Raw genomic sequence first — 112,552 nt, forward strand, 5'->3', positions numbered from 1 at the left:
GGCGCTTATGGTCTGCAGGCAGACCGGCAGCCGAAGCTGCTCTAGCGCGACCAGGGTCGTATGGGATTGATCGATATGCTGATGTCACAGGCCAGCCGCCCTGCGCGGCTCCATTACATGGCCAACGGGTTTCGTGTGCTGGCGGCGGGCGACCATGTCGTCTGCGCGGTGAGCGGCGACAAGATCCCGCTGGAGGCGCTGCGCTATTGGAGCGTCGCGCGCCAGGAGCCGTATGCGTCGGCCGAGATCTCGGTGCAGCGCGAGCTTGCCCGGTGATCCATGGCGGCCGGTCGTCGCATCCCGGCTGGCCGCTGATCGGATTGCTGGCGGGCTGCGCGGCGGTTGGCGTGCAGGCGCAGGCGCTGCCGCGGATCGAGGCGGAACCGTTGCCGCCGACACCGCCGACCGTGTCGCAGCGCGCCACGCAGGCGCCGGAGGTGGCCGACTTCGCGCTTGAAGGCGCGATCAGCCAGGGCGGGGTCGTGCTCGGTACCGCGCCGGCCGGCACCACCGCGCTGACATTGGACGGCAAGCCGATCCCGCTGGCGACGGATGGCCGCTTCGTGATCGCTTTCGGGCGGGATTTCGGCACCAGCGCCGAACTGGTCGCGACCACCGCGTCAGGCCGCAGCCTGCGCCAGACGCTCACCATCGCGCCGCGCGCATGGCGGATCGAGAATCTCTCGACCTTGCCCAGGGTCTCGCAGCCCAGCGCGGAGTTTCGGCGCCGTCGCCCGCCCGAACTGGCGCGGATCAACGCCGCGCGTGCCGCCGACCATGATGTCGATGGCTGGCGGCAGCGCTTCCTGTGGCCGGCGCGTGGGCGAATCTCGGGACTGTTCGGGTCGCAGCGCATCTATCGCGGAGAGCCCGGCGCCTTTCACAGCGGCGTCGATGTCGCGGGCGGGGCCGGTGCGCCGGTGATAGCGCCCGCGGTTGGCGTGGTGACCTTGGCGGCGGAGAGCGATTTCACGCTCGAAGGCCGGCTCTTGATGCTCGACCATGGCATGGGGCTCAACAGCGCTTTCCTCCACCTCTCGAAGATCGACGTGCGCGAGGGGGAGGTGGTGCGCCGCGGCCAGAAGATCGGCGAGATCGGCCGGACCGGCCGTGCGACCGGCCCACATCTGCACTGGAGCATGAAGTGGCGCGATGAGCGCATCGATCCCTTGCTGCTCGCCGGGCCGATGGCGCCGTAAAATCAGTGACGGGTAATCGAAGCACTGGATGATCTGAATAGGTCAGATGGAGTTGTGAAACACGGAACACGTTCCAAACTTGTTCTTCCGGATACTTCGGGCTGTCCTCCAATCTTGCCGCGCAACGCCCCGGCTTCGAGTCTCGCGACCACCGGCTGCGATGAAACCGTTGTAACCGGATCACGCATTCCGCGCGGTCAGGTTCGTTGCGCAATGGCTACACCGCGCGGCAAAATTGCGACGGGCGCGAGTCCGGCTTTACAAGCGACGGCCAGTACCATCAGATTGTCGCACAGCGGATCGGAGCAGGTCATTCCTGAATGATGGTGGACGAGTCGGCGGCGGGGCCAAATCGGTGCTGACTGTTTTTTCGGGAAATGCTGCGTCCGAACGCGATGGGCGGCGGGCTGCGTGCTTTCGCCGTGGGTCGAGCGTCGGATGAAAGTGCTGCCACTCTTTCCGACGCCGGTCTATACGCAGCAGTTCGATCCGCGCGGCGCCCTCAACATTGCGTTGCGCGATGTCATATCGAACCGGCGTCGCGACGATGCCGGCGTGAACATGTCCAATGTGCGCGGCTGGCAGTCGAAGAACGACATGGTGTCGTGGGGCGGGGAGGCTGCGGCCGTGCTGGCGCGCCAGGCCGTCGATCTTGCCGGTCGCGTGACGGTGCGTCCCGACGCGCCAGCACAGCCGACGCGCTGGCAGCCGGAAATGTGGGCCAATGTCAATGAGGATGGCGATTCCAACCAGAGCCACTGGCATCCGGGATCCTATCTGTCCGCGGTCTACTATGTCGACGATGGCTATGACGGCGATCCCGACCCCGCCCTTGGTGGCGAACTGGTTTTGATCGATCCGCGCATGCCTTATCTGCGCATGCGCACGCCGGATCTGCGCCAGCGCGGCCCAGACGGCTCGGCGGACGAGCACGAAACCTGGGTGCGGCCGCGAACCGGCCTGCTCCTGGCATTTCCATCGTTTCTCCCCCATTCGGTACGTGTCTATCGGGGGCGCGGCACCCGTATCTCGATCGCCATCAACATGATCGCGTCTCCGGCGGCATGATCGCATCCTCGGCGCAGGTAAACTTGCTGTTCGCGACATCGTTGGGCGTCGGCACCGTCGCGGAGCCGGCACGCCTCAATGGCATGCTTGCGGCAGCAATCGGCGCGCGCCGCCCCGGCATCGCCGGGCGCGCAGAAATGGCGCAGGCATGGAAGTTTTCGGAGGATTTGGCGATATGGGGCGGCGAGGGGGCGGCTCTTCTTGCCGGGGAGTTACGCGCCGCCGCCGATCGGCTCACGCTTGATGTCGGCGCGCGTGAGGTGCCGCGCTATCGCTGGGACGTGACGATGACGGCCTATGTTGCGCAGAGGGGCGAAGTGGGCGAGACTTCGAAGCGGCACGACGCCTTCTGGCGTGCGCTCTATTTCATCGATGATGGCTATGCCGGCGATCGGAATGCGACCGGCGGCGAACTGGTCATCGAGGATCCGCGGCTACCTGCCCCGCTAATGGAGGATCCCGATCTGCGACTGCGCCTTCAGTTGCAGCAGGGCGGTGCGATCTATATGGAGGAGGCGGTGTTGCGGCCCGCTGCAGGGCGCCTGCTCATGCTGCCAGGCTGGCTGCGCGTGGTACACCGTCCGCACAACGGAAAGGGCGAGCGGATCTGGATATCCGCAGACCTTGTTGCGCACCGCCTTGGGGGATCATGATCCAGCCATGTCGGAGATTTTCGTCTCTCCCGAACGGCCGGTTGCGGCGCCTGCCCTGTTGCGTCTCAATCCCGATCTCGATCGCGCGCGGCTCTCCGCGCAATTCGCCGCGCACGGGCATGTCCGGGTCGAGCAGCTGTTCGCAAGCGACGCGATGGCAGCAGCAGTCCGAGATGAGCTCGAAGCGCGCGGGGACTGGGTGCAGGTCATCAACAGCGGCGACAAGATTTATGAACTGAGCCGGGAGGTGCGGTCGCAGATGTCGTTCGACCGGCTGCGTGCGCTCGACGACGCGGTGATGCTGGGCGCCCGGGATGGGTTCCAGCATCGTTACGAGTCGATCCGGCTCTGCGACGATCCTTCGGTGACGCCGCCGGCCGACAATGTCGCTGACGCGCTGACGCGCTGGATGTCGTCGAAGGAAATGCTCGACTTCGTGCGGAGGGTCACCGGGCATCCCGAGATCGATTTCGCTGACGCCCAGGCAACGTCTTATGCGCCGGGCGATTTTCTGACCGGGCATGACGACCAGGTCCCCGGCAAGTCGAGGCATGCCGCTTACGTGCTCGGCGTCACGCAGGGTTGGCGGATCGAATGGGGGGGATTGCTGATGTTTCACGACCGGCATGCATCGGCGTTTCATGGCGTCGCGCCGGGGTTCAACACGCTTGACCTGTTCCAGGTCCCCAGCGTCCACAGCGTTTCGCTGGTCAGCCCGGCGGCCGACCGCCGCAGGTTGAGCGTGACCGGCTGGCTGCGTTCGCGCGGATGAGCGGACCGGACCCGCGGCATCCGGTCGACTCGCTGCTGGCTGCCGCAGCGCAGGCATGGCACGAGAACAGACGCGAAGATGCGGTCCGCGCCTATCAGGAAGTGCTCAGGCTTTCGCCGGAGGATCCGCGGGCGCTGAATGCGCTGGGCAACCGGGTACTTGCCGCGGGCGATGCCGAAAGCGCGTGTGCCCTGCTACGGCGCGCTACCGCTGCAAATCCTGGCGCAGCGCCGATCTGGCTCAACCTGTCATTCGCGCTGCGGGCGGCAGGCGACGCAGCCAATGAGCGCGCAGCGCTTGAAAAGGCGTTGGAGATCGACCCTTATTTCGTGCTTGCGCTGCTTCACAAGGCGCAGTGGCTCGAGCGCCACGGCCGCGAGGCGGAAGCGGTTCGCGCCTATCGCAATCTGCTCGATGCCGCGCCCGCGCTGGACGCGGTTTCACCCGCAATACGGCCGATGCTCGAACATGGTCATGCGCTGGTGCAGAAAGCCGATCAGGATATCGATGCAACGATCCGCGCGGCGCTGGGCAGCCGTTCGACCGTTTCGCAGCGTCTCGAACACTGCCTCGATATATTGGCGGGTCGGCGCAGCATCTATGTCCACAAGCCGGCGGGTCTGCATTTTCCGTATCTGCCGGCCATACAGTTTTTCGATCGTGCGCTCTTTCCCTGGCTGGAAAGTTTCGAAGCGCAGAGTTCGGTCATTCTCGAGGAATTGCTGCGCCTGATTCGCGAAGGCGTAACCGGCGGTCCTTATGTCAGGGTCGCGGCCGGCGAACCGGTCAACCAATGGCGCGACCTCAACAACTCCGTCGATTGGAGCGCGGTGTTCCTTTGGAAGGACGGCAATCGGGTCGATGAGATCGCCCGACGCTGCCCTGCGACGATGGCGGCACTGGCGAAGGTGTCGATGCTCGATATCGCCGGCCGCGGTCCGACGGCGATGTTCTCGCTGCTCCGGCCCGGCACGCATATTCCTCCGCACCATGGCGTAACCAACACGCGCGCGGTCGTTCACCTGCCTCTCATCGTTCCCGCAGGCTGTCGCTTTCGTGTCGGTTCTGAGACGCGCGCCTGGCCGTCGGGTGAAGCATGGATATTCGACGACACGATCGAGCATGAGGCGTGGAACGACGGCACGGAGATGCGGGCCGTACTGATCTTCGATGTCTGGAATCCCTATCTGGACGAAGCCGAGAAAGACGCGCTTCGCGTCGTCGATACGGTTCTCCAGCGTTTCGGCAAGAGCGATGCTGGAGGATCAGGGATTTGACGCCTGCTGCTATCGCTCTTGGTAATACGTCTGGGGTTTAGTTGATTCTCATCACACGGATCGCCGTTTGATTGCCGACATTGGCAAGAAAACTGCCCATGGCTGCCCGACGGATCTTGATCGCCATTCCGCGTGCAGGGTCCCGCGCCATCGCGCGCGTATCGGTTTGTCGCCAGCGCGCACCATCCTCGAGCGTGATCGTCCAATGGCCGTCGCGCTGCGACGCTGCCGCGATCGTGGTTTCGATCTGGACGAACGCCTCTTCCTCCTGCTCGGCGTCCTTGCCGCCGCCGAAGATATCGAGCTGGGGAAGCGTCAGGCCGAAGAGCGAGCGGCGAGTCTTGCGGATCTGTTCGCGGTCCACGATCACGACGTCGCGGTTCTCGCGCGCGGTCGCGAGCGCGAAGACCTGCTTATCGTAGCATGCAAGTCGAGCGCTGTCCTCCTGGAGCGTGCGGCAATCGATCAGGCTCTGAAACGCAGCCGGAGGCGCATCGTTCGCGCCGGGCTTGGCGTCGTCAGCACGAACGGGGGGCGACCACGCCATGATCGGAATGAAGATGGCGGTTAATGCCGCATAAAATTTCACGAAACCCTCCCTGAAACCTTCGAAACGACCTGCCGCACATTCCGCGCCGTGTCGTCTCCACAACGACCAGTGTTGCATTTCGGCGACAGCCCGAAAACATCCGTCATACTGCTCTGAGCTCGGCTTTACAGGCCGAGTCCTTATCATGCATCACTCTTTTCATTGGCAAGGTGGCATCGCGCACGGGGCCCAAATGTGCGCGTCACCTATCATGGCCATGAAACACACGACCAAACATCGCGCATGCATGTTTGAGCAAAGGGGACCGCAATTGACTAAATCCTATGCTTTTCTCAGCCGTTCGGCGCTGAGTACGGGTGCCTTGGGTCTTGCGCTGATCAGCGCGCCTGCCTTCGCCCAGGATGCCGCTCCCGCCGACGGCAGCGAAGGGGATGCCATCATCGTCACCGGTTCGCGTCTTGCGCGTCCGGATCTCGAAGCGAACAGCCCGCTCAACGTCGTTACCGCGCAGGATATCTCGCTGCGCGCATCGTCGGCGAACATCGAAAACGTCCTCAACGATCTGCCGCAGGTCACTGCGGTCACCTCGTCGACCTCGAACAACCCCGGTGGCGGCGTCGCGACCGCCAACCTGCGCAACCTCGGCGGCCAGCGCACGCTCGTCCTGGTCGACGGCCGTCGTTACATGTCGTTCGACGTCACCCAGCAGGTCGATCTCAACACCATCCCGTCGTCGCTGCTCGAGCGCGTCGATGTGGTCACCGGCGGCCAGTCGGCCGTCTATGGTTCGGACGCGATCGCGGGCGTCGTCAACTTCGTCCTCAAGCGGGACTTCGAGGGTGTCGAGCTCGGCAGCTCCTACACGATGACCGAGCGTGGCGATGGCCAGATCTGGGACATCAACGGCACGATCGGTTCGAACTTCGCCGATGGTCGCGGTAACGTCACGCTGTACGGTTCGTACACGAAGCGCAAGCCGACCTTCGCTGGTGAGCGCTCATTCTCGCGCAACGCGCTGAACGACGATCAGGACGGCTCGCCGATTTACGCCGCCGGCGGCTCCCCGTCGATCCCGCAGGGGCGAGTCAACATCCCCGGCCTTGGCGCCCTGCTCGGCAACGGCGGCATCCCTGGCTGCACCAATGTCGATATCCAGGCCTTCAATCCGGATGGATCGAGCAAGTGCTATACGGCTGGCGATGGCTACAACTTCAGCCCGATCAACTATCTCCAGGTTCCGCAGGAGCGCTTCATCATCAGCGCGATGGCGGAGTATGAGATCAACGAGCATTTCACGCCCTATCTGGAAACGACCTTCGCGAACAATCGCGTTACCGCGCAGCTCGCCGCGACCCCGATCGGCAACGGCACGCCGTTCGGCGAAGGCGTCACCGGCCCGCTGACCCTGCAGGTCGACTCGCCCTTCTTTGCGCCGGCGTTCCAGAACGCGCTTGCCGCGCTGGACACCGATGGCGACGGCTATGTGTCGGCTCCGGGCTGGAACTTCCGTACGACCCAAATCGGTCCGCGCGCGAACTTCGACGAACGTAATGCGTTCCGTATCGTCGCCGGCATGAAGGGCAGCATCACGGGGGATTTCTCCTATGATGGCTACTACATGTATTCGCGCACGAAGAACTCGCAGCGTCAGCTCGGCAACGTCGCGATCGACCGCTTCCTCGCGGCGACGACGACCGCGTTCGACGCCAACGGCAACCTCGTCTGCGCCGGCGGCCAGGTGGGCTGCGCCCCCGCGAACATCTTCGGTCTGAACAATCTGAGCCAGGAAGCGATCGACTATATCTCGATCGGTGCGACCAACCTCGAGGAATATACCACTCAGGTCGCCAGCTTCGCGATCACCAACCCGAACCTGGTCGATTTCGGCGCCGGTGGTGTCGGTCTCGCGCTGGGTGCGGAATGGCGCTCGGAAAATGGCGCGATCACCCCGGACTCGTTCCTGTCTTCGGGCAACGTTGCCGGCTTCAACCCGGGTCAGCCGACCGCGGGTGGCTACAGCGTGACCGAGTTCTTCGGCGAAATCCGCGTGCCGCTGCTCAAGGACACGTTCATTCATAGCCTGGAGCTCAACGGCGCCGCCCGTTACTCCAACTATTCGAACGCGCCGGGCAACGTCTTCACCTGGTCGGCCGGCGCGAGTCTGGCGCCTGTCGAAGACCTCGTCTTCCGCGGCCAGTATCAGAAGGCGGTTCGCGGCCCGAGCGTCAACGAACTGTTCCTTGGTAACACCGTGAGCTTCGCGGGCAACGCCGATGGCTGCGCCACCGAAGCGGTGCCGACCGGCCAGCTGCGTGACATCTGTCTCGCTCAGGGTGTTCCGGCGGCGATCCTCGACGCTACGGGCGCGGCTGGCGCGACGGCGCGTCTCAACCTCGCGGATCCAAACAACGTCAACCCGCTGACCTTCCTCGGCGGCAATTCCGATCTGCAGGAAGAAACCGCGAAGACCTACACCCTCGGTGCTGTGTTCACGCCGTCGTTCGTTCCGCGCTTCTCGCTGACGGTCGACTATTACAACATCAAGATCGACGGCCTCATCCTGTCGGGTGTTGGCACGGACGTCATCGGCCGCCTCTGCTTCGATCGTTTCGAGCAGGCCTATTGTGATGCGGTCACGCGTAACTCGCTCGGCCAGATCGACAGCTTCCGTGACGGCTACGTCAACTCGGGTGGTCTGAAGACCTCCGGTGTCGACGTGACGGCCCGTTACTCGCTGCCGCTCGGCGCCGTGCTCGGCTCGGAAGACACGCGCCTGTCGTTCCAGTTCAACGGCACGCGTCTGATCAACTATCGCGTCACGCCGGTCGTCGGTCTCGACTTCGACTATCAGTGCGCCGGCAACTTCGGTGCGCAGTGCGGCGTGCCCACCCCGAAGTGGCGGCACACCTTCCGCACCTCGCTCACGACGGGTGCGCTCACGACCTCGGTCATGTGGCGTTATCTTGGGAAGGCGAACGACGACGATCCCGATACGCTGTACGGCGTGGAGCGTATGAAGGCTCAGAACTATTTCGATCTGACCACGAGCTTCGATGCCACCGACAATCTCAACCTGCAGGTCGGCGTGTCGAACATGTTCGACAAGCAGCCCCCGCTCTCGGCCAGCACGCAGAGTGGCGGCAATGGTGAGCAGAGCAACACCTTCCCGACGTTCTACGACGTTCTCGGGCGCTCGTTCTTCGTGAGCGGCAAGATCCGCTTCTGATCGAGCGAATTTAAACCTAATGACCGGGGGTGGCGTGCTTGCACGCCACCCCTTTTTTTGAGGTTCGAATGATGTCCGGCGCCGAGGCTCTTCTGGCTGACGCCTATCAGCGCTATCGTCAGGGCGATCTCGCGGGTGCCGAGCAAATCGCCCGGCAAGTCGCGGCGAAGGGTCATGAGGTCGCCGCGCTTTCCGCGCTGCTCGGCATGGTTGCATTGCAGAGCGGCCGGACGGCCGAGAGCCTGCCCCATCTGCGTACCGCGCTCGCCGATACGCCGGACAGCTTGCCGCTGCGGATCAGCTTCGCCTTCGCGCTCGCCAATACTGGTCACTATGACGAGACTCGTCGGGTCGCGGCCGTGGCGGACGTGCCGCAACTCCGCCGGATCATAGCCTTCGTCGACCAGCAGGAAGGAGCGACGCAAGCAGCAGTAGCGGGCTATCGTCGCGTGCTGGCCGATTATACTGGCGATTATGAGAGCTGGTACAATCTCGGGCTGCTCCTCTCGGAACTGGGCGAGATCGACGAGGCGGTCGAGGCATACCGCAAGGCGTTGGCCATCAACGTCCAGCCGGCATTCCACATCGCGCTATCCAAGGCATTGGCCAAGGTGGAGCGGCATGGCGAGCGTTGCGAGTCGTTGAGGGCCGCCACGGCGCGGTTCCCCGCAGATGTGCCGCTCTGCGTCGAGCTTGGGCTCGCGGAGCATGCGGCAGGCGATTTTGCCGCGGCCGAGGCCGCATTTCGCAGGGCCCTCGAACGCGATCCGCGCCATATCCCGGCCTATGTCGAATATGGCATGCTGTTGGAAGCGCTGAACCGGCTCGATGCGCTCGAAGCACTCGTCGCGTCGGCGCGCGCTGCGGGGCTCGATGCGCCGGCGATCGGTTTCATAGAGGCTTGGCTGCTCAAGCGCCGCGGGCGCTTCGCAGAGGCGCTACCGCTCGCAGAGGCCGCCGTCGGCGGCGTCAGCGCCGGACGGCGCGCACAGCTTATCGGCGAACTCGCAGACCGGATGGGCGATGCCGATCGCGCATTTGCGGCCTTCACGGAGATGAACCGCCTCTCGGCAGAGGGCCCGGCTAGCGCCTATGCCCGCGCGCAGGATTTTCCGGGCCATGTCAGGTCGACGATCACGCGATTGACTGCCGACCGCGTTGCCGCCTGGTCCCGTGCCGAGCCATCGCCCGGGTTGACGGCGCCGGTCTTCATCGTCGGCTTTCCGCGTTCCGGCACGACCTTGCTCGATACGCTGTTGATGAACCTTCCCGAACTCGATGTGCTCGAAGAAGAGCCGATCGTGGAGCGGATCGAGGCGATGATCGATTTAGACAGCACCGCGATCGACACTTCGACATCCCGCGACATCGATGCGTTTCGCACGACCTATTTCGATCTACTGTCAAAAATTCGTCCCGATCGCGACGAGAAGCGGCTCATCGTCGATAAATTTCCGATGAATCTCGTTCGCACGGCGCTGATCGGTCGCATCTTTCCCGACAGCCCGATCGTGTTCGTGGAACGGCATCCTTGCGATGTCGTGCTGAGCTGCTTCATGGCGCGTTTCCAGATCAATCGTGCGATGGTGCAGTTCCATGATATCGAAAGCGCGGCCAAACTCTATCATCTGTCGATGGAGGCCTGGACGCGGACCGCGGCGTTGCTGCCGTTACGGGTTCACCACGTTCGCTACGAGCGCATGATAGCCGATCTCGACGGAGAGATGCGGGCATTGCTCGCCTTCCTCGACCTGCCTTGGCGCGACACGGTTCTGGACAATCGGACGAGCGCGGCGCGGCGGGTTCATATCGCTACGGCGAGCTATGCACAGGTGGCAGAGCCGATCCATGCAAGGGCGTCGGGGCGATGGCGCCGCTATCGACGTCACCTCGAACCGGTCTTGCCTATTCTCACCCCCTGGGTCGAGCGTTTCGGCTACAGCCTCGACTGACCGGCTCCTGCGCATCCACTGCCTCAGTGCCCCACCACCGCGCGGCCGGTGCGCATCTGCGCCGCGCGGTCGGCGCTTTCCGCGGCGATCGCGTCGGCCTCTTCCTGAAGCGTGATGGCATCGTCGTGCGCGTCCGGCTCCAGCGTCAGCGCGCGCTCCATGCCATAGGCCTCGACATTGTCCGCCGACACGCGGACCTCATCCGGTACGTCCGGGCCGCGAGCCGCCTCGCTACACGCCCCGAGCAGCGCCAGGGGCGCCAGAAGATGCAGGATACGCAACATGCGAAAATCTTACGGCCCAATCCGCGGGCGGCAGGTGATGCAGGTCACAGCAAGGCGGCGATTTGTGCGGCGCCATAAGGCTTGGAGAGCGTCCGTATCCCCCGAAAGCGCGTCTCATCCGACACCGCCTCGCCATAGCCGGTCGCGAAGATGAAGGGGATGTCCGCGCTCACCAGCCGTTCGGCCACAGGGGCGCTCGTCTCGTTGCCCAGATTATAGTCGAGCACCGCGAAATCGACCGCCTCGGCGTCGAGCAAGGCCATCGCCTGGCGCACATTGGCGGCGGTGAGCACGCGGCTGGCACCCAGCGCGCGCAGCGCATCCTCGCCATCGAGCGCGATGATCATGCTGTCCTCGATCAGCAGCACCGTCTTGCCGTCCAGCGGCCGGGTCGCCGGTTCCGGCGTGGCGGGGGCGCGGCGCGCGTCGATCGCGGTGGAGACCCCGGCGATGTGGCGCGCGGGAATGACGAACGACGCTTCCAGCCCCTGCAGCCGATAGGCCAGTTTGGCCTCGCCGCCGAGATCATAGGGCACCGATCGCTCGATGATGGTGCTGCCGAAGCCGCGGCGCGTGGACGCCTGGACCGGCGGGCCATCGCGTTCGATCCAGTCGAGGCGCATCGCGCCCCCGCCGTCGATCGTCCAGCGGATCGTCACCGTGCCGCTGTCGCACAGCGCGCCATATTTGGCGGCGTTGGTCATCAGCTCGTGGACGACCAGCGCCAGCGTGGTGAACGCCGTCGGGTGGAGCAGCACGTTCGGTCCGTCGAGATGGACATGGTCCCGCCGCACGCCGGCATAGGCGCCCAGTTCGATCTCGATCAGGTCGGTCAGCCGCGCCGGGCCCCAGCGATCGGCGGTCACCTGGTCGTGTGCGCGCGCCAGCGCCTGCACGCGATGCTCCAGCGTGGCCGTGAACTGCTCGACCGTTTCGGCGCTGCCGCGCGTCTGCGAGATCAGCCCGCGGATCAGCGAGAGGATGTTGCGCACCCGGTGATTGAGCTCGGCGATCAGCAATTCCTGCCGTTCATGCGCGCGCTGCCGCTCGCTGCCGGCTTCCTCGCTCATCCGGATGAGCACTTCGAGCATGCCGGTGCGCAAGGTTTCCGCGACGCGGCGTTCTGCGGTGGTGAAGGGCATGCTGCTGCCGCGCACCAGTTCGCTCCACGCCTCGAAGCTCTTGCGCGGCGTCAGCCGCGGGCCGTTTGGGCCATAGTCGATCGGCTTTTCGGGCCTGCCCGCCCAGCGCACCGATCGCAGCCGTTCGCTGCGGAACAGCACGATATAGTCGCGCGGGCTGCGCGACAGCGGGATCGCGATCAGCCCGGCGGCGATGTCGGCATAGTCGGCGGCCTCGGGCAGGATCGTCGCGATGCTGTCGGTGGCGAACACCTGGCTCGATGCGAGCCGGTTCAAATGCTGCGCGAGCGCCAGGAACTGCACGGCGTTCGGGGTAAGCCCGCTCAGCGCGGTCGCGCCATTGAGCAACACCCCCACCCCGTCGGAGGGGATCGTGTCCGCCACGACCTCGCCCAGCCAGTCGGCATTGGCGAGCAGGTCGCCATGTTCCGCGACGGTGGCCATCAGCCGGTCGGTCACCGCGCGCGCGCGCGTCTCGTAATCCGCCGCCTCGCGCCGCTCGCGGCTCTCCAGCATCAGCGCGAACATCTGGCCGAACAGTTCGGCGGCCGTGCGGTTGGCGAAGCTGGGCAGGCGCGGCGCATGATGGTGGCAGGCGAACAGCCCCCACAATCTGCCCTCGACGACGATCGAGATCGACAGCGACGCGGTGACGCCCATGTTCTTCAGATATTCGACATGGATCGGCGAGACTGCACGCAATACCGACAGCGACTGGTCGAGCGGCCTGCCCAGCGCATCGAGCGTCGGCATGATCGGCACCGGCGTCGCGCCGACATCGGCGATGACCCGGAAGATGCTGCGCAGATAGAGCGTGCGCGCCTGCGCCGGAATGTCGCTGGCCGGGTAGTGCAGCCCAAGGAAGCTGTCGACGCCGGGGCGCAGCGCCTCCGCCACCACCTCGCCTGCGGCCTGATCGTCGAAGCGATAGACCATCACCCGGTCGAAGCCGGTCACCGCGCGCACCTGCCGCGCGCCTTCGCGCAGGAAGGCGGCCATGCCGTCGGCCTGCGCGAGCCGGCCGACCATTGCGCGCACCAGCCCGGCCGCCTCGACATCCTCGACGATCGCCGGTTCTGCCTCGATCACGATCGTGCCAGCGGAGATATGGACAGCGACGTCGAACGGGGGGCGGTCTGCCGCCAGCATGATATCGAAAAGCCGTTCCACCGCGTCGGGACCGCGCAGCATCGCCATGCGATTGCGGATCGCATGGATCGCCTCGGCGCCGATTACGGCGCCCGCGGGCTGCCCCAGGATCGTCGCCGCGTCGACGTCGAGAAAGTCGCCGATATTGGCCGAGACCCGCGAAACCAGCCAGTCGCTGGTCAGCGCGATCAGGAAGCCGAACGGCTGGACCAGAGCCGGCACATGGATGGGCTCGCGGTCGCAGTTGGTGAGATCGACCTGGAAGGCGGCCGCGCGATCAGCCAATCGCTGCGTCCATCGCCGCCGCGCGGCGATAGGCGGCGAACATCGCGTGCGCGCCGCGCGTCGCCGCAGCGCGCCATGCGGGGCCGGTGTCGGCCGCATCGAGCGCGGCGAGCAGCCGTTTCCAGCCGCCCGGCGGATGCGTGGCCGAGAGATAGGCGGTGGGCAAGCCTTCGGGTACCGACCGCGCGAGCATCACCCCGCCCAGCCGGGAGCCCTCGATCACATAGAGTGCGCCCCACCGCTCGGCGATGTCGGCGGGTGGTGCAAGATCGACTGTGGCGGGCATCGCAGCACCCAGCGCGGCGAGATCGGCGGCGAGCCCATCCGCGCGGGGCTGCCAACCTGCCACCAGCGACGCGGGATCGATCAGCCGTTCGGCGATCGGCAGGATGCGGGCGTGCGCCATGAGAAAGCGGCGATAGGCATCTACCGTATCGAAGCCGAAAGCCCCAAAGGCGGCATCCACCGCGTCATGGCCTGCGCGGGTCGCCAGACGCAGATGGAGGTGGCAGGGTGTCGGGGTATCATCGACCCCATAAGGTCCCGACGTTTTGCGGGCCGCAGCCATCTCTTTCATCGCTGCGGACCCTAGCAGAGGCGCTTGATGTGTAAACCTTGGCCATCCTGATCCTGATCAAGTGCCGCTGGTCGAACCGCATCGTGCATGCCTATGATCTCGCTTGTTCCGGAGCCTTGCTCCGGTTATTCGGTTGCGACAGAGATCGGAGGTGCAGCCATGGCCTACGCGATTCACGTGAACGGTGTCGAAAGAACGGTGGAGGCGGAGGACGATACGCCTCTGCTCTGGGTGCTCCGCGATGAGCTTGGGCTGACCGGCACCAAGTTCGGCTGCGGCGTCGCCCAATGCGGGGCCTGCACCGTCCACCTCGACGGCAAGCCGCTGCGCTCCTGCGCGATGCCGGTGTCGATGCTGGGCGATCGCAAGGTCACCACGATCGAAGGCGCGAAGGGCAGGGAGGCCGAGGCGGTCAAGCGCGCCTGGATAGCGCTTGACGTGCCGCAGTGCGGCTATTGCCAGTCCGGCCAGGTGATGAGCGCGACGGCGCTGCTCAGCCGCATCCCCAAGCCCAGCGATCGCGACATCGATCTCGCGATGAACGGCAATATCTGCCGCTGCGCCACCTATGTCCGCATCCGCGCCGCGATCCACGCGGCCGCCAAATCGCTGGAGGGCTGATCGATGCGCATGCTCATCGAAACCGAACTCAGCCGGCGCGCGGTCATCGCCGGCGCGGGCGGGCTCGTCATCGCACTCAGCCTGCCGCCGATGGCGGCGCGCGGGCAGGCGCCCAAGGCGCCGCCGCCGCCCGATCCCAATGCCTTCGTCCGCATCGCCACCGACGACAGCGTGACGGTGATCGTCAAGCATATCGAATTCGGCCAGGGTCCCTATACCGGCCTTGCGACCTTGCTCGCCGAGGAACTGGATGCGGACTGGTCGAAGGTCAGCGCCGTCTCCGCGCCCGCCGACGTGCGGCTCTATGCCAATCTCAACATGGGCATCCAGGGTACCGGCGGCTCCTCGGCGATCGCCAACAGCTTCGACCAGATGCGCCGCGCCGGCGCGATGGCGCGCGCGATGCTGGTCGCGGCGGCAGCGGCGAAATGGCAGGTCGATGCCGCGTCGATCACCGTCGCCAACGGCGTGATCCGCCATGCCGCCTCGGGCCGCCAGTCCGGCTTCGGCGCCTTTGCGGAGGCCGCGGCCAAGCTGCCGCCGCCGCCCAACGTCACGCTCAAGGATCCGGCGCGCTTCGCGCTGATCGGCAAGGACCGCGTCGGCATCAAGCTGGACAGCGCGGCGAAGAGCGATGGCAGCGCGACGTTCGGCATCGACATCCGGGAACCCGGCATGCTCACCGTCGTCGTGGCCCGGCCCGATCGCTTCGGTGGCAAGCTGGCGCGCTTCGATGCGGCCGCGGCGCTCGAGGTGAAGGGGGTCGTCGCGGTCAAGCCGATCCCCACCGGCGTTGCGGTCTATGCGCGCAACAGCTGGGCGGCGCTGAAGGGGCGCGCCGCGCTGACCGTCGAATGGAACGATGCCGCCGCCGAGCAGCGCGACAGCAGTGCGATGTTCGCCGACTATGCTGCCCTGTGCCGCACCCCCGGCCGGCAGGTGAGCGCGCATGGCGATGCGGAGGCGGCGCTCGCCACCGGCGAGGTGATCGAGGCGGAGTATCATTTCCCCTTCCTCGCGCATGCGCCGATGGAGCCGCTCGACGGCTATCTGCAATGGGATGGCAAGCGCGCATTGCTGCGCACCGGCAGCCAGTTGCAGACGGGCGACCAGGGCGCCGTCGCCAAGGTGCTGGGCCTCAAGCCCGAGCAGGTCGAGATCGACACGTTGCTGACCGGCGGCAGCTTCGGCCGTCGCGCACAGCCCGATTGCGAGCTCGCCGCCGAACTGGCGGAGGTGGCCAAGGCGATCGGCCCCGGCACGCCGGTGAAGCTGATCCGCACCCGCGAGGACGATATCCGCGGCGGCTATTACCGGCCGATGTTCGTTCACCGCCTGCGAGGCAAGGTGGAAGGCGGCAGGATCACCGCCTGGTCGAGCACGCTCGCCGGCCACAGCTTCATCAAGGGATCGCCGTTCGAGGGGATGATGAAGGACGGGCTCGATCCGACGATGACCGAGGGGGCCTCGAACCCGCCCTACGCGATTCCGGCGTTCCGCTGCGGTGTCCACGCGCCGGAAACGCGGGTGCCGACCTTGTGGTGGCGCTCGGTGGGTCACACCCACACCGGCTATGCGGTGGAATGCTTCGTCGACCAGCTGCTTGCCGCCGCCGGCAAGGATCCGGTGACGGGACGGCTGGAGATGATGGGTGAAGAGCCCCGCGCCGCGGGCGTGCTGCGCGCGGTCGCCAAGCTCGCCGACTGGACGGGCCCGAAGCGCGGTGAGGGCCGCGCGGCGGGCGTCGCGGTGGTCGAGAGCTTCGGCAGCTTCGTCGCGCAGATCGCCGAGGTGTCGCTCGACGTCGATGGCCTGCCGAAGGTCCACAAGGTCTGGTGCGCGGTCGATTGCGGCATCGCGGTCAACCCCGATGTGATCCGCGCGCAGATGGAGGGCGGCATCGGCTATGGCCTGGGCCATGCGCTGTTCGGCGAGATCAGCCTCGCTGCCGGCCGCGTCGAGCAGGGCAACTTCAACGATTATCGTTCGCTGCGGATCCACGAGATGCCCGAGGTGGCGGTCGTGATCCTTCCCTCGATCGAGAAGCCGACCGGCGTCGGCGAGCCGGGCGTGCCCTGCACCGCGCCCGCGGTCGCCAATGCGATGGCGGCGCTCGGGCGACCGAGACCCAGCCGCCTGCCGATGGTGAGGCAGGTATGATGGCGCCCCGCATCATGGCGCTGACCGGCATCGCCCTCGGGCTGGGTCTCGCCGGTGCCGGCATCGCGCGGCAGGCGGCGACGCCTGCCCCTGCCCGTGCCCCTGCCGCCGCGCTCAAGCCGGCCTCCGCCTTCGCCGGCATCGCCGACCGTACCGCGCGCTCGGTGGCGCTGTTCGAGGAAGCGGGCAAGGTCATCCGGCACCCGCGCTGCGTGAATTGCCATCCGCGCACCGATCGGCCGCTGCAGACCGACGCCGGCACGCCGCACCAGCCGCTGGTGGTGCGCGGTGCGGACGGCCATGGCGCGCCGGGGCTGGAGTGCCGGACCTGTCACCAGCTCACCAACGTCGATTCCGCGCGCGTTCCCGGCCATCCCGACTGGCACCTCGCCCCCGCCTCGATGGCATGGGAGGGCAAGTCGCTCGGCGACATCTGCCGCCAGATCAAGGACCGCGCGCGCAACGGCAACAAGTCGCTGACCGAGATCCACCATCATATGGCGGAGGATTCGCTCGTCGGCTGGGGCTGGAACCCCGGTGCCGGGCGTACGCCGGCACCGGGTACGCAGGCCGAGTTCGGGGCGCTGATCAAGGCGTGGATCGATACCGGAGCGGCCTGCCCGGCTTGAAGACCCCCTCCGGCTTGCCCGCGAGGGGAGAAAGTCAGACCAACGCCAGAAACCGCGCCGCGGCGTCGAAATCCGCGCGCCGGGCCGCGCGCGCGCGTGTCGCGAGCGCGTCCTCGCCCCATTGTTCTTCCTGCCACAGCTCGTCGAGGTGCGTCGCGTTCCAGGCGCCGTCGGCGTCGATAACGCCCTCGTCGAGCGCCAGCGCGGTTACCAGCGAGCCGCCGATCGTGATGATCGGGGAAAGTGCCGCGAGGCGGAAGGCATCGCGCGCGCGCGTCGCGTCGGCGAGGCATTCGACCGTGGCCGGCGGTTGCGGGCGATGGATGATGCCGGTGGCGAGGGTGAAGCCGATGTCGTAGCGGCCCGCCGCCCAGTCGAGCAGCGGATCCCACGCCGCTGCCTGCCGCGCGACGAGCGGGGCGGGGCTGTCCGCACGGTAGCAGAGCAGGTCGGTCTCGGCGTAGCTGGCAAGACCGTCGGCAAAGCACCGCGGGTTCGGCGCGATGCGCTCGACCGCAGCGTTGGCTAACCCGGTCAGCCGCATCGCGCGCGGATCGATCTCGCCGGTCACCGCGCGCCATTCCTCGGCGATCGCTTCGGCCAGCGCGGCGGTCGGCACGATCAACGCCAACCAGCCGGGGGTGCGCACCGGCCGACCGTCGAGCCGGATCGCAAGGCCCTCGGCGTCGGCGACGACCCCGACCTCGGTCCAGAAGCGCTTCATGGCTGCTTCTTCCAGTTCCGCACGAGGATGGTGGGCAGCAGGATCACCTCGAACGCGCCAAGCGCGAGCAGCAGCCCGCCGATGATCTCGGCGGGCTCGACCAGCCGCCTGCCCACCACGACCGCGCCGGCCAGCGCGATGATCGCGCCGCTGAAGCGGATCAGACTGAGCAGCACGAAGCGCGATCGCGCGCGCATCTCGGCCGCTGCAGCATCGTCTTTCGGGCTGTTCATCGACGCTCCAGCAACTCGGCGAGTTGGGCGGGGTGGTCGGCAACGGCGTGCGCACCGAGCGCGGTGAGTTCGGCCGGCGCGTGATAGCCCCAGCCTACCCCCAGCGCCCGTGTGCCCGCCGCAAGCGCCATCAGCACGTCATAGCTGGTGTCGCCGATCATCGCGCTGGTCTCCGGCGCGGCACCGGCGTCCGCCATCGCCTGCACGATCATCGACGGATGCGGCTTGGAGGGGTGGCGATCGGCGGTCTGCAGCGAGATGAAATGGCCGGTCAGGCCATGATGGTCGAGCACATGCGCGAGGCCGCGGTCGGACTTGCCGGTCGCCACCGCGAGCAGCCACCCATCGCCGCGCAGCCGGTCGAGCAACGCGGCGATGCCGTCGAACAGGGGTTCTTCCACCAGCCCTTCGGCGCGCAGCCGCCAGAAGGCGGCCTTGTAGTCCGCGGCGAGCGCGCGGTGCAGGTCGTCCTCGGCGTCGGGCAGCAGGGAGCGCATCGCCTCGACGAGGCTGAGGCCGACGATGCGGCGCGTCGCCTGCCGCTCGGGCGCGGGCAGGCCGGCGCTGGCGAAGGCAGCCTCCATCGCCAGGCAGATATTGGCCTGGCTGTCGACGAGCGTGCCGTCGCAGTCGAAAATCGCGAGGCGGTTCACGGCTTCCTGCCGCCCCCGGTCTCGCCGCCCGACCCGCGTGAGCGCCGCTCGCCGCGCCGCTCCTTGCGTACCGTCTTGGCATGCGCCTTTGCCTTGGCCTTCAGCTGCGCGCGCGTGGGTGGCGGCGGCCCGTCGTCGAGCGGGATGTCGCCCAGCGCCGGATCGAAGCCCAGGCTCGACAGCGTTTCGGCGAAATGGTGCGGCAGCTCGGCAATCATGTCGACGCGGCCGCCATCGGGATGATCCACGCGGATGCGCCGCGCATGGAGATGCATCTTGCGGCTGATCGAGCCGCTGAGAAACGCTTCCTGCCCGCCATATTTGCCGTCGCCGACGATCGGGTGGCCGATCGCCGCCATGTGGACGCGAAGCTGATGGGTGCGCCCGGTGAAGGGCTGCAGTTCCACCCAGGCGGCGCGGTTGCCGGCGCGCTCGATCACGCGATAGCGGGTGCGCGCGGGGCTGCCTTCCTTTTCGTCGACATGCATCTTCTCGCCGCCGGAGCCCGGCTGCTTGGCGATCGGCAGTTCGACCATGCCGTCCTCGATCGAGGGCACGCCGGTGATGATCGCCCAATAGACCTTGCGTGCGGTGCGGCTGGAAAAGGCCTTGGCGAAATGCGCCGCGGCGCGCGCGGTGCGCGCGATCAGCAGCGCCCCCGACGTATCCTTGTCGAGCCGGTGAACCAGCTTGGGGCGGCCCTCGAGGTCGTAGGACAGTGCATCGAGCAGCCCATCGACATGCTCGTGCGTCTTGGTGCCGCCCTGCGTCGCGAGGCCCGGCGGCTTGTTGAGCACGATCGCCTGCGCATCCTTGTGGATCACCATCGATCGCGCCAAGTCGATCTGGTCGTCGCTCAGCGGCGCGCGCTGGCGCTTGGGCCGCGCGCTCGTCGTGGCGGCGGCGGGCTCCGCCGGCGGCACGCGGATGGTCTGGCCGGCCTCGATCCGGTCGCCTTCCTTGGCGCGCTTGCCGTCGACGCGCAGCTGGCCGGTGCGCGCCCAGCGCGAGACCGTGCCGAAGCTGATGTCGGGCAGATGCCGCTTGAACCAGCGGTCGAGCCGGATGCCGTCATCGTCGGCATCGACGGTGAACTGGCGGACGTCGCTGCTGCTGGCTGTGGTGGCGCCGCTCATGGCAGCGCCCTCGTCACCTGAAGGCCGACGAACAGCGCCATGAGCGCCCCCGCGACCGAAAGCAGTGCATAGCCGATGGCGCCACCGGTCTGCCCTCGTATGATCATGTTGGCAGTCTCCAGTGTGAACGCCGAAAAGGTTGTGAAGCCGCCGAGCAAGCCGACGCCGAGCAGGAGCCGCCAAGGCTCCGCCGTGGCGTTGCTGCGCGCCAGCACGCCGGCCAGCGCGCCCATCAGCAGCCCGCCGACCAGGTTGGCAGCCAGCGTACCCCAGGGATAGCCGGGGCCGAACCAGCCGAGCATGAGACGGCCGAGATGATAGCGGGCGGCGGATCCGATCGCGCCGCCCAGCATGACGAGTAATGTGGCCTGCATCCCTGGCCCTTAGAGCAAGTCGTGCAAGAAATGAACAAGCTCGGCGCAGAAGCGTCCGTCGCGGCCTTGCCACCCGCGCCGCCAGTCGTCATTGCCTCGGTGCGATGGCGGCGGCGGACATATCCGAACCCGGGGGGGAACCCTGGTTCACGGTCGACGGCAACCGGCTGCGGCTGCTCGACAGCGGGCCGTTGCGGCTTGCCGCGCTGCTGCGGCTGATCGCCGGCGCGGGCGAGTCGCTGCGCGTCCTCTATTACATCTATGAGGACGACGATGCCGGACGGCAGGTCCGCGACGCGCTGATCGCGGCGCGTCGCCGCGATGTCGCGGTCTCGCTGATCGTCGATGGGTTCGGGAGCGATGCGGCGGCGGACAATGATTTCTTCGATCCGCTGGAGGACGCCGGCGTCGCGGTCTGCCGGTTCATTCCCCGCTTCGGGCGGCGCTACCTGCTGCGCAACCATCAGAAGCTGGCGCTGGCCGATGGCGCGCGGGTGATCGTCGGCGGCTTCAACGTGTCGGACGATTATTTCGGCACGGCCGAGCAGCAGGCGTGGCGCGATCTCGGCCTGTGGCTGGAAGGACCGGCGGCGGGACGGCTGGCGGGCTATTTCGACGCGCTGGCGGACTGGTCGGGGCGGCCGAAACCGCGGTTGCGCGATCTGGGATCGGCGCTGGAGGGCTGGAGCGAACCGAGCGGGCGGGTGCGCTGGCTGCTGGGTGGCCCGATGCGGCGGCTGAGCCCCTGGGCGCGCGCGGTGAAGCGCGATATGAAGCGCGCGCGTCGGCTGGATATGATCGCTGCCTATTTCGCGCCCAACCCGGCGATGCTGCGGCGGCTGGACCGGATCGGCAAGCGCGGCAAGGCGCGGGTGGTGACCGCCGCCAAATCGGACAACACCGCCACGGTCGCGGCCTCGCGCTTCACCTATGCCGGGCTGCTGCGCAAGGGCGTGCGGATCTTCGAGTATCAGCGCACCAAGCTGCACACGAAACTCTTCGTGATCGAGAATGCCGTCTACCTCGGTTCGGCCAATTTCGACATGCGCAGCCTTTATCTGAACCTCGAGCTGATGCTGCGGATCGAGGACCGCACCTTCGCGGATCGCATGCGCGCCTATGTCGATGAAGAGATCGCGGCGAGCGCGCCGGTGGATGCCGGCTGGATGAAGGCCAACGGCGGGCCGCTGAACCATCTCAAATGGGCGCTCGCCTATTTCCTTGTCGCGGTGCTCGACTACAATGTCACCCGGCGGCTGAACTTCCGTGTCTCCGGCCAGCCCGGCGACGAGGGCTGACGAGCCGGGCGAACAAGGACTATGCGGGTCATGAACGGAAACGGTTTTCGCACCCTGCCGCTGGCGGTGCTCGGTATCGCGGCGCTGCTGCTGTCGGGATGCCTCGCCCGCACCGCGGTAAACGTCGTCACATTGCCGGTGAAGGCGGGCAGCAAGGCGGTGGACTGGACCACCACCAGCCGGGACGAGGCGGACCGAAACCGGGGGCGCAAGATGCGCAAGCAGGAAGAGCGCGAAGCCAAGGAGCGCAAGCGCGCCGAGCGCGAAGCGCGCAAGGCACGGGAACGCGACGAGGATTATTGACGCGCGCTTGCGAAGGCGGCACCATCGCTGGCTCCATCATCATTCGTCGCGTGGCGCTTGACAGACTCAGAATCGGGCTATAACGCCCCCTGACCCCGAAACTCCGGCCTACCCGGCGGCGACTCCGTGCGCCCGTCGGTCGTTCGTGCTGGATGGCTTCGGGGTGGCAAAGCGTCGAGATGGAGTGGTCGCCAACCGCTCCGTGGAGCAGGAGAAGTATACAGTGGCACGTATTGCGGGTGTCAATATCCCGACCAACAAGCGCGTTCTGATCGCGCTGACCTATATTCACGGCATCGGTCCGGCGAAGGCCAAGGAGATCACCGCGAAGCTGGGCATCGCGCCCGAGCGTCGCGTGCAGGATCTCTCCGATCAGGAAGTCCTCCAGATCCGTGAGGCGATCGACGCGGGCTACACCGTGGAAGGCGACCTGCGTCGCCAGACCGCGATGAACATCAAGCGTCTGATGGACCTGGCCTGCTATCGCGGCCTGCGCCATCGCAAGGGGCTTCCGGTCCGCGGCCAGCGCACGCATACCAATGCGCGCACCCGCAAGGGCAAGGCGAAGCCGATCGCCGGCAAGAAGAAGTAAGTCGCCGCAGGGTGGCTTACTGCGCCGGACACAGGATTTCCGGCTCTCCAGAGATATAGGTAGGACCGAAAAATGGCACGCGAACCCCAGCGCATCAAGCGCCGCGAGCGGAAGAACATCACCTCGGGCGTCGCGCATGTGAACGCCAGCTTCAACAACACCATGATCACCATCACCGACGCGCAGGGCAATGCGATCAGCTGGTCGTCCGCCGGCATGATGGGCTTCAAGGGCAGCCGCAAGTCGACCCCGTACGCCGCGCAGGTCGCGGCCGAGGATGCCGGCAAGAAGGCCGCCGAACATGGTGTTCGTACGCTCGAAGTCGAGGTCAAGGGCCCGGGTTCGGGCCGTGAATCGGCCCTGCGCGCGCTGCAGGCCGTCGGCTTCCAGATCACTTCGATCCGCGACGTGACCCCGATTCCGCACAATGGCGTGCGGCCGTCGAAGCGCCGCCGCGTCTGATCTGAACCTTGAGGGGGCCATGTATGGCCCCCATTTCCCGTATCCGGCCGGTGTCCGCCCAACCCCGGCCCAACCCCAAGGGGAAGCCAATGTCCGTGAACGCCAAGAATTGGCAGGAACTGAAGAAGCCGAACAGCCTGGAGAAGAAGGCCGGTGGGGGCGATCCCCGTCGCAAGGCCACCTTCATCGCCGAGCCGCTCGAGCGTGGCTTCGGTCTGACGCTCGGCAACGCGCTGCGTCGCGTGCTGCTGTCGTCGCTGCAGGGGGCCGCCGTGACCTCGATCAAGATCGAGAACGTGTTGCACGAGTTCTCGTCGCTGGCCGGCGTGCGCGAGGACGTGACGGACATCGTCCTGAACGTCAAGCAGATTGCGCTCAAGATGCAGGGCGAGGGGCCGAAACGGCTGCAGCTTTCGGCGACCGGCCCGGCCGAGGTGACCGCGGGCATGATCGCGGTTTCGGGCGACATCGAGGTGATGAACCCCGAGCTCGTCGTCTGCCATCTCGACGAGGGCGCGACGCTCAACATGGAACTGACCGCCGACATCGGTAAGGGCTATGTTCCCGCCGCTTCCAACCGCCCGGCCGATGCGCCGATCGGTCTGGTGCCGGTGGACGCGCTCTACTCGCCGGTGCGCCAGGTGGCCTATAAGGTGGAAAACACCCGCGTCGGCCAGGAACTGGACTATGACAAGCTGACGCTGACCGTCGAGACCGATGGCACGGTCACGCCGGAAGACGCGGTCGCCTATGCCGCGCGCATCCTGCAGGACCAGCTCCAGCTGTTCGTCCACTTCGACGACGCGATCGCGCCCGTCTCGCAGCCGGTCGGCGTCGCCGCCCAGGCGTCGGGCGAGACCGAAGGCGACAGCAACCAGCTCAACCGCTACCTGCTCAAGAAGGTGGACGAGCTCGAACTGTCGGTGCGCAGCGCGAACTGCCTCAAGAACGACAACATCATCTATATCGGCGATCTGGTTCAGAAGACCGAGGCGGAGATGCTGCGGACCCCGAATTTCGGCCGCAAGTCGCTCAACGAGATCAAGGAAGTCCTCTCCAGCATGGGCCTGCGCCTCGGCATGGAGATCCCCGGCTGGCCGCCCGAGAACATCGAGGAAATGGCCAAGAAGCTGGAACAGGACATCATGGCCTGATCGGACGGGGCCGGGGGCCTCGCGCGTCCGGTCCGGTTCAAAAGGGGTTTGGGCGGCACCCCATATTGCCGCCTGGCCGGGCGTACCTGATACGGCTCCCGGACGAACGTGAAGGAAGAAGACCATGCGTCATCGCGTTGGCGGCCGTAAGCTGCAGCGTACCTCGTCCCATCGCGCGGCCCTGTTCCGCAACATGGCGGCGGCGCTCATCAAGCATGAGCAGATCACCACCACCGTGGCGAAGGCGAAGGAACTCCGTCCCTACGTCGAGAAGCTCGTCACCCTCGCCAAGAAGGGTGGCCTCGCCAACCGTCGCCTGGCCCATGCGCGCCTCCTCGACGACGCCCAGCTCGTGAAGCTGTTCGACGTCCTGGCGACCCGCTATGCGGACCGCGCCGGTGGCTATACCCGCGTCATCAAGGCCGGCATCCGCGCGTCGGACGCCTCGCCGATGGCGATCATCGAATTCGTCGACCGCGACGTGAGCGCCAAGGGCCAGGATTCGGGCCCGGTGCAGGGCGACGAGGAGCTGGACGAGGCGGCCTGATCCGCACCGTCGGCTTTACGAACAGGAAAAGGGGCGTCGCGAAAGCGGCGCCCCTTTTTCGTTGCGGCGCGCGGTAAGACGCCGGTCGTCATTCCCCAAATCGGACCACCACATTCGGCCCCGGTCGTTCCCCGTTCCGCACCGCCGAAACCCCCTCAAAACCCTCCCAACGCACCGTCCCCAACCGGCCGAGATCCCGATAGCGCCCCTCCAGCCGGAACCGGTCGATCACGAACGGCAGCCCCTCGCCGCCCAACGGCTCCGCCCGATCGGCGACATGAAAATGCAGGTGCGGTCCGGTCGAATCCCCGGTGAACCCCAACCTGCCGATGACGGCACCGCGCCGCACCCGATCGCCGGCGCGGACGCGCAGGCTGCCCGGCTGCAGATGCTCGTAGATTGCATAGCGGCCCGGCCCGATCTCCAGCGCGACATAATTGCCCGCGGCATCCTCCAGCGGATGTGCCGGGTTGGCCGAGATCGTCGCGTTCTCCGGCACATCGCCGCGAATGGCGGCGACGACGCCCTCGGCAACCGCCAGCACCGGCGCGCCATAGCCAAGCGCGGCGTCGGTGCGATCGGCATCGCCCCGTGCGATCCGGCCCTCGGCGTCGACGCGCACCCAGTCGATCGCGAAGCGGCCGGGAATGCGGGCGCGGCCGTCGACGGCATAGACGACGCGGCGATGTCCGCGGGGCCAGTCGGGATGATGGATCGCCACCCACGGGCCGCCGGCAAGGGGTGGGCCGACGGTGATCGGCGCGGCGGGACCGACGAGGATGTCGGGCGGGGTGATGATCCCCGGCGCGCCATCCTGCACGATGCGGTGGCGCAGCCGCCTGGGCGCCGCGCCCTTCGGCCGGTCGATCTCGATATAGACGATCGCGCGCCCGCCCGGCGGGATCGCACCCGCGCCGCCGACGATCTGCGTGCGGGCGGCGAGCGCCGCATCGGCGAAATGCGCGAGCCGCGCGCCGCTGGCGGGGTCGACCACGGTGATGCTCCGCAGCGTCGCCGGCCGATCGCCGAACGGGGTGAGGTGGAGCTCGTAGACGAGCTGGTCGCGTCCTTCGACCGTCACCGGCGCCGGCGGCCGGGGGACCGCCACGTCCAGCGACTGGCGAAGGCCCGCGCCCGCAGGGGTGGCGAGCATCACGGAGGCCAGCAGCAGGAGGGGGCGGATGGCCAACTTCGTCTCCCGTTACGCCTGCGGCACGAGGATCTCGAACGCCGCCCCCGCCTCGGCGTCGACCAGCAATATTTCCCCGCGCGCCGCCTGGATCAGCGAGCGCGCGATCGGCAGGCCGAGGCCGGTGCCGCCACCGGCGCGGCGGCTGGTGAAGAAGGGTTCGAAGATGCGGTCGCGGTCGCCGGGCGGGATACCGGGACCATTGTCCGACACCGCGATGCGCAGCCGGCGGGGCAGCGTCGTCGCCGCGATCCGCGCCTCGCTCGCGCCCGCCTGCCGGCTGTTCTCGACCAGGCTGACCAGAACCGCGGAAATCGCGCCTTCGGGAATCGCGGCGAGCGGCAGGTGGGCGTCCACCGCGAGATGTACCGCGAAGGTCGCGCTCGTACAGGCATCGGCGATGCGGTGGAGGACGGGGCCGAGCGCGACCGCCTCGTCCTGTCCCGGCCGCGCCATGTCGGCGCGGGCGAGGTCGAGCAGCCGGGTGACCAGCAGCGACAGCCGCTGCGCGTCTGCGGAGGCGTTGGCGAGGAAGCGCTGGCGATCGGCGTCGCTCATCGTGTCCTGATGGTCCTGCAGCAGCTCGATGGCGCCGGCGATGCCGGCCAGCGGGGTCTTGAATTCGTGGCTGACGGCGTGGGCGAAGTCGCGCAGATAGCGCGAGCGGCGCTCGATCGCCGCCGCCATCTCGGCGAAATCGGCATAGAGCGCGCGGATCTCGATTGCGGCGGTGGCGGGCGGATCGGGGACGGTGCCGCCGCCATGCGCCACCTCGCGGGTCGCCTGCCCCAGCACCTCGATCGGCCGGGCGATCGCGCGGCTGAGCAGGCCGGCGAGGCCGAGCAGCACGAGGAAGATCAAAACGATGCCGAGCAGGATCTTGCCGCGATCCTGATAGATGCCGACGAACAGCCCGCGCGGGCTGCGCGACAGCAGCAGCACGCCGACCACCTTGCCGTCGACGATCACCGGCCGGGCATGGTGGACGCGGATGCCCGCCGCCCGGCTGAGCAACTCGCCCATATAGCGCGGCTGATAACCGGCATTGGCGCGCAGCAGCGTCAAGGTGCGACCGGCGCGCGCGGCCTGGACCTCCGGCAGGTCGCCCAGCCGGATGCCGCGATCGGGGCCGCCCGCCGCGACCACGCCGGCGCGGTCGAGCAGGCGGATCGAGGCGAGCGTCGTGCGGCTGGTGGCACGCAGCGATGCCGCGACATCCGCCGCGGCTGCCGCCGCATCGGGCGCGGGCTCGGCATCGGCGCGGCGGCGCGGGCGTTCGGGGAGGACGCGGCTCGATCTCAGGTCGATCGTCAGCGGCTCGGGGCGGTAATAATCGGTCTGCAGCCCGCGCCGGTCGTAGGAGAGGCTGGCGGCGACCGGCACGGCGGGCGGGCTGGCCGGTTCCGTGCTCGCGCCCGGCCAGCGGCTGGCGGTGAAGGCGCCGATCGCCGCGCCCTGCGCGATCAGCTCCGCCTCGGTCTGCCGGACGAGCGTGTTTTCGTAGACGCGCAGGAACACCGCGCCGACCCCGGGCAGCGCCGCGGCGAAGAGCAGCACCGACAGCAGGATCAGCCGCAACCGGATCGGCGGCCAGCGCTTCTTTGCCCAGCCCTTGGCGGCGCGGATCACGGCGCCTCGCCGACGCAGGCCCCCAGCCGGTAGCCGATGCCCGCGCGCGTTTCGATCAGGTCATGCCCGCCGGCGCGCGCGAATTTGGCGCGCAGGTTGCGGACATGGCTGTCGATCGTGCGGTCGGTGATCGCGAAGCCGGGGCCGTGCAGCCGATCGATGATCGCATCGCGGCTGAAGACCTTGGCGGGCATCGTCGCCAAGGTGCGCAGCAGTGCGAATTCGGTGACCGTCAGCGGCACCTCGCCGCCCGCCCAGTCGGCCCGCCAGCCCTCGACGTCGAGCAGCAGCAGGCCATGGCGGATCGGCTGGGCGCCATCCTCCATCACCGGCGGCCGCGCGGCGGTGCGGCGCAGGATCGCCATCACCCGCGCCACCACCTCGCGCGGGCTGAACGGCTTCACGACATAATCGTCTGCGCCCAGTTCGATGCCCAGCACGCGGTCGATCTCGTCGTCGCGGGAAGAGAGGAACAGGATCGGGATTTCGCCGCTCGCCCGCAGCCGGCGGCAGACCTCGAGCCCGTCCATCCGCGGCATGTTGATGTCGAGCACGACGAGGTCGGGCGCGTGCGCCGCCACCTGCGCCAATGTCGCCTCGCCATCCTCCGCCTCGCAGGTGTCGAGCCCCGCCTTGGCGAGCGCGAAGGCGAGGAGCTGGCGGATGTGGGGATCGTCGTCGGCGATCAGGATGGTGCGCGGCATGGGGCACTGAATCATTGCCGCGGCCCCTGCGTCAACGGGCGATCGGCGGGCGGCGCGGCTTCGCGCAGGTCCGCTGCGCCGGGTCGAGCGGCGGCTGTGGCAGCAGGGGCCGGCGTGACGCCGGGTTGCGGCGGCGGCACCGGTTGCGCGGGCTGGGGCGGCAGGTTGGGGTTCCGCGCGGGTGCAGGCGCGACGCGCGATTCGTCCAGCCAGTCGACGCACGCGGCGCGTGGGGCGACCGGTGCCGGATCGGGGCCGAGCATGGCCCTGGCGCGGGCCAGGCGGCGGGCGTTGCGCCATGTCCAGGTCCGCCAATCGCGCTGGTTGCGTTCGAGGTTGGCCAGGCTGATCACGCGCTGGCCGGCGACCTCGGCGCGGAAGCCGGCGCGCCCGGCGCGCTGCTCGAGCCGGATCAACGGCACCACCGCGGCGTCGTCGAGGCGGGCGAGGTAGCAGATGTCCACCGAAGGGCCGTTGCCGCCGGCCTCGCGCGCGTGGCTGACATTCCAGTGCGCGGCGACCGCGCTGAGATCGACGAAGCACGCGCCCGTCAGCAGAAGGCCGGCCGTGGCGACATTGGCGTTGACCAGCCAGCCCACCGATCGGCCGCGCAGGATCGTCCAGCAGATCAGCACCAGCCCGATGCCGACCAGGAGCATCCACAGCAGCGCCGAGATGCGCAGTTCGGTAAGCGAGAAGGCTTGGACATAGTCGATCGTGCGCAGCATCGAGGAGGCGACGAGCAACAGGTTCTGGATCACCCACAGCACCAGCAGCGCCCGCGCCCGACCATCGGCGGCGACGGCGCTGCCCGGCCGCAGCATCCATAGCGAGAGCACACCGGCGATGAGGGCGGTGGCGATCAGCGAATAGGCGCCGCGATGGGCATAGTCGGCCAAGGTGACCTTGCCCGGCAGCGGTGCCCCGCTCCACAGGAAGGCGATGTCCAGGCCGTTCTGAATGGCGAAGATCGCGTTGAAGGTGGCCAAAGCGAGCAGCACGGAGGCGAGCGACGCACTGGGCATGTCGAACGCCGGGGCGGTTCCCGGCGCAATGCGCAGGCGGAAGGCCCAGGGGCGCAGCAACGGCCAGGCGGCGCACAAGGCCATCGCGATGAAGATGAAATGTTGGGGCCCGGGCAGGCGGACGGTGCGCAGCCCGGTTTCGATCACTGGATTGGCGATGGTGAACAGCGCGAGGAACAGCAGGCCGCCGATAACCGGCAGCGCCAAGGTGGTGACAAGACGGAACGCGCCGGCCCCGCGCCGGCGGCGGCGCAGCCGGATCAGCGCGATCAGGTCGCGCAGCGGGCGGAAGGGCCCGGCGAGCGCGTGAACGAGCAGGGGCGGGATCCAGCCGAGCGCGTTGGCGGGCCGGTGGCGCACCGCGAGCACCGCGATCGACAGCGCCAGCCAGCCCAGCGCCCAGGCGAGCGGGCCGGGATCGTCGAACAGCGCGGCGGCATAGACCAGCGCCAGCGCCGCGGCGGCCAGCACCGGGCGCAGGCGCAGCGTCGGCGCGCGCGCGAGCAGCACCAGCACCGTGCCGGCGGCGGCAAAGGCGCCGAGCGTTGATCCGGGGTTGGTGTTCATGAAGATCTGATCGGCGAGCAGCGCGATCAGGATGGCAGCGGCCAGCTTCAGGAACAGGCTGTGCCGCGCTGAAAGGCTCGGGAACATGAACGTCTCCTTCGCCCGCCAGCATCGCGGCAGGGCGTGGACGACGTGTCGTGATGGGGGTGAGACTTTGGTGGGGCGGTTGTGCAGATTTGATGCAAGGTGGTGCTCAACGCCCTCTCCCGCATTTCGGCGACGATCGACTTCACATATCGTGAAACGATTGAAAGGGGCTGCCGCTGCGCTCCCTCGCCCCTTTGGGGCGTGCGTCGGTTCTGACGGGTGCGGAAGGCCCCCGGCATTCCGCAGATCATGCCGGGGGCATGATCGACCCGTCATAACCGCCGCACGGGACGGGGAGAGGGGCAGTCGCGCCAAGCGTAGGGGCTTGGAGGGCGCAGCACTCCTGCTCCGCTGGCTTTTCGGAGCTGCTCCGTCAGACCGTTACGCTTGGCGCGACTGCCCCTCTCCCTGGTCCGCTGCGCGGACCGGTCCCTCTCCCCGTAGGGGCGAGGGCAAAAAGGGGGCGCGAGTGAGATGTATGAATGGCGGGAAGGGAGGCGGTCAGCCTTCCGCCCGCGCGTCGAACGCCGCTTGCGCGGCCTCGATCTCATCGACATGCGCGCTGGCCCATTGACCGAGCGCGATCACCGGCCCGCACAGTGATCGGCCGAGTTCAGTGAGCGCATAGTCCACGCGCGGCGGCACGCTGGGCGTCACCGTGCGCAGGACCAGCCCGTCACGCTCCAGCCCGCGCAGCGTGAGGGTGAGCATGCGCTGCGAGATGCCGTCGATGCGGCGCTTGAGTTCGTTGAACCGGCAGGACTGGCGGGAGAGGAGCATCACCACCAGCACGCTCCATTTGTCGCCGATGCGCGCCAGCACGGGCGCGACCACGCGGCAGCCCTGGTGCGTCGGCTCATGATCGAGCATCGCGCTCTGGGTCACATCCATGTGCCCCTGTATCAAGATTGTGCCTCCTTGCGGCTGATTGGGGCAGTCACATATCCCGCCCTGGTTACTGTTCTATACCGGAAGGTCGGCCTCCATGAAACTGCTTCACATCGATTCCAGCATCCTCGGCGACAACTCGGTCAGCCGCACGCTCAGCGCCGCGATCGTCGGGCGGCTGCGCGGCGAGAATCCTGCGATCGAGATCGTTCATCGCGACCTCGCCGCCGCCCCGCTCGGCCATCTGACACTCGCCGGCCTGCCCGCGGACGCTGCCGAACCCGGCACCGAGAGTGCCGCCAGCCGCGACGTGCTCGATGAATTCCTCGCCGCCGACATCGTCGTGATCGGCGCGCCGATGTACAACTTCACCATCCCCAGCCAGTTGAAGGCGTGGATCGACCGCATCCTCGTCGCCGGCAAGACCTTCAGCTATTCCGCCGAGGGGCCCAAGGGACTGGCCGGCGGCAAGCGCGTGATCCTCGCGCTCTCGCGCGGCGGTCTCTATGGCGCCGGCACGCCGGCGCAGGCGATGGAGCATCTGGAGACCTATCTCGGCCATGTCTTCGGCTTCATCGGCATCCAGCCGGAAGTGATCGTCGCCGAAGGCATCGCAATCAGCCCCGAAGCACGCGAGGCCGCGGTCAACGACGCTCTGGATAACGTCGCTGCGCTCAAGGCGGCGTGATGCAGCGGGGGCCCGCCGAACGCGGGCCCCTGTTTTCGCTCAGCGGGTGAGCGGGGCCGTCAGATCAAGGCGGCGGAGTTCGCGGATGCTACCCGCCTCCACCTTGGCTTCGACCAACTCGCTGCCGATCAGGCCAAACGTGCGACCATCGGTGAAGATCGGTCGTGCATTGCCGTACCAATCGATGCACGACACCTCGCACTCATAATCTTCGTGCGTGTCCTGCTCGCCCTCTTTCATCCGGGTGACGATCTCGCCGACCGATGCCAGCTTGGTGCGCCGGCTGAGCGACAGGAAACTGATGTCGGAGGCGTCGCTGTACCATGGCAACCGATCCGCATCGCCCTCGCGCAGCACTGTCGGGATTCCGATCAGCCCATTGCCCTTCTCGTCCACGTTGCTGTTGAAGGCATGGCTGCGGCTTTCGCTTTCGTAGCGCGATTTGAGGAAAAGGCTCGCACCGAGCCGTGGATCACCCGAAAGATCGACGAGTGTGACCTTGAGGCCACGATGGTCGCGATAGCCGTTCAGGATGATATCGTTGCCCACCCGTTCCGTCCGGATGATGTTGTGTGGCAGGCTCAATTCGATCGCGTCGGCCGGATGATTGACAGGTACCGCGACGGCGGTCGTCGAGAGTGGCCGATCTTCTTTGTCGGGCACGCTGCCCGACCAACTGTCGCGGCCGCCATAGACCAGCCAATTGTCGGCGAACCTGTTCTCCACATAGCGATTGGAGAGGGAGGGGACGGCAGTGATACGGTGATCGGGAACCTTGAGGAATCGCGTGCCGAACGCCGACATGGGAAGATCGAGAAAGGCAGCGTGCCGAACCTGGTAGTCGGGATAGCAGCGAAACGTTTGCCAGTTCGCCAGCGCATGAAAATTGCCGCCAAAGTCGTCCATCGAGAATTGATCGAACGGCGCGCCATTGACGCCGGCCACGGCCACGTCGCCGCTCTCGATCGCCAACCGGACAATCGCCGACGGTACGACATCGGCACGCTTGGGGCGGCGGTGATTGGTGCAGTCGCGATATGTGCCAGTTTCGTCCCAACCCGGTGACATCCACAGAAAGACGGCGTCTGGCGAGACATACATTTCGGCTTCCGAAGGCCCGACGAATCCGGTCGTCCGGCAATTCAGATCGCGGCTGGCAGACCATTCGCCCAGCGGGCAGATCGAGACGGTGTGGATGGCCGGATCGGAGGTGCGAAGAACCGGCCGGAATATATCCTTCGCGTTCAGGAGGTTTTCGCCGGTTTTGTTGGCCTCGTCGCGCTTGTCCTCCGGCAGCCAGCGCCGAATGGTGGGGCGATCGTCGGGATCTTCGAGAGAATCGATATCATAAGGTGTGTAGATGACGAGCTTGTCGCCGACGATGCGCGTCGCATAATTGTCGGTGTCGTAATAATCGTCTGACGAGATGAGAAAGACGCCCTGGCCAGTCAGGCGACCGGTGTCGCGCGCGAGCCGGAACACCGACACTTCGGTCGCGCTTTCTTCATAGCTGTAAGCGGTGATGAGCACATGGTCGCCCTGGACGAGCATCTCGTCATACCAGGTGTCGCTATCAGATTCCCGGTACACATTCACACGATCTGCAAGGCGCAAGCCGTTGCGTGTATCGATCGAGAAGATTCGGCCGTCCCGTAGAACAAGCAGGAACGGACCAATCTGTTTGACGATGTCGCCTTCATCGACACCGGCGGTCTGATTGTTCGTGATCGATTTGGGCGCCGTCGCCCGGGAGCCGGTGACGACGACATCGCCGATGTCCGATTCTGTTTCCGGGCAATCTATGCCGGGCGTGCAGGGTACATCCTGCGCTTGCGCGTAACGCAATTCGCGGCGGTTCCCGCCGACCCAGCGGTCCTTGCTTCCCTGCTGGATCACGCCAAGCATTTCGATGTAGCGCTCGAACGCATCATCATCGCGAAATCGCGAAAGGATGGGCGCGGTCACGAGATCGAGCGATCGATCCTCAAAACTATAGATCTTTCCATCGCCGGCTGCAGATGCGGGCGTTGCCGCCGCCCCCAGCAGCGCCAGCACTGTAATCGCGAAGCGCCTGATCATCTTTTCCCCACTCCTGTAGCGCGGACATTAGGACAAGGTGACGGCAGAGAAAATCCATACGCCATGGAGTTTTAGCACCGCTTCGGAGCCAATCCCCACCGATCAGGAGCGAAATGCCACCACCCGACGCTCGTCGAAACACTGCTTATCGTCGGCGGGTCGCGGGGCTAGGCTGGGTGCAATTTCCCTATCTTGCGGAGTCATCCCGTCCATGCGCAAGGCGCTGATCCTGTCCTCTCTTTCGATCGCAGCATCCATGACATTTGCCCACGCCGCGCAGGCGCAGACCGCGGCGACCGCCGCCGCCAAGCTCAACTATCCGGTCACCGCCAAGGGCGAGGTCGTCGACGAGCAGTTCGGCATCAAGGTCGCCGATCCCTATCGCTGGCTGGAAAACGACGTCCGCGCCGATCCCAAGGTGCGCGACTGGGTGACGGCCGAGAATGCGGTGACCGATGCCTATCTGGCGAGCCTGCCGGGGCGTGACATCTTCAGGGCGCGGATGGCCGAGCTGTTCAACTATGAGCGGTTCGGGCTGCCGGTGAAGAAGGGCAGGCGCTATTTCTACGCGCGCAACGACGGGTTGCAGAACCAGTCAGCGCTGTTCGTGCGCGACGGGCTCAACGGCACGCCGCGCCTGCTGATCGATCCCAATCGCTGGGCGACCGACGGTGCCACCGCGGTGGGGGACTGGGTGCCCTCCGACGATGGCAGGCTGCTGCTCTATTCGGTGCAGGATGGCGGCACCGACTGGCGCACGGTCAGGATGATCGACGTCGACACCGGCAAGGACCTGCCAGACGTGCTGGAATGGGTGAAATTCTCCGGCTTCTCCTGGGCGAAGGACGGATCGGGCTTCTATTATTCTCGCTTCCCGGCGACGAAGGAGGGCGAGAAGTTCCAGGCGCTCAACGAGAACCAGGCGGTCTATTTCCACCGCGTCGGCGATCCGCAGAGCGCCGACAGGCTGGTCTACGCGACACCCGATGCGCCGCGCCGCGGCCATGGCGGCACGGTGAGCGACGACGGCAAATGGCTGGTCGTCACCTCCACCGAGGGCACCGACGATCGCTATGAGATCACGCTGATCGATCTCACCGCGCCCGACGCCAAACCGCGCACGCTGGTGCCGGGGCTGGTCAACAACTGGTCCTATATCGGCAATCAGGGGAGCATATTCTTCTGGATCACCAACAAGGATGCGCCGCGGCTGCGGGTGGTGACGCTCGACATCGCCGAGGCCGATCCCAAGCCCGTCGAGATCGTCGGCGAGGATGAGGCGACGCTCGATGGCGCGTCGATCATCGGCGGCACGCTGATCGCCAATTATCTGGTCGATGCCCGCACCGAGGTCCGCCAGTTCGCGCTGGATGGCACGCCCAGGCCGAAGCTGGCGCTGCCGGGGATCGGCACCGCCGGGGGCTTCAACGGCAAGGCGGACGATCGCGAGACCTTCTACAGCTTCACCAGCTTCGCGACGCCGAGCGCGATCTATCGCTATGACGTGAAGAGCGGGAAGTCGAAGCTGTGGGCGCGGCCCAAGGTGTCGTTCGACCCGGCCAGCTTCACCGTCGAGCAGCGGTTCTACCAATCGAAGGACGGTACCCGCGTGCCGATGTTTCTCGTCCACAGGAAGGGGCTGGACCTGTCGGCGGGCGCACCGACCCTGCTCTATGGCTATGGCGGGTTCAACATCTCGCTGACCCCCGGCTTCTCGGCGACGCGGCTCGCCTGGATCGAGCAGGGCGGCGTGCTGGCCGTCGCCAATCTTCGCGGCGGCGGCGAATATGGCAAGGCGTGGCACGATGCCGGACGGCTCGCCAACAAGCAGAACGTGTTCGACGATTTCATCGCCGCGGGCGAATATCTGGTGAAGGAAGGCATCACCACCAAGGAGAAGCTGACCATCCAGGGTGGCTCCAACGGCGGGCTGCTGGTCGGCGCGGTGGTCAACCAGCGGCCGGACCTGTTCGCCGCGGCGCTGCCCGCGGTGGGCGTGATGGACATGCTGCGCTTCGACCGCTTCACCGCCGGCCGCTATTGGGTGGACGATTATGGCTATCCGGCAAAGGAGGCCGACTTCAAGGCGCTCCACGCCTATTCGCCCTACCACAACATCAAGGCGGGCACCGACTATCCCGCGATCCTGGTGACCACCGCGGACACCGACGATCGCGTGGTGCCGGGGCACAGCTTCAAATATGCCGCGGCGCTGCAGGCGGCGAACATCGGAGACAAGCCGCACCTGATCCGCATCGAGACGCGCGCCGGCCATGGCAGCGGCAAGCCGACCGAGAAGATCATCGAGGAGGCGGCGGACCTCTGGGCCTTCGCGGCGCGGTGGACGGGGATGGTGGTGACGCCGCCGGCGGTCGCGGCGGCGAAGACGGTGCGGTGAGGGGGGGCGTAGCTCCCTCTCCCCCAAGGGGAGAGGGAGTCGCGCCGCACCATCCGTCGCAAACCCGGGGCGTCTCATGGCGGGTGATGGTGCGCTGCGGCATCGCGCGCATTAGCTTCGATATCACCAGATGCCGCCCGCTTTGCCCATAAACCGCCGCTCCCTGCTCATCGGCTCGCTCGGCGGCGCGGTGGCGCTGGCCTTTCCGCGGCTCGCCTTCTCGAAGACCGAGGTCGAGCGCGTCGATGCGCTGATCGCGCGGATGACGGTGGAGGAGAAGGCCGGGCAGATGAGCTGCCTGGCCGACAGCTTCCGGCCATACAACCCGCCCAACCCGGTGGTCGGTGTGCAGGACAAGGGGCGGCTGTCGGAGATCATCCGCGCCTCCGGCGTCGGTTGCCTGTTCAACGGTATCGGCGCCGCCGGTGCGCGCGAGGCCCAGGACATCGCGGTGAAGGAGAACCGGCTCGGCATCCCGATCCTGTTCGCGGGCGATGTGATCCACGGCCTGCGCACGATCTTCCCGGTGCCGCTCGGCGAGGCGGCAAGCTTCGATCCAGAACTCGCGCAGCGCACCGCGCGCGCCGCGGCGCTTGAGGCGACCGCCGCCGGGCTCCACCTCACCTACGCGCCGGTGGTCGACGTCGCGCGCGACGAACGCTGGGGCCGGGTGGTCGAGGGCGCGGGAGAAGATGTCTATCTCGGCCGGCTGTTCGCCGCCGCGCGCGTCCGCGGCTTCCAGGGCCGCAACCTGCGGCGCGACGACAGCCTGCTCGCCGCGCCCAAGCATTTCGCCGCCTATGGCGCGGTGCTCGCCGGGCTCGACTACAACAATGTCGACATTTCCGACGAAACGCTGCGCGAGACGCACCTGCCGCCGTTCCGCGCCGCGTTCGACGCGGGTGCGCTGGTGGTGATGTCGGCCTTCACCGAGATCAACGGCATCCCCGCCACCGCCGACCGCGCGCTGATGACCGACCTGTTGCGCGGCGAGATGAAGTTCGGCGGCTTCGTCTGCTCGGACTATACCGCCGACGCCGAACTGATCGCGCACGGTTTCGCTGCCGACGAGCGCGATGCCGCGCGCCTCGCCATCCTCGCCGGCGTCGACATGAGCATGCAGAGCGGCATCTACATGCGCTATATCCCCGAACTGGTCGCTTCGGGCGCGGTGCCGATGGCGGCGATCGATCTCGCGGTGCGCCGCATCCTCTATGTGAAGACCGCCGCCGGGCTGTTCGACGATCCCTACCGCTCGATCGACGAGAAGAAGGCGGCGATCCACATCAGCTCGCCCGACAAGCTCGCGCTTTCCCGCGAGGCCGGGGCGCGGTCGATCGTGCTGCTGCGCAACGACGGCGACATCCTGCCGCTGCGGCGCGAGAGCCAGCGGCGGATCGCGCTGATCGGCCCCTTCGCCAACGATGTCGACAATGTGCTGGGCCCCTGGTCGTTCTACGCGGACACCAGCCTCAACGTCTCGATCGCGGACGGCATCCGCGCGCAGATGACCTATCCGACCCAGCTCAATGTCGAGCCCGGATCGGGCATCGAAGCCCCGATCGACGGCGGCATCGCGCGCGCGGTGCAGGCGGCGAAGACCGCGCATATCGTCATCCTCGCGGTCGGCGAAGGCGAGGACATGTCGGGCGAGGCGACCTCGCGCACCGAGATCGTCATCCCGCCCGCGCAGCGCGCGCTCGCCGACGCGGTGGCGGCGGTCGGGCGGCCGATGATCGTGTTGCTGCGCCACGGCCGCGCGCTGGCGCTGCAGGGGTCGATCGCCAGCGCGCCGGCGCTGCTCGCCACCTGGTTCCTCGGCAGCCAGTCCGGCCACGCCATCGCCGACGTGCTGTTCGGTACGGTCAATCCGTCGGCGCGGCTGCCGGTGAGCTTCCCCTGGGAATCGGGGCAGGAGCCCTTCTATTATGATCGCAAGTCGACCGGGCGGCCCGTGATCCAGAACCAGTCGACCGAGTATAAGACGCGCTTCCGCACCACCGACAACACCGCGATGTTCCCGTTCGGCCACGGCCTCAGCTACACGCGCTTCGAACTGGTCGATCTGCAGCTCAGCGCGGCCAGACTGCCGTGGGACGAGAAACTGGTGGTGCGCGCGACCGTCCGCAACACCGGCCAGCGCGCGGGCAGCGAGGTGATCCAGCTCTATATCCGCGATCGGATCGCCAGCCGCACCCGCCCGATCCGCCAGCTGAAGGGCGTGCGCCGGGTGACGCTCGATCCGGACAGCAGCGCCGAAGTGCGCTTCGAACTGGGGCGTGAGGATCTCGAGTTCATCGGCTCCGGCAGCGTGGCGGTGACCGAGCCGGGCATGTTCGACATCTGGGTCGGCCAGTCGTCGGTCGGCGGCCTCGCCGGCAGTTTCGAACTGCTGGGGGCAGGGCAGGCCGCCCCGCGCTGATCGCGCGCGGGCGCCCCGCCGCCGCCCTTACCAGAGCACGCCATTCTCCGCCTCGGGGATCGGCGGGCCCTGCCGCCCGATCGCCTGGAGCAGATCGACCTCGATCATCGTCGTGATGTTGGTCAGCGGCAGGTCGTGGATGGTGTTGGCGAAGGGATCGACCAGATCGTCGCCGATCTGCAGCACCGCCAGATACATGAACCCCGCCACCGCCGATCCGATCGGCGTGGCGACGCCCAGCGTCTCCACCAGCCCGATCGGCAGCAGGATGCAGAACAGCCGGGTGAAGAATTTCGGGAAGCTGCGATACTGCGCGGGCAGCGGCGTGTTCTTCAGCCGCTCCATCCCCCCTTGCGCGTTCGCCATGTCGACGAACATGCGCTCGATCTGGGTCTGCTGGATGGTGTCGATCCAGCCGTTGCGCGTCGCCTCGGCGAGGCGCTGGTCCGATCCGTCGAGGATGGCGTTGGCGGGGTTGCGCCGCTCCAGCTCCGGGATGTCGCCATCGCCGAGCACGCGACGCACCTCGGGCGCGGGATCCTGCCGGCGCAACTGGCGGCGCAGCGCGTGGACATAGGCGATCTGGCGGGCGACCAGGCCATGCTTCAGCGCCGTGCCCGCGGCGTCGCCGGGCAGGAAGGCCAATACGGACCGCGTGTAGCTGCGCGACACGTTGACCATCAGCCCCCACAGCCCGCGCCCTTCCCACCAGCGCTGGTAGGCGGAATTGACGCGGACGCCCAGGAACAGCGCCAGCGCGGTGCCGAACACGCTCAGCGGCAGCGCCGGCGCCCGGAACGGCGACAGATAATAGAAAATCGTGACCGCAACGTCCCACACGAACAGCGCGATCAGCGTCTGCCATGCGAGGTTGTAGGTCAGCCGGATACGCGGCGTACGTCCAACGATCATCGGGGGCGGGCCTCGTTGCGATCAGGCCTGCGCCGAAGGCTCTTCGTCCAGCGCAAGCCACGCATGGCGCAACGCCACGCAGCCGACGATGCCGACCACCTTGAGCAGGGTGAGTTGAAGCACGGGGGTGAGGTCGCTGATCGCATACCACAGGAAGAACAGGCCCATGGCGATCGCGGCGTAGACGGGCAACGCTTCGATATCATTCCAGGCGAGCGGCGGATCGGCCGGAATACGGGTCACGGGGGCAGGAGCCGTCATGGCAGGTTTCCTTTCGCGTTGTGATGGGGATCGACCGCGGTCGTCGCGAAAGGTTGTTGCGATGCACAAGCAGGTCAACCGTGTGTCAAACGGCGCAACCCAGCCTTGCAGCGAAGGAAAACGCAGCAAAATTCCGACATTTGCCGTTCATCTCCGAGAGGCATGGAAAGATTTTAACAAGATTGGGCAACAGGGAACGTGTTGCGCCGCAGCATTCGTGCACTAGCTCTTGATGCATGCGTGACCGTTTTTCCGAGACGTTGTCGTTCATCCGAATCGCCGAGGCGCGGAGCCTTTCGGTCGCCGCCCGGCGCCTGGGCCTGTCGCTCGCGGCGACGAGCCGGCGATTGTCGCAACTCGAGGCGCGGCTGGGCGTGCCGCTGATCCGCCGCAACAGTCGCCACCTGACGCTGACCGACGAAGGCCGGCTGTTCTACGAACGCGCCGGCCGCGCGCTGTCCGAAATGGAGGATGCCGAACTGGCGGTGATGCGCAGCGCAACCGATGCGGCGGGCACGCTGCGCGTCGTCACCACCATCGCGTTCGGGCGGCGGCGGTTGGGGCCGCTGCTCCAGCATTATGCGATGCTCCATCCCGACGTGAAGGTGCATCTGGAGACCACCGAGCAGAACGCCAGCATTATCGAGGGCGGTTATGATCTGGCGATCTGCTTCGAACCGCCCGCGGATTCGACGCTGACGATGAAGCGGCTCGCGGACAATCCGCGGGTGATGTGCGCCGCGCCCTCCTATCTCGACCGGCGCGGCCGGCCGCAATCCGTGGCCGATCTCGCGATGCACGATCAGATCGCGATCGATACCGGGCACCACAAGCTGTGGCGGCATGTGAAGGCCGAGGACGTCGCGCCGCGCCGCACGCTCAGCACCAATGATGGCGAACTCGCGCGCATCTGGGCGATCGACGGCGCCGGTATCGTCGTGAAGACGGCGTGGGACGTGGCGGAGGACATCGAGGCCGGGCGCCTCGAAACGATACTGCCGGCGCTGCCCCTGCCGAGCTCGCCGATCGTCGCGCTCTATACGCCGGCGCAGGGCGATACCGCCAAGGTGCGCAACTGCCTGCGCTTCCTGGCCGACCAGTTGCGCGGCGATCGCGCGCAGCCGGCGGCGGCGGCGGACGACCGGCCCAGCGTCGCCGCACTGGGGCGCTGAGCGCCCCGGCGCGGGCACGCCGGTCAATGCAGGTGGCGCAGCTTGTCCGGGTTGCGCATCACGTAGATCGCGTTGATCCTGCCGTCGGCGATGTCGAGCGCGGTGGTCTGCAACTCGCCATCGCCTTCGCGCGTCACGAAGCCCGGCAGGCCGTTGATGAGGCCGACGCGGACGAGCTGCGAGCCGTGCCTGGCGAACAGGATCGCGAGCGCCTTCTGCACCTTGAGCACGTTGGACCGGCCGAGAATCGGCGCCGGTGCCGCCGGGCGCTTGCCGCCGCCATCGGAATGGATGCTGACGTCGGCGGCGAGCATCGCGCCCAGCGCCGTCATGTCGCCGCTGCGCGATGCCGCGAAAAAGGCCTCGGCCAGTTCCAGGCCGTGCCGACGCTCGATCGCGTGGCGCGGCCGCGCCTCGCGGACATGCGCGCGCGCCCGCGCCGCGAGCTGCCGGCAGGCCGCCGGATCGCGCCGGATCGTCGCGGCGACCTCGTCGAAGCCGACGCCGAACACGTCGTGGAGCAGGAAGGCGGCGCGCTCCAGCGGCGTGAGTCGCTCCAGCGCGAGCAGCAGCGGCAGGGTGACGTCCTCGTCTTCATCCCCCTCCGCCTCGACGACGGGATCGGGCAGCCAGGAGCCGACATAGGTCTCGCGCTGTACGCGCGCCGATTTGAGCTGGTCGAGGCACAGCCGCGTGACGGTGCGCCGCAGGAACGCCTCGGGCTCGCGCACCGCCGCGCGGTCGGCCCCCATCCAGCGGATGAAGGCCTCCTGCACGATGTCCTCGGCATCCGCGACCGACCCCAGCATGCGATAGGCGACGCGGATCAGGCGGGGGCGCAGCGGATCGAAGCTGGCCGCCGCGTCGTCGGGTGCCGGCACGGTCATGCCGCGGCGCGCGCCCTGGCCGGCTCGGTCCACAGGCCGAAGCCCACCGCCAGACGGTTCCAGCCATTGATGATGTTGATCATCAGGGTGAGGTTCACGCGTTCCTCCTCGCTGAACCAGGGCGTCAGCGCCGCATAGGCGGCTTCATGATCGGCGCCTTCGGACAGGCGCGTCAACGCCTCGGTCCAGCCGAGCGCGGCGCGTTCGCGATCGGTGTAGCAGGGCGCGTCGCGCCACGCCGACAGCAGGTAGATGCGCTGCTCGGTCTCGCCCTTCGCGCGGGCTTCCACGGTGTGCATGTTGATGCAGTTGGCGCAGCCGTTGATCTGCGAGGCGCGGATCTTGACCAGTTCGATCAGGCTGGATTCGAGGCTGGCGGCAACCGCGATGGCGGTGCCCATCCAGCTCTTCATCAGCGCAGGCGCGGCGGCATAGGGATCGAGCTTGGCGGTCATGGGTGCGTTCCTTTCGTCGGTGACGCAGCCATGACGAGACGGCACCGGCGGATGTGACATCGCCGACGAAAAAAATGCGCGGGTCAGCGCGGCGTCACGGCTCGCACCCCTTCAGCGCCGCCGCCGCGGCGTCGAAACCCTTCCACGCCGCGCCCGCCAGCGATCCGCCGACGCTGCAGCGGCGCACCCCCAGCGCGGCATAGCCCGGGATGCTGTCGAACGCCTGGACGACGACGTTGACCGGCTTCGGGGCGACCGCGGCGACCAGTTCGGCGACCGCGCCATGATCGAGGATGAAGGGCACGAACAGGCAATCCGCGCCCGCCTCGGCATAGGCGACCGCGCGGGCGATGCTGTCGGCGGCGGGCATGCCGGGCACGCGGAAATTCTCGCTGCGCCCGATCAGCATCACCGCCGGGTCGGTCGCGTCGATCGCCGCGCGCGCGGCCGCGATCCGCTCCGCGGCATGGCCGGCCTCGTACATATGCGTGCCCGACCAGTCCTCGATCGAGAGGCCGGCGACGCCGGTTGCCACCGCGAGCGCGACGTTCGCGGCCACGCCCCCGGCATCGTCGGCAAAGCCATTCTCGAAATCGGCGTTGACCGGCAGGTCGGTCGCCGCGATCAGATCGCGCAGATGCGCGAGCACCGCGTCGCGGCCGAGTTCGCCATCCTCCTTGCCCGCCGCCCAGGCCGCGCCCGCGCTGGTCGAGGCGATCGCCTTGAACCCCAGCGCGGCGAGCCGGGTGGCGCTGCCGGCATCCCAGGCATTGGGAATGATGAAGAATCCGCTGTCGTGCAGCGCGCGAAACCGCGCTCGCTTGTCGGCAATCGTCGGCATCCTCGTCTCCTCGATCAGCGTCGGTCCAGTTGCGCGCATCATAGAAGCTGCCCCCGGCCGTCGCCAGCGATCACCCTGCACGATCCTGGCCGGGGGCCATGTGATATCAGCTGGGCTTGCAAGACCAGCTGCTCAGCGCGCAACCGCGACCTGCGCGCCGGGGCGGGCCTGCGCCACCGCCCGGTCCCGTTGCGCGGCCACTTCGGCGATCTTCGCGCGCCGGCAAGCCGCGAACTCCGCGCGGTGCTTCAACGTGTCGATCGACCAGGTCGAGCAGGTGCGCTCGACGGCGGTCAGGATCCGCCGATCGAGCTGCCCGATACCCTGCGGGCTCGATAGATCGAGGTCGCGATACTCGACCTTGATGGGCGCCGCATTGTCCTGCGCGAAGGCGGGGGAGGGCAGCACCGGCAGCGCCGGCGAGGCGATCAGCAGGAGCAGGGTGGAGGCGAGAAACTTCGACATCGGATCACTCCTTGGACGGTGTCTGGTGATGCGCGGTTTTTGACCGACCGGCGCCAGGAGCACCAACAAAGCGATGGACGCGATCCGAAAGCTGACCTTATATTTGGCGATGCCCCGCCTGCCGCCGCTCGCTGCCGTTCGCGTGTTCGAGGCCGCCGCGCGCCACGAGAACTTCAGCCGCGCCGCGGAGGAACTGGCGATGACGCAGGCGGCGGTCAGCTATCAGATGAAATTGCTGGAGGAGCGGCTGGGGGCGCCGCTGTTCGTCCGCCGCGGCCGCGGCATGGCGCTCACCGATCTCGGCCGGCGGATCGCGCCGCGGATCACCGGCGCGTTCGACGCGATGGGGGAGGCGTTCGCGATCGCGCGCGCGGAAAGCGACACGGTGCTCAGCATCACGGCGCCACGCACCTTCGCCACCAACTGGCTCTCCGGCCGGCTCGGCGAGTTCCACATCGCCCATCCCGACCTCGCGGTGCGGCTGGATGTGAGCGATGCGATGATCGATCTTGCGGCAAGCGAGTTCGACGTCGCGATCCGCACGCTGCCGGCACCGCCCACAGACCTGATCGGCCATTTCCTGATGCGCATGCCGGTGACGCCGCTCGCCAGCCCCGCCTTCGTGGCGCGTCATGCGTTAAGAGAGCCCGTGGACCTGCTCAAGGTGCCGCGGCTGTCACCCGACGATGACTGGTGGGATCTCTGGTTCGACTCGCTGACCGACCTCGACACCAAGGCCCGCGTCCACACCGGCATCCGCTTCGAATCGCAGGTGCTCGACGGGCATGCGGCGATCGCCGGGCACGGCATCGCGGTGCTCAGCCCGCCGATGTTCCAGACGGCGCTGGAGACGGGGCAACTCGTCCAGCCCTTCATGCAATGCGCGACCTATCGGAACGGCTTCTACCTCGTCTACGCCGCGCACAAGCGCAACCTGCCCAAGGTCCGTGCGCTGCGCGACTGGCTGATCGACGCGGTGCGCCGCGCGGCGGGCGACGACCCCTATGGCGTGCTGGAACCGATGCCCGCGCGCTGACGCGGTGCCCGGCGCGCTCAGGCCAGATCCTGCCGCTCGATCCACCGCACCGCGAACGCCACCAGCGGCGCGGCCTCCAGCAGCAGCGACGGCGCCTTGCCGATCAGTCCCTCGCGTCCGCCGCCGGTCGCGACGAAATCATCGACGATCGCGGCGAAATAATCCTCTGCCAGATCCACATGCACCGGATCGCCGGTGTCGAACTCCTCGATGATCCGCCATTCGGTGCCCGCGGGGCGGGCGAACGGCACCTCCAGCCGCTTGATCCGCTTGCCCGGAATGTCGGCGAGATGCTCGGCATGATGGAGCAGGGTGACGGTGTCGCGCGGCGCGCCCAGCATCAGCACCTTGCCTTCGGCGTCCACCAGCTTCGCGAAGGGAGACGCGGGGCCATAGCCATAGTCGATCGCATGATCGGCGGTGAGCCACGCCGCCCGCGCGCCGCGCGCGACCACGCCGGCGCCGGGATTGGCGCTGCGCACCGTGCCGGGCCAGCCGCGCAGGAATTCGGGGAAACTGCCATTGTGGCGGATCGCGCGGGCGCTGGCCGGATCGAAGGGCAGGATGCCGGCGCGCCATTCGGCGGGCACGCGGCCATCCGCATCCACCACATCCTCATAGTCGGTATTCCAGTCGGCATAGCCGACCAAGGTCCCCTCGGCGCCCAGCACGTCGAAGAGCGCGGCGATCAGCGTGTCCGGCCCCTCGACCATCCGGCCGACCCGGCTGATCGCGGCGTGGACCATCACCGTGTCGCCATGCCGCACGCCGATCGCGGCAATGTCTTCGGCCAGCCTTTCGCGCGCGATGAAGTCGGTCATTTCCAGCATCCCAGATATTTGCGGGCATATTTGGGGTCGGGTTCGTGCAGCACGAGGTCAAGCGCGCCCTGGCGCATGCGCGTCGCCTCCCCCTCGTCGTCGGCCCGGTCGTGCAGCGCGCGCAGCACCGTCTGGATGTCGAAGCGGATCAACGTGGCATTCTTCTCGCCGGCGCAGGCGACGAACCGCGCTGCCAGCAGCGCCGCGAGCCGCGCGCGGACCTCGGGCGGCGCCGTGCCCAGGCGGGCAAGCGCCTGCAGGATATGGCGCCCGGTCACGAATTGCGGATCGCGCGTCGCGGCGATCAGTCGGGGCAGGTCGGCAACGACTGTCGCGACCGCCGTCGCAGGCGCGATCCGGGCGAGCAACTGCCCGGCGATCGCGCGGGTGCGGTGGTTGCGATGGTCGAGCAGCGCCAGCAATTCGCTCCACACCCCCGGCGCCCATGCCGGCGGCACCTCGGTCAGCGCGCACAGCCGCATGAACGCTGCCCCCTGCACGTCGCGCCCGGCATCGGCAATCGCGTCGATCAACGCTCGGATCTCGGGCGGTGGCGGCATATGCGCATCATCTCGAAGCCGAGGTACGCTGGCAAGCAGCGCTTGAACGGCGTTCGCGACCTTCGCGGGAGGGAACGGCGCCTTGTCCGCTTCCACCCGGCCATACGACTTCGGATGCCGCGCTCTTACGACTCGAACAGTTCGATGATCTCGCCATTGGGCCCCTCCACATGCGCAGCCCGCACGACGAAGGATCGTTGGAATGGCGGTCGCGCCTTGAGCCGGATCGTCGTTGGCCCGTCCCAAACGCCCCCCGATCCGTCCTGGATCGGGTGTGGCTTTGCACCGGCCGCCAGCGCCCGGGCATAGGTCTCTTCCAGATGGGAAACGCGAAGGCCGATATGGTTGAAACTCGACGCGCGGTCATCGGGGCGTACGGCTTTGTCGGGTGCCGGGATCAGTTCGAGGATTTGCCCGTCGCCCATGTCGAGATGCGCGCCGCGCAAAGGGTTGCGGAAATACACCTGCCCGTCCCGTATCGCATCGACGCCATCCCAGCGGAACAGAAGGCGGAACCCGAACGCCTGCTCGTAAAAGGCGATGCTTTTATCCATGTCGAAGGCGCGCACATTCACATGGTGAAGGCCCGAACCATGGAGGAGGTGAATATCCTTGCCGCCTTCCGAAGCGGGAGCCTGCTGTGTTCCGGCGCTGTCCCGCCTCGCGGGGGGATCTGCCGCCTTGACCAGAGACGGGCTGACCATCGCAAGCGCCGCGCAGAGATGCGTGATCTGCCTGTTGATGCTGTTTCGATGAGAACTCATGATGGGAGGGCACGCCTTTCGCTGTCGGGGGATCCGTTTGCACGTGGGCTCCAGTCGGGCCGTGTCGCCTTCCTGTTGTCGTGCAAAGGCGTCTGGGCACCAGCGCCACCCGCAGGTTCGCGCGTGCGGCCCGATAAGTTACGGAGCGCGCCAGGAAAGGCGCTAAATCCAGCGTAACCTCTGTCGCTTTCCACCGATCAGTCGTGCTGTTGCACATGGCTGACGGGGCGAGACTATGAGCGCCAAGACGATCCCGCAGCTGTGACGGCGATCATATCCTGATGAGATTTCGGGAACTATCCCGGCGCTGCGGCGTCGATACGTCGTCACCTGGGGAGACCGGGTGTGTCACGCATGAGGGAGCCTCATGATGCGCTACGATCACGCCGTCTATATCGGGCGGTTCGAGCCACTTCATATCGGCCACCGCGCCGTCCTCGAACGCGCGCTGCGCGAAGCCGAACATGTCATCGTCCTCGTCGGATCGGCCGGCGCGCCGCGCACCACGCGCAACCCCTGGTCGTTCGCCGAGCGGCAGGTGATGATCCGCGACACGCTGGGCGCCGATGCCGCGCGCGTCACGATCGCGCCGCTTGTCGACCATCTCTACAACGACACCGCGTGGATCGCCGAGGTGCAGGCGCAGGTCGCGGCGGCGGGCGGGAACAGCGGCAAGGTCGCGCTGATCGGGCATCTCAAGGATGCGAGTTCCTATTATCTCAGGGCCTTCCCGCAATGGGACCTGATCGATGCCGCCGCGGTGCCGATGCTGTCGGCCACCGAGATGCGCCGCCACCTGTTCGCGGGCGACGCCGGCGCGCTCGGGCTGCTGGAGGCCAATGTGCCGCCCCAGGTCTTCGCGATGCTCGACGCGTTCCGCGCCACCGAGGCGTTCGGCGCGCTGCTCGACGAGTATCGCCACCTCCAGACCTATCGCGCGGCCTGGGATGCGGCGCCCTATCCGCCGACATTCGTTACCGCCGACGCGGTCGTCGTCCATTCGGGGCATGTGTTGCTGGTGGCGCGCAAGGCGCAGCCCGGGCGCGGGCTGTGGGCGCTGCCCGGCGGCTTCGTGCGGCAGGGGGAGACGGTGCTGGAAGCGGCGTTGCGCGAACTGCGCGAGGAAACGCGGCTGCGGCTGCCCGAGCCGGTGCTCCGCGGCAGCATCCGTGGGCAAGAGGTGTTCGACCACCCCGATCGCTCGGCGCGCGGCCGCACCATCACCCATGCCTTCCACTTCGATTTCCCTGCCGGCGACCTGCCGCCGGTGCGCGGCGGCGACGATGCCGCGCGCGCGCGCTGGGTGCCGGTTTCCGAGGCGCGGCGGATGCGCGACGCGTTGTTCGAGGATCATTTCTTCATCCTCGAACATTTCCTCGGTGCCGCCGGATAGTGACCGGCGGCACTGAGAGCGCCGCCCGAATCGGCTTTAGGGGCGGCGTTCACCCGAACCCCGAGGGGAGAGACCCCGAGGGTCAACCCGACGAGAAGGAGCTTCCGTCATGTTCAATCCGATCCTGAATACCGACAGCTACAAGACCAGCCACTTCGTCCAGTATCCGCCGCAGACGAGCCGCGTGTTCGCCTATGCCGAGAGCCGTGGCGGCCGCTACGACGAGACATTGTTCTTCGGCCTGCAGGCGATCCTGAAGGCGGAGTTCGGCCGGCCGATCACCCGCCGCGACGTCGACGAGGCGCAGGACCTGCTGCGCGATCATGGCGTGCCGTTCAACACGCGCGGCTGGGATCTGCTGCTGCATCGGCATGACGGCCGCCTGCCGCTGGAGATCCGCGCGGTGCCCGAAGGCACGGTGGTGCCGACGCACAATGTGCTGATGACGGTGGTCAACACCGATCCCGACTTCGCCTGGCTGCCCAGCTATGTCGAAACCGCGCTGCTGCGCATCTGGTATCCGGTAACGGTGGCGACGATCAGCTGGCAGGTGCGCCAGATCATCCGCGACGCGCTGGTCGAGACCGCCGACGATCCCGAGGCCGAGCTGCCCTTCAAGCTGCACGATTTCGGCGCGCGCGGCGTTTCCAGCGAACAGAGTGCGGCGCTGGGCGGGCTCGCGCACCTGGTCAATTTCAAGGGCACCGATACGCTGTCCGCGATCGTCGCGGGGCGGCGGCTCTACAACGAGCCGATGGCCGGGTTCAGCATCCCCGCCGCCGAGCACAGCACGATCACGAGCTGGGGCCGCGATGGCGAGGCGGAGGCCTATGCCAACATGATCGCCCGCTTCGGCAAGCCCGGCGCGCTGTTCGCGGTCGTTTCCGACAGCTACGATCTCTACAACGCGGTCGAGCATCTGTGGGGCGAGCAGCTCCGCCAGAAGGTGATCGACAGCGGCGCGACCCTCGTCGTCCGGCCGGACAGCGGCGATCCGGTGAGCGTCGTCGCCAAGACGATGGCGTTGCTGGGCGAGCGCTTCGGCACCGATCGCAATTCCAAGGGCTACAAGGTGCTGCGCAACGTGCGCGTGATCCAGGGCGACGGCGTCAATCCGGAGAGCATCGCCGCGATCCTCGCGCGGATCACCGCCGAGGGCTTCAGCGCCTCCAACATCGCCTTCGGCATGGGGGGCGCGCTGCTCCAGCGGGTGGATCGCGACACGCAGGGCTTCGCCTACAAGGCGAGCGCCGCCGAGGTGGCCGGCACCTGGCGGGACGTGTTCAAGGACCCGGTCACCGATCACCAGAAGAAGTCCAAGCGCGGGCTGCTCGGGCTGGTGGCGGACGCGCGGCACGGCTTCGCGACCGCACCGCTCGGCGCCGACTTCGCGCCGGTGGACGGCGGCACCAACCTGCTGCGGCCGGTGTGGCGCGACGGCAAGCTGCTGGTCGACGACAGTCTGGCGATGATCCGGGAGCGCGCCGCGTCATTCAGCCTGCCGACAGCGGCGCTTGCGTAAACGGCAACCACATGGTCTCGTTGCGGGGCCTGGGGTTTTTGAGGGACTGGCGGAGATGCAGCGCGGTTTGGGTGGCATGATGAACAGAGCGGTGATCGCCGCCCTGCTGGTAACGGGCACGGCGCCGGCGATGGCGGCGGTGCCCGCCGCGCAACCCGGCTGGCATCAGGCCGATCAGGACTATTGGGGCCGCGATCGCCGCCGCTGGCACCGGCGCCACCGCGACCGCGGCGGCATCGACACCGGCGACGTGCTCGCCGGCGCCGCGGTGATCGGCGTGCTCGCCGCGGTGCTGAGCTCGGCCGACAAGAAGCGCAAGCGCGAGGAGGCGGAGCGCAACGCTCCGCCGCCGTCGCAGGACGGCGGGCGCTGGGACGATCGGCCCTATGATCAGTCGGCGGACAATGCACCCCGCGACAATCCCGATGACGGCGATTATGGCGCGGCGCCCCCGGGCGGCTGGAACGACGGTGCCGATCGCGACGGCGATCGCGACAATGGTCCCGCCGGCGCGCCCGCCCCCGGTGGCCAATATGCCGAGGGCGCGATCATCTCCAGCGAATCGGCGGCGGTCGATGCCTGTTCGGTCGCGGCGGAGCGCGAGGCGGAGCGGTTCGGGGGCAGCCCCAGCATTGGCGGCGTCGATCGCGTCGACGGCAGCGGTCGCGAATGGCAGGTCGGCGGCACGATCGACGTGCGCCGCGACACCCGCATCCGCCCGCAAAGCCATCGCTTCACCTGCTCGGTGCGCTATGGCCAGGTCGACGACGTCGAGATCGACGAGCAGATCCTCGCCGCGCGCTGAGCCAATGCAGAACTAATCGGGGTTGGGACTATCCCCGCGCGCCAATTTTGCTATGGCGCGCGGGCATGAGCGTGCAGCCCCAAGATTCCATCCTCATCGTCGATTTCGGCAGCCAGGTAACCCAGCTGATCGCGCGCCGCGTGCGCGAAGCCGGGGTCTACAGCGAGATCGCCCCCTTCAGCCAGGCCGAGGCCGCGTTCGCGCGGATGAAGCCCCGCGGCATCATCCTTTCCGGCGGACCGGCCTCGGTCACCGACGAGGGCAGCCCGCGTGCGCCGCAGGCGCTGTTCGAGGCGGGGCTGCCGATCCTCGGCATCTGCTATGGCCAGCAGGTGATGTGCGAGCAGCTCGGCGGCAAGGTCGTCGGCGGCATGGGCGAGGGCGAGTTCGGGCGCGCCTTCCTCCGCGTCGACGATCGCTCGGCGCTGTTCGACGGCCTCTGGTCAGAGGGTGAGCAGCATCAGGTGTGGATGAGCCATGGCGACCGCGTCGAGCAGCTGCCCGAAGGCTTCGCGCCGATCGCGACCTCGGAAGGCGCGCCGTTCGCGGTCACGTCGGACGAAAAGCGCCGCTTCTACGGCGTCCAGTTCCACCCGGAGGTGGTCCACACCCCCGACGGCGGCAAGCTGATCGCCAATTTCGTCCGCCACGTCTGCGGCTGCGCCGGCGACTGGACGATGGCCAGCTTCCGCGAGACCAAGATCGCCGAGATCCGCGCGCAGGTCGGCAGCGGCAAGGTGATCTGCGGGCTTTCCGGCGGCGTCGATTCGGCGGTGGCGGCGGTGCTGATCCACGAGGCGATCGGCGACCAGCTCACCTGCGTGTTCGTCGACCATGGGCTGATGCGCTCGGGCGAGGCCGACCAGGTCGTCGGCCTGTTCCGCGGCGCCTACAACATCCCGCTCATCCATGTGAACGCCGAGACATTGTTCCTCAGCGGCCTCGCCGGGCTCACCGATCCCGAGGCCAAGCGCAAGTTCATCGGCAAGACCTTCATCGACGTGTTCGAGGCCGAGGCGAAGAAGATCGGCGGCGCCGAATTCCTCGCGCAGGGCACGCTCTATCCGGACGTGATCGAGAGCGTCAGCTTCACCGGCGGCCCGTCGGTGACGATCAAGAGCCACCACAATGTCGGCGGCCTCCCCGAGCGGATGAACATGAAGCTCGTCGAGCCGCTGCGCGAGCTGTTCAAGGACGAGGTCCGCCTGCTCGGCAAGGAGCTCGGCCTGCCCGACATCTTCGTCGGCCGCCACCCGTTCCCGGGGCCCGGCCTCGCGATCCGCATTCCCGGCGAGGTCACCAAGGAACGCTGCGACATATTGCGCAAGGCCGACCTGATCTATCTGGAGGAAATCCGCAACGCGGGCCTCTACGACGCGATCTGGCAGGCGTTCGCGGTGCTGCTGCCGGTCAAGACCGTCGGCGTGATGGGCGACGGCCGCACCTACGACTCGGTCTGCGCCGTCCGCGCCGTCACCTCCACCGACGGCATGACCGCCGACATCTACCCGTTCGACGCCCATTTCCTCAGCCGCGTCGCGACGCGGATCGTGAACGAGGTCCAGGGCATCAACCGGGTGGTCTACGACTATACCTCGAAGCCGCCCGGCACGATCGAGTGGGAATGAACCGGAACCAATGATCGCCCCGGGGGCGATCATCCGGTTTACCCGGTGCCGCAAGGCGCCACAGTGGAAGGTCGCCGAACCCGGCCGGGGGAGCGATCAATGTCGATATGCATCGGCTGCAACCGCGGCGACGTGATCGCTGCGCCGCAGGCCGCAGGACAGCTCGAGGCGACGAGTTGTGATGCGCGCCCGCGCGAAGGTCGGCCTGCGCATGGCCGCTGTATGATTTCCAGGCACTCCGCTCAAAAGTGGCGTAATCCGCCCAGGACTTGGCGCCTTTCGTCAATGCCGCATGTGTGGCGCCGACCTATCTTCCTCACACAAGGAAGGATGGTGATTTATGTTCGACAGCAATGAAAGATCCGCCCTCGTGACGGGAGCCTCATCCGGCATGGGCAAGGAGATCGCAAAGCGGCTGATCGCCGACGGCTACCAGGTCTATGTGGCGGCGCGACGGGTGGCCGAAATGGAGGACCTGAAGGCGCTCGGCGCGCAGCCGATCCGCATGGACATCGCCAGCGAGGCCGATATCGTGGCGGCGGTCGACACCATCACGGCGCAGACCGGCGGCGTGGACGTGCTGGTCAACAATGCCGGTTTCGGCCTTTACGGGCCGATGGAGGAGATCGGTTTGGACGAGGCGCGCTACCAGTTCGAGGTGAACGTCTTCGGCCCCGGTCGCCTGACGCAGCTCCTGCTGCCAGCGATGCGCGCGAAGAAGGCGGGCCGGATCATCAACATCACGTCGATGGGCGGCAAGATCTACACGCCGCTGGGCAGCTGGTACCATGCCACCAAACATGCGCTGGAGGGCTGGTCCGACTGTCTGCGCCTCGAACTCGCCCCGCTGGGCATCGATGTGGTCGTTATCGAACCCGGCCTGATCGAGACGGGATTTGGCGACGTGGTGGCGGATAGCCTGCTCAAGCGTTCCGGCACCGGGCCCTATGCGGCGCTGACGCGCGCGGTCGCCGCCGGAACCCGCATAACCTATGCCAAGGGACGCACCAGCCACCCGCGCGTTATTGCGGAAGTGGTCGGCACGGCGGTTTCCGCCGCCCGTCCGCGCACCCGCTATGTCCGGGGCAAGTTCGGCGCGCTGCTGATCGCGATGCGCACATGGCTGGGTGACCGCCTGTTCGATCGCATCATTCTTAGCCAGCTGCCCAAGGGCGCCTGAGCGTCATGCGGCCTGCTCCCGCCGACCGGTGCAAGGTGCCCCACGGATTGTGGCATGCGGTGGAGGCGATCGGCATCCCGCCCTCGGCGTTGCTGCGCCGGGCGAGGCTGCCGGTCACGCTCCACCAAACCGGGCAAAACATCACGACCGCGCAGTATTTCGCGCTGATGCGGGCGCTGGAGGCGCTGTCCGGCGATGCTGCGGTCGGCCTGCAGATCGTTCGTAACGCGGACACCGCGGTCCATCCGCCGTCCACGCTCGCCGCCTTCTATGCCCGCGATCTGCGCGACGGGCTCGAACGGCTGGCGCGGTTCAAGCGGCTTTGCACGCCGGAGACGCTGGAGGTCACCGAAGGCCTGGATGGGCGGCGGCGGAGCTGCACCCTGGGAATGACATGGTTTCACGCCAGCGAGACCGAGCCATCGGCGAGCGTGGACGCGACCTTTTCCACGCTGATGGAACTGGCGCGCCGCGGCACGGCCACCGCCGTGCGGCCCTTGCGCGTCGAACTCGCCCGGCCGGGGCTGCGAAGCGCCGCCCATGAATGCTATTTTGCCGCGCCGGTCCGGCTCGGCGCGCCGCGCAATCTTCTCGTGCTCGACGCCGCCGATCTCGACCGACCCTTTCCAGGCCACAATCCGGAGTTGCTGGCCATGCTGACGCCGGCGCTGGGCAGCGCGCTCGACGAGATGCAGGCGCAGTCCCTGAGCGAACAGGTGGTCCTCGAGCTCAAGCGCAGCCTGCCGAGCGGTCGCCCGGACGTAAGCGAGATCGCCCGTCGGATGGGCATGAGCGAGCGGACCTTGCAACGTCGGATCACCGAGGAAGGTCGCAACTTTCGCGAACTGCTGATCGAAGCCCGGCGGGAGCTCGGACGCCGCTTTCTCGGCGACGTCGCCATGGAACTCGACGAGATCGCGTTTCTTCTCGGCTATCAGGACGCGACCTCGTTTCACCGTGCCTTTCGCGAATGGGAAGGCGTTACGCCGGCACGTTGGCGGGAACTACGTGCCAGTGATGCCCCCTACATGACGCACTGATCTTGAAACCAAAGAAGACCAAGGGTGCGGCCTTGACTGTATTTTTGGCGTTCGTGTTCGTAGGTGACCAGCGCGCGCTGAAGCGCCTAAAATGCGGCGAGTGGGGCGAAAGGTAGCGATCAATCTGGACGGGTCGGCTTTTGCCGAGGGGCAAAAATCCTCAATGAAATCAGCAGCCCGATTTCTTGACGGTACGCGGAGCGGCATCACGAAGCGGCGACAATAATTTGTCCACGAAAACATCTACTTATAATATTAGCGGCCTGGCGCACGAGGATGGGCGGTCGTCTCGTGGGTTTGCTATCATTCGAGCACGCTGCAGGTGACCTCGAGAGATCCCAGCCGAGGCGGATATGGCAAGCGGTCGCGGGCCGACACCCCCTGCCTATTGCCAACGATCCGTTGAAGATCAATCAATTGATTTGCCGCTTATTATGATGCGGTATCCCGTCCATCTTCAGGGTGCGGCGCCAACATCGATCGCGTGATGATCGGCGAACATCGCCATGGCAGCGCGCACGTCGCGCAAACACTGAGGAAGGAATATTCGATGACCGAGCTCACCGGAAAACGCGCACTTGTGACCGGAGCGTCACGCGGGATTGGTGCGGCTATCGCAGTTGCCCTGGCGGAAAAAGGCGCGGACGTTGCCATCACCTACGCGCATTCCGCCGATCGTGCCGCAAAGGTGGTGGAATTGATCAAGAGCAAGGGCCGTGCCGCCGTTGCAATTCAGGCCGATAGCGCAGATCCGATTGCCATTGCGCGCTCGGTGGACGAGGCAGTGAAAGCCCTCGGGGGTCTTGATATCCTCGTCAACAACGCCGCGATCGCTACCTACAAGGACGTCGCGGACTTCACGGTCGACGAGATCGACGCGCTCTTTGCCGTCAATGCGCGGTCTCCGATCCTGGCATCGCAGGCGGCCATGCCCCACCTCACTGCCGGGGGGCGCGTTATCACGATCGGGTCCGCCGGCGCCGAGCGCATTGTCGGGCCGTCGACGGTTTACTCGATGACGAAATCCGCCCTCCAATCATTTACGCGAGGTTTGGCACGCGAACTGGGTCCGCGTGATATCACCGTCAATCTGGTGCAGCCTGGTTCAACGAATACGGAAATGAACCCGGCCGAAGGCGAGTTCGGTGATTTCCAGCGGGCGTTGATCCCACTGGGGCGATATGGCGAGCCGGAGGACGTGGCAGCCGCGGTCGCATTTCTCGCGTCGAATGCCGCGCGCCAGATTACGGGCACCATCCTGACGGTTGATGGAGGTACGCTCACCTAAAACCTAGCGCTTTACAGGGAGGGGCTGCGATCGTTCTATCGCGAAACCGGGTGAGATCCCGACACTCGCAGCCCCCTCGGTCAAATCTCCTGTGGTTCGGCCAGAGGCTGATGCCGAGGTATGATCAAGGGCACCCGACGAGCTATGGGCTGACAGACCCGGCGCATATATCCCTATGGGGCGCCTCGCTCCGCTCCAGCAGCATCGGACCTTTCGGCGCCTGTTTGGAAGGAGGCAATGGAGGTGGCCATCATGATTGCGCTGGCTTATCTGAGGTTTCCAGCGAACCGTGCGCCGATGCGCTCTCGACGAAAGTGCTCCGTGTAAAAATCGATGAATGCTCTGGTCTTGAGCGGTTGTAAGGCGCGGCCTGAGTAGTAGAGCGATATTGATCCCGCATCCGCATACCATTTCGGCAGGATGCGTTTCAGCGCGCCGCTCTCCAGATGCGGAAGCGCGTCCGGCATAGCCACCATTGCGATACCAAGCCCCGCAAGGGCCGCTTGGATCATCGGTGCGGAGTCGCTCATAACGATTGTCTCTTTCAACAGCGCGCGCTCCTCATCACCCTGAGCATTCCGCATCATCCATTGCCGGATGCGGCCCGATGTCGAGAAGCGCATGAGAATGCCGTCGTATTCCGCGAGATCGGCTGGGCTCGTCGGTTGGGCTCTTCTGCCGAAATAATTTGGTGCGCAGACGGCGACGACGTGGACGGGCGCTAGTGCCTTGGCAACAATTCCCGGATTTAGATCAAAGCCCCCGCCGATCGCGACGTCGAAGCCTTCCGCAACCAAGTCGACTTGGCGGCTATCGAAATGCCAATCGGGTCGGATGCCCGGATACCTGCTGAGAAATTCCGGCAGCGCGGGAAGGACGTAGCCCATGGCGAAGGAAAGGCTCATGCTCACTTTCAGGACGCCGACTGGTTCGCCCTTGATCTGCGAGGCGCCGTCGATTGCGCTCTGAAGATCGGCAAGGCTGTCGCCGATGCTTTGCAGGAAGGCTTCGCCCTCCTCCGTCAGGGCCAGCTTGCGTGTCGAGCGATGGAAGAGCCGCACGCCCAGGTTTCGTTCGAGCATGCCGACGTTCCGGCTGACTGCCGCCGGCGTGAGGGAGAGCCGGCGAGCCGCGCCCGAGAAGCTGTTTGCCTCCGCGCTACGGACGAACGCTTCCAGGTTGGCGAGCGTCTCCATGCGAATCGACCTTCAAGCAAAAATTGAAACTGAAACAATCCATCTAGGATTTTTGATACGCCTATCCGCGGTCCATTTTCTGGTCAACGGAAACACGTGGTTGAAGGACCGGGTCATGACGATCGGTATTATCGGCGCAGGCAACATCGGCGGTGCGTTCGCAAAGGCGGTAGGCAAGGCAGGCATCGAGGCCGTCATCGCGAACAGCCGCGGACCTGACAGCATTGCGGCGCTGGTCTCCACATACGGAGGGGCAATTCGGGCTGGAACGGTCAAGGAAGCGGCAGCCCAGGACATGGTTCTTGTGGCCCTTGAACAGTCCGAAGGCCGTCGCCGTTTGCCGATCGCGGTGACAGAGGAGAAAGCCGGCGGAGGGCCCGGCGAACCACTCACAATATTGAACGGAGAGAATTCAATCCTGTAAGTTTACGATCATTGTTGATCGGTCCAGATGCTTGCCGATGGCGCATGCAACACTGATCGTCACCTGCAGCGGCGGCACCTACTTCGACCGCGACCATTACGTCGACGTCCACCTGCCCCTGGCGCTTGCCTGCTGGCAGCGGCACGGGCTGGAGAGCGCCTCCGCCTACTTCCCACGTGACGCCGACGCCACGGATGTTTCCGTGGGCATCTATCGGTTTCGCGACGAGGACGCGCTGCATGCTGCGCTCGCATCGGCCGAGACAGAGGCCGTGATGGCCGACGTTCCCCGCTTCACGGATGCAACCGTGTCTCGGATCGTGGGCACTCCGCTCTGACCGCACCGGGTGTCGCCCGGGCAAAGCCGACTGCGAACGGCACTCGCCGACCAGCTTCCTTTCTCCAATCTCAGGACAAGAACGATGGCATTCTCTGATCGCAAGGTGTTCGTCGTCGGCGGCAGCCGCGGCATCGGTGCCGCGATCGTGCGGCGTTTCGCCGCCGCCGGTGCAACGGTGATCTTCACCTATGCCGCGTCGGTCACCGCGGCCGTGCAACTCGCCGGCGAGACCGGTGCGCAGGCGCTCCAGGCGGATGCGGGTGTGCGCGACGCGCTGATCGCGGCGATCCGTGACGCCGGCCCGATCGACATCTTCGTCTACAATGCCGGTCTGCTGGTGTTCGGCGATCCGCTGACGCTCGATGCCGACGAGGTCGATCGCATGATCGACGTCAATGTGCGCGGTGCCTATTTCGGCAGCGTGGAGGCGTCGCGCCTGATGCCCGAAGGCGGGCGCATCCTCGTCATCGGATCCGACACCGCGGATAGCATGCCGTTCCCCGGACTTGCCGCCTATGTGCTGACCAAGGCGGCGATGCAGGGCATGGCGCGCGGTCTGGCGCGCGACCTGGGTCCGCGCGACATCACGATCAACGTGATCCAGCCGGGCCCTACCGATACCGACATGAACCCGGCCGATGGTCCGCGCGCGGCCGGCATGCTCGGGCCGATGGCCATCAAGCGCTATGGCACCGCCGACGAGGTCGCGAGCCTGACGCTCTATCTCGCCGGGCCGCAAGCCCGCGGGATCACGGGCGCCATGCACACGATCGACGGCGGCTTCGCCGCCTGACCTTCGGCATTCACCCACGCAGCCTGGCAGAGGATGCCGACATGGACGATCAGCCTGACCGCTTCACAGTCTCTGTCACCTATCGGGGCACGACCGAAACGCGCTTCGAGAAAGGTTCGACATGGAGTGACCGACATCGCTTTGCGCGCGAATAAGGGATCATGCGCTCGGACTTCCTCTCGAGATTGATCTCGAAGCCCGCGCCGGGCACGGCGCCGGTCTGCCGCGAGCGTTCGTCCCGAACCGCGCCGGACGGCTGGAGCTGCCTGATGGTGGCGGCGCAGAACGGCCATGGCGGCGCCTATCGGCGGCTGCTCGGCGAGCTGTCCGAATGGCTCACGCGCTACTTCCAGCGGCGCCTGCCACCGGGCGACGTGGACGACGCCGTCCAGGAAACGCTGCTGGCGATCCATCGGCGGCGCCACACATATGATCCGCAATACCCGCTCGGCCCGTGGCTGGCGGCCATCGCCAAGAACAAATGGGTCGACCAGCTGCGCAGCCTGGCGCGCCGGCCCATGGACGAGCTGCCCGACGAGATCGCCGTCGGCGACCACGAGGCTTCGGTGATCAGCAGTTCGGTTCTGGCCAGCCTGCTCGACGAGCTCCGCCCAGCGCAGGCCCAGGCGATCCTGCTGGTCAAGGTGCAGGGCTACAGCATCGAGGAGGCGTCAGGCCAGATCGGCCTCTCCGTCTCCGCCGTCAAGATGAACATCCACCGTGGGCTCGCGCGCCTGACGGCAATCATTGAGAAGACCCCCGATGTCGAGTGAATCCCTGATCGTCCATCTGTCGTCCGACCTTGCGCCCGTGCAGCGCCGCAGCATGGTGCGCGAAGGCGGACTTGTCCTTGCGCTTGGCGCAATCGAGCTTGCGCTGTTTCTGAGCGTGGGCGTTATGCGGCCGGACATCGGCCACATGGCCGGTTCGCCGTATCTGATGTGGCGGGTGGGAAGCCTCGGCCTGCTCGCCGTGGTCGCCTGCGTGCTTGCGATCCGGTCCTTCTCGCCCACGGCACGGCCACGGCGAGGGCTGATGCTCGCCTGCGCCCTCGCGGTCGCGGCCATCGTCGGCGGCGCGTTCGTCACGCCCGACGGCGCGAGCGAGTGCGCGCTGCTCGATCGCATCAGTCCGGCCCGCGGCATGCTGTGCGCCGCGTCGATCTTCGTTCTCTCGCTGCCGATCGTGGCTCTGCTCGGCGCCCTGATGCGGAGGGCTGCGCCGACCCAGCCAAGGCTGAGCGCCCTCGCCTCCGGCATCGCCGCCGGCGCCTGCGGCGCCTTCGTCTTCGCGTTCTGCTGCCCCTTCAACGACCCGCTCTACGTCGTGGTCTGGTATACCGTCGGGTGCGCCGCCGTGGCGGCCGCAGCACGATGGCGCCTGCCGCGACGCTTCCGCCTCTAACCAGAACCGCCGCGGCAGATCGCGAGCCGCGCACCGCCTGACCCACCGATCACCGATCCACCCGGATTCCGGGACTGGAGACGTGCGCCTGCATCACAGAAAGGACAATGCCATGAAGACTGCCACCGACGCGAAGACCCCGGATCGGGACTGGCTCAAGACCTACTATTATCTGCGCTTCGCGGTCTCCGCGATCTGGGTCGCGCTCGCCTTCACGGTCGCGAAGACCATGCCGTCGCTGGCCGCGGTGATGCTCGTCGCCTATCCTGCCTGGGACGCGCTGGCGAACTATCTGGACGCCAGCCGGAGCGGCGGTCTGACGCGCAACAAGACCCAGATGCTGAACTTCGTCGTCAGCGTCGTGACCGCCATCGCCGTCACAGCGATCCTGCCGCACGGGATGCATGCGGTCCTCCAGATCTTCGGCGTGTGGGCGGTCCTTTCGGGCCTGTTCCAGCTCCTCACCGGCGTGCGCCGCTGGACGTCCTATGGCGCGCAGTGGGCCATGATCCTGAGCGGCGCCCAGTCGGGGCTCGCCGGGGCGCATATGCTCAGCAAGGCCGCCGGCACGGCGCCGGTCGGCATCGCCGACATCGCGCCCTACGCCGCCTTCGGCGCCTTCTACTTCCTCATCTCGGCAGTCTCGCTGACCATCAGCGGCGTGCGCGGGCGCGCGAAGGCCGTTGCGGCCTGACGCGCGTCCTCACCCCTCCGGCACAGGACCCGCCTGGCGCCGGCGCTTAAAAGGATTGAACCATGTCCATCGACGTCAAATACCGCACCGCCGCCACCGCAAACGGGGGCCGTGACGGCCGCACCCGCACCGAGGACGGGACGCTCGACCTCCAGCTGTCCACGCCGAAGGAGCTCGGCGGCCCCGGCGGCGAAGGGACCAACCCGGAACAGCTGTTCGCATCCGGTTACGCAGCGTGCTTCCTCGGCGCCCTGAAGTTCGCCGCGCATCAGCTCGAGCTCCAGGTGCCGACGGGTGCGGCGGTGACGGCGACGGTGGGGATCGGCACCCGCCGCGAAGGCGGCTTCGGTCTGGATGTCGAGCTTGCCGTGGCGCTGCCGGGCGTGGAACCCGACGACGCCCGGCGTCTGGTGGAGGCGGCTCACCAGACCTGCCCCTACTCCCACGCCACGCGAGGCAATCTCGACGTGCGCCTCAGCGTCGTCTGACCTTGACGGGCCTGCCAAAGTGCAGGCCCGTTTCCTTTGCGGGCGACGTTTCGCGCGATAGCCCACATCACGAGGTAGCCTCAGCATGCGCAGCTTCGACGCGATCATCATCGGCGCCGGCCGGCTGAACCATGCCGGCTCGTCGGTCGAGCGGTTGCGCTGGGCAGTGTCCATCCATACCATCGTATCGGAACTGATCCCGACATTGCTGCTCGATCTTCAGCCCCGGAAAGGAGAGGCATGATGCGCATGATCGGACTCATCGGGGGGATGAGCTGGGCGAGTTCGGCAGAATATTATCGCCTCCTCAACGAAGGCGTTCGCGCGCGCCTCGGCGGGACCGCTTCGGCCCGTTGCCTGCTGTGGTCGTTCGACTTCGCGGACATCGAGGCATTGCAACATGCCGGCGACTGGAGCCGCCTCACCGAGCGGATGGTGGACGCCGCGCGGCGGTTGGAGGCGGCCGGAGCGGACCTGCTTCTTATCTGCACAAATACCATGCATCGAATGGCGCACGACGTGCAAAGCGCGATCGGTATCCCGCTGATCCACATCGCCGATCCCACCGCGGAGCGGATCGTGGCCGCGGGTTTGCGAAAGGTGGGGCTGCTCGGCACGGCGTTCACGATGGAGCAGGACTTCTACAAGGGGCGGCTGGCCGAACGCTACGGTCTGGAGGTGATCGTTCCAGACGAGGGAGACCGCGCGACCGTGCACCGGATCATCTATGACGAACTGGTCGCGGGGCGCATCGAGCCCTCGTCCCGCGAGGCCTACCGGGCGGTGATCGCGCGTCTCGTCGGTGCCGGCGCCCAGGCGGTGATCCTCGGCTGCACCGAGATCATGCTGCTCGTCGGGCCGGAAGACAGCCCGGTCCCGATCTTTGACACCACGGCGATCCATGCGGCAGCGGCGCTCGATCAAGCGCTGGCGACCGTCCAAGACATCGATGAAGCGCGGCGGACGGCAGAGTGAGCCGCGAACCATCGGTCGACATTGAGCTGCGCCGCAGGGCGTCGTCGAAGGCGATCCGCCTTGCCCCGGCCTCGGGATCGGCGCCGCTCCTCGCAAAGTCGGCGGCAGCGCCCGCGCGAGCGCGCCAGCACTGATCCTGGAGCTTCTCCGGGAACCTTGAGCCATTCCCGGGCCGCACATCATGCAGCCGCGTTCACGAGATGGTCCGATACCGTCGAGATGAACGCGCGAAGACGCTTGAGACGCCGCAGGTCCCGGTGATATCCCATCCAAATGTCTCGCGCTGGCGGCTGCGTCGGCAGGTCCAGTCTGCGGATACCCGGTATCTGGTTGCCGACGACGCGGGGCAGGACGGCGATGCCGACGCCTTGCCTGCACATGCGCCCCTGGACGTTGCGGTTGTTCGATCGCAGGACCGGTCTCGCATTGGGGAAACTCTCGGTGAGCCACGCGATGTCAGGGAAATGGCCCGTGGACGTGTCATGGGTGATCAGCCGGAACCCGGTCCCGTCACCAAAGGTGGGATCAGCCGCATCCTCGGCGATGTACACGCCATATTCGAGCCTGAAGAGCCGCCGCTGAACGACATCGGCAGTATCGAACGGAACGATACGAAAGGCGACGTCCGCCTCCCGTTGGGCAAGGCTGAATTGGCGTGTGCCGGTCAGGATCTCGACATCGACATTGGGGTAGGCTTTCGAGAAATCCGCCAGGATAGGAGGGAGGACATAGGCCCCGAACCAGTCCGCCGAAGAAATCCGCAGACTGCCCTTGAGATCCTGCTCCTGCCCCGCAAGTCGGCGCTCCATGGCCAGCGCGCCTTCTTCCATTTGCTCGGCCAGCGCGATGATACCGCGGCCCTCATCGGTCAGAACAAGACCGTCCGCCGTGCGCTGAAAGAGCGTGTGACCGATCGCCTGCTCAAGCGCGCGAAGGCGCCTGCCGACGGTCGGATGGCTTGTCTGAAGAGACCGCGCGGCACCGCCGAGCGTGCCGGATCGCGCGACAGCGAGAAAGATCCTGACGTCACTCCATTCCATCGCGACCACCCACACAGAAATGAACGCAGAGAGTACGTTCATGTCAGTTCAAGAACAAATCCAAACGCCTAGATTCCCTCCATCACCTGGAGGTGCATGGGAATGAAAACTTGGCTCATCACAGGCTGCTCGAGCGGCTTCGGCCAGCGGCTCGCGCTCGCCGCAGCCCAGCGTGGCGATCGGGTCGTCGCGACGGCGCGCAATGTCAGGACGATCGAGGAAATGGCCGCGCCTTTCGGCGGCCGCATGATCGCCTTGCCACTCGACGTGACCGATGCGGCGGCAGTCACGGCGACGATCGCAAAGGCGGTCAAGACCTTTGGCGGGTTTGACGTGCTCGTGAACAATGCCGGCTACGCACTGTTCGGCGCGATCGAGGAAGGCACGCCGGAGGAATATCGGGCGATGTTCGAGGTGAACGTCTTCGGTCTGATCGAGACGACCAGAGCCGCGCTACCCGTCCTGCGACGTTCGGGAGGCACGATCGTCAACATGTCGTCCGGTGCCGGCATCGAGGGCCGTGGCGGCGGAGGCTATTACCACGCCGCCAAGTTTGCCGTGGAAGGGATATCCGAAGCGCTCGCCGGCGAGCTGGAGGCGTTCGGCATTCGCGTGCTGATCGTCGAACCCGGGCCGTTTCGCACCGATTTCCTTGGCCGTTCGATCACGATGGCAGCCAACGAGATGCCGGAATACGCTGCGAGCTCGCGCAAGCATTATCGTGAAACCAACGACGGCAATCAGGCGGGCGATCCCGACAAGGCGGTCGCGGTGATCCTGCGGGCGGTCGATGCCGATGACGCCCCGCTTCATCTGCCGCTCGGCCCGGCCGCGCATGCGATCGCCGAACGAAAGCTGGCTTCCTTCCGCAGCGATATCGACGCCTGGCGCGACATCACGATCGCCACCGATTTCGACCGGCCCTGAGCGCTGGCCGCGATCCCTGTTTGAACGTCAACATCGACTGGAAAGCGATCATGATCGCAGCCTTGAAGGGGTTTACCCAGCAGCTGGTGCCGGTGAATGGCATCAAGATCAACGCTGTCACCGGAGGCTCAGGCCCGCCGATCCTTCTGCTACACGGCTGGCCGGAAACATGGTGGGAATGGCACAAGGTGATGCCGCTGCTCGCCGAGCGTTTCAGCGTGGTGGCCGTCGACCTGCGCGGCGCGGGCTTTTCCGACTGTCCGCAGGGCGGCTATGACAAGGCGACGATGGCGCGCGACGCGCATGAAGTGATGGTTGCCCTTGGGCATGAACGCTACGCCGTGTGCGGACACGACATCGGCGGGATGGTCGCCTTGCCGCAGGCCGCCATCTATCGGGAGGCTGTTACGCATCTCGCCGTCCTCGACGTTCCGCTTCCCGGCTGGACCGGATGGGAGGCGACGACCGCAAGGCTCTGGCACTTCGGCTTCCATCTGAACCGGGACCTGCCCGAGCGCCTGATCCATGGCCGTGAATATGACTATGTTTCGACCTTCATGGCAGAGCGGTTCCACGATCACAGCAGCTTCAATCCGGCGAACATCGAGATCTACGCCAAGGCGATGGCGCTTCCTGGCCGCACGCGTGGCGGCATGGAATGGTATCGCACCCTCGCCGCCGACCATGCGGCCGCGCTCGAATACAAGAAACAGCCTCTCGAGATACCCGTGCTTGGCCTGGGTGGGGATCAGCGCTTCGGTGCGCAGATGGTGCCGATGCTCGAGGAGTTCGTCACCAATGTGACGGGCGGCTCGATCGCGCGGTGCAGCCACTATGTCGCGGACGAACGGCCCGATGAAGTCGCGGCTGCGCTGATCGATTTTATCAAGGCCCATTGAAGCTCGGCGCCCGCGCCGTCGCGGGCCGGGCGATGGATCGCATAAACGGCAAAGGAAGACTGTCATGACCGCACCCGTCATTCGCGGCGTCAACCATATCGGCATCACGGTGCCCGACATCGAAGCGGCAAAATCGTTCCTGGTGGAGGCTTTCGGCGGTCAGGTGATCTATCAGTCCTTTGGACCGCACGATCCGCCGCGGCAGGGGCCCGAATTCGAGCGGGCGGTCGGCGCTTTCCCCGGAACCGTCGTTCGCGCGCAGGCGATGGTCAAGATCGGAACCGGACCCGATATCGAGCTCTTCGAGATGCACGGTCCCGAGCAGGCCGAGCCAATCCGGGCGAGCGACTTCGGCATCACGCACTTCGCTCTCTACACCGACGACATAGACGCATCGGTCGAGCGCTTCGCAGAGGCAGGGGGCACCCCACTCACGCCGCCGCGCGCCATTCCCTACGAGACCGAGAAAGGTCCTGGAAACAAGGTCTGCTACTGTCGCATGCCCTGGGGCACGACGATGGAATTCATCACAACGCCTGACCGCATGGCCTATCACGACCAGACGGACCTGCGCAGGTGGCAGGACGATTATTGAGCAGGGCGCGCAAAAGGACCCGCTCGAACCAAGCGGCGGCGACGCTGGCGCTGTCGGAAGGTTGACGCGTGCGCAGCCGCGACGGCCGTCACGACGCATCACCGCGCCGGCGGTCAGCCCAGCCGGGTGGGCTTGCCTTTCGTCACCGCATTCTCATGCCGCTATGCGCTGCGAGCGGCGACGTTCGTACGACTTCAGGTGCGTATGGCGTCATCAGGATGCGGATGCGCTGGAGGCGCTCTCCGGCGATGCCGCGGCCGGCATCACCGATCTCCGGATGGTGGTCACCGCGGTCATTCGCGCTCCCTCTCCAGCCGCGCCATCAGCGCGGCCATCGGCGATGCCCGGTCGTCGGCCTGCAAGCTCGCGATCACGCCCGCGCGGTTGGCGGCGGGGTGGTTCTGACTCGCTTTCCACTTGCCCTCGATGCGGTCGACGACGATCTCGACGCCGGCAATGCCCTTCAACTGCCCCTCGATATAGGCTGCGGGCGCATCGTCCACCGACCAGGGCTGCGGTTGATCCCGTTCCTGCTGCGCGGTGAGGTTGTCGATCTGGCGGCGGAGCCAGCCCTGATCCTCGATCACGCGCGGACGGCCCCATGCCTGCACCATAACATAGTTCCAGGTCGGCACGACCCGGCCATGCTCCTGTTTTGCCGGATACCAGCCCGGGGAGACATAGGCGTCTGGCCCGCGGAAGATCAGCAGCGCCTCGGCCCCGGCCCGCAGATCGGCAAGCTGCGGATTGGCTCGGGCGAGGTGCGATTGCAGCAGGATGCGGCCGTCATCGTCGGTCGCCAGCAGGAAGGGCAGCAGATTGGCGCTGAGCCCCTGCGCGCCGTGCGTCACCAGGGTTGCGAGCGGATAGGCGCGGATCGCGGCCTGGAGGTGATCGGAGCGGTCTTCGCGAAAGGCGGGCGGTCTGTACATCGTCGATCCATGGCGGTGCGCCCGTAATATAGCCGCGTCAGCCGCTCGCCGCGACCAGCCGCTGCGTCGCCGGATGTTCGGGGGCGGTTACAACGCGCTCGGTTTCGCCCTGCTCGACGATGCGGCCCGCCTCCATCACCGCGATGCGGTGGCACAGCCGGCGCGCGACGGCGAGGTCGTGGGTGATGAACAGGATAGCGAGGTCGCGCTCGCGCTGCAGCCGTTCGAGCAGGTCGAGGACATGGCCGGCGACGAGCACATCGAGCGCCGAGGTCGCCTCGTCGAGCAGCAGCAGTTCGGGATCGCAGGCCAGTGCGCGGGCGATGGCGACGCGCTGCGCCTGTCCGCCGGAAAGCTCGGCGGGCTTGCGGTCGGCGAAGGCGGCCGGCAGCTCGACCTCGTCCAGCACCGATTTCACCCGGCCCGCACGGCCCCATGCGCCGAGATCGGGGCGCAGATGCTTCAGCGGCTCGGCGACGATCTCCGACACGCGCCAGTGCGGATCGAGGCTGGCGAGCGGATCCTGGAAGACGGGCTGGAGCAGCCGACGATGCACGGGCGTCATGCGCTTGCGATCCGGCAGCGGCTCGCCACGCCAGCGCACCGTGCCGCCCGCCATCGGCCCGATCCGGCCGATCGCGCGCGCGAGCGAGGATTTGCCCGACCCCGATCCGCCGACCAGGGCCACCGCCTCACCCTCGCCGATCGCCAGCGACGCATCGATCACCGCGGGCACCGCGCGCGGCCGCCAGCCTTCGCCGCGGTGCGAGACCGAGACATGCTCCGCCTCGATCAGGCAGGGACCGACCTCGGGCAGGTCGGGCGGGGGCATGTCGAGCCGCGGGACGGCCGCGACCAGCCGCGCGGTATAGTCTTCCGAGGGCGCGGCGATCAGCCGCGCGGCCGGGCCCGCTTCCACCATCCGCCCCTCGCGCAGCACCACCGCGCGGTCGGCATGGCCGGCCACGCTCGCCAGATCATGGCTGACGAGCAGCATCGCCATGCCCCGTTCGCGCTGCAGCCGGTCGAGCAGCGCCATCACTTCATGCCGCAGCACGGCGTCGAGCGCGCTGGTCGGCTCGTCCGCGACGAGCAGGGATGGGCCGTGCGCCACCGCCATCGCGATCGCCACGCGCTGGCGCTGGCCGCCGGAAAGCTGGTGCGGATAGCGGCGCAGCAAATGGGCGCCCAGGTCGACGCGGTCGAGCATCGCCGCCAGCGCGTTGCGGTCGGGGCGGGGCGCGCCCGCCTGCATCGCCGCCTCGGTCAGCAGCTGCGCGACGCGGAGGTGCGGGGTGAGCGCGGTCGCGGGCTGCTGGAAGACGAAGCCCGCGTGGCGCGCGCGCAGCGGCCGGATTTCGGCGTCGCTGCGCCCGACCAGTTCGGTGCCGCACAGCCGCGCGGACCCGCTCGGCGTGCCGGCGGAAAGGCCGAACGGGGTCAGGCAGCTCAAGGTCTTGCCGGATCCCGAGCCGCCGACGAGCGCGACGCACTCGCCCGCCTCGATCGCGAGGCTGACGCCCTCGACGAGCCTTCGCCCGGCGACGGCGACCTCCAGCCCGTCCAGCGCATAAACGGTCATGCGGTGAAGCGGTCGCGTACGCGCTCGCCCGCCAATGTCAGGCAGACGAGGATCGCGATCAGCACGCCGCCGGGCAGCGCCAGCGCGAAGGGGGCGATGTCCATGTCGTCGGCACCCTCCTTCACGAGGATGCCGAGCGAGGTCAGAGGCTCCTGCACGCCGAGGCCGAGGAAGGAGAGGAAGCTTTCCACCATCACCACCTGCGGCACGGTGAGCAGGAGATAGGCGATGGCGACGCCGGCGATGTTGGGGATGATGTGGCGCATGACGATGCCGGGGGCTCGCGCGCCCGCCGCCTCCGCCGCGGTCACGAACGGCCGGTGCTTCAGCGCCAGCACCTGCCCGCGCACGACGCGCGCCATCGTCAGCCACTCGACCACGCCGATGCCGAGGAAGACGAGCAGGATCGAGCGGCCGAACACCACCATCAGCAGGATGACGACGAACATGAAGGGCAGCGCGTAGAGCCCGTCGACGACCCGCATCATCGCCTCGTCGACGCGGCCGCCGACCCAGCCCGCGGTGGCACCCCAGGCGACACCGATGACCAGCGCGACCAGCGCGGCGGCGGCGGCGACCGCCAGGGTGATGCGCGTGCCGACCAGGGTGCGGGCGAGCAGATCGCGGCCGACGCTGTCGGTACCGAGCAGATGGCCGGGGCTGAACGGCGGCACGCGGATCGCATCCCAGTCGATCGCGTCATGGCTCCATGGCAAGAGCGGCGGCAGCAGCAGCGCGGTGGCGACGATCAGCAGCAGGATCGCGACCGGCCAGCGCATCTAGCCGCGCACCCGCGGATCGAGCCAGCCGTAGAGCAGGTCGGCGACGAGGTTGAAGAGGACGATCAGCCCCGCGTAGAGCAGCACCACACCCAGCACGAGCGGATAGTCGCGGTTGAGCGCGCCCTGCACGAAGTAGCGGCCGAGCCCCGGCAGCGCGAACACCGTCTCGATCACCACCGCGCCGGTCAGCAGCCCCGCCGCCGCGGGGCCGAGATAGCTTGCCACCGGCATCAGCGCCGGGCGCAGCGCGTGGCGGATCAGCAGCCGCGCAGGGGGCAGGCCGCGCGCGCGGGCGGCGAGGATATGGTCCCTGGTCAGCACCCCGGCGAGGCCGGCACGGGTCAGCTTGGCGATCGCGCCCGCCACCGGCAGCGCCAGCGCGATCACCGGCAGGATCAGGTTGGTCGGGCGCCCCTCGCCCCAGCCCGAGGCGGGGAGCCAGCCGGCCCACAATGCGAGCAGCAGCACGAGGATCGGCGCGACGACGAAGCTGGGCAGCGCGGTGAGGATGGTCGATCCCAGCATCAGCACCCGGTCGCGCCAGCCGTGCGGATCCGTCGCGGCGCCGATCCCGGCGGCCATGCCGAGCGCGAGCGCGAGGATCAGCGCCAGCGCGCCGAGCGTCAGCGAGACGGGCAGGCCTTGGGCGACCAGATCGGTGACGGCGAAGTCGCGATAGACCAGCGAGGGGCCGAAATCGCCATGTGCCAACCGGCCGAGATAGAGCAGGATCTGTTCGGGGAGCGGCTTGTCCAGCCCATAGGCGGCGTCGAGCGCGGCGCGGGTGGCGGCATCGAGCGGGCGTTCGCCATCGAACGGCCCGCCGGGGGCGAGGCGCATGAGGACGAAGGAGAGAATGACGACGCCGAGCAAGGTCGGAATCGCGGTCAGCAGGCGGCGGATGAGGAGGTCGAGCACCGCTTTACGCCCTCTCCCTCATGGGAACAGGGCGGGGAGAGGGGGGTAAAAAGAGATGCGCATGGCGCTCACTGCGCCTCTCCCTGCCGCGCTGTTCCCTGCCGCGCTGTGCGCGGCGTCCCTCTCCCCGGAGGGGAGAGGGTTAAGGTCATTGCGGCGTGGAAACGCGTGCGTCCTCGCCGTCGCCTTCAGGCGCGGCGATGATGTCGCGGGTGGTCGAGCCCTTGTTGACCGTGGTCGTCGCGGGATCGCCGGCTTCCGAACGGATGCCGGGCTCGGCGCGGGCGCCGCCGGCCTGGTTGATCGCGGCGGCCTCCGAAGCGCTGCGTTGCGCCGCACCACCGAACATGGCCTCCAGCGCCTGGGTGCTCGAATCCGCTTCCTGCGGGCGCGGGGCGCCGGGCTTGGGCGGGGTCAGCGCGAAATCGGGCGGGATCACCAGCGGCGCCTGCCGCTGCACCGCGAACTCGTCCGGCCGGGCGCGGTTGAGCCCGCCGCCGCCGCTGCCGCATGCCGAGAGCGCCAGCGCGATCAGCGTCGCACCTGCCGAAATAACCACCTTACGCATCAAATTTTCTCCGCCGGGGCCTGTTTATCACGCAGCAGCAGCGCCCGGAGCAACAGGATCAACACGCCTATCGTAATCGCCGCATCGGCGACATTGAAGACCAAAAAGGGACGCCACCCGCCGATGTGGAGGTCGGCGAAATCCACGACATGGCCCAGCCGCATGCGATCGATGATATTGCCGAGCGCGCCGCCGAGCACGAGACCGAGCGCGGTCACGTCGGAACGGTTGCGCTCCCGCCACATCCACACCGTCACGCCGATGCTGATCGCCGCGGTCAGCGCCACCAGCGCCCAGCGCGAAACCTCGCTGTCGGCGCGCAGGAAGCCCATCGAGACACCGTAATTCTCCACCCACGTCAGGCTGAAGAAGGGCAGCAGTTCGATCGATCCCATCTGCTCCAGCTTGAGCGGGTGGGTGACGAGCCATTTGACGAACTGGTCGATCAGCAGCACCAGCGCCGCGATCGAAAGGCCGAATTGACGCATCGCGTTACGCATCGACCACCTCGGCGCAGCGGTCGCACAGCGCGCCGTCTTCCTTCACCTCGGGCAGATGACGCCAGCAGCGGCCGCATTTCTCATGCCCCGTGCGCGATACGGCGAGCGCGTCGCCCGCAGTCACGGTCGAGCTGATGAACACCTCTTCGAGCAGGACATGGTCGAGCGGCATTTCGGGCACCGTCACCGCGGCTTCGAGGCTCGACCGGATGGTCTTCTCGCGCCGGAACGGCTCGATCGCCTCGGTCACCTGCTCGCGCAACCCGCGCACACCTTGCCACTTCGTCGCCAGCGCCTCGTCGCGCCAGCCGGCGTCGACCTCGGGCCATTCGAGGAAATGGACCGAGCCATCCTCGCTCGGGAAGCGGCTCTGCCACACTTCCTCGGCGGTGAAGCAGAGGATCGGCGCGGCATAGCGGACGAGCGCGTGGAACAGCGTGTCGAGCACGGTGCGATAGGCGCGGCGCTTGGCCGAGCCCGGCGCATCGCAATAGAGGCTGTCCTTGCGGATATCGAAGAAGAAGGCCGAAAGGTCGTTGTTGGCGAAGTCGGTCAGCGCGCGCGCGTAGCGGTTGAACTCGAACGCGTCGGTCGCTGCGCGCAGTTCCGCATCCAGCCCGGCCAGAAGATGGAGCATGTAGCGCTCCAGCTCGGGCATTTCCGTCACTGGGACCCGTTCAGCGTCATCGAAGCCTTCGAGCGCGCCGAGCATGTAGCGGAAGGTGTTGCGCAGCTTGCGATACGCGTCCGACGTGCCCGCGAGGATCTCCTTGCCGATGCGGACGTCCTCGAAATAATCGACCGAGGCGACCCACAGCCGCAGGATGTCGGCACCGCTTTCGCGAATGATGTCGAGCGGATCGACGACATTCTTGATGCTCTTGGACATCTTGCGGCCATTGCCGTCGAGCGCGAAGCCGTGCGTCAGCACCGCGTCATAGGGCGCGCGGCCGCGGGTGCCGCTGCTCTCCAGCAGCGAGGACTGGAACCAGCCGCGATGCTGGTCCGAACCCTCCAGATAGAGATCGGCGCGGACGCCCTCGCCATAGCGCGCCTCGATCACGAAGGCGTGGGTCGAGCCGCTGTCGAACCAGACGTCGAGGATGTCGTTGACCACCTCATAGTCGGCGAGCGCATGGTCGGGCCCGAGGATCGCCTGATGGTCGGCGGCGAACCAGGCGTCGGCGCCGCCGTCCTGGAAGGCGGCGACGATGCGGGCGTTGACCGCGGGATCGCGCAGATAGTCGCCGGACTGGCGGTGGACGTAGAGCGCGATCGGCACGCCCCACGCGCGCTGGCGGCTGATCACCCAGTCGGGGCGGCCCTCGACCATCGCGTGGATGCGGTTGCGGGCTTTCTCGGGGACCCAGCGGGTGCGCTCGATCGCGTCGAGCGCGGTTTCGCGGAGGGTGGCGCCGTTGGAAGAAGCAGCGGGGGCAGAGCTTGTCTCGGATTCCGCCCACGGCGCGCTCTGCGCGCCGACCTCCGCGCTGCGGCCTGCCCCCGGCAGGCCGCTGTTCGCGCTTCGGTCCATCGGGATGAACCATTGCGGCGTGCAGCGGAAGATGATCTTCGCCTTCGAGCGCCAGCTGTGCGGATAGCTGTGCAGGAAGTCGTCGGAGGCGGCGAGGAGCGCGCCGGCTTCGCGCAGGCCGGTGCAGATCGGGCCGTTACTGGCGACGAACTTCTTGTTGATCACCGAACCCTGGCCGCCGAGCCACGCCCAGTCCTCGCGATACATGCCGTCGGCGGTGACCGCGAACACCGGGTCGAGGCCATTCGCCTTGCACAGCAGGAAATCGTCCTCGCCATGGTCGGGCGCCATGTGGACGAGGCCGGTACCGGCATCGGTGGTGACGAAGTCGCCAGCGAGGAAGGGGCGGAGGCGCTTGGAGAAGAAGCCGCCTTTCTCATGCATCGGGTGACGCGCGTAGGCACCGGCGAGCTTCTCTGACCTGATCTGGTCCATCTCGGTCGGAACTAACTTACCCGGCAGGTCTATGCCGTCTGCCGCGAGTTCCGCGCGAACGGCGCGAGAAACGCGATCCGCGAAGGCCTCGGCCAACTGCGGAGCCAAGAGCCATTTTTGATCACGAAGTCGATTCAACGCGGGATGGTCAGGCCAATCGAAGCCTCCATCCAGAAAATCGTTGAACCTAATCAGGACATAGTCGATCGACTCCCCATAGGCCAAAGCCTGGTTGACCGGGATCGTCCACGGCGTCGTCGTCCAGATCACCGCATGCGCGCCGACCAGTTCGGGCGCGTTCGGCGCCTCGACGATCTCGAACGCGACGTCGATCTGCGTCGAGACGATATCCTCATACTCGACCTCGGCCTCGGCGAGCGCGGTCTTCTCCACCGGGGACCACATCACCGGCTTGGCGCCGCGATAGAGCTGGCCGCTCCCCGCAAACTTCAGCAGTTCGTTGACGATCGCGGCCTCGGCCTCGAACTTCATCGTCAGGTACGGGTCTTCCCAGTCGCCCATCACCCCCAACCGCTTGAACTGGTCGCGCTGGATCGCCACCCAGCGCTCGGCATAGGCGCGGCACTGGGCGCGGAACTCGGCCGGGGGAACCTCGTCCTTGTTCAGCTTCTTCTTGCGATATTCCTCCTCGATCTTCCATTCGATCGGAAGGCCGTGGCAGTCCCAGCCGGGCACATAGGGCGCGTCCTTGCCGAGCAGGCTCTGGCTGCGGACGATGATGTCCTTCAGCACCTTGTTCATCGCATGGCCCATATGAATGTCGCCATTGGCGTAGGGCGGGCCATCGTGGAGGATGAAGCGGGTGCGGCCGGCGCGCGTCTCGCGCAGCCGGTCGTAAATCCCGATCCGCGCCCAGCGATCGAGAATCTGCGGCTCCTTCCCCGCGAGGCCCGCTTTCATCGGAAAGTCGGTCTTGGGGAGGAACACGGTGTCGCGATAGTCGGGAGCGTCGGTCATAAGGCGATGGGCCTTAGAGGCTGGAAGGCGCGGCGGCAATATTTCCGCGGAATCAGACTTCCAGAGGCTGGGCGAGCAGGCGGCGGGCCTCGTCGCAATCGCGCGCGATCTGCGCGGTCATCGCGTCGATCGTGTCGTATTTGGCCTCGGGGCGGATGAAATGGTGGAACTCCACCTCGATCATCTGGTCGTAGAGATCGCCCGAGAAGCCGAAGAAATGGGGTTCGAGCAGTTCCTTGGGCGGATTGAAGGTGGGGCGGATGCCCATGTTCGCGGCGCCGTCGAACATCCGCCCGTCGGGCAGGCGACCGCGAATCGCATAGATGCCGTAGCGCGGGCGCAGATAATTGTTGAGCGCGAGGTTGGCGGTGGGGAAGCCGATCGTGCGGCCGAGCTTGTCGCCATGCAGCACGCGCCCCTCGATCGAGAAGGGGCGGGTCAGCAGCCGCGCCGCGGTCACGCAGTCGCCATCCTTCAGCGCGTCGCGAATCCGGCTGGAGGAGACGACTTCGCCATCCAGCGTCACCGCCGGCACCGCCTCGGCGGTGATGCCGTGGGCGGCGGCGAGGTCGGCGAGCACCGCCACGGTGCCGCTCTTGCCGCGGCCGAAGGTGAAATCCTCGCCGGTCACGACGCCCGAGGCGCCCGCCAGTTCGGCGAGGCGCTGGGAGACGAACTCCTCGGCGGTCAGGCTTGCCAGCGCGGCATCGAATCGGAACACCAGCATCGCGTCCGCGCCGGCTTCGGCGAAGAGCCGCTCGCGCTGGGCGAGCGTCGTCAGCCGGAAGGGTCTCGCGTCGGGCTGGAAATAGCGCACCGGGTGCGGATCGAAGGTGGCGACCAGCACCGGCCGCCCCTCGGCGCGACCACGCGCGACCGCGCGGCCGACCACGGACTGGTGGCCGGCATGGAATCCGTCAAAGTTTCCGAGCGCGACGATGCCGCCGCGAAGTCGCGCCGGGACCGCCGAGCCGCCGTCCAGCCGCTCCATGCGCCGCGCTATAGAGAGCGGTTCCACGCTTGCCAATCGCTGCCGATTCGGATCGGTCAATCGCGGCGATCGAACGATGATTCGCCATCGCCCGGCTGCCGCGCCGGCGAATCGTCACCGCGCGCCTGCGCCTTGCGCCGCCGCAGATTGTCTCTGAGCGCCTGCGCAAGCCTTGCCTGCCGCTCTTCTTCCGCCTTCGTCATGGGGGTTCGATTAGCCTCAGCGACATTCCCGTCGCAAGCCGCCTTGACCTGCGTCGCAGCATTCGCCATAGGGCCCGCCTCTGTCGCGGCCAATGCCCGACAGTGCTGCCGTAGCTCAGTGGTAGAGCGCATCCTTGGTAAGGCTGAGGTCGTGAGTTCAATCCTCACCGGCAGCACCATTTCTTCTCCGCACCGTGAAACGAAATACCCCCCAGGGGGGCAAAAACGGCGTTAGCCGCGACGATCCGGCAAGCGGGTGGCTGGTAAGGATCTTCGCCGGCTGGGGCGGGCAGAGGGGCATCGTCCGCATCGTCTTCACCACCAGGCGCGGCCTGCCGCCTGCGGTTCGCACCTTCATCGATCCTCCCGCCGCAACCATCGCGTCGTTCACGCCGGCGGCATGATCGGGCTCGACCGGGCGTGGCGCGGCGCGAATCGCCGCAGGCCCGGCGTGCGGGCGCTGCCGTGGAAGACGTTCGGCCGGATCCGGCGCGCCGATCGGTTCGACGCCAAGCGGATCGCGGCCGCGTGATCGACCTTCTCCCTCCGTCCCTTCGGGGGGAAGGGGCATTCCCGTCACCGCGCCAGCAGCGTTTCCGTCGCCCCGATATAATCCCGGGTGATCGGCAGCGCGCGGCGGTTGCGGACGAACTGGTACTGGTGGTTGCCCATGCCGCCGCTTTCGAACGCGGCGATGGCGCCCGCCAGATAGAAGGTCCACATGCGGAAGAAGCGTGCGTCGTAGAGCGCCTCGATCTTCTCGCGATTGGCGACGGTGCGCTGGTACCAGTGGCGGATCGTCATCGCGTAATGCAGCCGCAGCGTTTCCATGTCGCTCAGCAGCAGCCTGCATTGCTCGCTCGCCGCGACGACCTCGCTCACCGCCGGGATATAGCCGCCCGGGAAGATATATTTGCGGGTGAAGGCGTCGGTGGTGCCGGGCGTTCCGAAGCGGCCGATCGTATGCATCAGCAACACGCCGTCTTCGGTCAGCAGGTCGTGGCATTTGCGGAAATAGTCGCGATAGTGCGGCGGGCCGACATGCTCGAACATGCCGACCGAGACGATGCGGTCGAAGCGGCCCTGGACGTCGCGATAGTCGATCAGCTCGAACTTCACCCGATCCGACACGCCGGCGGCCTCGGCACGGGCGCGGGCGACCTTGAGCTGTTCCTCGGACAAGGTGATGCCCAGCACGTCGACGTCGGCGGCGCGGTTGAGATACAGCGCCATGCCGCCCCAGCCGCAGCCGATGTCGAGAACGCGCTGGCCGGGCTTCAGGTGGAGCTTGGCGGCGATATGCGCCTTCTTGTCGGCCTGCGCCTGTTCCAGGCTGTTGTCCGGATGGGTGAAATAGGCGCAGCTGTACTGGCGGTCGGCGTCGAGGAAGAGCGCGTAGAGATCGTCCGAAAGGTCGTAATGATGCGCCACGTTGCGCTTAGATTGCGCCGCCCAGTTGAACCGCGAGACACGCTCGGCGGCGCTGGAGGCGGCGCGGCGCAGCGGGTTCTTGATCTCGAGATTGCCGCCCTTCTCCCACGGGCCGTTGGCGCGGATCAGGCTGATCAGGTCGAGGATGTCGCCGTCCTCGATCAGCAGCCGGCCGTCCATGAAGGCTTCGGCGGCACCGAGCCGGGGGTGGCTGACGACATAGTTCGCCGCCCCCGCGTCGGCGAAGCGGATCGCCACATGAGGAAAACCTTCGGCGGGGGTGCCATAATGCACCGTGCGGCCGTCATGATGCGTCATCGTCAGCGTGCCCTGCTTGACGATGCGCTGGAGGAATGTGTCGATGAGCGCCATGGGAGGCTTCTAGAACAAGCCGTTACCGCTCCGGAACCTTCTTTTTCGTTCAGACCCGATGCAATCGTCGCATGCGCCCACACCGGGCCGCTCGGTCTGCGACCGATCGGGAGAGGGCGCTCAGGTGCCACGCGGGCTAAACCGGAATGCGACGCGTCGAACGCATCGCATTCCGGTATCAGATGCCGGCATACCATTCATATCGGGAGACATCTTCCCAATAGCCGCCCTTGCCGCCGCCGATCCCGTCGAGGCTCGCGACCGCTTCCACCGCCATCAGATATTTGGCGTGCTTGTAGCCCAGCATCCGCTCGACGCGCAGCCGCAGCGGTGCGCCGTTGGGAACCGGCAGCGCACGGTCGTTGAGCGCCCAGGCGAGGATCGTCTGCGGATGGAACGCGTCGATCAGGTCGATCGATTCATAATAGGCGGTGCCCCGCGATTCGTCCGCGCAGCGGAAAACGATGTAGCGTGCGCCGTCGCGCAGCCCGGCAAGGTCGAGCAGCAGCTTCAATGGCACGCCGCTCCACTTCGCGATCGCGCTCCAGCCCTCGACGCAGTCGTGCCGCGTGATCTGGTGGCGCGTCGGCATCGAGCGGAGCTGCGCCAGCGACAGGCTGAGCGGCCTGGCGACCAAGCCCGTCACCTGCAGCCGCCAGTCGGCGAAATTGCCGGCCATTAGCGCCTGATACGCCGGCGAGGCCGGCATGCGGTTGCCGTTGGAGCGGAAGATCGGGGAACGCTGGTCGGCGCTGAACTCTTTCGCCAGCGCGCCGCGGTTGGAGATCAGCCGCTGCAGCCCCTGATTGGCGCGCTCGCCGGATTGCAGCACCGACTGGAAGGTCGGGCTCTCGTTGAACGCGTCGCAGCCGATGACGAGTCCGCCGGCGCCGGCAACGAGGCCGGTCATCAATGTCCGGCGGGTGACGATGCTGCTCATCGGCCTTTCTCCTGCGGCACGCGGAACCAGCCGGTGATCATCGATCGCACCTCGTTGATCGGTCCGGCCAGCAGCACCAGCACGAGGTGGACGACGATGAACGCGGCGATCAGCGTCGCGGCGATGAAGTGCAGCGACCGCGCCGATTGCCGCCCGCCGAACAGATCGACCAGCCAGCCCCACGCCGCGTTCATGGCAGGCGACATGGTGAGGCCGGTGAGAATCAGCAGCGGGATCAGCCCGAAGATGACGAGGCTGTAGGCGATCTTCTGGATCGGGTTGTAGCGCAACGCCGCCTCTCCCTTCGGGAAGCGCAGCCGGGCGTGATCCTTGATGTCCTGCCACAGGTGGCGCGGCGCCACCTCGGCGCGGCTGAGCGCGATGTCGCGCTGGAAGTGGCGGTTGACGAGACTCGCGATCATGTAGGCGAGCAGGCCGAAGCCGAGCACCAGCGCAAAGAACAGATGCCAGTGGCGGGCATCGGCCAGGCTGTAATGGCTGGGGATCGTCGCCCAGTGCGGGAAGGCGCGGTTGACGGGGGTGCCGTCGGGGCCGGTCCACCGGCCGAGCCAGCCGGTGGTGTCGATCATCGTCTCGCCGATGCGCAACATGCCGCGTTCGCCGACCGCGCCGATCTGCAGCCAGGCATGGTCGAAATTGGCGCCATAGTCGCCCCAGTAGAGCCGCGGATGCGCGTTGAAGATCATCAGCCCGCTCATCAGCATCACGATGATCGTGACCGCGTTCAGCCAGTGCCACAGCCGCGTCGCGAGGCGATGGCGGTAGGCCTTGACCGGAACCGCAGGGGCGGGCGGTGGCGCGGCAACGGGTGCTTCGGTATCGGCGGCGATGGTGATCATAGGGCGTCCTTCCCCCGATATACGCAGTCTCACCGGCTAAGGTTACAGCGTAAAGCGTTTCAGGCGTAGGCGCGCCAGAAGAAGATGATCGTCATCGCCGCCGTCACCCCCAACGTGACGTAGCGGATCACCGGTGCCGGCAGCACCCGCGCCAGCCGCGCGCCGACATAGCCGCCGACCACCGAGCCGACCAGCATCGGCGCCGCGAGCCCCCAGGCGACCATGCCCGCGGCGATGAAGATGATCGCTGCGGCGGCGTTGGCGACCGCCAGCATCAGGGTGCGGTGCGCGCCGAGCAGATGCGGCTCGGCGCGCGCGAGCAGCCCCCAGGCGGCGACCATCATCAGCCCCACGCCACCACCGAAATAGCCGCCATAGATGCCCAGCAGGCACTGGACGACGAGCAAGGTCTTGATGCCGATCGTAAGATGATGGTGCAGCGCGTTCGACGCGGTGCGCCCGAACGCCAGCGCAAGCGTGGCGAGCAGCAGCAGCCACGGCACGACGATGTCGAACGTCCGCGCCGGCGTCGCCACCAGCAACAGGCTGCCGACGATGCCGCCGATGAAGGTGATCGCGGTGAGCGTGCGGACGCTGGCGCCGCCCAGCGGCCCCAGATCCTTGCGATAGGCCCAGGCGGCGGAAATCGCGCCCGGCTGCAGCGAGACATTGCTCGTCGCATTGGCGATGGGGGAAGGCAGGCCGAGCGCGATCAGCGTCGGCATCGTCGCGAAGGTGCCGCCCCCCGCCAGCGCGTTCATCGCGCCGCCGGCGGTGCCGGCCAACGCCGCGAAAATCGCGACCGCCGGATCGATCATTGGCGGCTGAGCGGGCGAAGCGGCATGGTGCCGGGCGCTATAGGACGTTGGTGTCGCCCGCGCCATCGCCGGATCGAATCAGCCGAACGGCAGCAGATGGCGATAAGGAAACCCGTTTTCACGCCAATGCGCGACGTAGCAATGCGGCGCTTCCAGCGTGACGCTGAACTGCAGTTGCGGTCTCGCGGCGTGCAGAGCCCGGTACTGCGCTTCGGTCAGGTGCGCGTTGCGCAGGCGCATCCCCGACAACTGGCGGGTGATGGGCGCCGCGAACAGACGCTCATAATCGGCGAACGGCGTCGAAGACCATTCCGCGGGCTGTTGCTCGTCCATCATGAACGGCGCGAGCGAATCCGTGAAATCGACAAACCGCAGGGATGGCAGCGTCGCATCGGCGAGGTGGTGGATGAAACCGCGGGTGCGGTGATCGCCCCCGGTACGGATTGCACGAAGATCGGGCAGGGGCAGCCGGAAGAAATCCGGTTCGGGCGCCTGCGGCAACTCCATTTGGCGCAGCGCCGGCATCAAGGCGAGAAGAGGAGGCAACTGATCGTCGGCGATCATGCTCTGATTATGGTCGCCGGGGTCGGTCAGTCCGATGCGGAAATCGACGAGCCGCGGAAAGCCCGGCGCGGCGGCGATCAGGCTCGCGAAGTCCCACGCCTTCAGGCCGTTCGCGCCGATGTCCGGGCCGCTGAGGTCGAGAAGGAGGATATGGTCGGCCACACTTTGCCGGCTCAGCACATCCTGCAGGATCGGCCAGCTTTCGTGCGGGTCGCCGCGAAAGCTTACCGCCAGCCCGCCACCCATGTCCGAAACACCGATGCGTGCGCCGGCATAATCCGGTTCGACCAGACGCACTGGCGGGTGTCCGGCTTCTGCCGGCCATGACTGGTCGGATCCGGCATTCAAGTCGGCCTGCGCCGCGACGAGCGCGGCGATGGCATCGTCGAGCCCGCGGCTCACCCCAGCGCCGCCTGCTTCTCTTCCGCCAGCCGGTCCAGTTCCGCCCGGCTCTTCCGCTCCGCATTGGTCTTGAGCTGCCCGCAGGCCGCATCGATGTCGCGCCCGCGCGGGGTGCGGACCGGGGCGGAGATGCCCGCCTCGAACACGATGTTGGAGAAGGCCTTCACCCGCTCCGGCGTCGAGGTGTCGTAATCGGCGCCCGGCCATGGGTTGAACGGGATCAGGTTGACCTTCGCCGGCAGCTTGTAGTGGCGCAGCAGGCGGACGAGTTCGTGCGCGTCCTCGTCGCTGTCGTTCTTGTCCTTCAGCATCACATATTCGAAGGTGATGCGGCGCGCATTGTTGACGCCGGGATAGTCGGCGCAGGCCTGCAGCAGTTCCTCGATGCCGTATTTCCGGTTGAGCGGCACGATCTCGTCGCGGACCTCCTTGGTCACCGCGTGCAGCGAGACTGCGAGATTGACGCCGATCTCCTCGCCGGCGCGCGCCATCATCGGCACGACGCCGCTGGTCGACAAGGTGATGCGCCGCTTGGAGAGGGCGAGGCCGTCGCCATCCATCACCAGCTTCAGCGCGTCGCGGACGTTCTCGAAATTATAGAGCGGCTCGCCCATGCCCATCATGACGATGTTGGTGAGCATGCGGCCCTCTGGCTGGCTCGGCCATTCGCCAAGCGAATCGCGCGCCAGCATGACCTGGCCGACGATCTCGGCGCTGGTCAGGTTGCGCACCAGCCGCATCGTGCCGGTGTGGCAGAAGCGGCAGTTGAGCGTGCAGCCGACCTGGCTGGACACGCACAGCGTGCCCCGATCGGCATCGGGGATGAACACCATCTCATAATCCTGGCCGTCATCCCCGCGCAGCAGCCATTTGCGGGTGCCGTCTGTGGAGACCTGCGCCTCCACCACCTGCGGGCGGCCGACGACGAAGCGCTGTTCCAGCCAGTGGCGCATGTCCTTGGCGATGTCGGTCATCAGCTGGAAGTCGGTGGCGCCGCGATTGTAGATCCAGTGCCAGAGTTGCTTGGCGCGCAGCTTGGCCTGTTTCGGATCGAGCTGATAGGATTCGAGCACCGCGCGAAGCTGGTCGCGCGTCATCCCGATCAGGTCGATGCGGCCATCGGCGCGGGGAATCGCGGCGCGGGGCACGGGAACGGGGTCGATATGGCCGGGGATCTGCATCGCGCGCACATAGTCGCAAACCCGTCATTTTTCCAGCATCGGCGGGACGGATCGTTCAAAGGCGGCGGGCGCAGCCCAATGTCGCCGCGTCGATTGCGGTGGCGGCGCCGCGCAACGGATAGATGTCGGTGAAGCGCCGGCCCGTCGCACCGGTCGCCGTCACGCGCATCTCCGGGGCGTTGCGGATCGCCTTGACGATCGCCGCATCGGCTTGCGCATCGCGCGCCCAGGCGTCGGCACCGCCGCCGCCGAGCGCGAAACGCTGGCCGCCCACGACCAGTTCGATCGGCCGGCCGGGGGCTGCGGCGCGGCTCAAGCGGATGTGAAGCTGGCCGCGAATCCTGCGGCCGGGCCAGGTCGCGACGCTTGCGAACGGCCGCCAGCCGCGCGATCGGCCGCCGCCATCGGGTTCGGCGATCGCGAAGCAGCCGGGCGGACGCGTCTCCCGGAATGCGCCCCATCCGCCGAACACCCCCAGCGAATCGCGGCCCGACGCGGGCGCCGCCGCGACCAGCGCCGCCACCACGGCGACCAGGCGCACCGTCCGCGCGGTCACGATGCGGGCGCGGTACCGTCGCCGCGGTGGATGCAGGTCTCGATGCCGTCCTCGATCAGCGCGATCGAGCCCTGCGGCAGCGCGTCGAGCACCGGCGCGCGATGCTCGGCACGCGCAGGCGCACCGGTCAGCAGCCCGCGCAGCACGCGGCTGGACGTGCCGTGCATGAGGACCAGCTTGTCGCCGGGCGTCTGGCCATGGTCGGCGATCCACCCCTCCAGCCGGCGGGCGATATCGTCATACCATTCGCCATCGTCGGCACGGCGCAGGAACAGGCCGGTGACTGGATCGAGCAGCGGCCCGCCTTCCTGATGTAACTCGTCATAGCCCCGCCCCGTCCAGCTCCCGACGTCGATCTCGCGCAGCCGTTCGTCGGTGCGGGCGCCGTGCCAGTCGAGGCCGAGATGCTCGACGATGACGGCCAGCGTCTGGAGCGCACGGCCGGTGGGGGAGGACCAGAGCGTCAGCGCCGGCTTCGGCCCCAGTCGCGCACGCAACGCCGCCCCCATTGCGTCGGCCTGCGCGAATCCGGTGCGCGTCAACGGCGTATGGGGAATGTCACCCTGCAAACGACGCGTCGAATTGAAGACCGTCTCGCCATGTCGCGCAATGTAAAGGCGGCCTGCAGAACCCATCGAACGCTCCGTCGAAACGCTGTTGCTGCTATGCAACAGTTTGAAACCGTTGTCTCCCGTTCATGCAACGGACAGGTGGTCCATGCGCTTAGGCGGCTCCCCCGACTTGTGCGGGGAAGTTTGAGTGAATGGAGTATTTTATGCGTAAGTTCCTGACCGCGGCGCTGCTGGCCGCTCCCGCCTTTGTCGGTCTTTCCGCACCTGCGTTCGCGCAGGAAGCTGCGCCCTTCACCGGGCCGCGCGTGGAAGGCATCGTCGGCTGGGATCGCACCCAGGCGGAAGGCGATCATGAGGACGGCGTCGTGTATGGCGCGGTTGTCGGCTATGACTGGCAGATGGGCAACACCATCGTCGGCGCCGAACTCGAAGCGACCGACAGCTCGGCCGATGTCTGCGCGCGCGACGTGAGCCGCGTGGGCGATCGCCTGTGCGTCGGCGCCAAGCGCGACCTGTATGTCGGCGCCCGCGTCGGCACCGCCGTCACCCCGAGCACGCTGCTCTATGCCAAGGCCGGCTACACCAACGCCCGCTTCGGCTACGACTATGACGATGGCGGCAACGGCGACCTCGATTACGGCGACGGCACCAACCTCGACGGCGTTCGCGTCGGCGCCGGCGTCGAGCAGAAGATCGGCCCGAACACCTTCGTGAAGGGCGAGTATCGCTACTCGAACTACGAAGCCGGTGTTTCGAAGAATCAGGTGCTCGCCGGTTTCGGCGTCCGCTTCTGATCGGACCGGACAGGGGGCGCTCGTTGCGTCCGCTGACGAAACAGGGGTCGGAGCGCTTGCTCCGGCCCCTTTTCTTGCTAATGAAGGCGACCGGCAAGAACGCCCACCCGGGCGGCGCCGGTGCGACGAACCGCCCGCATGCGCGGGCTCCGGGGGATTTGGATGAAGGCGACGATCGAACGCGCGACTCTGCTGAAAAGCCTCAGCCATGTGCAGAGCGTGGTCGAGCGGCGCAACACGATCCCGATCCTGTCGAACGTGCTGATCGAGGCGTCCGCCGGCGGCGGCCTGCGCCTGATGGCGACCGACCTGGATCTGCAGATCGTTGAGGAAGTGGCGGCAATCGTCGACGTGGCGGGCGCCACGACGGTCTCCGCACACACGCTGTTCGATATCGCGCGCAAGCTGCCGGAAGGCAGCGAGGTGCTGCTGGAGGCGGGCGAGGGCAAGCTGCACGTGCAGGCGAGCCGCTCCAAGTTCAACCTGCCGACCTTGCCGCGGGACGATTTCCCGGTCATCGCCGAGGGCGAGCTGCCGACCAGCTTCGAGCTGCCGGCCGAGACGCTCAAGCAGATCATCGACAAGACCCGCTTCGCGATCTCCACCGAAGAGACGCGCTATTATCTGAACGGCATCTTCATCCACGTGTCCGAGGACAATGGCCAGCCGGTGCTGAAGGCCGCGGCGACCGATGGCCACCGTCTCGCGCGGGTCACCGTCGCGCGGCCCGAAGGCGCCGACGGCATGCCGGACGTGATCGTGCCGCGCAAATGCGTTGCCGAACTGCGCAAGCTGCTCGACGAGGTCGACGGTTCGGTCGCGATCTCGCTGTCGCCCAGCAAAGTCCGCTTCGGTCTCGGCAACGCGATCCTCACCTCGAAGCTGATCGACGGCACCTTCCCCGATTATTCGCGGGTGATCCCGACCGGCAACGACAAGATGCTGAAGATCGACCCCAAGAGCTTCATGCAGGGTGTCGACCGTGTCGCGACCATCGCCAGCGAGAAGACCCGCGCGGTGAAGATGGCGCTGGATCGCGACAAGATCACGCTTTCGGTCACGAGCCCCGAGAACGGCACCGCAGCTGAGGAAGTGCCGGGCGAATATGTCTCGCCGGGCTTCGAAATCGGCTTCAACGCCCGCTATCTGCTCGACATTCTCGGCCAGATCGACAGCGATCTCGTCGAGGTGCACCTGGCGGACGCGGTGGCGCCGACCCTGATCCGCGAGAACGACAAATCGTCGGCGCTCTACGTGCTGATGCCGATGCGCGTCTGAGGGCAATGGCGCCCGCTTCGCGCCGCGTGCGGCGCGCGGGTGCTTCACGCCTCCGCATCGTTCCTGTATCAGCCCCGCGATGGCAGTGATCGGCCTCAGCCCGCAGCCCTTTTTCGGGGACAAGAACCGCGCCTTCTGGAACCTCCAGACGCTCGGATGGACCGGCTATCTGGTGCTGCGCCTGATCTCGGGCTTCTCGAACGGCTTCCCGCTTTCCTTCATCGTGCCGCTGGTGATCTCGACCGCCACCGGCTATTCGCTGACACTGGTGATGGCGGCGGCGTTCCGCGCGCTGCTCAGGCGCAAGCCGGTAATCACCTGGACGGGATCGATCCTGACCGTCCTCGTCGCGACGCTCATCTACACCACGATCGATGCGTGGATGTACAACGCGCTGCAGCGGCCGGGCGAGGCGATCGAACTGCGGCTGATCTTCGGCTATGTCTTCCTCGACGTGCTGCTGCTGTCGGGCTGGTCGGCACTTTATTACGGCATCAATTTCTACCTGATCGTCGAGGAACAGGCTGACCAGCTCCTCAAGCTGGAGAACCAGGCGTCGTCGGCGCAGCTTGCGATGCTGCGCTATCAGCTCAACCCACACTTCCTGTTCAACACGCTCAATTCGATCTCGACGCTGGTGCTGCTCAAGCAGACCGAGCGCGCGAATGCGATGCTCAGCCGGCTCTCGTCGTTCCTGCGTTATACGCTGGTGAACGAGCCGACCGCGCAGGTCACGATGGCGCAGGAGATCGAGACGCTGAAGCTCTATCTGGATATCGAGAAGATGCGCTTCGAGGAACGGCTGCGCACCGAGTTTCAGATCGACCCGCGCGTGGCGGCGGCGCGGCTGCCCTCGCTGCTGCTTCAGCCGCTGGTCGAAAACGCCATCAAATATGCGGTGACGCCGCTGGAAGATGGCGCCGATATCAATATTACCGCGCGGCTTGCCGGGGATCGGGTGCAGATCACCGTATCCGATACCGGCCCGGGCTTGAACGACGGCACGGTCAGGCCCAGCTATTCGACAGGCGTGGGCCTTGCCAATATTCGGGATCGGCTGGCCCAGGCCTACGGAACGGATCATCGTTTCGAAGCAAGATCGAACCCGGCAGGGGGGTTTGGCGTTGTGATCGAGATACCGCACCAGATCGAACAACAGCCACGTGAGGCAGCATGACAATCCGCACCATCCTGGTCGACGACGAATCGCTCGCGATCAAGGGTATGCAGTTCCGTCTCGAACAACATGACGACGTCGAGATCATAGACACCTGTACCAACGGCCGCGAGGCCATCCGCTCGATCAAGACGAACAAGCCCGATCTGGTTTTCCTCGACATCCAGATGCCCGGCTTCGACGGGTTCTCGGTCGTCCAGGGGCTGCTCGAGGTGGAACCCCCGCTGTTCGTGTTCGTCACCGCCTATCAGGATCACGCCATTCGCGCCTTCGAGGCGCAGGCGATGGATTATTTGATGAAGCCGGTGGAAGAGCAGCGGCTGGCCGACACGCTCGACCGCGTCCGCCAGCGTCTGACGGAAAAGCGCGGGGTCGAGGAGGTGTCGCGCCTGAAGGAGGTGCTCGCCGAGGTCTCGCCCGAGGCGGCGGAGAATTTCGAGGACTCGGGGGATGATGCGCCATCGTCCAACCGGTTCGAGAAGCTCATCAACATCAAGGATCGCGGGCAGATCTTCCGCGTCGATGTCGATACGATCGAGCGTATCGATGCCGCCGGCGATTACATGTGCATCTACACCGGCGACAACACATTGATCCTGCGCGAGACGATGAAGGATCTGGAAAAGCGCCTCGACCCGCGCCGTTTCCAGCGCGTCCATCGCTCGACGATCGTCAATCTCGACCTCGTCAAGCAGGTGAAGCCCCACACCAACGGCGAATGCTTCCTCGTGCTCGACTCGGGTGCGCAGGTGAAGGTGAGCCGAAGCTATCGCGACGTGGTGGCGCGCTTCGTCCACTGAGTTCAACGGGCGGCCTGCGGGTCGCCCGCTGACTTTGTTCCCATTTTGTTCTAACATGGGCAGCGACTCGATTCGCCGGAAGAACGCCCATGTCCCACACCGTCCGCTATCGCTATCTGCTGTTCGCGCATCTGAGTTCGACCGCGCGGGACGCCTGCGCCTTTGCCCGTGACCGGTTTGTGAGGCCGGCCAAACCGGTCTCCGATCCGCGGTTGCATATGACGATCGCACGGCTTGCCGAGCGTGACGATCCCGACCCGTTGATCGGGCCGCGCGTCGTTGAAGCGTTCCAGGGCGTGGAGTTGCCAGGGTTCGATATCGGTCTCGATCGGATCCGGATGAATCCCGATATCGCGATGCTGCAGGGTAAGGGCAACCGGCCGGCACTGGTCCCGCTCCGCCAGCCGGTTCGTGACCGCCTGCCGCGCGCTGGCATCCTGCCCTATATTTCGCGGACGGAACCGCATGTCACGCTTGGCTATGAGATCGGCCGCAACGATTGCCAGCCGATCGAGCCGATCCGGTGGATTGCGGACCGGCTGGATCTGGTGGAAAGCTGGGCCGGCCGAACGGTGCACAGGACATTGGCGAGCTGGCCGCTGGTGAACCGCCAGCTCAGCTTCGGTTTCTGAACCGGCCACCGTTCGTCCCGAGCGCAGTCGAGGGACGAGTCGTGCGCGCCGCGGCCGGTGTCTCGACGTCGCTCGACACGAACGGTTCGGAAAATCCCGTCCTCAAGCCTTTGCCGGCCGGAACTGCAGCGCCACCCCGTTCATGCAATAGCGCTTGCCCGTCGGCTTCGGTCCATCGTCGAACACATGGCCCAGATGCCCGCCGCAGCGGCGGCAATGAACCTCGGTGCGTGCATAGCCGATCGCGAAGTCCTTGCTCGTGCCGACCGCATTGGCCAGCGGCTGCCAGAAGCTCGGCCAGCCGGTGCCGCTGTCGAACTTCGTCCGTGACGAGAACAGCGGCAGGCCGCACCCTGCGCAGGTGAACACGCCGGGGCGATGTTCCTTGTTGAGCGGGCTGCTGAACGGGCGCTCGGTCGAGGCCTGGCGCAGCACGGCGAACTGCGCTGGGGTAAGCCGCGCCTTCCACTGGGCATCGCTGAATGCAACCTCGTAACGGGCCGCGGGCTTGGGCTTGCCCGCCGCCCACAGCGCGGCGCCGCCGACGGCGCCGGCGGCAATACCGCCGCCGATCAGCGTGCGACGTGTGATCTGCATGACATCATGTCCTTCCATGCCCCAAGCTACGGCGCGGCGCCGGGCGCGGATGCAGCGGCCGCGCCGCTCAGCCCTTTGCGAACAGCCCCTTGAACCCGCGCCGGCCGCCCGATTTGAGCACACCCCGGCGAAACCACCGCGCGGCCAGCCAGATCACCAGCGCCACCCACAGCCCCTGCCAGGTCAACGCCAGCAGATGGGGCCAGATCTCGGGTTCGGTCGCAGCGCGCCCGGCCATCGCGAACGGGCTGCTGAACGGAAACAGCGCAGCGAAGATCGCCAGCGACGAATCCGGCGGGCTGTCGGCGGCGGCCGCGGACAGGCCGAACATCGCGACCTGCAGCACCGAGATCGGCAGCGACAGCATCTGGATCTCGCGCATCGAGGCCGCCTGCGCCCCTATGCCGAGGAAGACGGCGCCGAGCAGCAGATAGGCCATCGCGAAATAGAGGCCGAACAGCAGCGTGAAGGTCAACGATCCGATCGCCGGCTGGAGCTCGCTCAGCGACACCAGTTCGGGCGGGATGAACGCCGCGACCTGCGCCAGCAATGTCGCCCAGAATCCGATGAACAGCAGCGCGACGCCGAACAGGCCGATCAGCTTGCCGAGGAACACCGCCTCCAGCGGCACCGCCGCCGCCAAAATTTCGATCACCTTGTTGCTCTTTTCCTCGGCGAGCATGCCAACCGACTGGCCGGCGAGCAGCAAGGTCAGCAGGAACATCGCCATCACCGCACCCAACCCCGCCGCCTGCCGCCCCGAATCGGTCGATCCGGTGCGCCGGAAGGGTTCGATCGTCGCGGTAGAAAGCGTGCCCGGCATGCCGGCGCGTCGATCCCTCAGGGCCTGTTCGGCCAGCGCTGCGAGGTAGGCGGCGGTGCGGCCGCCCTTGCGGCCATGCAGGATGGTCGGCCGGTCGAGCGGGCCGAACAGCACTGCCGAGGCCTCGATCGTATCGTCGGCGAACAGCGCCTGCGCGGTGCGCCGGGGCTCTGCCCCCGGCGGCCGGATCGCCAGCGGCGGCGGCGCCTCCGAAAAGCGGAACATCGCGCGCAGCCGGGTGTCGGCGTCGGTCAGCGCCTTGCCGTCGCGCTCGTCCGCAAGCGCGACGATTCGCACGCGATCGTCGCTGCCCTGCGCGAGCTTCGCCGCGCCAAGCCCGCCGACGAGGCTGAAGCCCATCATCAGCAGCGGCGCCAGCAGAAAGATGAGGAAGGTCGGTGTGAACACGGTGGCGACGAAGTCCCGCCGCGCGATCACCAGCGTCTGCCGCGCGAGCCGGCTCATGCCGCGGCCCCCTCTTCTTCGGCGGCCGGCGCTTCCTCCTGCACGACGTCGCCGGTGTCGCCGCCGCCGGTGCGGCGCACGATCGCGACGAACGCGTCGTGCAGCCGTGGCCGATCGAGCAGCAGCCCCGAAATGCCGTGGCCCTCCGCGATCAGCTGCGCGAGCAACGCTTCGATGCCGCCCTCGGGCACGATGAAGCGATAGCCGGCGCCGTGCGGCACCGCATCGGGCGGCAGCAGCGCCGCGACCGTGTCGTCGCCCGCGCGCGGCTCATAATAGGCCTGCATCGGCAGCACCGCGCGTGCCTGGTCCACCGTGCCCTCGAAGCGGCGGCGTCCGCCGGCGATCACCGCCACGCGGTCGCACAGCCGCTCGGCATGCGCCATCACATGCGTCGAGAAGAGGATGGTGGCGCCGCGGTCGCGCTCGGCGCGCACCAGCCCCTCCAACCGCTCCTGATTGACCGGATCGAGGCCTGAAAAAGGCTCGTCGAGCACGATCAGCTCGGGGCTGTGGACGATCGAGCCGAGGAGTTGGACGAGCTGCGCCATGCCCTTGGACAATTGCCGGATCTTGCGATCGACGGCATAGCCCAGACCCGCCGCCTCCAGCATCTCCACCGCGCGATCGCGCGCCAGGCGCAGCTTCATGCCGCGCAGCGCGCCCATGAAGGCGATCGCCTCGCGTGCCTTCATCGCCGGATAGAGGCCGCGTTCCTCGGGCAGATAGCCGACGCGGTGGCTCTGCGCACGCGGATCGGTGCTGCCCAGCAGGCGGCGTTCGCCCGCATCGGGATCGATGATCCCCAGCAACATCCTGAGCGTCGTCGTCTTGCCGGCGCCGTTGGGGCCGAGCACGCCGTAGATGCTGCCGGCGGGCACCGCCATGTCGACGCCGTCCACGGCGCGCGCACCGCCGAAATCCTTGATCAGCCCCCTGGCTTCGATGACGAACGTCATTTTGTACGCGCCCGGCTTCCTGTACTGGGCGGCCGTGGTAGCGCGTTCGGACACCGGAGCAAACAGCGGCCTCGTCGACCGCCTGAAAGCCGAAGCGGAAGCGCTCGGCTTCGTCGCGTGCGGCATCGCCCCGGCCGATGCGATCCCCGAGGCGGCGCCGCGGCTGCGCCAGTGGCTTGCCGAAGGCGCACACGGGTCGATGGGCTGGATGGAGGAGCGCAGCCATCAGCGCGGCGCCGCCCCCGCGCTCTGGCCCGAAGTGCGGTCGGTGGTGATGCTGGGGATGAGCTATGCGCCGCCCGAGAACCCGCTGCGGCTGGCGGGGGAGCGCGATGTCGGCCGCATCTCGGTCTATGCGCAGGGGGCCGACTATCATGATGTCGTGAAGCGCGCGCTCAAGCATCTCGCGCGCTGGCTGGTGGCGGAGGCCGGCGGCGATGTGAAGGTGTTCGTGGACACCGCGCCGGTGATGGAGAAGCCCTATGCAGCCGCCGCCGGGCTCGGCTGGCAGGGCAAGCACACCAACCTCGTCAGTCGCGCCGAGGGAAGCTGGCTGCTGCTCGGCGCGATCATGACGACGCTGGATCTCGAACCCGATCTGCCCTCGGGCGACCGCTGCGGATCGTGCGACGCCTGCCAGCGCGCCTGCCCGACCGAGGCCTTCCCTTCGCCCTACCGGCTCGATGCGCGGCGCTGCATCTCCTACCTTACGATCGAGAACAAGGGGCCGATCCCGCACGCGTTCCGCGCCGCGATCGGCAACCGCATCTATGGCTGCGACGATTGCCTGGCGGTGTGCCCGTGGAACAAGTTCGCCGCCGCCGCCGCGGCCAACAAGGCGTTCGCGCCGCGCGCCGAACTGGCGGTGCCGCAGATCGCCGATCTGCTCGCGCTGGACGATGCGGGGTTCCGGCAGGTGTTCGCCGGATCGCCGATCAAGCGCATCGGCCGCGACCGGATGGTGCGCAACTGCCTGATCGCGGCGGGGAACAGTGGCGATGCCGGTTTCGTGGCGCAGGTGGCGGCACTGCTGGACGATCCGGCGCCGGTGGTGCGGGGGGCCGCGGTCTGGGCGCTCGAGCGGCTCGACGTGGCGCGCTGGACGGCGGAGCGGAGCGCGCGGGCGCTGGCCGAGCCCGACGAAATGGTCCAGGCCGAATGGCGCCGTCCGTTCGCGCCGGGATGATCGCTGACGACGGTGGCGGGGGAGGCGTGCAACAAAAACGTCACGAAAGCCTCATCGACCTGACACGGCCCGCCCCTAGCGCCGCGAACAAAGATGAAAAGGGGTTCCCCATGCGTTATCTGTGGACGCTCGGCGCAAGTGCCGTTGCGATTGCCGCCACCTCGACCGCCGCTTATGCTCAGGACGCGAACGACAGCGATGTCATCGTCGTGACCGCGCAGCTGCGCGAACAGGACCCGATCGAGGTGCCGATCACGCTCACCGTGGTGACCGGCGAGGAACTCGACCGCTTCGGCATCGTCGATTTCGAGGAATTGTCGCGCTTCACGCCCGGCTTCGAGGTGCAGAACCAGTCGCCCAACAATCCCGGCTTCGTGATGCGCGGCATCACCTCCGACAGTGGCTCGGCGTTCAACGAGCCGCGCGTGTCGGTTTTCCAGGATGGCGTGTCGATCTCCAAGTCGCGCGGGTCGTTCGTCGAGCTGTTCGACGTCGAGCGCGTCGAGGTGGCCAAGGGCCCGCAGTCGACGCTCTACGGGCGCGGCGCGCTGATCGGCGCGGTCAACATCGTCCAGAACAAGGCGAAGCTCGGAGAGTTCGCCGTCGCTGGTCAGGCGTCCTACGGCAATTACAACGCCTGGCAGGCCGAGGGCATGGTCAATGCGCCGATCGCCGACGAAATGGCGATCCGCCTGTCCGGCCGCATCCGCAAGCGTGACGGCTATACCGAAAATCTGCTGGGCGGTGCCGACTTCAACTCGGTCGACACCTATGCGCTGCGCGGCGCCTTCCATGGCGAAAATGGCGCGCTGTCGTTCGACCTGATCGGCAACTACCAGAAGGATACGCCCAACGGCACCGCATTCAAGTCGATCGCCTACAACCCGACCGATCCGGCGACGGGCGCGGTGATCGGCGATCGCGGCCGCAACAGCGGCGCCGCGCTGGCGCCGGCGGCGGGTTTCGAAGGTGGCAAGCCGCTGGGCCTCGACCGGCAGGTGTGGGGCGTCACCGGCATCGCCAATCTCGATCTGGGGGAGAGCCTGAAGCTCACCTCGATCAGCGCCTTCCGCAAATTCGACTCGCTCGAGATCTTCGATGCAGACGGCATCTCGCTGCCGATCCTGACCGCCGCCGAGGAAGCGCATGGCGAACAGACCAGCCAGGAACTGCGCCTGACCTACGATCAGGGGCCGGTAACGGCCTTCTTCGGCGCCAGCTATTTCCACGAGAAGGGCTATCAGCGCGCGCCGGCGACGTTCAACGAGCGGGCATTGCTTGCGCGCTTCGCCAATGTGCTGAATGGCGGCGGCGCGATTCCCGGCCGTCCGGCGAGCGATCCGGCGCCGCTGGGGGTGCTCCAGAACGCGGCGCTGGGCAGCCTGATCCTGCAGCAGGGTTTCGGCCTGCCCGCGCCCCTCGCCAACGGCATCGCCGCCAACCTCAAGACCGACCATTCCGAAACGAGCACCAACTTCTCGCGCACCGAGGCGTTCGACGTGTTCGGCGACGTGACGGTGAAGCTTTCCGAGCAGTTCGAGCTGGGTGCCGGCCTGCGCTACACGCATGACGACAAGCGCAGCGCCTATACCGCATCGGTGCTCAACGGCCGCTCGATCGCAGCGGGCGTGATCGCGGCGCAGTCGATCGCGGCGCAGGGCGGCAATCCGCTGCCGCTGCTGACCGCGCTCGCCACCCCCGGCGCGGTCAACTTCCCGGCGACGCTGCTGCCGCTGTTCGGCCTGGGCAGCCAGCCGACCTCGGGCAATGGCGACATCGACAGCGCCGAGCACAAGAATGGCGGCTTCTCGTGGCGCCTCACCGCGCGCTACAGCCCGTCCGATGCGGCCAGCCTCTACGCGACCTATGCGCGTGGCCGCCGTCCCGAAGTGCTCGCCCCCTCCGGCCCCTCGGCGCCGTTCGGCGAGACCAGCTTCGACGTGCTCGACAGCGAAACGGTCGACAGCTTCGAGGTCGGCGCGAAGACGGTGCTGGCCAACCGCACGCTGTTCCTCGACGGTGCGGTCTTCTTCTACCAGTACGACAATTTCCAGACGACGGTGCAGCAGGGCACGCAGTTCATTACCACCAACGCCGGCAAGGCCGAGAGCTACGGCTTCGAGGGCCAGGCGCGGTGGGTGCCGAACGACATGATCAGCCTGTTCGCGACCTATGCCTACAACCATAGCCGCTTCAAGACGGGCGTGCGCGACGGCAACCGCTTCCGCCTGTCACCCGATCATTCGGCGTCGCTGGGGGCGATCCTGAGCGCGCCGGTGGGTCCGGGCCGCGTTTCCTTCGTGCCCAGCGTCACCTGGCAGTCGCGCGTCTTCTTCGACGACGACAACGACCGGCCGGACCTGCAGGTGCCGCCCGCGGCGCTGGTCGCCGACCTGATCCAGGACGAACTGCAGAACAGCTATGCGCTGGTCAATGCGCGCCTCGGCTACGAGGCACCCGGCGGCGCATGGCGAATCGAGGGCTTCATCGAGAACGCGTTCGACGAGAAGTTCATCAAGGATGCCGGCAACACCGGTGACGGGCTCGGCATGCCGACCTTCATCGCCGGCGAGCCGCGCTTCTACGGCGTCTCCGCCTCGTTCAAGTTCGGTGGCAAATGATCAAGGTCGATCGTCGTTCCGCGCTCGGCCTCGTCGGGGCCGGCCTCACCCTTCCCGGCGCGGCGGCGCGCGGCGCGCCGTCGGCGGGCGCCAGCTTCGCCCATGGTGTCGCCAGCGGCGATCCCACCGCGCGGGGGGCGATTCTCTGGACGCGGGTGACGCCGGCGGATGCCGGCCACGTCGCGCCGATCGCGGTCGAATGGCATGTCGCGGAGACCGAGGGCGGCAAGGCGCTGGAAAGTGGCCGTGCCGAGGCGCGGCCGGCGCGCGACTTCACCGTCAAGGTGGAGGCGGTGAAGCTCAAGCCGGGCCGCGACTATGTCTATTGGTTCACGCTGGCAGGCGGCACGCGTTCGCCGGTGGGCCGCTTCCGCACCCTGCCGGAAGGCAGCATTGCCGATGCCGTCTTCGCGGTGGTGTCGTGCCAGCTTTATCCGGGCGGCTTCTTCAACGCCTATCGCGCGCTCGCTGGCCAGGCGCGGCTCGATGCGGTGATCCACCTCGGCGACTATATCTACGAATATGGCGCTGACGAGTATGGCGGGGCGATCGGCGCCAAGCTCGGCCGCGTGCCGCAGCCCGCGCATGAGATCGTCACGCTCGCCGACTATCGGATGCGCCACGCGCAGTACAAGACCGATGCCGACCTGCAGGCCGCGCACGCCCGCGCCGCCTTCATCTGCGTGTGGGACGATCACGAGACCGCCAATGACAGCTGGGTGGGCGGCGCCGAGAACCATCAGCCCGAGACCGAGGGCGAGTGGAAGACGCGCAAGGCCGTGGCGATGCAGGCCTATTTCGAATGGATGCCGATCCGCGACCCGAAGCCGGGTGCGCCCTGGGAGGCGATCAACCGGACGTTCGAGTTCGGCGACCTCGCGACCTTGATGATGGTCGAGACGCGGCTGCTCGCGCGCAGCGAGCAGGCCGAGCCCAAGGGCCATTCGCCCGACGCCGCCGGCATCGCCGCGGTGATCGCCGAACGCAACCGCGCGGATCGCGAACTGCTGGGCGCGCCGCAGCGGGCGTGGCTGGAAGCCGGGCTGAAGGCATCGGTCGATGCCGGCAAGCCGTGGCAGGTGTTGGGCAACCAGGTGGTGATGGCGCGCGTCGAAGGGCCGGAGCTGACCAGATTGTTCGGTGCCGAGACCGCGCAGGCGATGGTTGCCGGCCTCGCGCCGGCGATCCGCACGCAGGTGGAGGCAGCACAGGCCGGCTATCGCGCCGGGCTGCCCTTCAACCTCGACAGCTGGGATGGCTACCCGGCGGCGCGCGAGCGTCTCTACGCCGGACTCCGCCGCGCGGGATCGCACCCGCTGGTGCTGTCGGGCGACAGCCATGCCTTCTGGGCGAACAGCCTCGCCGACGCCTCGGGCACCACCGTTGCGAGCGAATTCGGCACCAGCGCGATCAGCAGCCCCTCGGTCGGCGACATGCTGCCGAGCGTCCCGCTGGGCGACCTGCTCGACAAGGCGAACCCGGAAGTCGTCTTCTGCGACCAGACGGCGAAGGGCTATATCCTGCTGACGCTGACGCCCCAGGTCGCCAAGGCGGATTATATGGCCGTCTCCACCATCCTCGACCGCAAATTCGAGGAGCGCGTACTGGCGCGCTTCGAAGTGCCAGCGGGCAAGGAACGCGCGCTGAAGAGGATCTGATGTTCCGGCCCTCTCCCCTCGGAGGAGAGGGAGAAAATGCGCGCGATCATCGCGGCTGAATTCGATATACCGCGCCGCTCGATAGTGGAGTGGCCACCATGCAACGCATTGAAATCCAGGTCAGTGGCGGTTGCCAGTGCGGCGCGGTGCGATATCGGGCGAGCGCGATGCTGGACAATGCGCATATCTGCCATTGCCGGATGTGCCAGAAAGCGGTCGGCGGGCCGTTCGCAGCACTCGTCGCGGCGCCGCGCGATGCGCTCGTCTGGACGCGTGGCGTGCCCGCCGAGTTCATGAGTTCGGACCATGTCGCGCGCGGCTTCTGCGCGGCGTGCGGCACGCCCCTGTTCTACGATTATCGGTCGGGCGAACGGATCAATCTGACGATCGGGTCGCTCGATACGCCGCAGATTTTCCCGCCGAAACGGCAGATGGGGCTGGAAGCACGGATGCCGTGGCATGATCGCCTGTGCAGCCTTGAGGAGGTCGGCACGACGGAGGAGACTATGGCAGAGGCCGCGGCTGCGATCCGCGCGAGCAACCATCAGCATCCCGATCATGACACGCCGAATGTCTGACGGCTGCGAACCCCGGCCGCTGGCGATCGATTCCTGCGATGACCTCGCCGAATTGTGGACCGCATGCGGGCTGACCCGCCCGTGGAACGATCCGGTGCGCGACGCGCGTGCCGCGATCGAGGGGGCGACGTCGGTCGTGCTCGGCGTGCGCGAGGGCGAAGAAGGGCGACTGATCGCCTCGGCGATGGTCGGTTTCGACGGCCATCGCGGCTGGGTCTATTATCTGGCGGTCGCGCCGGACCGGCAGCGCGCCGGCCTCGGCCGCCGGATGATGGCAGCGGCCGAGCAATGGCTGCGCGCGCAGGGCGTACCCAAGATCCAGCTCATGGTCCGCGAAGACAATCACGCCGCGATCGGTTTCTACGAAGCGCTTGGCCTCGCCCGTCAGCCGGTCGTCACGCTCGGGCGCTTCCTCGACGAGAAAGCGCCCTGAGCCGTCAGCCGACGAACGCGCGCTCGATCACATAGTCGCCGGGCGCGGCGTTCGAGCCCTCTGTGAAGCCGAGCGCGTCGAAGCGGGCGGCGAGATCCTTGCACATCGCCATGCTGCCGCACATCATCACCCGGTCGGTCTCGGGATCGAAACGCGCGCTGCCGCCGATCTTCTCGAGGAACAGCCGGCCATCGTCGATCAGCGCATCGATGCGTCCGGTGGTGTGGAAGTCCTCGCGCGTCACCGTCGGCAGATAGGCGAACTGCTGCAACGCCTGTTCCTCGACCAGCGGATCGCCGGCAAGCTGCGTTTCCAGCGTGGTGCGGAAGGCGAGGTCGGAGACGCGGCGCACCGAATGCACCAGCACGATCGCGCTGAACCGCTCATAGATGTCGGGATCGCGGATGATGCTGAGGAAGGGCGCGAGGCCGGTGCCGGTGGAAAGCAGGAACAGCCGCGCGCCGGGGCGCAGCGCATCGGCCACGAGCGTGCCGGTGGGCTTGCGTCCCAGGAACAGCTGGTCGCCCGGGACGATCTTCTGCAGGCGCGAGGTCAGTGGACCATCCTGCACCTTGATCGAAAGGAATTCCAGTTCCTCGGCATAGGAGGGGCTGGCGATGGAATAGGCGCGCAGCAGCGGGCGGCCATCGCCTGGCAGGCCCAACATGACGAACTCGCCCGAGCGGAACCGGAAGCTCGGCGGGCGCGTGATCGTGAAGCTGAACAGATGCTCGTTCCAATGGCGCACCGAGCGGACATGTTCGACGGTGAGCGCGGCGGAGGGTTCGAGCGACGCCACGGTCGCGAGACGATCGCTCATCGGCCAGCCTCCGAATCCGACGCGAACAGGACGATTTCATTACGGCCGCGATCGGCACAGGCAGACATTAATCACTCACTCCGCTATTGCGAATTATTCTCATCGGCTCTAGTCAGCGCGTCTTATGCTGTCAACGCGCCGAAGCCGGTTCCCAGACCGTGGCCGGCCGCGCTAAGGCGCGGGCATGACGACGATCTATGGCATCCCGAACTGCGACACGATCAAGAAAGCGCGCGCCTGGCTGGCCGAGCACCACGTGGCGTATCACTTTCACGATTACAAGAAAGCAAGCCTTGAGGCCACCCGGCTGCGCGCTTGGGTCGACCGGCTTGGCTGGGATGTGTTGCTCAACCGCGCTGGAACGACCTTCCGCGCGCTGCCCGATGCCGACAAGCAGGGGCTGGATGCCGAAAGGGCGATGGCGCTGATGCTGGCGCAACCCTCGATGATCAAGCGCCCGGTGCTCGAAACCGCGGATGGCCGGCTGCTCGTCGGCTTCAAGCCGGCGGACTATCAGGCGGTGTTCGGCTGACGGCCATGAGTCTGGCTCCCGGCGGCGACAGGCGCTAGAGGGCGACGATGTCCACGACCTTCACGATCGACACCGCCACGAGCCGCGCCAACCCCACCCCGGCGCCGATGAAGCGGCTGACGGTGCCCGCGGTCCGCGCGCGCAAGCAGGGCGGCACCACGGTGGAGCCGCTGGTGATGCTCACGGCCTATTCGGTGCGCATGGCGCAGATCCTCGATCCGCATTGCGACATGCTGCTGGTGGGGGACAGCCTGGGGCAGGTGATCTACGGCCTGCCCTCGACGGTGCCGGTCAGCCTCGACATGATGTGCGCGCATGGTGCCGCGGTCGTGCGCGGCAGCTATCACAGCCTCGTCGTCGTCGACATGCCGTTCGGCAGCTATGAGGGCTCCCCCGAACAGGCCTTCGCCAGCGCCGCGCGCATCCTGAAGGAAACCGGCGCCGCGGCGGTGAAGCTGGAAGGCGGCGAGGCGATGGCCACCACGATCCGCTTCCTCGTCGATCGCGGCATCCCGGTGATGGGCCATGTCGGCCTTACCCCGCAGGCGGTGAACGCGCTGGGCGGCTATGGCGCGCGCGGCCGCAGCGAGGCCGAACGCGCCAAGATCGTCGCCGATTCGCTGGCGATCGCAGAGGCTGGCTGCTTCTCGATCGTGGTCGAGGGGGTGATCGAGCCGATTGCGATCGAGATTACGGAGAAGGTCGCCTGCCCGATCATCGGCATCGGCGCCTCGGCGGAATGCGACGGCCAGGTGCTGGTCGTGGACGACATGCTGGGCATGTTCGATCGCGTGCCGCGCTTCGTGAAGCGCTACGACGATTTGGCGACGCGCATCGGCGAGACCGTGGCCACCTATGCCGCCGAGGTGCGTGACCGCAGCTTCCCCACCGCCGATCAGGTCTATCGGCCCAAGAATTGACCGGCGGGAGCCGCTTTCCCTTTTTCGGCTTCGCGGCTAGGGTCCGCGCCGATTTGCGTGCTTTGGAGATGAATTTTGGCAATCGCGCCGCAGAATAACCAAGCCTTCCTGCGCGAGGTGGACGATGAGCTGCGTCGCGAGCAACTCGCCGGCTTCTGGACGCGCTACGGCCGTTGGGTGCTCGTCGCGGTGGTGGCGGGGCTGCTCGCGTTCGCCGGCTATCTGTACTGGCAACACCGCCAGAACGGTCAGGCGGATGAAGCTGCAGAGGAACTGACGGGTGCATTGCGCGCGCTTGGGGAGGGCAAGGCGGTCGAGGCCAAGCCCAAGCTCGCCGCGCTGGCCGCCTCGCCGATCGAGGGCGTGCGCGCCGCGGCGCTGCTCGCACAGGCGGGCACGCTGGCAGACGCCAACGATCTCAAGGGCGCCGCCGCGCTCTACAAGAAGGTCGCTGACGATGCGTCGCTCGCGCAGCCCTATCGCGATGTCGCACTGCTCCGGCAGACGACGCTGGAGTTCGACCAGCTCAAGCCCGACGTGGTCGTGCAGCGGTTGAAGCCGCTCGCGGTGGCCGGCAATCCCTGGTTCGGCAGCGCTGGCGAACTCGTCGCCATCTCGTACCTGCGGATGAAGAAGCCGGAACTGGCTGCACCGATCTATGGCAAGATCGCCGAAACCGAAGAGTTGCCGCGCACGGTCCGTTCACGGGCAAGACAGATGGCTGGGGTATTGGGCGTGGACGCCGTCGACCAGAAGGAAAGCGCAGCTCAATGAAGATCGACCTGAGGATTCCGGCAGCGGCGCTGGCACTGCTGGCGCTGAGTGGCTGCGGCGTGTTCGGCATCGGCGGCAAGGGGAACAAGCCGAAGACCCCGGTGCTGGGGGATCGCGTGGCGGTGCTCACGTCCGAATCGAGCGTCGAGCTCGATCCGGGCCTGTCCGACGTCGCCATCCTGTTGCCGCCGCCCGAGGCCAATAGCGGCTGGACGCAGCCGGGCGGCAACGCCGCCAAGGCGCCGGGGCATCTGGCGCTGGGCAGCGGCACCAGCCGCGTGTGGACCGCAAGCGTCGCGGGTGGCGGCAACCGCGCCCGCCTCGCCGCGGCGCCCGTCGTTGCCAATGGCAAACTCTATGTCGTCGATATCGACGCCAAGCTGACCGCGTTCAACGCCGAGACCGGCGCGCGGTTGTGGTCGGTGCCGATCGGCGACACCAAGAAGAATGCGCCGTCGCGCTTCGGCGGTGGCGTCAGCGTCGAGGGCGAGCGGGTCTACGCGACCAACGGCGTGGGCGACGTCGGCGCCTATAACGCTGCCGACGGCAGCCAGATCTGGGTGAAGCGCCCCGCCGGCCCGCTGCGCGGCGCGCCGACGGTGGCCAATGGCAGCATCTACGTGATGTCGCAGGACAGCCAGCTCTTTGCGATGACCGAGGCCGACGGCACGGTGCAGTGGCAGGAAGCCGGCGCGCTCGAAGTCGCCGGCGTGTTCGGCGTGGCCGCTCCCGCGGTGGCGCAGGGCACCGTCGTCTCGGGCTACAGCTCGGGCGAACTGCGCGCCTATCGCTATGAAAATGGCCGCCCGCTGTGGGATGATGCGCTGTCGCGCACCAGCATTTCCACATCGGTGTCGTCGCTGTCGGATATCGACGCCGATCCGGTGATCGACCAGGGCCGCGTCTACGCCGTCGGCCAGGGCGGCCGCATGGTGTCGATGGATCTGGTGACGGGCCAGCGCATCTGGGAAATCAACATCGCCGGCATCTCCACGCCGTGGGTCGCCGGTGAGTGGGTCTATGTGGTGACGGACGATGCCAAGCTGCTCTGCCTGGCGCGAGCCAATGGCAAGGTACGCTGGATGGCGCAGCTTCGTCGCTGGCGCGACGAGAAGGATCGCAAGGGGCCGATCAACTGGACGGGCCCGGTGCTGGCGGGCGGCAAGCTGATCGTTGTCAACACGCGCGGCGAGATGATCCATGTCTCTCCGGCGGACGGTACGGTTCAGCAGACGGTCGATGTGGGCAAGCCGATGCACCTGTCGCCGGTTGTCGCGAACAACATGCTCTATCTGCTCGATGACGAGGGCCGGATCACCGCCTGGCGCTGACCCGCTGTCCTCCGTTCGGGCGGACTCTGTCGAACTTGGCGATCACGCCTCCCCGTGCCGACGCGCACGGGGAGGATTTTTCATTTAAACTCGTTTACAGGCGGGTCATGTCGAACCTTCCCACCGTTGCGATCATCGGCCGACCAAATGTCGGCAAATCGACGCTGTTCAATCGTCTTGTCGGCAAGCGTCTGGCGCTGGTTGACGATATGCCGGGCGTAACCCGTGACCGTCGCGAGGGCGATGCATCCTTGCTCGGGCTCGATTTCCGCATCGTCGATACCGCCGGGTTCGAGGAAGAAGATCCCGAAAGCCTGCCCGGCCGCATGCGCGCGCAGACCGAGGCGGCGGTTGCCGGTGCCGACGTCGCCCTGTTCATGATCGACGCGCGCGCGGGCGTCGTCCCGCTCGATGCGGAGATCGCCCGCTGGCTGCGCTCGGGCGCGACACCGGTGGTGCTGGTCGCCAACAAGGCGGAAGGGCGCGCCGCCGAGGCCGGACTGATCGAAGCCTATGAGCTCGGCTTCGGCGAACCGGTGCAGATGAGCGCGGAGCATGGCGAGGGCCTCGCCGATCTGTTCCAGGAACTGCTGCCGCATCTTGAGCGCGACGAGGATGATTTCGCGCTCGACGAAGAGGACCAGGATGAGGACTCGCCGGACGCGCCGCTGAAGCTCGCGATCGTTGGCCGTCCCAACGCCGGCAAGTCCACCTTGATCAACCGCATGCTGGGCGAAGACCGGCTGATTACGGGGCCCGAGGCGGGCATTACCCGTGATTCGATCGCGATCGACTGGCAATGGCACGCGCCCGACGGCGTCGAGCGCGCGGTGCGGCTGATCGACACCGCGGGCATGCGCAAGAAGGCGCTGGTGAAGGACAAGCTGGAAAAGCTCTCCGTCGCCGACGCGCGCCATGCGATCGACTTCGCCGAGGTCGTCGTGCTGCTGCTCGATGCGACGCGCGGGCTGGAAGCGCAGGATCTGCGCATCGCCGATGCGGTGCTGCAGGAAGGCCGCGCCCTGATCATCGCGCTCAACAAATGGGATGTCGCCCAGGACCCCAGCAGCCTGTTCAACGGCGTGCGCGGCGCGCTCGACGAGGGGTTGGCCCAAGTGAAGGGGTTGCCCGTGCTCACCGTCTCGGCGGTGACCGGACGCGGGCTCGACCAGATGCTCAAGGCCGCGTTCGAAACGCGCGAGGCCTGGTCGCGCCGCGTCTCGACCGGGCAGCTCAACCGCTGGTTCGAGCGCGCGATCGAAACCAATCCGCCGCCCGCGCCCGGCGGCAGGCGCATCAAGCTGCGCTATCTGACGCAGGCCAAGACGCGCCCGCCCGGCTTCGTGCTGTTCGGCACCCGCGTCGACGAACTGCCCGAAAGCTATCGCCGCTATCTCCTCAACGGCATCCGCCGTGATCTGGGCTTCGGCGCGGTGCCGGTGCGGCTGACGGTGCGCGCGCCGAAAAACCCGTTCCAGAAGTGAGCGGGTCGCCGCTGCTGGTGGATGCGCGGGGCATGCGCTGCCCATGGCCGGTGCTGCGCGTCGCCCGCGCGGCGCGGCAGGCGGGGGCGGGGGTGACGATCCATGTCGTCGCGGACGATCCGGCGGCCCCCGGCGAGCTGGCGCGGCTGGTGGCGGCCAATGGCTGGAGCATATCGCCCGCCGACACCGCGATCGGGCGCGGCAGCGCGATCACGGTGCCGCCGCGCGATTGACTGCCGCGCTATTTTACCGCAGCCGCTCGATCGCCTGCGCCAGCGCGACGTAGAGCTTGCCATTGTCGGACGACAACAGGGTCACCCCCAGCACCGATCCGTCGCGCGTGGCGAGCACCATGCGCAGCATTGCCTCGAAATCGTGGATGTAGCGGTTGACCTGCGTGCGGAAGTCCGGATCGCCGTCATAGTGGCGGCTGACCTCGCGAACCTCACCGCTATCGAGCAGCCGCACCGCGCGGCGCGCGAAGATGCCGCGCTCGCCCTTCAGATAGGCGGACCAGGCGCTGTCGGTGACTTCTGCGGAAAGCACCTTGCCGATGTCGATCGCGGTCGAGTTCAGCGCTTCGATCAGCAGCGCGACGCGGCGTGCGAAGCTGTCCTGGCTGGCGGCTTCCGCCTCTTCCTGCGCGCGGGAGATTCGCGCTTCCATCGCCGCACTGGTCTCGCGAATGGTCTCCAGCTTCTGGTCGAGCCGGGTGGAGGCGGATTGCGCGGCGTTGACGGCGCGTTCGGCGGTCGCCGCGATCTCGTCGAGCTGACCCTGCACCTTGTCCATCAGCGCGCGCTGCATCGCGTCGGCGGCATGATCTCCCATGCGCTGGCTGACCTCAGGGATCACGGCGCCCAGCGCGGCGCGCGCCTTGTCCGCCGCCTGCGTCGCCGTCTCCCGTACGCGCAGCAGCGCCTCGATCAGAAGCGGTGCGGCGCGCTCGGTCAGCGCGCGGGCCTCGCCATCGGCGGTGGTGATCGCCGCGCTCAGCGCGGTCACCTGCTGGCGGCCATCGTCCAGGCTGCGCTCGGCGGCGGCAATCAGCCCGGCGACGCCGTCATGCTGGCGCGCCAGCAGCGTCTCGGCCTCGCCCAGCCGCGCAAGCGCAGTGCTGGTGGCGTCGTCGAGCCGGTCGATCTCGGGGGAGAGCGACCCCATCGTCGCCTTGGCCTGGCGGCTATGGTCGTTGAGGCGGTTGAATGCCGCGGGCAGCGTTTCGTCGATCTCGCGCGCGCTGGCGTTGAGCGCCATCAGCAGTTGCTCGACGCGCATGATGAAGCCGTCCGCCGCCCCGCTGCCGGCATCCAGCGCGAGGCGCGCGCGCTCGCTGTCGGCGGTCAGGCCGCTGATCGCACCCGAAAGCCGCCCGGCTCGCTCGATCCCGTCCTGGTCGAGCTGGGCCAGCCGGGCGTCGAGCCCGGCGAGTTCGCCGCCCAGCCGCTGCAGCATCGCGCTGGTCCGCGCGTCCTGCTCGCCGATGAGATTGCCCAGCCGGTCGAGCCGCGCGCCGATCTCGGCAAGCCGCAACGCCATCGCATCGGCCGATTCGGCGCCGGCGCGTTCCATCGCCGTGCGGCCCTGATCGAGCATCGACCGCAGCGACTCGGCCTGCGCGTCAAGCCCCTGGCGGGCACCGTCGATGCCCTCGGCAGCGCGCGCGAGCGCGGTGTCGGCGGCGCTCGTGAGCTGCTGCGCGACGGCGTCCAGCCGGTCGCTCGCGGCCTCGCTCGTGGTTTCGATACGGGCGATGTGCGCGCCCAGCCGTTGCGCGGCGCCGCCGGCAACCTCGTCCGCTTCGCGGCTGCGCGCGGCGAGCGCTGCAAGCTGCGCTTCGAGCGCGCCGGCGCGCTCATGCGCGACCAGCCCGGTCTCGCGCAGCGAATCGGCAAGGCCGCGCGTCTCTTCATGCGCCTTGGGCAGTCCGGTCAGCAGCGCCCCCAGATCGTTTCGAGCGCCGGCGGCGGAGACACGCAGCGTTTCGGCATGGCGGGCGATCGACGCGCCTTCCGATTCGATCGCGCCATTGATGTTGACGAGGCTGCGCGTCGCATCCTCGCCGCGCGCCACCAGTTCGGCGATGTGCGCGGCAAGGCTGGCGCGGGTTTCGTCGAGTCGGGTCGAGGCGGCGGCCAGCGAGGCCTCGAGCGCGGCGGCTTCCGCACGCAGCGCGGCCGCGCTGCGGCCGAAACGTCGTGCCTCGGCGCGGCTGTGGCGTTGCATCAGCAGATAGAGGATGCCGATCAGCGCAAGCGGCGCGCTGATCATGGCGATCCACTGGGCGACCAGCGGCAGCGCGGGCGGCTGCCCGGCCGTCGCCATACCGATCGCGACGCCGGCCAGCGCAAGCCAGCTGATCGCGAGCAGCGCGGCCGCGGCGATCATGCCCCATGGCCGGCCGCCATCCAGCGCCGGTGTATCCTGGCCGTAATCATGATCCCCGAACATCGATACATCGCCCGTTGCCGGCGCGGCCGGCGCGGCCTCCGCGCTTTCGTCCTGCCCCATGCTCCGGTCCTGCCAGAGCTCGATCTTTCGCGGTCCCCCGTTCATTCGAATATGCCTAACATGAAATTATGTCGTGCGGGAACCGGGAGGAGACGCGGCGGGCCGGCTTTTGCAACCGACGTGATAAACGCCTAACTGTCGCGCCCCGGCGCGGCCGGGTTGCTTTTGGGGGTGGTGTTGGCGCTTGCGTGCTTGATCGTCGGTTGTGAGGAAGCGCGCGGCGGTGGGCGTCTGCGCAGCGAACTGCCCTTCGCGGGCGCGTCGGTGATCGATTATCAGGCGCGTCAGGCGGCCGCCGCCGGCGCGAAATATATCGTCATTCTCGTCGAACGACTGCCGGCGGCGCTGGTGGCGGCGATCGACCGGCTGAAGCGGGATGGGCTTCGCGTGGAAGTGGCGCGCAGCGTGACCGATGCGGCGGATCATATTCATCCCGACGAACGGCTGCTGCTGATGGCGGACGGGGTGATCGTCGATCATGACACGCTCGACCGGATGGTCGTCGAACCGTCCCCCACGGTGCTGACCATCGCCGACCGGGCGGATACCCAGCATTGGGAACGCATCGACGCCACGCATCGCTGGGCAGGGCTGGCGATGCTCGATGGCGCGCTGCTGCGGCGTACGGTCGAGATGCTGGGCGAATGGGATCTGCAGTCGACCTTGCTGCGCCGCGCGGTGCAGGCGGGCGCGGCGGCGCTGGATGCCGAGGCCGAAGGCGCCGATCCGCTGCTCTACATCATCGACGAGGATCGCACCGCACAGGCGATCGAGCGCGCCCATGCGGAGCGGGTCGTGCTCGATGCATCGGGCTGGCCCGACGCACGATTGTTCGCGCCGGTCGCGCGCCTGCTCGCGCCCGAGGCGCTGATGCGCGGTGTGCATGGCACCGTGCTGCGCGGGGTCGGGCTGGGGCTGACCGTGGTCGGGCTGCCGCTGGCGGTGTTCGGCTGGTTCTTCCTCGCGGCGTTGGCCGCGGTGCTGGGCGGGCTGGTCGATTCGGTCGGCCGCCACGCCGACGGGCTCAGCCTCGGCACGCGGCGGCATTGGCCGCTGTGGCAGCGCGCACGCCTGTCGTTGCTGGCGGCGCTGCTGGCGATCGTGCCGGCGCGCCTGGTCGAACAGGGCGGCGGCTGGGGCCATGGCGTCGTCGCCGCCGCCACGCTCGGCGCGATGCTGTCGCTTGCGCTGCAGCGCCGGATGGGGCCGCGCCCCCCGGCCTGGACCGCGGATGCCGAGGCGCTCCTCCTGTTGTTCGCGCCGTGCGCGCTGATCGGGCAGCCGGGGATCGGGCTGGCGCTGGCGGCGCTCTATGCCTTCGCCTCGCTGATCGCGGCGCAGTGGCGCGCGGTCCGTGCCGCCGCGGCGCGCCCGCGCGGCTGATCGGCCGAACCGACTTGCGAAGGCTCAACCGGCGGGGCAGTGCGCCCCGCTTTCGACCCACGCCTTGATCAGCGCGCCGAACTGCGCCTGCGTGCCCGGCGCGGGCCTCCTCCCTTCGCCGGGATGCCAGGCCCAGCCGACCAGATGATCCTCGCCCATGTGCGGGATCAGCTTCTGCAGCGTGAACCCGCCGTTGCGCCGGGGATCCTTCACCTGTGCGCAGATCTGCGTCAGCGTCCGCCCCTGCCAGGCCATTTCCGCCGGCGCCAGTCCCCAGTGCGGATTGCCCGGGATGGTCTTGATGCCGGGGCTCGATGTCGGCTGGTTCTCGGCGCCGTGGCAGGTCGCGCAGGGCAGGCCCGCCGCGCCATGGTCGCTCACGCCGCCGACCATCGGCGGCACGTGCGGGCGCAGATGGTCGCCCTGCGTGGGCACGCGCGTCGCCGGATGGCAGTTGAGGCAGCGCGGATGCTGGATCACCTTGCCCGCTTCCACGAACAGGGCCGCGGAGCGCTTTGCGGGATCGCGGATCGACGCGAAGCTCTCGACGCTGCGAAGCGTGTCGCCGGATACGCCGTCGGCCGCCGGCGAGGGCGCGATGGTGCCGCCGAGCGCGAAGGCTGCCAACACCGGCAGCAGGCGGGTCGCCGCGGCGCTCATGCCGAGAGCCCCGTCATCGCGGGTTCGAGCGGCAGCGATCGCAATCGCCTGCCGGTCGCCGCGAAGATCGCATTGACCACCGCGGGCGCGACCACCGTCGTCCCCGGTTCGCCGACGCCGCCGGGATCCTCGCGATTCTCGATCAGCACGACCTCGATCTCCGGAACCTCGTTCATCCGCACCACCGGATAGTCGTGGAAGTTGGATTGCTCGATCTGCCCGCCGCTCATGGTGATGCGGCCGTAGAGCGTCATGCTGAGACCGAAGAGCACGCCGCCCTCGATCTGCTGGCGGACGATGTTGGGATTGACCATCTGGCCGCAATCGATCGCGCAGGTGATCCGCGTCACCTTCACCCGGCCGCTTTCCGCCACCTGCACCTCGGCGACGAGGCCGACATGGCTGCCGAAGCCGCTCAGGATCGCAACGCCGCGCCCGCTGCCCGTGGGCAAGGGGTTGCCCCAGCCGGACGCCGCCGCCAGCCGATCCAGCACGTTGAGGATTCGCGATCCCGGCGCGAGCAGGCGGCGGCGATAGGCGACCGGATCCTGCTTGGCGCGCGCTGCCAGCTCATCCATCGCCACCTCGACGGCGAAGCCGTTGCGGGTTTCGCCGACGCCCCGCCAATTGCCGGCCAGCAGGCCCGGCGGCGGATCGTTGCGGACGAAATCCACCGCGACGTTGGGGAATTGATAGGGCCCGAACGAGGAATTGGTGACGTCGAGATCGATACCGTCCTTGAAGAAGGCGGCGAGGAACCAGGCCATTATCGCGGGGCCAACGATGCGATGCTCGAAGGCCAGTGGATTCCCGGCCGCGTCCAGCCCCACCCGTATGCGGCTGTGGTTGTGGTAGCGATAGGAGCCGTGGCGCATATCCTCGTCGCGGCTCCACATCACCTTGACCGGCGCATCGACCTGCCGCGCGATGAGCGCCGCCTGCACGATCCATTCGGACTGCAGCCGCCGGCCGAAGCCGCCACCGACGAGATGATTGGTGACGCTGACCTTTTCGGGCGGCAGTTTCAGCGCCGCCGCCACCTCGCGCCGCGCACGGCCGGGCACCTGGCTGCCCACCCACACGTCGCAGCGGTCGGCGCGGGCGTGGACGGTCGCGTTGAGGGGTTCCATCGCCGCGTGCGCGAGCATCGGCATGCGATAGACCGCCTCGAACTGCGCGGCGGCGTCCTTCATCGCGGCGGCGGCATCCCCCTTGCTGTGCGCGGTCAGCCCCTGCCGTTCGAGCGCGGCGTCGCAGCCGGCGACGAGGTCTGCGGTGGACAATCCAGTGCTGCCGCCCTCCCATATCGGGGCCAGCGCCGCGAGCCCCTTGCGCGCCGCGCCGGTGTGTGCGGCGATCACCGCGACCGCATCGGGCAGCCGCACGACCTGGGTGACGGCTGCCACCGCCAAAGCCGGCGCGTCGTCCACCGATTTCAGCCGCCCGCCGATGACGGGGCAAGCCGCCACCGCGGCATAGCGCATGCCGGGCAGCCGCACGTCGAGCCCGAATATGGCACTGCCATCGACCTTGCCCGGCGTATCGGTCCGCCGCGCGCTGGTGCCGATAACGCGAAAGTTGCCGGTCTTGAGCGGCGGATCCTTCGGCACCGGCAGCGCCGACGCTGCTTGCACCAACGCACCGTAGGACAGCGACCGGCCACTGCCGGGATGCAGCACCCGTCCGCCCTCGGCCGCGCAGGCCGACGGGGCGACAGACCAGCGCTTCGCCGCCGCCTCGATCAGCATGATCCGCGCTGCGGCACCCGCAGCGCGCAGCTGCTTCCAGGCGGCGCCAAGGCTTGCCGAGCCGCCGGTTATCTGTTCGCCGAAGACCGGGCTGCCATAGAGCGTGTCGTCGCCCGGCGCATGCTCGGTGCGCACCGCACCCGGCTCGACCTCGAGCTCCTCGGCAACGAGCATCGCGGCGGAGGTCAGCGAGCCCTGCCCGATCTCGGCATAGGGCACGATCACGGTCACCAGGCCGGCGCGATCGATGCGGACGAAGGCGTTGGGATGCAGCGCACCGCCAGCGGCGGGCGCCGCGGCGGAGAGCCGGACGCCGATCACCAGGTCGCCGGCAAGCGCGGCGGCAGCCGCCAGAAAGGTCCGGCGGCTGGTGACGAGCGGGGGGGCGGCGGCCATCTCAGGCCGCCTGCGCGGCAGCGGCCGCCTGTTTGATCGCCGTACGGATGCGGCCATAGGTGCCGCAGCGGCAGATATTGCCCGACATCACATGGTCGATATCGGCATCGCTCGGCGCGGGGTTGGCGGCGAGCAGCGCCGCCGCCTGCATCAACTGGCCCGACTGGCAATAGCCGCACTGGACGACCTCGATATCCAGCCACGCCTTTTGCAGCGCCTTGCCCGCGGTCGTGCCGCCCAGCGCCTCGATCGTCATCACCTCGGCATCGCCCACCGCCGACACCGGCAGAACGCAGGCGCGCTTGGGCACGCCGCCGACGTGCACCGTGCAGGCACCGCACATCGCGATGCCGCACCCATATTTGGTGCCGGTCAGCCCGACGACGTCGCGAATGACCCAGAGCAGCGGCGTATCGTCTTCAACGGCGGCGTCGTGGACACGCCCATTGATCTTGAGTTGCATGGCCGAGCACCCCAAAACTGGCTGGAGGCCTCGACATAACAAGGATCGCGTCCGGGCTCGATCACGCGGGCGGTTAAAAGACGTAAAACGAAGAATCGATCGGTTGAGAAATAATCGGTCGGTTGAGAAAGACTTGCAGCGGTGCCGCCAGGCCGCAGCGGCCGCCATTATCACTTGGTCGGCGTTCTGCGGATACCGGCGCCTGCCCGTGGTCAGCGGTGAAGATCGATCCGCTCGACAATGGTCCGTTCGCGCGCGCCCGTTCCGCCGCAGGCGATCAGCGCGTCGAAGGCGCGGACCGCGGCGTCGAAATCGTCGCGATGGCGCGGATTGCAGAAGCCGACGCTCTGTCCCTTGTAGTGCGTCAGCGCCGTCTCCTTGACCGGATTGCCCGAGAAGGGACAGGTGCGGTTCACCGTCGCTGCCGGCGTCGGGCGGGCGGGCTGTGCCGGCCGGACGGGCACCGGGGTCGGGCCACCATGGTCCTGGCCATGGCCCCGCGTCGGATCGGCGGTTTCGGTCGGGGCTGGTCGCTCCGGCCCGCTCGACGATCGCGATGTGGCATGCACTTGCGGCACCGCGAGGGGGGCGAGCGCCGTGACGCGCGCGCGCGCCGGCTTCGTCTGCTCCTGTGAGAAGGCCGCGATCGCCGCCGCGAAGCGGTCGCGGTGCGCGGGGCTGCAGAAGCCGACGATATGGCCCTCATAGCGCATCAGCGAGTCGTCGCTGACCGGCCGGCCAGACCAGGGGCAACTGCGGTTGAGCGCACCGTCCGCCGCGCGGCCCTGCCGGGCGCGGACCGTCGCGCGCAGCCGGTCGCGCAGCGCGGTCAGCAGCACCGTTTCCAGGCAGGCTTCCACCCGGTCGAACCGCCAGTCGCGGTCGCAGTCGCGCAATACGAAGCCGTCGAACCGGCCGCAGCAATCATAATGCAGCCGCTCGACGGCGCCGGTGACGCAGAATGTCCTGCTCTTCTCGTCCGGGTGCGCGGGGCCGCCGGGCTTGCCGCCGGTGCCATGGGGATCGGGCGCCACCGCATCCGGATCGCCGCCGAACGCACGCACGCGGTCGCCCAGTTCGGCCAGATAGCGCTTGAACACCGGGTACCAGCGATTGCCCTCGGGGATCGCCGCCGCGACATGCTTGAGCACGCCGAGATTGTGGGTAAAGCGCGGCAGCAGCGCGGCGGCGTTGCGCACCTCGATGCGGAATTCGGTCGAGCCCAACACCTTGTAGGTACGCCCTGAAACCTGCCGCAGCACGATCCGATGGACCTTGCCCTCGCTGACGCCGGGCGGCAGCTGGACGGTCATGAGCCCGGCGATCGTCCGGTTGAGCGGCCCAGGGATGGGGATGAAGCCGACATCGCTCACCTTGCAGCGGATCGTGTCGACAGCGGCGGCGGCGAGGTTGCCCGGCGCCTGCCGTACCGCACCGGCGCGGACGATCTCGCGCGCATCGACCTGCGGCATGTAGAAGGTCACCAGCGCGTCGCGCGGCAGGTCGCCCCAGTCGATCACCAGTTCGTCCGGGTGCAGCCGCCGGCGGACCGCGGCTGCCGCGTTGCCCGGCGCGAACACCGACTGGTCGAACGAGACCGGCGACGGCTTCAGTTCGAAGGTGTGGTGCACCAGATGCGCGGCGAAGCTGCCGGGATTGTCCGAATAATCGAACAGGATATTGCGCTGCGCGATATTATCGGAGGATCCGGGCGTCGCCAGCGGCGGGATCGGATCCTGCGCATAATGGATCTCGGCTACGAGGCACTGGTGCAGCCCGCGCATCAGTTCCTGGATGCTGCGCAGTCCTTCGGGATCGTCGCCATCGTCGAACGGCCCGTCGGACTGTGGCGAGAGCGGGAAGCGGGCGACGTCCTGGTTCACGTCGAGCCAGCAGCCGAAATAGCCATGCACCTCGGTCGCGCCCGTGCCGGACAATGTGCGGCGGTTGGTGGGATCCTGCTGGTCGCGCATGTTGGCCGTGCGGGTCTGCGCGAAGCAGGGAATGTTGTTGACCTCGCCGCCCTCGATCCCGAGCAGCGGCGTCGCCGACGCGCCGTTGCCGAACCGCCGGTAGCTCGCATTGGTATCGAATTCGAGCGCCGACCAGCCCGTCGTCCACATCCGGAAGAACAGCCGCACGTCGACCGCATCGACGCCTTCGGGCGCGACGAAGCGCACCCGCGCGACAGCATAGTTGAATACCGGATCGCCATTGGCATCGTTGGTGCCGAGTTCGAGCCGATTGACGTCCTGATCGACCGGCAGCCCGTCGAATGGATGATCGTCCTCGCCCGCCGCACCATTGAGCGCCGCCACGAGGTCGCGGATGTATTGATAGGCATTGTCCGCACCGGCCGCCGGATGCGCGATGTCCGCGACCGGCGCCTGGCCGGGATTGGCCTTGAACACGCGCAGGTCGACGCTGAGCCAGGGCGGATCGCCGTCGCGCATCCTGGGATTGGGATTTTTGGAGAGCTGCAGCCTGGTGTCGGCCTGGAACAGCCCGGCGGTCGCCGAGAAGGTCATGTCGATGAAATCCTCGGCCGCCGGAATCTCGTCGAACGCGTCGAGCGAGGTGAAGCGCAGGCGGACGGGATAGACGATGCGCTGCGCGATATCGGGTTGATCGGATCCCGCCTCATACTGGGGGGCGCCGAAGGATATTTCGACGTCGGGAACGGGGTCGCCGCCGGGCAGGCGCAGCGAATATTCGATGGGTACCACCTCGTGCGGCATGAAGCCGTCGAACACGACGAACAGCGCTTCCTCGAACGTCGCGGGCGGGCCGAGCGCATCGACCTCGTGGATCGAATAGGTGGAGATCTCGACGGAGATGACGAGCTTCTGGCGTGACAGGCGGACGAAGGATGCGCGCTCGCATACTCGCCCCTGATCGTCGATCAGGAAC

The 112,552-nt window shown here is 67.5% G+C and carries 112 protein-coding genes, 1 tRNA gene and 1 pseudogene (2 of these 114 running past the window's edge); 62 read left to right on the forward strand and 52 right to left on the reverse strand.

All coding sequences use genetic code 11. The annotated features are described in order from the left end of the window. The 8 genes and pseudogenes from xseA to NX02_RS33765 all read left to right on the forward strand — a co-directional run. A protein-coding gene (gene xseA / locus NX02_RS25375; RefSeq protein WP_025294968.1) for an exodeoxyribonuclease VII large subunit crosses the window boundary here: on the forward strand, window positions 1-45 show its final stretch. The gene continues 1,335 nt to the left of window position 1, outside the view; the window shows 45 of its 1,380 coding nt (coding positions 1,336-1,380); its start codon lies off the left edge, out of view; its stop codon occupies window positions 43-45. 30 nt (window positions 46-75) lie between these two features. Further along, on the forward strand, window positions 76-276 hold the full coding sequence (locus NX02_RS25380; RefSeq protein WP_025294969.1) for a DUF2093 domain-containing protein: 201 nt from the start codon (window positions 76-78) through the stop codon (window positions 274-276). Further along, entirely contained in the window at window positions 273-1,199 is a 927-nt protein-coding gene (locus tag NX02_RS25385) for a M23 family metallopeptidase (protein WP_425424021.1), read from the forward strand. The genes NX02_RS25380 and NX02_RS25385 overlap by 4 nt, the downstream gene beginning before the upstream one ends. A gap of 438 nt (window positions 1,200-1,637) precedes the next feature. After that, entirely contained in the window at window positions 1,638-2,267 is a 630-nt protein-coding gene (locus NX02_RS25390) for a putative 2OG-Fe(II) oxygenase (RefSeq protein WP_025294970.1), read from the forward strand. After that, window positions 2,264-2,920 carry a 2OG-Fe(II) oxygenase family protein gene (locus NX02_RS25395; protein WP_025294971.1) on the forward strand — a complete coding sequence of 219 codons (657 nt, stop codon included), beginning with the start codon at window positions 2,264-2,266 and terminating at the stop codon, window positions 2,918-2,920. Before NX02_RS25390 ends, NX02_RS25395 begins: the two co-directional genes overlap by 4 nt. A 7-nt stretch (window positions 2,921-2,927) precedes the next feature. Continuing rightward, entirely contained in the window at window positions 2,928-3,692 is a 765-nt protein-coding gene (locus NX02_RS25400) for a 2OG-Fe(II) oxygenase (protein WP_025294972.1), read from the forward strand. Further along, window positions 3,689-4,003: pseudogene (locus NX02_RS34125) on the forward strand (tetratricopeptide repeat protein); the annotation flags it as partial. The gene NX02_RS25400 and the pseudogene NX02_RS34125, both read left to right, overlap by 4 nt. Before the next feature lie 147 nt (window positions 4,004-4,150). After that, window positions 4,151-4,969 carry an aspartyl/asparaginyl beta-hydroxylase domain-containing protein gene (locus NX02_RS33765; protein WP_245648698.1) on the forward strand — a complete coding sequence of 273 codons (819 nt, stop codon included), beginning with the start codon at window positions 4,151-4,153 and terminating at the stop codon, window positions 4,967-4,969. Between the two features lie 37 nt (window positions 4,970-5,006). Here the strand turns inward: NX02_RS33765 and NX02_RS25410 are convergent, their stop codons facing one another. After that, entirely contained in the window at window positions 5,007-5,558 is a 552-nt protein-coding gene (locus NX02_RS25410) for a hypothetical protein (RefSeq protein ID WP_025294974.1), read from the reverse strand. 271 nt (window positions 5,559-5,829) lie between these two features. Between NX02_RS25410 and NX02_RS25415 the strand changes: the two genes are divergently transcribed. Together NX02_RS25415 and NX02_RS25420 are read left to right on the forward strand one after the other, a co-directional pair. Next, on the forward strand, window positions 5,830-8,745 hold the full coding sequence (locus NX02_RS25415) for a TonB-dependent receptor domain-containing protein (RefSeq protein WP_025294975.1): 2,916 nt from the start codon (window positions 5,830-5,832) through the stop codon (window positions 8,743-8,745). Window positions 8,746-8,813: 68 nt separating this feature from the next. Continuing rightward, window positions 8,814-10,697 (forward strand): tetratricopeptide repeat-containing sulfotransferase family protein, encoded by a 1,884-nt coding sequence (locus NX02_RS25420; RefSeq protein ID WP_053000713.1) that lies wholly within the window; start codon window positions 8,814-8,816, stop codon window positions 10,695-10,697. A gap of 23 nt (window positions 10,698-10,720) precedes the next feature. On the opposite strand, the gene NX02_RS25425 is transcribed toward NX02_RS25420, so the two are convergent. The 3 genes from NX02_RS25425 to NX02_RS25435 are packed head-to-tail and all read right to left on the reverse strand — an operon-like array spanning window position 10,721 to window position 14,125. After that, a complete protein-coding gene (locus NX02_RS25425; protein ID WP_039996834.1) occupies window positions 10,721-10,981 on the reverse strand; it encodes a hypothetical protein in 261 nt (86 codons plus the stop codon). 44 nt (window positions 10,982-11,025) lie between these two features. Further along, window positions 11,026-13,557: an HWE histidine kinase domain-containing protein gene (locus tag NX02_RS25430; protein ID WP_039996835.1), complete on the reverse strand. Its 2,532-nt coding sequence runs from the start codon at window positions 13,555-13,557 to the stop codon at window positions 11,026-11,028. Continuing rightward, window positions 13,550-14,125 (reverse strand): biliverdin-producing heme oxygenase, encoded by a 576-nt coding sequence (locus NX02_RS25435; protein ID WP_245648699.1) that lies wholly within the window; start codon window positions 14,123-14,125, stop codon window positions 13,550-13,552. Before NX02_RS25435 ends, NX02_RS25430 begins: the two co-directional genes overlap by 8 nt. A gap of 168 nt (window positions 14,126-14,293) precedes the next feature. Here NX02_RS25435 and NX02_RS25440 point away from each other — a divergent pair, with 168 nt between their 5' ends. The 3 genes from NX02_RS25440 to NX02_RS25450 are packed head-to-tail and all read left to right on the forward strand — an operon-like array spanning window position 14,294 to window position 17,544. After that, window positions 14,294-14,755, forward strand: coding sequence for a (2Fe-2S)-binding protein (locus tag NX02_RS25440; protein WP_025294978.1), 462 nt, complete (start codon window positions 14,294-14,296; stop codon window positions 14,753-14,755). Between the two features lie 3 nt (window positions 14,756-14,758). Further along, on the forward strand, window positions 14,759-16,915 hold the full coding sequence (locus NX02_RS25445; protein WP_025294979.1) for a xanthine dehydrogenase family protein molybdopterin-binding subunit: 2,157 nt from the start codon (window positions 14,759-14,761) through the stop codon (window positions 16,913-16,915). Next, complete coding sequence (locus NX02_RS25450; protein WP_245648700.1) at window positions 16,912-17,544, forward strand: Isoquinoline 1-oxidoreductase subunit; 633 nt, start codon at window positions 16,912-16,914, stop codon at window positions 17,542-17,544. Before NX02_RS25445 ends, NX02_RS25450 begins: the two co-directional genes overlap by 4 nt. Before the next feature lie 34 nt (window positions 17,545-17,578). Here the strand turns inward: NX02_RS25450 and NX02_RS25455 are convergent, their stop codons facing one another. The 5 genes from NX02_RS25455 to crcB are packed head-to-tail and all read right to left on the reverse strand — an operon-like array spanning window position 17,579 to window position 20,664. After that, entirely contained in the window at window positions 17,579-18,268 is a 690-nt protein-coding gene (locus NX02_RS25455; RefSeq protein WP_025294981.1) for an ATP12 family chaperone protein, read from the reverse strand. Beyond that, the gene (locus NX02_RS25460; RefSeq protein ID WP_025294982.1) at window positions 18,265-18,501 is read right to left on the reverse strand and encodes a hypothetical protein; all 237 of its coding nucleotides are present in this window, start codon (window positions 18,499-18,501) and stop codon (window positions 18,265-18,267) included. The genes NX02_RS25455 and NX02_RS25460 overlap by 4 nt, the downstream gene beginning before the upstream one ends. Further along, a complete protein-coding gene (locus tag NX02_RS25465) occupies window positions 18,498-19,154 on the reverse strand; it encodes an HAD-IA family hydrolase (protein ID WP_025294983.1) in 657 nt (218 codons plus the stop codon). The genes NX02_RS25460 and NX02_RS25465 overlap by 4 nt, the downstream gene beginning before the upstream one ends. Then, window positions 19,151-20,290, reverse strand: coding sequence for an RluA family pseudouridine synthase (locus NX02_RS25470; protein WP_025294984.1), 1,140 nt, complete (start codon window positions 20,288-20,290; stop codon window positions 19,151-19,153). Before NX02_RS25470 ends, NX02_RS25465 begins: the two co-directional genes overlap by 4 nt. Then, window positions 20,287-20,664 (reverse strand): fluoride efflux transporter CrcB, encoded by a 378-nt coding sequence (gene crcB, locus NX02_RS25475; protein ID WP_025294985.1) that lies wholly within the window; start codon window positions 20,662-20,664, stop codon window positions 20,287-20,289. Before crcB ends, NX02_RS25470 begins: the two co-directional genes overlap by 4 nt. Before the next feature lie 104 nt (window positions 20,665-20,768). On the opposite strand from crcB, the gene NX02_RS25480 reads away from it, so the two are divergent. The 6 genes from NX02_RS25480 (at window position 20,769) to rplQ (ending at window position 25,020) form a co-directional block, all read left to right on the forward strand. Next, complete coding sequence (locus NX02_RS25480) at window positions 20,769-21,962, forward strand: phospholipase D-like domain-containing protein (protein ID WP_211258252.1); 1,194 nt, start codon at window positions 20,769-20,771, stop codon at window positions 21,960-21,962. Between the two features lie 30 nt (window positions 21,963-21,992). Then, window positions 21,993-22,265, forward strand: coding sequence for a hypothetical protein (locus NX02_RS25485; RefSeq protein ID WP_025294987.1), 273 nt, complete (start codon window positions 21,993-21,995; stop codon window positions 22,263-22,265). A gap of 223 nt (window positions 22,266-22,488) precedes the next feature. After that, window positions 22,489-22,857 (forward strand): 30S ribosomal protein S13, encoded by a 369-nt coding sequence (gene rpsM / locus NX02_RS25490; RefSeq protein ID WP_025294988.1) that lies wholly within the window; start codon window positions 22,489-22,491, stop codon window positions 22,855-22,857. A gap of 72 nt (window positions 22,858-22,929) precedes the next feature. Further along, window positions 22,930-23,319, forward strand: coding sequence for a 30S ribosomal protein S11 (rpsK, locus tag NX02_RS25495; protein WP_025294989.1), 390 nt, complete (start codon window positions 22,930-22,932; stop codon window positions 23,317-23,319). Between the two features lie 89 nt (window positions 23,320-23,408). Then, a complete protein-coding gene (locus tag NX02_RS25500) occupies window positions 23,409-24,473 on the forward strand; it encodes a DNA-directed RNA polymerase subunit alpha (protein WP_025294990.1) in 1,065 nt (354 codons plus the stop codon). Window positions 24,474-24,597: 124 nt separating this feature from the next. Further along, entirely contained in the window at window positions 24,598-25,020 is a 423-nt protein-coding gene (gene rplQ, locus NX02_RS25505; RefSeq protein WP_025294991.1) for a 50S ribosomal protein L17, read from the forward strand. Between the two features lie 88 nt (window positions 25,021-25,108). Here rplQ and NX02_RS25510 read toward each other — a convergent pair whose 3' ends face one another. The 5 genes from NX02_RS25510 to NX02_RS25530 form a co-directional block, all read right to left on the reverse strand. Next, window positions 25,109-26,209, reverse strand: a complete 1,101-nt coding sequence (locus tag NX02_RS25510) for a M23 family metallopeptidase (RefSeq protein WP_025294992.1) — start codon at window positions 26,207-26,209, stop codon at window positions 25,109-25,111. A gap of 12 nt (window positions 26,210-26,221) precedes the next feature. Continuing rightward, on the reverse strand, window positions 26,222-27,838 hold the full coding sequence (locus tag NX02_RS25515) for a sensor histidine kinase (RefSeq protein ID WP_025294993.1): 1,617 nt from the start codon (window positions 27,836-27,838) through the stop codon (window positions 26,222-26,224). Continuing rightward, window positions 27,835-28,542, reverse strand: coding sequence for a response regulator transcription factor (locus NX02_RS25520; protein WP_025294994.1), 708 nt, complete (start codon window positions 28,540-28,542; stop codon window positions 27,835-27,837). The genes NX02_RS25515 and NX02_RS25520 overlap by 4 nt, the downstream gene beginning before the upstream one ends. An 11-nt stretch (window positions 28,543-28,553) precedes the next feature. Further along, on the reverse strand, window positions 28,554-30,221 hold the full coding sequence (locus NX02_RS25525; RefSeq protein WP_025294995.1) for a DUF4153 domain-containing protein: 1,668 nt from the start codon (window positions 30,219-30,221) through the stop codon (window positions 28,554-28,556). 501 nt (window positions 30,222-30,722) lie between these two features. Then, entirely contained in the window at window positions 30,723-31,127 is a 405-nt protein-coding gene (locus NX02_RS25530) for a winged helix-turn-helix transcriptional regulator (protein WP_084718087.1), read from the reverse strand. 79 nt (window positions 31,128-31,206) lie between these two features. On the opposite strand from NX02_RS25530, the gene NX02_RS25535 reads away from it, so the two are divergent. Next, window positions 31,207-31,797, forward strand: a complete 591-nt coding sequence (locus tag NX02_RS25535; protein WP_025294997.1) for an FMN-dependent NADH-azoreductase — start codon at window positions 31,207-31,209, stop codon at window positions 31,795-31,797. Between the two features lie 39 nt (window positions 31,798-31,836). Here the strand turns inward: NX02_RS25535 and NX02_RS25540 are convergent, their stop codons facing one another. Further along, a complete protein-coding gene (locus tag NX02_RS25540; RefSeq protein ID WP_025294998.1) occupies window positions 31,837-33,876 on the reverse strand; it encodes a beta-propeller domain-containing protein in 2,040 nt (679 codons plus the stop codon). Between the two features lie 256 nt (window positions 33,877-34,132). Here NX02_RS25540 and NX02_RS25545 point away from each other — a divergent pair, with 256 nt between their 5' ends. Continuing rightward, entirely contained in the window at window positions 34,133-36,274 is a 2,142-nt protein-coding gene (locus tag NX02_RS25545; protein ID WP_245648701.1) for a prolyl oligopeptidase family serine peptidase, read from the forward strand. A 130-nt stretch (window positions 36,275-36,404) separates the two neighbouring features. Continuing rightward, window positions 36,405-38,696 (forward strand): beta-glucosidase BglX, encoded by a 2,292-nt coding sequence (gene bglX, locus NX02_RS25550; RefSeq protein ID WP_245648702.1) that lies wholly within the window; start codon window positions 36,405-36,407, stop codon window positions 38,694-38,696. Between the two features lie 27 nt (window positions 38,697-38,723). Here bglX and NX02_RS25555 read toward each other — a convergent pair whose 3' ends face one another. Together NX02_RS25555 and NX02_RS25560 are read right to left on the reverse strand one after the other, a co-directional pair. Next, window positions 38,724-39,608, reverse strand: a complete 885-nt coding sequence (locus NX02_RS25555) for a bestrophin family protein (RefSeq protein WP_025295001.1) — start codon at window positions 39,606-39,608, stop codon at window positions 38,724-38,726. A gap of 21 nt (window positions 39,609-39,629) precedes the next feature. Next, complete coding sequence (locus NX02_RS25560; protein ID WP_047099858.1) at window positions 39,630-39,869, reverse strand: hypothetical protein; 240 nt, start codon at window positions 39,867-39,869, stop codon at window positions 39,630-39,632. Window positions 39,870-40,105: 236 nt separating this feature from the next. Here NX02_RS25560 and NX02_RS25565 point away from each other — a divergent pair, with 236 nt between their 5' ends. Continuing rightward, on the forward strand, window positions 40,106-41,041 hold the full coding sequence (locus NX02_RS25565; RefSeq protein WP_025295003.1) for a LysR family transcriptional regulator: 936 nt from the start codon (window positions 40,106-40,108) through the stop codon (window positions 41,039-41,041). Window positions 41,042-41,064: 23 nt separating this feature from the next. Here NX02_RS25565 and NX02_RS25570 read toward each other — a convergent pair whose 3' ends face one another. From NX02_RS25570 to NX02_RS25585, 4 genes are all read right to left on the reverse strand, one after another. Then, a complete protein-coding gene (locus tag NX02_RS25570) occupies window positions 41,065-41,928 on the reverse strand; it encodes a sigma-70 family RNA polymerase sigma factor (protein ID WP_025295004.1) in 864 nt (287 codons plus the stop codon). Then, on the reverse strand, window positions 41,925-42,383 hold the full coding sequence (locus NX02_RS25575) for a carboxymuconolactone decarboxylase family protein (protein WP_025295005.1): 459 nt from the start codon (window positions 42,381-42,383) through the stop codon (window positions 41,925-41,927). Before NX02_RS25575 ends, NX02_RS25570 begins: the two co-directional genes overlap by 4 nt. Window positions 42,384-42,477: 94 nt before the next feature. Next, window positions 42,478-43,224 carry an isocitrate lyase/PEP mutase family protein gene (locus NX02_RS25580; protein ID WP_025295006.1) on the reverse strand — a complete coding sequence of 249 codons (747 nt, stop codon included), beginning with the start codon at window positions 43,222-43,224 and terminating at the stop codon, window positions 42,478-42,480. 132 nt (window positions 43,225-43,356) lie between these two features. Beyond that, entirely contained in the window at window positions 43,357-43,689 is a 333-nt protein-coding gene (locus tag NX02_RS25585; RefSeq protein WP_025295007.1) for a UrcA family protein, read from the reverse strand. A gap of 73 nt (window positions 43,690-43,762) precedes the next feature. Between NX02_RS25585 and NX02_RS25590 the strand changes: the two genes are divergently transcribed. Then, a complete protein-coding gene (locus NX02_RS25590; protein ID WP_053000714.1) occupies window positions 43,763-44,725 on the forward strand; it encodes a LysR substrate-binding domain-containing protein in 963 nt (320 codons plus the stop codon). A gap of 17 nt (window positions 44,726-44,742) precedes the next feature. Here the strand turns inward: NX02_RS25590 and aac(3) are convergent, their stop codons facing one another. The 3 genes from aac(3) to NX02_RS25605 form a co-directional block, all read right to left on the reverse strand. Beyond that, a complete protein-coding gene (aac(3), locus tag NX02_RS25595) occupies window positions 44,743-45,546 on the reverse strand; it encodes an aminoglycoside 3-N-acetyltransferase (protein WP_025295009.1) in 804 nt (267 codons plus the stop codon). Continuing rightward, window positions 45,543-46,106: a hypothetical protein gene (locus NX02_RS25600; protein ID WP_025295010.1), complete on the reverse strand. Its 564-nt coding sequence runs from the start codon at window positions 46,104-46,106 to the stop codon at window positions 45,543-45,545. The genes aac(3) and NX02_RS25600 overlap by 4 nt, the downstream gene beginning before the upstream one ends. A gap of 125 nt (window positions 46,107-46,231) precedes the next feature. Next, window positions 46,232-46,870 (reverse strand): VOC family protein, encoded by a 639-nt coding sequence (locus NX02_RS25605; protein WP_039996839.1) that lies wholly within the window; start codon window positions 46,868-46,870, stop codon window positions 46,232-46,234. 367 nt (window positions 46,871-47,237) lie between these two features. Here NX02_RS25605 and NX02_RS25610 point away from each other — a divergent pair, with 367 nt between their 5' ends. The 7 genes from NX02_RS25610 (at window position 47,238) to NX02_RS25640 (ending at window position 55,726) form a co-directional block, all read left to right on the forward strand. Then, window positions 47,238-48,263, forward strand: coding sequence for a bifunctional nicotinamide-nucleotide adenylyltransferase/Nudix hydroxylase (locus tag NX02_RS25610; protein WP_025295012.1), 1,026 nt, complete (start codon window positions 47,238-47,240; stop codon window positions 48,261-48,263). 109 nt (window positions 48,264-48,372) lie between these two features. Continuing rightward, window positions 48,373-49,785: a nicotinate phosphoribosyltransferase gene (locus NX02_RS25615; protein ID WP_025295013.1), complete on the forward strand. Its 1,413-nt coding sequence runs from the start codon at window positions 48,373-48,375 to the stop codon at window positions 49,783-49,785. Window positions 49,786-49,840: 55 nt separating this feature from the next. Continuing rightward, window positions 49,841-50,590 (forward strand): hypothetical protein, encoded by a 750-nt coding sequence (locus NX02_RS25620; RefSeq protein WP_162232725.1) that lies wholly within the window; start codon window positions 49,841-49,843, stop codon window positions 50,588-50,590. A 65-nt stretch (window positions 50,591-50,655) separates the two neighbouring features. Continuing rightward, window positions 50,656-52,218, forward strand: coding sequence for a glutamine-hydrolyzing GMP synthase (gene guaA / locus NX02_RS25625; RefSeq protein WP_025295015.1), 1,563 nt, complete (start codon window positions 50,656-50,658; stop codon window positions 52,216-52,218). Window positions 52,219-52,558: 340 nt separating this feature from the next. Continuing rightward, the gene (locus NX02_RS25630) at window positions 52,559-53,398 is read left to right on the forward strand and encodes an oxidoreductase (RefSeq protein ID WP_025295016.1); all 840 of its coding nucleotides are present in this window, start codon (window positions 52,559-52,561) and stop codon (window positions 53,396-53,398) included. A 59-nt stretch (window positions 53,399-53,457) separates the two neighbouring features. Next, on the forward strand, window positions 53,458-54,438 hold the full coding sequence (locus NX02_RS25635; RefSeq protein WP_211258254.1) for an AraC family transcriptional regulator: 981 nt from the start codon (window positions 53,458-53,460) through the stop codon (window positions 54,436-54,438). A gap of 487 nt (window positions 54,439-54,925) precedes the next feature. Then, complete coding sequence (locus NX02_RS25640) at window positions 54,926-55,726, forward strand: SDR family NAD(P)-dependent oxidoreductase (protein WP_245648703.1); 801 nt, start codon at window positions 54,926-54,928, stop codon at window positions 55,724-55,726. A 266-nt stretch (window positions 55,727-55,992) separates the two neighbouring features. Here the strand turns inward: NX02_RS25640 and NX02_RS25645 are convergent, their stop codons facing one another. Next, window positions 55,993-56,922 carry a LysR family transcriptional regulator gene (locus NX02_RS25645; RefSeq protein ID WP_025295019.1) on the reverse strand — a complete coding sequence of 310 codons (930 nt, stop codon included), beginning with the start codon at window positions 56,920-56,922 and terminating at the stop codon, window positions 55,993-55,995. On the opposite strand from NX02_RS25645, the gene NX02_RS31010 reads away from it, so the two are divergent. The 9 genes from NX02_RS31010 to NX02_RS25685 all read left to right on the forward strand — a co-directional run bounded on the left by NX02_RS31010 (window position 56,921) and on the right by NX02_RS25685 (window position 62,039). After that, entirely contained in the window at window positions 56,921-57,346 is a 426-nt protein-coding gene (locus NX02_RS31010) for an NAD(P)-binding domain-containing protein (RefSeq protein ID WP_211258255.1), read from the forward strand. The genes NX02_RS25645 and NX02_RS31010 overlap by 2 nt on opposite strands. Window positions 57,347-57,383: 37 nt before the next feature. Beyond that, window positions 57,384-57,683, forward strand: coding sequence for an EthD domain-containing protein (locus NX02_RS25655; protein ID WP_039996841.1), 300 nt, complete (start codon window positions 57,384-57,386; stop codon window positions 57,681-57,683). An 84-nt stretch (window positions 57,684-57,767) separates the two neighbouring features. Continuing rightward, the gene (gene bdcA, locus NX02_RS25660) at window positions 57,768-58,478 is read left to right on the forward strand and encodes an SDR family oxidoreductase (protein ID WP_025295022.1); all 711 of its coding nucleotides are present in this window, start codon (window positions 57,768-57,770) and stop codon (window positions 58,476-58,478) included. A 161-nt stretch (window positions 58,479-58,639) separates the two neighbouring features. Then, on the forward strand, window positions 58,640-59,251 hold the full coding sequence (locus NX02_RS25665; protein ID WP_025295023.1) for a sigma-70 family RNA polymerase sigma factor: 612 nt from the start codon (window positions 58,640-58,642) through the stop codon (window positions 59,249-59,251). Next, window positions 59,241-59,882, forward strand: a complete 642-nt coding sequence (locus NX02_RS25670; protein WP_025295024.1) for an NrsF family protein — start codon at window positions 59,241-59,243, stop codon at window positions 59,880-59,882. Before NX02_RS25665 ends, NX02_RS25670 begins: the two co-directional genes overlap by 11 nt. Before the next feature lie 112 nt (window positions 59,883-59,994). Next, a complete protein-coding gene (locus NX02_RS25675; protein WP_025295025.1) occupies window positions 59,995-60,576 on the forward strand; it encodes a DUF308 domain-containing protein in 582 nt (193 codons plus the stop codon). Window positions 60,577-60,638: 62 nt separating this feature from the next. Then, window positions 60,639-61,064 (forward strand): organic hydroperoxide resistance protein, encoded by a 426-nt coding sequence (locus tag NX02_RS25680; protein ID WP_025295026.1) that lies wholly within the window; start codon window positions 60,639-60,641, stop codon window positions 61,062-61,064. Between the two features lie 85 nt (window positions 61,065-61,149). After that, window positions 61,150-61,308, forward strand: coding sequence for a hypothetical protein (locus NX02_RS32850; RefSeq protein ID WP_158014181.1), 159 nt, complete (start codon window positions 61,150-61,152; stop codon window positions 61,306-61,308). After that, window positions 61,308-62,039: an aspartate/glutamate racemase family protein gene (locus NX02_RS25685; protein WP_025295027.1), complete on the forward strand. Its 732-nt coding sequence runs from the start codon at window positions 61,308-61,310 to the stop codon at window positions 62,037-62,039. The genes NX02_RS32850 and NX02_RS25685 overlap by 1 nt, the downstream gene beginning before the upstream one ends. 179 nt (window positions 62,040-62,218) lie before the next feature. On the opposite strand, the gene NX02_RS25690 is transcribed toward NX02_RS25685, so the two are convergent. Further along, the gene (locus NX02_RS25690) at window positions 62,219-63,121 is read right to left on the reverse strand and encodes a LysR family transcriptional regulator (protein ID WP_245648704.1); all 903 of its coding nucleotides are present in this window, start codon (window positions 63,119-63,121) and stop codon (window positions 62,219-62,221) included. Window positions 63,122-63,181: 60 nt separating this feature from the next. Here NX02_RS25690 and NX02_RS25695 point away from each other — a divergent pair, with 60 nt between their 5' ends. The 3 genes from NX02_RS25695 (at window position 63,182) to NX02_RS25705 (ending at window position 65,500) form a co-directional block, all read left to right on the forward strand. After that, on the forward strand, window positions 63,182-64,006 hold the full coding sequence (locus tag NX02_RS25695) for an oxidoreductase (protein ID WP_025295029.1): 825 nt from the start codon (window positions 63,182-63,184) through the stop codon (window positions 64,004-64,006). Window positions 64,007-64,056: 50 nt separating this feature from the next. Then, a complete protein-coding gene (locus NX02_RS25700) occupies window positions 64,057-64,905 on the forward strand; it encodes an alpha/beta fold hydrolase (protein ID WP_025295030.1) in 849 nt (282 codons plus the stop codon). Window positions 64,906-64,969: 64 nt separating this feature from the next. Continuing rightward, complete coding sequence (locus tag NX02_RS25705; protein WP_025295031.1) at window positions 64,970-65,500, forward strand: VOC family protein; 531 nt, start codon at window positions 64,970-64,972, stop codon at window positions 65,498-65,500. Between the two features lie 293 nt (window positions 65,501-65,793). Here NX02_RS25705 and NX02_RS25710 read toward each other — a convergent pair whose 3' ends face one another. The 9 genes from NX02_RS25710 to NX02_RS33165 form a co-directional block, all read right to left on the reverse strand. Continuing rightward, entirely contained in the window at window positions 65,794-66,432 is a 639-nt protein-coding gene (locus NX02_RS25710) for an FMN-binding negative transcriptional regulator (protein ID WP_025295032.1), read from the reverse strand. Between the two features lie 37 nt (window positions 66,433-66,469). Further along, complete coding sequence (gene nikE, locus NX02_RS25715) at window positions 66,470-68,014, reverse strand: nickel ABC transporter ATP-binding protein NikE (protein WP_025295033.1); 1,545 nt, start codon at window positions 68,012-68,014, stop codon at window positions 66,470-66,472. Then, window positions 68,011-68,793 carry an ABC transporter permease gene (locus NX02_RS25720; RefSeq protein WP_025295034.1) on the reverse strand — a complete coding sequence of 261 codons (783 nt, stop codon included), beginning with the start codon at window positions 68,791-68,793 and terminating at the stop codon, window positions 68,011-68,013. Before NX02_RS25720 ends, nikE begins: the two co-directional genes overlap by 4 nt. Then, window positions 68,794-69,714 carry an ABC transporter permease gene (locus NX02_RS25725; protein ID WP_025295035.1) on the reverse strand — a complete coding sequence of 307 codons (921 nt, stop codon included), beginning with the start codon at window positions 69,712-69,714 and terminating at the stop codon, window positions 68,794-68,796. A 148-nt stretch (window positions 69,715-69,862) separates the two neighbouring features. Further along, window positions 69,863-70,282 carry a DUF3035 domain-containing protein gene (locus tag NX02_RS25730; protein ID WP_025295036.1) on the reverse strand — a complete coding sequence of 140 codons (420 nt, stop codon included), beginning with the start codon at window positions 70,280-70,282 and terminating at the stop codon, window positions 69,863-69,865. Continuing rightward, window positions 70,282-70,782, reverse strand: coding sequence for a signal peptidase II (gene lspA, locus NX02_RS25735; RefSeq protein WP_025295037.1), 501 nt, complete (start codon window positions 70,780-70,782; stop codon window positions 70,282-70,284). Before lspA ends, NX02_RS25730 begins: the two co-directional genes overlap by 1 nt. Then, complete coding sequence (gene ileS / locus NX02_RS25740) at window positions 70,775-73,729, reverse strand: isoleucine--tRNA ligase (RefSeq protein WP_025295038.1); 2,955 nt, start codon at window positions 73,727-73,729, stop codon at window positions 70,775-70,777. Before ileS ends, lspA begins: the two co-directional genes overlap by 8 nt. A 52-nt stretch (window positions 73,730-73,781) precedes the next feature. Further along, the gene (locus NX02_RS25745; protein ID WP_025295039.1) at window positions 73,782-74,720 is read right to left on the reverse strand and encodes a bifunctional riboflavin kinase/FAD synthetase; all 939 of its coding nucleotides are present in this window, start codon (window positions 74,718-74,720) and stop codon (window positions 73,782-73,784) included. A gap of 56 nt (window positions 74,721-74,776) precedes the next feature. Continuing rightward, window positions 74,777-74,923, reverse strand: coding sequence for a hypothetical protein (locus NX02_RS33165; RefSeq protein WP_169787213.1), 147 nt, complete (start codon window positions 74,921-74,923; stop codon window positions 74,777-74,779). Window positions 74,924-75,027: 104 nt separating this feature from the next. On the opposite strand from NX02_RS33165, the gene NX02_RS25750 reads away from it, so the two are divergent. Both NX02_RS25750 and NX02_RS33965 read left to right on the forward strand, forming a co-directional pair. Then, a tRNA-Thr gene (locus tag NX02_RS25750) sits at window positions 75,028-75,102 on the forward strand. A 221-nt stretch (window positions 75,103-75,323) separates the two neighbouring features. Further along, entirely contained in the window at window positions 75,324-75,455 is a 132-nt protein-coding gene (locus NX02_RS33965; protein ID WP_281178260.1) for a hypothetical protein, read from the forward strand. Between the two features lie 44 nt (window positions 75,456-75,499). Here the strand turns inward: NX02_RS33965 and NX02_RS25760 are convergent, their stop codons facing one another. The 8 genes from NX02_RS25760 to NX02_RS25795 all read right to left on the reverse strand — a co-directional run bounded on the left by NX02_RS25760 (window position 75,500) and on the right by NX02_RS25795 (window position 82,682). Then, window positions 75,500-76,726, reverse strand: a complete 1,227-nt coding sequence (locus NX02_RS25760; protein WP_025295040.1) for an SAM-dependent methyltransferase — start codon at window positions 76,724-76,726, stop codon at window positions 75,500-75,502. Window positions 76,727-76,904: 178 nt separating this feature from the next. After that, window positions 76,905-77,666 carry a molybdopterin-dependent oxidoreductase gene (locus NX02_RS25765; protein WP_039996843.1) on the reverse strand — a complete coding sequence of 254 codons (762 nt, stop codon included), beginning with the start codon at window positions 77,664-77,666 and terminating at the stop codon, window positions 76,905-76,907. Next, window positions 77,663-78,526: a cytochrome b/b6 domain-containing protein gene (locus NX02_RS25770; RefSeq protein WP_025295042.1), complete on the reverse strand. Its 864-nt coding sequence runs from the start codon at window positions 78,524-78,526 to the stop codon at window positions 77,663-77,665. Before NX02_RS25770 ends, NX02_RS25765 begins: the two co-directional genes overlap by 4 nt. Window positions 78,527-78,585: 59 nt before the next feature. Beyond that, window positions 78,586-79,344 carry a sulfite exporter TauE/SafE family protein gene (locus tag NX02_RS25775; RefSeq protein ID WP_025295043.1) on the reverse strand — a complete coding sequence of 253 codons (759 nt, stop codon included), beginning with the start codon at window positions 79,342-79,344 and terminating at the stop codon, window positions 78,586-78,588. Between the two features lie 78 nt (window positions 79,345-79,422). Next, on the reverse strand, window positions 79,423-80,310 hold the full coding sequence (locus NX02_RS25780) for a hypothetical protein (protein WP_025295044.1): 888 nt from the start codon (window positions 80,308-80,310) through the stop codon (window positions 79,423-79,425). Then, entirely contained in the window at window positions 80,307-81,491 is a 1,185-nt protein-coding gene (gene rlmN / locus NX02_RS25785; protein ID WP_025295045.1) for a dual-specificity RNA methyltransferase RlmN, read from the reverse strand. Before rlmN ends, NX02_RS25780 begins: the two co-directional genes overlap by 4 nt. A gap of 55 nt (window positions 81,492-81,546) precedes the next feature. Beyond that, entirely contained in the window at window positions 81,547-82,047 is a 501-nt protein-coding gene (locus NX02_RS25790; protein WP_245648705.1) for a hypothetical protein, read from the reverse strand. Beyond that, complete coding sequence (locus NX02_RS25795) at window positions 82,044-82,682, reverse strand: histidine phosphatase family protein (protein WP_211258256.1); 639 nt, start codon at window positions 82,680-82,682, stop codon at window positions 82,044-82,046. Before NX02_RS25795 ends, NX02_RS25790 begins: the two co-directional genes overlap by 4 nt. 140 nt (window positions 82,683-82,822) lie before the next feature. Between NX02_RS25795 and NX02_RS25800 the strand changes: the two genes are divergently transcribed. From NX02_RS25800 to NX02_RS25820, 5 genes are all read left to right on the forward strand, one after another. After that, window positions 82,823-83,413: an outer membrane protein gene (locus tag NX02_RS25800; RefSeq protein ID WP_025295048.1), complete on the forward strand. Its 591-nt coding sequence runs from the start codon at window positions 82,823-82,825 to the stop codon at window positions 83,411-83,413. A gap of 162 nt (window positions 83,414-83,575) precedes the next feature. Next, entirely contained in the window at window positions 83,576-84,691 is a 1,116-nt protein-coding gene (gene dnaN, locus NX02_RS25805; RefSeq protein WP_025295049.1) for a DNA polymerase III subunit beta, read from the forward strand. 79 nt (window positions 84,692-84,770) lie between these two features. Beyond that, a complete protein-coding gene (locus NX02_RS25810) occupies window positions 84,771-85,868 on the forward strand; it encodes a sensor histidine kinase (protein ID WP_025295050.1) in 1,098 nt (365 codons plus the stop codon). Continuing rightward, window positions 85,865-86,668, forward strand: coding sequence for a LytR/AlgR family response regulator transcription factor (locus tag NX02_RS25815; protein WP_025295051.1), 804 nt, complete (start codon window positions 85,865-85,867; stop codon window positions 86,666-86,668). The genes NX02_RS25810 and NX02_RS25815 overlap by 4 nt, the downstream gene beginning before the upstream one ends. A gap of 89 nt (window positions 86,669-86,757) precedes the next feature. After that, a complete protein-coding gene (locus NX02_RS25820; protein WP_025295052.1) occupies window positions 86,758-87,300 on the forward strand; it encodes a 2'-5' RNA ligase family protein in 543 nt (180 codons plus the stop codon). Window positions 87,301-87,402: 102 nt separating this feature from the next. On the opposite strand, the gene msrB is transcribed toward NX02_RS25820, so the two are convergent. The 3 genes from msrB to NX02_RS25835 form a co-directional block, all read right to left on the reverse strand. Continuing rightward, on the reverse strand, window positions 87,403-87,897 hold the full coding sequence (gene msrB / locus NX02_RS25825) for a peptide-methionine (R)-S-oxide reductase MsrB (RefSeq protein WP_025295053.1): 495 nt from the start codon (window positions 87,895-87,897) through the stop codon (window positions 87,403-87,405). 67 nt (window positions 87,898-87,964) lie between these two features. Further along, window positions 87,965-89,185, reverse strand: a complete 1,221-nt coding sequence (locus NX02_RS25830; protein ID WP_025295054.1) for an ABC transporter permease — start codon at window positions 89,183-89,185, stop codon at window positions 87,965-87,967. Next, window positions 89,182-90,144 carry an ABC transporter ATP-binding protein gene (locus NX02_RS25835; RefSeq protein WP_025295055.1) on the reverse strand — a complete coding sequence of 321 codons (963 nt, stop codon included), beginning with the start codon at window positions 90,142-90,144 and terminating at the stop codon, window positions 89,182-89,184. Before NX02_RS25835 ends, NX02_RS25830 begins: the two co-directional genes overlap by 4 nt. Here NX02_RS25835 and queG point away from each other — a divergent pair. From queG to NX02_RS25860, 5 genes are all read left to right on the forward strand, one after another. After that, window positions 90,131-91,330 carry a tRNA epoxyqueuosine(34) reductase QueG gene (gene queG / locus NX02_RS25840; RefSeq protein ID WP_084718091.1) on the forward strand — a complete coding sequence of 400 codons (1,200 nt, stop codon included), beginning with the start codon at window positions 90,131-90,133 and terminating at the stop codon, window positions 91,328-91,330. The two genes, NX02_RS25835 and queG, sit on opposite strands and share 14 nt — an antisense overlap. A gap of 110 nt (window positions 91,331-91,440) precedes the next feature. Further along, window positions 91,441-93,951: a TonB-dependent receptor gene (locus tag NX02_RS25845; RefSeq protein ID WP_025295057.1), complete on the forward strand. Its 2,511-nt coding sequence runs from the start codon at window positions 91,441-91,443 to the stop codon at window positions 93,949-93,951. Beyond that, on the forward strand, window positions 93,948-95,609 hold the full coding sequence (locus NX02_RS25850) for an alkaline phosphatase D family protein (protein ID WP_245648706.1): 1,662 nt from the start codon (window positions 93,948-93,950) through the stop codon (window positions 95,607-95,609). The genes NX02_RS25845 and NX02_RS25850 overlap by 4 nt, the downstream gene beginning before the upstream one ends. A 98-nt stretch (window positions 95,610-95,707) precedes the next feature. Beyond that, a complete protein-coding gene (locus NX02_RS25855) occupies window positions 95,708-96,187 on the forward strand; it encodes a GFA family protein (RefSeq protein ID WP_039996845.1) in 480 nt (159 codons plus the stop codon). Further along, a complete protein-coding gene (locus NX02_RS25860; protein WP_025295059.1) occupies window positions 96,180-96,620 on the forward strand; it encodes a GNAT family acetyltransferase in 441 nt (146 codons plus the stop codon). The genes NX02_RS25855 and NX02_RS25860 overlap by 8 nt, the downstream gene beginning before the upstream one ends. A gap of 4 nt (window positions 96,621-96,624) precedes the next feature. Here NX02_RS25860 and NX02_RS25865 read toward each other — a convergent pair whose 3' ends face one another. Next, window positions 96,625-97,440 carry a ferredoxin--NADP reductase gene (locus tag NX02_RS25865; RefSeq protein WP_025295060.1) on the reverse strand — a complete coding sequence of 272 codons (816 nt, stop codon included), beginning with the start codon at window positions 97,438-97,440 and terminating at the stop codon, window positions 96,625-96,627. 184 nt (window positions 97,441-97,624) lie between these two features. On the opposite strand from NX02_RS25865, the gene NX02_RS25870 reads away from it, so the two are divergent. The 6 genes from NX02_RS25870 to NX02_RS25895 all read left to right on the forward strand — a co-directional run bounded on the left by NX02_RS25870 (window position 97,625) and on the right by NX02_RS25895 (window position 102,714). After that, window positions 97,625-97,972: an ArsC family reductase gene (locus NX02_RS25870; RefSeq protein ID WP_025295061.1), complete on the forward strand. Its 348-nt coding sequence runs from the start codon at window positions 97,625-97,627 to the stop codon at window positions 97,970-97,972. Between the two features lie 47 nt (window positions 97,973-98,019). After that, window positions 98,020-98,892, forward strand: coding sequence for a 3-methyl-2-oxobutanoate hydroxymethyltransferase (panB, locus tag NX02_RS25875; protein WP_025295062.1), 873 nt, complete (start codon window positions 98,020-98,022; stop codon window positions 98,890-98,892). A 75-nt stretch (window positions 98,893-98,967) separates the two neighbouring features. Further along, a complete protein-coding gene (locus NX02_RS25880) occupies window positions 98,968-99,666 on the forward strand; it encodes a tetratricopeptide repeat protein (RefSeq protein WP_025295063.1) in 699 nt (232 codons plus the stop codon). After that, window positions 99,663-100,997, forward strand: coding sequence for a PQQ-like beta-propeller repeat protein (locus NX02_RS25885; RefSeq protein ID WP_025295064.1), 1,335 nt, complete (start codon window positions 99,663-99,665; stop codon window positions 100,995-100,997). The genes NX02_RS25880 and NX02_RS25885 overlap by 4 nt, the downstream gene beginning before the upstream one ends. A gap of 107 nt (window positions 100,998-101,104) precedes the next feature. Beyond that, window positions 101,105-102,481: a ribosome biogenesis GTPase Der gene (gene der / locus NX02_RS25890; protein ID WP_025295065.1), complete on the forward strand. Its 1,377-nt coding sequence runs from the start codon at window positions 101,105-101,107 to the stop codon at window positions 102,479-102,481. After that, window positions 102,478-102,714: a sulfurtransferase TusA family protein gene (locus tag NX02_RS25895; protein WP_025295066.1), complete on the forward strand. Its 237-nt coding sequence runs from the start codon at window positions 102,478-102,480 to the stop codon at window positions 102,712-102,714. The genes der and NX02_RS25895 overlap by 4 nt, the downstream gene beginning before the upstream one ends. Window positions 102,715-102,727: 13 nt before the next feature. Here the strand turns inward: NX02_RS25895 and NX02_RS25900 are convergent, their stop codons facing one another. Next, a complete protein-coding gene (locus NX02_RS25900) occupies window positions 102,728-104,992 on the reverse strand; it encodes a coiled-coil domain-containing protein (protein WP_053000716.1) in 2,265 nt (754 codons plus the stop codon). Window positions 104,993-105,184: 192 nt separating this feature from the next. On the opposite strand from NX02_RS25900, the gene NX02_RS25905 reads away from it, so the two are divergent. Continuing rightward, window positions 105,185-106,375 carry a hypothetical protein gene (locus tag NX02_RS25905; protein WP_158014182.1) on the forward strand — a complete coding sequence of 397 codons (1,191 nt, stop codon included), beginning with the start codon at window positions 105,185-105,187 and terminating at the stop codon, window positions 106,373-106,375. Window positions 106,376-106,399: 24 nt separating this feature from the next. Here NX02_RS25905 and NX02_RS25910 read toward each other — a convergent pair whose 3' ends face one another. The 4 genes from NX02_RS25910 to NX02_RS33390 all read right to left on the reverse strand — a co-directional run. Then, window positions 106,400-107,035, reverse strand: a complete 636-nt coding sequence (locus NX02_RS25910; protein WP_025295069.1) for a hypothetical protein — start codon at window positions 107,033-107,035, stop codon at window positions 106,400-106,402. Then, the gene (locus NX02_RS25915) at window positions 107,032-109,179 is read right to left on the reverse strand and encodes a xanthine dehydrogenase family protein molybdopterin-binding subunit (protein WP_025295070.1); all 2,148 of its coding nucleotides are present in this window, start codon (window positions 109,177-109,179) and stop codon (window positions 107,032-107,034) included. The genes NX02_RS25910 and NX02_RS25915 overlap by 4 nt, the downstream gene beginning before the upstream one ends. Before the next feature lies 1 nt (window position 109,180). Continuing rightward, complete coding sequence (locus NX02_RS25920; protein WP_025295071.1) at window positions 109,181-109,642, reverse strand: (2Fe-2S)-binding protein; 462 nt, start codon at window positions 109,640-109,642, stop codon at window positions 109,181-109,183. A 212-nt stretch (window positions 109,643-109,854) separates the two neighbouring features. Next, window positions 109,855-112,552, reverse strand: partial view of a galactose oxidase early set domain-containing protein gene (locus NX02_RS33390; protein ID WP_025295072.1) — the 3' portion only. Its footprint extends 1,520 nt past the window's final position; 2,698 of the gene's 4,218 nt are visible here — the last part of the coding sequence; the start codon falls outside the window, past its right edge — the gene reads right to left on this strand; the stop codon is at window positions 109,855-109,857.

The sequence above is a fragment of the Sphingomonas sanxanigenens DSM 19645 = NX02 genome, assembly GCF_000512205.2.
Taxonomy (GTDB): domain Bacteria; phylum Pseudomonadota; class Alphaproteobacteria; order Sphingomonadales; family Sphingomonadaceae; genus Sphingomonas_D; species Sphingomonas_D sanxanigenens.

Coding starts and splice junctions, on each gene's coding strand:
- NX02_RS25380 (WP_025294969.1), top strand. CDS start 76: ATGCTGATGTCACAGGCCAGCCGCCCTGCGCGGCTCCATTACATGGCC.
- NX02_RS25390 (WP_025294970.1), top strand. CDS start 1,638: ATGAAAGTGCTGCCACTCTTTCCGACGCCGGTCTATACGCAGCAGTTC.
- NX02_RS25395 (WP_025294971.1), top strand. CDS start 2,264: ATGATCGCATCCTCGGCGCAGGTAAACTTGCTGTTCGCGACATCGTTG.
- NX02_RS25400 (WP_025294972.1), top strand. CDS start 2,928: ATGTCGGAGATTTTCGTCTCTCCCGAACGGCCGGTTGCGGCGCCTGCC.
- NX02_RS33765 (WP_245648698.1), top strand. CDS start 4,151: ATGCTCGAACATGGTCATGCGCTGGTGCAGAAAGCCGATCAGGATATC.
- NX02_RS25420 (WP_053000713.1), top strand. CDS start 8,814: ATGATGTCCGGCGCCGAGGCTCTTCTGGCTGACGCCTATCAGCGCTAT.
- NX02_RS25425 (WP_039996834.1), bottom strand. CDS start 10,981: ATGTTGCGTATCCTGCATCTTCTGGCGCCCCTGGCGCTGCTCGGGGCG.
- NX02_RS25435 (WP_245648699.1), bottom strand. CDS start 14,125: ATGGCTGCGGCCCGCAAAACGTCGGGACCTTATGGGGTCGATGATACC.
- NX02_RS25440 (WP_025294978.1), top strand. CDS start 14,294: ATGGCCTACGCGATTCACGTGAACGGTGTCGAAAGAACGGTGGAGGCG.
- NX02_RS25445 (WP_025294979.1), top strand. CDS start 14,759: ATGCGCATGCTCATCGAAACCGAACTCAGCCGGCGCGCGGTCATCGCC.
- NX02_RS25450 (WP_245648700.1), top strand. CDS start 16,912: ATGATGGCGCCCCGCATCATGGCGCTGACCGGCATCGCCCTCGGGCTG.
- NX02_RS25455 (WP_025294981.1), bottom strand. CDS start 18,268: ATGAAGCGCTTCTGGACCGAGGTCGGGGTCGTCGCCGACGCCGAGGGC.
- NX02_RS25460 (WP_025294982.1), bottom strand. CDS start 18,501: ATGAACAGCCCGAAAGACGATGCTGCAGCGGCCGAGATGCGCGCGCGA.
- NX02_RS25470 (WP_025294984.1), bottom strand. CDS start 20,290: ATGAGCGGCGCCACCACAGCCAGCAGCAGCGACGTCCGCCAGTTCACC.
- crcB (WP_025294985.1), bottom strand. CDS start 20,664: ATGCAGGCCACATTACTCGTCATGCTGGGCGGCGCGATCGGATCCGCC.
- NX02_RS25480 (WP_211258252.1), top strand. CDS start 20,769: ATGGCGGCGGCGGACATATCCGAACCCGGGGGGGAACCCTGGTTCACG.
- NX02_RS25485 (WP_025294987.1), top strand. CDS start 21,993: ATGAACGGAAACGGTTTTCGCACCCTGCCGCTGGCGGTGCTCGGTATC.
- rpsK (WP_025294989.1), top strand. CDS start 22,930: ATGGCACGCGAACCCCAGCGCATCAAGCGCCGCGAGCGGAAGAACATC.
- NX02_RS25500 (WP_025294990.1), top strand. CDS start 23,409: ATGTCCGTGAACGCCAAGAATTGGCAGGAACTGAAGAAGCCGAACAGC.
- rplQ (WP_025294991.1), top strand. CDS start 24,598: ATGCGTCATCGCGTTGGCGGCCGTAAGCTGCAGCGTACCTCGTCCCAT.
- NX02_RS25520 (WP_025294994.1), bottom strand. CDS start 28,542: ATGCCGCGCACCATCCTGATCGCCGACGACGATCCCCACATCCGCCAG.
- NX02_RS25525 (WP_025294995.1), bottom strand. CDS start 30,221: ATGTTCCCGAGCCTTTCAGCGCGGCACAGCCTGTTCCTGAAGCTGGCC.
- NX02_RS25535 (WP_025294997.1), top strand. CDS start 31,207: ATGAAACTGCTTCACATCGATTCCAGCATCCTCGGCGACAACTCGGTC.
- NX02_RS25540 (WP_025294998.1), bottom strand. CDS start 33,876: ATGATCAGGCGCTTCGCGATTACAGTGCTGGCGCTGCTGGGGGCGGCG.
- NX02_RS25545 (WP_245648701.1), top strand. CDS start 34,133: ATGACATTTGCCCACGCCGCGCAGGCGCAGACCGCGGCGACCGCCGCC.
- bglX (WP_245648702.1), top strand. CDS start 36,405: ATGCCGCCCGCTTTGCCCATAAACCGCCGCTCCCTGCTCATCGGCTCG.
- NX02_RS25555 (WP_025295001.1), bottom strand. CDS start 39,608: ATGATCGTTGGACGTACGCCGCGTATCCGGCTGACCTACAACCTCGCA.
- NX02_RS25560 (WP_047099858.1), bottom strand. CDS start 39,869: ATGACGGCTCCTGCCCCCGTGACCCGTATTCCGGCCGATCCGCCGCTC.
- NX02_RS25565 (WP_025295003.1), top strand. CDS start 40,106: ATGCGTGACCGTTTTTCCGAGACGTTGTCGTTCATCCGAATCGCCGAG.
- NX02_RS25570 (WP_025295004.1), bottom strand. CDS start 41,928: ATGACCGTGCCGGCACCCGACGACGCGGCGGCCAGCTTCGATCCGCTG.
- NX02_RS25575 (WP_025295005.1), bottom strand. CDS start 42,383: ATGACCGCCAAGCTCGATCCCTATGCCGCCGCGCCTGCGCTGATGAAG.
- NX02_RS25580 (WP_025295006.1), bottom strand. CDS start 43,224: ATGCCGACGATTGCCGACAAGCGAGCGCGGTTTCGCGCGCTGCACGAC.
- NX02_RS25585 (WP_025295007.1), bottom strand. CDS start 43,689: ATGTCGAAGTTTCTCGCCTCCACCCTGCTCCTGCTGATCGCCTCGCCG.
- NX02_RS25590 (WP_053000714.1), top strand. CDS start 43,763: ATGGACGCGATCCGAAAGCTGACCTTATATTTGGCGATGCCCCGCCTG.
- NX02_RS25600 (WP_025295010.1), bottom strand. CDS start 46,106: ATGCCGCCACCGCCCGAGATCCGAGCGTTGATCGACGCGATTGCCGAT.
- NX02_RS25605 (WP_039996839.1), bottom strand. CDS start 46,870: ATGAGTTCTCATCGAAACAGCATCAACAGGCAGATCACGCATCTCTGC.
- NX02_RS25610 (WP_025295012.1), top strand. CDS start 47,238: ATGATGCGCTACGATCACGCCGTCTATATCGGGCGGTTCGAGCCACTT.
- NX02_RS25615 (WP_025295013.1), top strand. CDS start 48,373: ATGTTCAATCCGATCCTGAATACCGACAGCTACAAGACCAGCCACTTC.
- NX02_RS25620 (WP_162232725.1), top strand. CDS start 49,841: ATGCAGCGCGGTTTGGGTGGCATGATGAACAGAGCGGTGATCGCCGCC.
- guaA (WP_025295015.1), top strand. CDS start 50,656: ATGAGCGTGCAGCCCCAAGATTCCATCCTCATCGTCGATTTCGGCAGC.
- NX02_RS25630 (WP_025295016.1), top strand. CDS start 52,559: ATGTTCGACAGCAATGAAAGATCCGCCCTCGTGACGGGAGCCTCATCC.
- NX02_RS25640 (WP_245648703.1), top strand. CDS start 54,926: ATGATCGGCGAACATCGCCATGGCAGCGCGCACGTCGCGCAAACACTG.
- NX02_RS31010 (WP_211258255.1), top strand. CDS start 56,921: ATGCGAATCGACCTTCAAGCAAAAATTGAAACTGAAACAATCCATCTA.
- NX02_RS25645 (WP_025295019.1), bottom strand. CDS start 56,922: ATGGAGACGCTCGCCAACCTGGAAGCGTTCGTCCGTAGCGCGGAGGCA.
- NX02_RS25655 (WP_039996841.1), top strand. CDS start 57,384: ATGGCGCATGCAACACTGATCGTCACCTGCAGCGGCGGCACCTACTTC.
- bdcA (WP_025295022.1), top strand. CDS start 57,768: ATGGCATTCTCTGATCGCAAGGTGTTCGTCGTCGGCGGCAGCCGCGGC.
- NX02_RS25665 (WP_025295023.1), top strand. CDS start 58,640: ATGCGCTCGGACTTCCTCTCGAGATTGATCTCGAAGCCCGCGCCGGGC.
- NX02_RS25670 (WP_025295024.1), top strand. CDS start 59,241: ATGTCGAGTGAATCCCTGATCGTCCATCTGTCGTCCGACCTTGCGCCC.
- NX02_RS25675 (WP_025295025.1), top strand. CDS start 59,995: ATGAAGACTGCCACCGACGCGAAGACCCCGGATCGGGACTGGCTCAAG.
- NX02_RS25680 (WP_025295026.1), top strand. CDS start 60,639: ATGTCCATCGACGTCAAATACCGCACCGCCGCCACCGCAAACGGGGGC.
- NX02_RS32850 (WP_158014181.1), top strand. CDS start 61,150: ATGCGCAGCTTCGACGCGATCATCATCGGCGCCGGCCGGCTGAACCAT.
- NX02_RS25685 (WP_025295027.1), top strand. CDS start 61,308: ATGCGCATGATCGGACTCATCGGGGGGATGAGCTGGGCGAGTTCGGCA.
- NX02_RS25690 (WP_245648704.1), bottom strand. CDS start 63,121: ATGAACGTACTCTCTGCGTTCATTTCTGTGTGGGTGGTCGCGATGGAA.
- NX02_RS25695 (WP_025295029.1), top strand. CDS start 63,182: ATGAAAACTTGGCTCATCACAGGCTGCTCGAGCGGCTTCGGCCAGCGG.
- NX02_RS25700 (WP_025295030.1), top strand. CDS start 64,057: ATGATCGCAGCCTTGAAGGGGTTTACCCAGCAGCTGGTGCCGGTGAAT.
- NX02_RS25705 (WP_025295031.1), top strand. CDS start 64,970: ATGACCGCACCCGTCATTCGCGGCGTCAACCATATCGGCATCACGGTG.
- NX02_RS25710 (WP_025295032.1), bottom strand. CDS start 66,432: ATGTACAGACCGCCCGCCTTTCGCGAAGACCGCTCCGATCACCTCCAG.
- nikE (WP_025295033.1), bottom strand. CDS start 68,014: ATGACCGTTTATGCGCTGGACGGGCTGGAGGTCGCCGTCGCCGGGCGA.
- NX02_RS25720 (WP_025295034.1), bottom strand. CDS start 68,793: ATGCGCTGGCCGGTCGCGATCCTGCTGCTGATCGTCGCCACCGCGCTG.
- NX02_RS25730 (WP_025295036.1), bottom strand. CDS start 70,282: ATGCGTAAGGTGGTTATTTCGGCAGGTGCGACGCTGATCGCGCTGGCG.
- lspA (WP_025295037.1), bottom strand. CDS start 70,782: ATGCGTAACGCGATGCGTCAATTCGGCCTTTCGATCGCGGCGCTGGTG.
- ileS (WP_025295038.1), bottom strand. CDS start 73,729: ATGACCGACGCTCCCGACTATCGCGACACCGTGTTCCTCCCCAAGACC.
- NX02_RS25745 (WP_025295039.1), bottom strand. CDS start 74,720: ATGGAGCGGCTGGACGGCGGCTCGGCGGTCCCGGCGCGACTTCGCGGC.
- NX02_RS33165 (WP_169787213.1), bottom strand. CDS start 74,923: ATGACGAAGGCGGAAGAAGAGCGGCAGGCAAGGCTTGCGCAGGCGCTC.
- NX02_RS33965 (WP_281178260.1), top strand. CDS start 75,324: ATGATCGGGCTCGACCGGGCGTGGCGCGGCGCGAATCGCCGCAGGCCC.
- NX02_RS25760 (WP_025295040.1), bottom strand. CDS start 76,726: ATGGCGCTCATCGACACATTCCTCCAGCGCATCGTCAAGCAGGGCACG.
- NX02_RS25765 (WP_039996843.1), bottom strand. CDS start 77,666: ATGAGCAGCATCGTCACCCGCCGGACATTGATGACCGGCCTCGTTGCC.
- NX02_RS25770 (WP_025295042.1), bottom strand. CDS start 78,526: ATGATCACCATCGCCGCCGATACCGAAGCACCCGTTGCCGCGCCACCG.
- NX02_RS25775 (WP_025295043.1), bottom strand. CDS start 79,344: ATGATCGATCCGGCGGTCGCGATTTTCGCGGCGTTGGCCGGCACCGCC.
- rlmN (WP_025295045.1), bottom strand. CDS start 81,491: ATGCAGATCCCCGGCCATATCGACCCCGTTCCCGTGCCCCGCGCCGCG.
- NX02_RS25795 (WP_211258256.1), bottom strand. CDS start 82,682: ATGGGTTCTGCAGGCCGCCTTTACATTGCGCGACATGGCGAGACGGTC.
- NX02_RS25800 (WP_025295048.1), top strand. CDS start 82,823: ATGCGTAAGTTCCTGACCGCGGCGCTGCTGGCCGCTCCCGCCTTTGTC.
- dnaN (WP_025295049.1), top strand. CDS start 83,576: ATGAAGGCGACGATCGAACGCGCGACTCTGCTGAAAAGCCTCAGCCAT.
- NX02_RS25810 (WP_025295050.1), top strand. CDS start 84,771: ATGGCAGTGATCGGCCTCAGCCCGCAGCCCTTTTTCGGGGACAAGAAC.
- NX02_RS25815 (WP_025295051.1), top strand. CDS start 85,865: ATGACAATCCGCACCATCCTGGTCGACGACGAATCGCTCGCGATCAAG.
- NX02_RS25820 (WP_025295052.1), top strand. CDS start 86,758: ATGTCCCACACCGTCCGCTATCGCTATCTGCTGTTCGCGCATCTGAGT.
- msrB (WP_025295053.1), bottom strand. CDS start 87,897: ATGCAGATCACACGTCGCACGCTGATCGGCGGCGGTATTGCCGCCGGC.
- NX02_RS25830 (WP_025295054.1), bottom strand. CDS start 89,185: ATGAGCCGGCTCGCGCGGCAGACGCTGGTGATCGCGCGGCGGGACTTC.
- queG (WP_084718091.1), top strand. CDS start 90,131: ATGACGAACGTCATTTTGTACGCGCCCGGCTTCCTGTACTGGGCGGCC.
- NX02_RS25835 (WP_025295055.1), bottom strand. CDS start 90,144: ATGACGTTCGTCATCGAAGCCAGGGGGCTGATCAAGGATTTCGGCGGT.
- NX02_RS25845 (WP_025295057.1), top strand. CDS start 91,441: ATGCGTTATCTGTGGACGCTCGGCGCAAGTGCCGTTGCGATTGCCGCC.
- NX02_RS25850 (WP_245648706.1), top strand. CDS start 93,948: ATGATCAAGGTCGATCGTCGTTCCGCGCTCGGCCTCGTCGGGGCCGGC.
- NX02_RS25855 (WP_039996845.1), top strand. CDS start 95,708: ATGCAACGCATTGAAATCCAGGTCAGTGGCGGTTGCCAGTGCGGCGCG.
- NX02_RS25860 (WP_025295059.1), top strand. CDS start 96,180: ATGTCTGACGGCTGCGAACCCCGGCCGCTGGCGATCGATTCCTGCGAT.
- NX02_RS25865 (WP_025295060.1), bottom strand. CDS start 97,440: ATGAGCGATCGTCTCGCGACCGTGGCGTCGCTCGAACCCTCCGCCGCG.
- NX02_RS25870 (WP_025295061.1), top strand. CDS start 97,625: ATGACGACGATCTATGGCATCCCGAACTGCGACACGATCAAGAAAGCG.
- panB (WP_025295062.1), top strand. CDS start 98,020: ATGTCCACGACCTTCACGATCGACACCGCCACGAGCCGCGCCAACCCC.
- NX02_RS25885 (WP_025295064.1), top strand. CDS start 99,663: ATGAAGATCGACCTGAGGATTCCGGCAGCGGCGCTGGCACTGCTGGCG.
- der (WP_025295065.1), top strand. CDS start 101,105: ATGTCGAACCTTCCCACCGTTGCGATCATCGGCCGACCAAATGTCGGC.
- NX02_RS25900 (WP_053000716.1), bottom strand. CDS start 104,992: ATGGGGCAGGACGAAAGCGCGGAGGCCGCGCCGGCCGCGCCGGCAACG.
- NX02_RS25910 (WP_025295069.1), bottom strand. CDS start 107,035: ATGAGCGCCGCGGCGACCCGCCTGCTGCCGGTGTTGGCAGCCTTCGCG.
- NX02_RS25915 (WP_025295070.1), bottom strand. CDS start 109,179: ATGGCCGCCGCCCCCCCGCTCGTCACCAGCCGCCGGACCTTTCTGGCG.
- NX02_RS25920 (WP_025295071.1), bottom strand. CDS start 109,642: ATGCAACTCAAGATCAATGGGCGTGTCCACGACGCCGCCGTTGAAGAC.